The sequence below is a fragment of the Streptomyces albipurpureus genome, assembly GCF_023701525.1.
Classification (GTDB): domain Bacteria; phylum Actinomycetota; class Actinomycetes; order Streptomycetales; family Streptomycetaceae; genus Streptomyces; species Streptomyces albipurpureus.
The window spans coordinates 112,802-224,699 of record NZ_JAMQAW010000029.1 but is presented as its reverse complement, the minus strand read 5'-3'; the positions used below and the strand labels follow the sequence as shown (position 1 = coordinate 224,699).

Below are 111,898 nucleotides of genomic sequence, written 5' to 3'. Positions count from 1 at the left end.
CCAAACAAGGCACCCCGCCAAGGGACAACCCCAGCCCGTCCGGCGTTTGAGGACGGAACCCTCCACCCCAGGTGAGGACACCAAAACAGGGCCGCCCAGCCGGAGAACCCAAGCCCCCAGGCACCAGCACCCCCGCCAAGGGGGACCACCTCGCCAAGGAGCACCCTGCCCCGAGCGCTGCGATGATCCCTCTATGGACGCCCACCCGGGAGACATCCGGCTATCCACACCCACAGGGCGATGGGTGGTCCTCACCACCGTGCTCGGCTCCAGCATGGCCCTGTTGGATTCGACCGTGGTCAACGTCGCTCTCCCGCGCATCGGGGAGGACCTCAACGCGGATATGGCCGTACTTCAGTGGACGATCAACGCCTACATGCTGTCGCTGGCCGGGCTGATCCTGTTGGGCGGGGCGCTTGGGGATCGGTATGGGCGGCGGAAGGTGTTTGTCATTGGGGTGGTCTGGTTCGCCTGTGGGTCGTTGTTGTGCGGGCTGGCGCAGAGTGGGGAGATGCTGGTGCTGTCGCGGGCGCTCCAGGGGGTGGGGGCGGCGCTGCTCACCCCGGGGTCGCTGGCGTTGATCCAGGCGAGTCTTCACCCGGATGACCGGTCGCGGGCGGTGGGGCTGTGGTCGGGGCTCGGTGGGGTGGGGGCGGCGATCGGGCCGTTCGTGGGGGGCTGGCTGGTGGATGGGCCGGGGTGGCGGTGGGTGTTTCTGATCAATGTGCCGCTTGCCGCGCTCTGTGTTCCCATCGCGTTGCGGCATGTGCCCGAGTCGCGTGATCCGGCGGCGCACAACCACCGCTTCGATGTGCTCGGGGCCGTGCTGGGGGCGTTGGCGTTGGGCCTGGTGACGTATGCGCTGATCGGGTCGCAGTGGGTGGCCGGGGTCGCCGGGGTGGTGGTCGCGGTGGTGTTCGTCGGGGTGGAGAAGCGGCGGGCCGAGCCGATGCTGCCGTTGTCGGTCTTCCGCTCGCGTTTGTTCACCTCGATCAACTTGGTGACGCTCTGTGTGTATGCCGGGTTCGGTGGCTTCTTCTTCCTGGTGGCGCTCCAGCTTCAGGTGGTGGTCGGGTACTCGGCGCTGGGGGCCGGGCTCGCGCTGTTGCCGACGACGGTGTTGATGTTGTTGTTCTCGGCGAAGTCGGGGGAGCTGGCGCAGCGGATCGGCCCGCGGATCCCGCTGACCGTGGGCCCGCTGCTGTGTGCCGCGGGCATGCTGCTGATGTTGCGGGTGGGCGAGGACGCCTCGTACATGGCGGATGTGCTGCCCGCGCTGGTGGTGATGGGGCTGGGGATGGTGACCCTGGTCGCGCCGTTGACGGCGACGGTCCTGTCGTCGGTGGAGACCGCACGGGCCGGGATCGCCAGTGGTATCAACAACGCCGCCGCCCGGGCGGGTGGTCTGCTTGCGGTGGCCGCGTTGCCGTTGCTTGCGGGGATGGGGCCGGAGGCGTACCGCTCGGCGGATGAGTTCGGTGAGACCTTTCGGCGGGCGATGCCGATGTGCGCGGGGGTGCTGGTGCTGGGGGCCCTGATCGCCGTGGTGGCGGTGCGACGCCCCGTACCGCCTGCCGAGGGGGCGGAGGTACGTCCGGAATGCCGGATGAACTGCGGGGTTGGCGCACCCCCGCTGGAGGCCCGGCCCAAGGAGTCGCCCGCGGGTGGCTGAGGCCGGGGTGGGCTCGTTTCGGTGATCCGGTCGGGGTCCGCGGTCGTAGCGGGCCGGGCCTGGGACACTTGGCGTATGGGCATCCATGAAAACCTGCTCGGGGGCCCGCCCCCGACTCATCTCCCCGACGACCCGGAGCCGCGTGAGCTGCTCGCTTCCGGGACGTCCCCCGCCGAAGTGGCGGCCAAGTATCCGACCTCCTCACTCGCCTGGGCGCGGCTCGCGGACGACGCCTATGAGCGCGGCAGTGTGGTGGAGTCGTACGCCTACGCCCGTACCGGCTATCACCGTGGCCTTGACTCGCTGCGCCGCAGCGGTTGGAAGGGGCACGGTCCCGTGCCGTGGGAGCACGAGCCCAACCGCGGGTTCCTGCGTGCCCTGCACGCGCTGGCCCGGGCCGCGCAGTCCATTGGGGAGCAGGCGGAGTACGAGCGTTGCGCGACCTTCCTGCGCGACTCGTCCCCGACCGCGGCTGACACCCTGGGCTAAGCCACTGACCTGGGATTTTGATGCTCTGTGCGGCTAGTGGCAAGCCGCGGGAGCCCATGAGCCAGACGACGGCCCACGCCCCACAGAGATCGCGGGGTGTGGGCCGCGGCTTATGATGCGGGTGGGGACCGGGGTCCCACACCAACAGGAAGGGGCGGACCGCTACCCGGACGTCGAGGAGACAGCGATGTCACATGACGCTGCCCCGCATCTGGATTTCGCGGGCACCACTCCGTACGAGGACTATGTCCAGGCGGATGTTCTGACCCATCTGCAGCACCCGCTCTCCGAAGATCCGGGAGAGATGGTCTTCCTGGTCACCACGCAGGTGATGGAGCTGTGGTTCACCGTCATCGTCCATGAGTGGGAGACGGCGATCCAGGCGCTCGGTGAGGACCGCGTACCCGAGGCGCTGGATGCGTTGAAGCGGTCGGTGCGGGAGCTGGAGGCGCTGAACGCCTCCTGGAAGCCGCTGGGCCAACTGACCCCCGCACAGTTCAACTCCTACCGTGACGCCCTCGGCGAGGGATCGGGCTTCCAGTCGGCGATGTACCGGCGGATGGAGTTCCTGCTCGGGGACAAGTCCGCGTCGATGCTGGTGCCCCACCGTGGCGCACCGCGCGTCCACGCCGAGTTGGAGAAGGCGCTGGCTCAGCCGAGCCTGTACGACGAGGTGCTGGGGTTGCTCGCCCGGCGCGGTCTGCCCGTACCCCGTACGGTGCTGGAGCGCGATCTGACCCGGAAGTACGAGCCCTCCGAGGCCGTCGAGAAGGTCTGGTCGGGGATCTACGGGGACCCGGACCAGAACGCCGAGCTGGTACGGCTGGGTGAGGCGCTCACCGATGTGGGCGAGTTGGTGTGGCGATGGCGCAATGACCATCTGGTGGCCACCCGGCGGGCGATGGGGGCCAAGGCGGGTACGGGAGGGTCGGCGGGTGTGGCCTGGCTGGAGAAGCGGGCCCGGAAGAACGTCTTCCCCGAGCTGTGGACGGCGCGTAGCTATGTCTGAGGCGCTCAAGCAGAAGGCCGCCGCCGCGGACGCGGCGGATGTACTGAGTTCGCGGCGCGAGCTGTTCAGTCTGGACGACGGCATTTATCTGGATGGCAATTCGCTGGGCGCGCTGCCCGCGCATGTGCCGGCCCGGGTGGCTGATGTGGTCCAGCGGCAGTGGGGTGAGCTGCGCATTCGCTCCTGGGACGAGAGCGGCTGGTGGACGGCGCCCGAGCGGGTGGGCGACCGGATCGCGCCGCTGGTGGGTGCGGCGCCCGGACAGTTGGTCGTGGGCGACTCCACCAGTGTCAATGTCTTCAAGGCCGTAGCGGCGGGGGCCAGGCTGAGGCCGGGCCGTACCGAGATCGTCGTCGATGCCACCACCTTCCCCACCGATGGCTATATCGCGGCTTCGGTGGCCCGGATGACCGGCTGCACCATCGTGCCGGTCGATCCCGGAGCGCTGGCCTCGGTGTTGGGGCCGGCCACGGCCGTTGTGTTGCTCAACCACGTCGACTTCCGTACGGGGCGGCTGCACGATCTGCCGTCGTTGACCGCCGCCATCCAGGGGGCGGGTGCGGTCGCGGTCTGGGACCTCTGCCACAGTGCGGGGGCGCTCCCCGTGGATCTGGACGCGCATGGGGTGGATCTCGCCATCGGCTGCACCTACAAGTATCTGAACGGCGGCCCGGGTTCACCCGCGTACATCTATATCGCCGAGCGGCACCAAGGGGCGTTCGACAGCCCGCTGCCCGGCTGGCATTCGCATGTCGACCCGTTCGCGATGGCCCCCGACCACATCCCGGGCCAGGGCGCGGTCCGGGGCAGGGTCGGTACGCCCGCGATTCTCTCCCTGCTCGCCCTGGAAGCGGCGTTGGAGGTCTGGGACGGCGTCTCCATCGACTCCGTACGGGCGAAGAGTCTGGCGCTGAGCGACTTCTTCCTGGAGTGCGCGGACGCCCAGGTGGCGGGCGGGGTGCGGGGGCCTGGCTCCCGGGTCTCCCTGCTGACTCCCGTCGCGCACGGCGAGCGCGGTAGCCAGTTGGCGCTGCGCTGCGCCGAGGCGCCGGCCGTGATGGGCCGGCTGATCGAGCGTGGAGTGGTGGGGGATCTTCGCAGGCCGGACGTGCTGCGGTTTGGATTCACCCCGCTGTACACCTCGTTCGCGGAGGTCGAAAGGGCTGCTGCCGCGCTCGTCGAGGTCCTGGCGGAAGTCCCTCGCGGCACGTTGGCCTGATCTTAAGGTTTAAACCTGACCAGCGGGGACTGATAGCGTCCCCGCTGGTCAGCACATTTGCGCGGGAGCCTGGTTTGGTCCCGCGGTCAATTCCGAGACAGCTTCGGAAGGTTGGAACCGCATGTCGGACCCCGTCGCCCGTGACGCCGCCGAAACCGAGTCGGCCTTCTCCCATCCCGCAGTGGCCCCGGATGTGTCCCTCGCGTACGGCGAACACCCCGATCAGGTCGTTGACTTCTACGCCCCCAGAGGCGCCGATGGCAGCGTGCCGCTGGTGGTTCTGCTGCACGGTGGGGCTTGGCGGGCGCCCTATGACCGGCAGTACATGACCCCGTTCGCTGACTTCCTGGCCCGGCGCGGACTCGCGGTCGCCAATGTCGAGTACCGGCGCGGCCGGAGCCTGCCCCAGCAGGGTGGCGACGGGCCGGTCGCCGGTCGTTGGCCGGAGACCTTTGACGACATCGCCGCCGTACTGGACGCGCTGCCGGAACTCACCCGTACCGCACTGCCCCAGGCCGATGTCCGGCGCACGGTACTCGCCGGGCACTCCGCCGGCGGTCAGCTCGCGCTCTGGGCGGCGGCCCGGCATGTGCTGCCGGTGGGTTCGCCGTGGCGGCTGGCCGCTCCGCCGCCACTGCGCGGGGTGGTGGCGCTGGCGCCGATCGCCGACCTCACCGGAGCGGTGGAGCTCGATGTGTGCGGTGGGGCGGTGCGCGAGCTGCTGGGCGGCGAGGCGGAGTTGGCGGAGCGAGCCGCGCAGGTCGACCCGGCGGTGCTGCTTCCGACGGGGATCGCGACCGCCGTGGTGCAGGGGCGCGATGACCTCACCGTGCCGTACGGGCTCGCGGAGTCGTTCGTGGACGCCGCGGCGAAGGCCGGGGAGATGGTGGGACTGACCCTGCTGGAGGAGATCGGGCACTTTCCGCTGATCGATCCGGCGGCGGACGCCTGTGCGGTGGCGGCCGAGGAGATCGCCCAACTGGCCTGGTGAGCGGCCCGCACCCGGTACCCGGTTACCGCGTGCTCGGCGCCCCGGACCGAGGTGCCGGGGTCGATCGGCCGAGGACAGAACTGGTCTCGGGTCGCCGCGGACAGGTTCGGGGGACGGCCCCGGCCCCGGCGAGGTTGGCAGCCAGGACGAGTCAGGTCAGGACGGTAGTGGCTCGCGGTCGGAGTCGGTGGCCTGTCAACGCGGACCTACCCATGCGGACCTACCCACCGCGGACCCTCCTGGTTGAGGACAGAAGCTGACCGCAAGTCTTTCTATGTTCCTCCCATGACTCATCTCATCACCGGAGCAACCGGAACCGTAGGCCGGCAGATCGTGGAGCAGCTGCTGGAACGCGGCCACTCCGTGCGCGCCCTCACCCGTGACCCCGCCAAGGCCCGGTTCCCCGCCGGGGTCGAGACCGTGCGGGGCGACCTCACCGACCCCGAGTCCCTCGTACCCGCCCTGGAGGGAGTGACGGGTCTGCATCTGATCACCTTCGGCGGCCCCTACTTCGCTCCGCTGGAGACCGGCCCGCGGATTCTGGAGCTGGCTCGGGCCGCCGGGGTGCGGCGGATCTCCGTCCTCCACGGCGGTGGACCCACCCCGTTGGAGACCGCGGTCCGGGAGAGCGACTTCGTCTGGACCGTGGTGATGCCGGTGGAGTTCATGTCGAACGCGCTGGAATGGGCCGAGGGCATCCGCACCGGGGACGAGGTGCGCGAGCCGTTCGTGGCGCGATTGAGCGCCATGGTGCATGAGGCGGACATCGGCGCGGTCGCCGCCGTCGCCCTCACCGAGGACGGGCACGGCGGGCAGGAGTACATCGTCACCGGCCCGCAGGCGCTGAGCGTCGAGGACAAGACACAGACGCTCGCCGCCGCCCGGGGGAAGCCGGTTCGGCTGGTGGAACTGACCGAGGAGGAGGCCTTGGCGCAGTGGCGGGCGGCCGGGCAGTCGGATGAGGTGATCGAGTTCCTGCTGATGGTCTACCGCGACACCCCGATCGTCGGACGCACCGTCGCGGACACCGTGGAGAAGGTCACCGGGCGCCCGCCGCGGAGCTTCGCACAGTGGGCGAAAGAGCACGCGGACGCCTTTCGCGGCTGATCTGTCCTACCGAGGGAACCCCAGGTAGTCCTTAGGGCGGACGCGGCGGAGTCCATAGTGATGCTGACGACCGCGTCCGTCCTTCCCCTTACCGTTCTGTAGGTGACCGAGAAGACCAGACCTCCCGAGTACCGCCTGGCCATGGGGGCCCTGGGCGGCCTCCGCCAGGACCTTGTCCTCCATGCCTTCGCCTACCGACCCCTGCCACCACTGCGCCCCGACGGCCCGCTGATCCGCCGGCTACCGGCACGAATACGGCGGCTGGCCGTATGGGCGCCCCATGGCGCCGTGGGGATGCTCTGCCTCTTCACCCTGTTCGCCTGGGGGGCCTCCAGGGTCACCGGCTTCAGCTCCACGCTGAGCGTGGCGGTGCCCATCCTCGCCCTGGCGATGACGCTGGTACGGCCCGTCGGCGGGTTCTGGATCTCGATCGCGGCCGTTCCCCTGGTCAACGCGACGGGCGGGTACGACGGGGGGACATGGCCCTGGCCGCCCACCCTCTTCTTCGGCCATCTCTGTGTGCTGACCATCGTCACCCTGCGCACCCGGCCCCGCAGCGCCATGTGGATGTGGCTGATCACCGCGCTGGCCGGGTACTTCACCGAGTCCCTGCTGGACCGCTGGGCCTCGACCAACACCTCGCAGCTGCTCTTCGCGGCCGCGGTGCTGATGCTGCTGGCTACCACCTACCTCGTCCGCAAGGACGCCAGGGAAGAAGTCGCCGCCCACAAGACCGTCACCGCCGTGGAACGCGATCGGCGCACCCTCCTTGAGGAGCGCACCACCATCGCCCGCGAGCTGCACGATGTGGTCGCCCACCACATGTCGGTGGTGGCGATCCAGGCGGAGGCCGCGCCCTACCGGGTGGAGAACCCGCCGCCCGAGTTGGAGCAGGCCTTCATCACCATCCGGGAGAACGCGGTGGCCGCCCTGACCGAGCTGCGCCGCATCCTCGGAGTCGTTCGCGCGGAGGACTACGAGGCCCCGGACGCCCCTCAGCCGATGCTGGCCGATCTCGACCAGTTGCTGCGCAATGTGGCGGAGGCCGGTCTGACGGTGGAGAAGACCATCACCGGCGCCGTGCGGGAGCTTCCCCCGGGCATCGAACTGTCGGCGTACCGGATCATCCAGGAGGCGCTGAGCAACGCACTGCGCCACGCACCCGGATCGACGGCCAAGGTCGAGGTCTCCCATGTGCTCGGCGGGCTCGGGCTGCGGATCGTGAACACCGCACCCCAGGGTCTGGTGAAGCCGTCGCCGGGGGCGGGGCACGGGATCACCGGGATGCGGGAGCGTGTGACCATGCTCAATGGCGAGATGACCGCCGAGCCGACCGAGCACGGGGGGTATGAGGTGACCGCCTTCATCCCCGTGCCCGCCGCAGTCACCGAGGAGCAGGCATGACCGCCACCCCCACCACGTCGACCATTCGTGTGCTGATCGTCGACGACCAGATGATGGTGCGTGAGGGCTTCTCGGTCCTGCTGAACGCGATGCCTGACATCGAGGTCATCGGGGAAGCCGTCAACGGCCGGGAGGCGGTCACCAAGGTCGCCGAGCTCGCCCCGGACGTGGTGCTGATGGACATCCGGATGCCCGAGCTCAACGGCATCGAGGCCACCCGCGAGATCGTCGCGAGCAGCAGCTCGTCGAAGGTGCTGGTGCTCACCACCTTCGATCTGGACGAGTACGTGTACCAGGCGCTGCGCGCCGGGGCGTCCGGCTTTCTGCTGAAGGACGCGTCCGCCCGGCAGCTGGCGGACGGGGTGCGGGTGGTGGCGGCGGGTGACGCGCTGCTGGCACCGACGGTGACCCGGCGGTTGATCACCGAGTTCTCCAAGCTCACCCAGGCCCCCAAGGCGCCCTCGCTCTCCCATGTCGGGGATCTCACCGAGCGGGAGACCGAGGTGCTGGTGCTGATAGCCCAGGGGTTGTCGAACGCGGAGATCGCCTCCCATCTGCTGGTCGCGGAATCCACCATCAAGACGCATGTGAGCCGGATCCTGGTGAAGCTCGGGCTACGGGATCGGACTCAGGCCGCGGTGTTCGCGTATGAGGCGCGGCTGGTGACACCGGGCTAGTCCGGCGCCTTGTTCGCGGACGGGTGTCCGGTTGGCGACGGTGGCACGGATGAGGTGTCTTTGCTGGTCACAAACGGGTTGAGCCTCCTGATCAGCACTGGTCACAGCAGGGCGCGGAGGGTTAGCGTCCGGATATGAGCGCACTCTTCGAACCGTGGTCACCCTCCTTCGTCGCCGACCCGTACCCCGCGTACGAGCAGCTGCGGGCGCAGGGGCGGGTGCACTGGTTCGAGCCCACCGGGCAGTGGCTCGTACCGCACTACGAGGATGTGTCGGCGCTACTGCGTGACCGTCGCCTCGGACGGACGTATCTGCACCGCTTCTCCCATGAGGAGTTCGGGCGTACGCCTCCGCTGGCCGAGCACGAGCCGTTCCACACGCTGAACGACAACGGCATCCTCGATCTGGAGGCCCCGGACCACACCCGTATCCGCCGGCTGATCACCAAGGCGTTCACTCCGCGGACCGTGGCCCGGTTGGAGCCGACCGTGCAGCGGCTCGCCGCCGAACTGGTCGCGGACCTCATCAGGGCGGGCGGTGGCGATCTGCTCGCCGATGTCGCCGAGCCGCTGCCGGTTGCGGTGATCGCGGAGATGTTGGGCATCCCGGAGGCGGACCGTGCGCTGTTGCGGCCCTGGTCGGCGGATATCTGCGGGATGTTCGAGTTGAATCCGTCGCCGGAGACGGCGGATCGCGCGGTGCGGGCGTCGGTGGAGTTCTCGGCGTATCTGCGGGAGCTGATCGCGGAGCGCCGCAAGGAGCCGGGAGACGATCTGATCTCGGCGCTGATCGCCGCCTATGAGGAGGGCGACCGGCTCAGCGAGCAGGAGATGATCTCCACCTGTGTGCTGCTGCTGAACGCCGGTCATGAGGCCACCGTCAACACCACGGCGAACGGCTGGTGGACCCTGTTCCGCCATCCCGAGCAGCTGGCGCGGCTGCGGGCCGACCACTCCCTGCTCCCCACGGCCATCGAGGAGCTGATGCGGTACGACACCCCGTTGCAGATGTTCGAGCGGTGGGTGCTCGATGACATCGAGATCGCGGGAACGGTCCTGCCCCGCGGCTCTGAGCTGGCGCTCCTCTTCGGCTCGGCCAACCGCGACCCGGGCCGCTTTGTGAACGCGGACCTCCTCGACCTCGCCCGCGAGGACAACGCTCACATCACCTTCGGCGCGGGCATCCACTTCTGCCTGGGCGCACCGCTGGCCCGGATCGAACTGGCGGCGTCCTTCGGTGAGCTGCTGCGAGGCGCCCCGACGATGCGCCTGGTGGGGGAGCCGCGGTGGAAGCCGGGGTATGTGATCCGGGGTGTGTACGAGCTGCCGGTGGAGCTGTAGCCGGTTCCTGCCTCTGGGGCTGTTCCCGCCGTGCGGGAGTGAGCGAGCGCCCGCGCACCACAAGGGTGACGGGGTCGGCCCTGGGGGCAGCCCTCAAGGGGGCCCGCAGAGCCCGGGGTCCCATGACCTCCTGCCTACGCGGCTGCTGTCCGCCGACCTCATGTCTGGAGGTCCCTGCGCCGTAGTCCCGCCAGGCCCACACTGGTCAGGGCGATGGCCAGGGCCGTCAGTACCAGGATCGGCGCCCATTCCAGCGAGCCGCCCGGCAGTTTGGGCAGCTGTCCGAAGGGCGAGAGGTCCAGTACCCAGCTCGGGAGGTCGAGCGCGGGCCCGATCCAGCCGATGGCGAGACACGCTCCGGCGACACCCCAGGACGCCGCCGCGGCCCGGGGGAACACCCCGTAGAGCAGGACCGCGACGCTGCCAAGGAGCCAGACGGCGGGGAGTTGGGCCAGTGCCGCCCCGAGGATCGGACCGAACTGATCGCCATGGCCGATCGCCAGGCCAAGGCCCAGACAGCTGAGGATGACGATCGCTCCGCCGAAGGCGATCGTCAGATGGCCGGCGGCCCAGGGGAGACGGCCGACCGCGTTCGCGAGGACGGGCTCCGCCCGCTGCGCGGTCTCCTCGCCGTGTAGCCGCAGTACGGCTGAGACGACATGGAGCGCGGCGACCATGGCGCAGATCCCGACGATGGCGGCGAGAAACGCCGAGGTAAGACCGGACTGGCCGCCCATCCGTTGAAAGATCTCCCGCGCGTCCTCGTTCTCACCGACGAGCTCGGCGGCCCCGTCCGCCATGGAACCGAAGGCGAGCCCGGCGAGCAGAAAGCCCGCGGCCCAGCCGAGGAGGGCGCCGCGCTGAAGCCGCCAGGCCAGTTGGGTGGTGGTGGTGAGCCTGCCCGCGGCGGGCCCGGGACGGGTGGGCAGAAAGCTCATCCCCACATCCCGCCGCCCGGCGAGCGCGTACGCCAGCGCTCCCTGTACGAGGACGGCGGCGGCGAGCAGCGCCAGCACCCACCAGCGGGTCGCGCCGAACGGGCGGATGTGCTCCGCCCAGCCGAGCGGGGAGAGCCAGGTCAGCGGGGATGAACCGGCGTGGGTGGCGGCGTCGCCCGCGGCTCGCAGCGCGTAGGCGCCGCCCAGCGCGGCCGCCGTCAGCCCGCGGGCGAGGCGGGCGCTCTCGGTGAGCTGGGCCATCAGGGCGGCCATGGTGGCGAAGAGCATCCCGATCCCACCGATGGAGAGCCCCAGCGCGAGGGCTCCCGCCGCCGAGCCGCCGGGGCCGGCCAGCCCGATGGCGATGAGCAGGGCGATACCGGTGTTGGCGATCAGCGCGGTGAGCAGTGCGGCCGTGAGCGGGGCACGCCGTCCCACCACGGCCGCTGACAGCATCTCCTGACGGCCGCTCTCCTCCTCGTCGCGGGTGTGCCGGATGACGATGAGCAGGCTCATCACCGCTGCCATCAGCGCGCTGAAGCCACCGAAGCGCCAGGCGACCAGTCCGCCGACGGAGTCGCTGAAGAGCGGCCCGTACATCGCCCGCAGTGAGCCGTTGGTGGTCATCGACCGCAGTAGTTCGGCCCGCTCGGCCTCGGTGTCGTAGAACGACTCGATGGTGCCGGCGCCGCTGATGGTGACGCCTGCCAGCACCAGTACCCACACCGGCAGCATCAGCCGATCCTGGCGCAGGGCCAGCCGCAGCAGGGTTCCCGTACCGGCGAAGGGGCGGCTGCCGGTGCGCGGGGGGACGTGGTGAGGGGCTTCGGCCAGGGTGGTCACCGGGGCACCGCCTGACCGCCGCGGTCATCGGTGTAGTGCCGCAGAAACAGTTCCTCCAAGGTGGGTGGGGTGCTGATGAGCGACCGCACGCCGGAGTCGGTGAGGGAGCGCAGTACGGCGTCGAGCCTGTCCGTCTCGACCTGGAGCTTGACCCGGTTGCCCTGGACGACGAGGTCATGGACGCCGGGGAGCTCTCGTAGGGGTCCGGGGGCGGTGGCGAGTTCGGCGGTGACGCTGGTGCGGGTGAGGTGCCGCAACTCGGCGAGCGAACCGGTCTCCACGGTCTGGCCCCTGCGGATGATGCTGACCCGGTCGCAGAGGGTCTCCACCTCGCTGAGGAGGTGGGAGGAGAGCAGTACGGTCCGACCGCGATCGCGTTCAGCGGCCACGCAACCCTGGAAGACCTCCTCCATCAGGGGGTCGAGCCCGGAGGTCGGTTCGTCGAGGATCAGCAGATCCACATCGGAGGCGAAGGCGGCGACCAGGGCGACCTTCTGTCGGTTGCCCTTGGAGTAGGTCCGCCCCTTTCTGGTGGGGTCGAGCTGGAATCGCTCGATCAACTCCGCCCGCCGGGCGCGATCGAGTCCGCCGCGCAATCCGCCGTAGAGGTCGATGACCTCGCCTCCGGAGAGGTTGCGCCACAACGTGACATCGCCGGGCACATAGGCGATGCGGCGGTGCAGGGTGACGGCGTCCCGCCAGGGGTCGCCGCCGAGGACTTGCATCGCCCCGGAGTCGGCGCGCAGCAGGCCGAGCAGGACCCGGATGGTGGTGGACTTTCCCGAGCCGTTGGGACCGAGGAAACCGTGGACCTCGCCACGCTCAACGGAGAGATCAAGGCCGTCCAGCGCGGGGGTGCGTCCGAATGACTTATGGAGCCCGGAGACGGTAATCGCCCTTGTCATACTTCAGAACATACGTTGTTTTCACAAACTTGTGAAGTTAAGGAACCGTATAAAGTTGGGCTGAGTGCCCTGACCAGGGGAGAGGATCGGTGCCATGAACGAAAAGCAGCCCGCGACGGCCAAGCCGCAGCGGGATGAGGCGGTGGTGTCGGCCTTCGTCGAGCGGTTCGCCGCCCAGTTGACCGAAGCGGGCATGGTCCGGATGCCGGCCCGGGTCTTCGCGGCGATCCTGTCCTGCGACTCCGGGGCGATGTCCGCGGCGGAGCTGAGCGAGCAGCTGAAGATCAGCCCGGCCGCGGTCTCCGGGGCGGTGCGCTATCTCTCCCAGGTCACGATGATCTCCCGGGAGCGCGAGCCGGGGTCGCGGCGCGACCGCTACCGCGTGCACTCCGACCAGTGGTACGAGGCGCTCGGAAACCGCGACCAGATCGTCAAGAGCTGGGAGGAGACCATGCGCGAGGGCGTGGCGAGACTCGGGCCCGACACCCCTGCGGGACGGCGGCTGGCGGAGACCCAGGAATTCTTCGCGTTCCTGGGGAAGGAACTGCCCCTGCTGCTGGAACGCTGGCGCGAGGAGCGGGAGCGGACATACGGCGGTTCTGCCTGAGCCCGCGCCCGATGTTCGCCGCGACGCGGGCCTCCCGAGGCTGATGTGGCTGTCGGCTGGGTCCTCGCGGCGGACGCGCCCGCTGGGCGGGCGCCGGCTAGGTGCCCGTCGCTGACGGCAGCGTCAGTCCCCATGCCCCCGCTCGTAGCGTCCAGGTCCGGGTGCGCACCGGGCCCGTGATGGTGGTGTCCGCGCGATAGCGGAAGTCCGGTCCGGCGACCGTCACCGTCAGCGCCTTCGCGGTCAACGGCTCCACCAGCAGGCCGGGACGCAACGGGTGCGCCGGTCGCACCACCACCTCGGCCCGCCCACCGACCGCCCGGATCGTCACCGACTCCACCTCCCGGTCCAGATCGGTCAGCAGCACCCCGTCCACCTCCACCCGCAGCCGGTGCGGGCGCGCCAGTGGTGCGGGCATCGGTCTCGCCAGGCCGCGCACCAGCGAACGCCAGACCTCCCGGAGGGACCCCGCCCCGGCCGGGTAGCCCGAGCCCACCGCGGGGATCGTGAGATCCCCCACCACCACCCCGTCGCTCTCGTCCACCAGCAGGTCAAGCCGCCGAACGGACCCGTCCAACACCGCTCGCGCCGCAGCGACCGCCCCCTTGGGCACCCCCAGCGAGTGCGCCAGTGCGATCGCGGGCGCCGGCCCCACCGGAACCAGGGACAGTGCCCCGTTTCCCAGCCAGCGATCCCGGTACAACAGCGCCACGGCACGCAGTAGTGCCCGGTCGTCACCCACCACGACGGGCCGTCGGGAGCCCCTGCGAGCGAGGGCCCGCGCAAAGTCCTCGGGACCCTCTGGAAGGAGGATTTTCGCCTCCGAACCACCGCACAGAACATCCTTCGCGATCCGCACGGACTCGCCGTCACTTCGGCGGGCGACCGGGTCGATGACCACCAGCAGCTGGTCGTGAGCCGACACCTCGGTCCTTCCTCGGGTAGCATCTTTGTGCAAGAGCCCCTTGCGCTATTGCGCCAGGGGCTTCGTCTATTCCGGGGCAACCGGTCCGCGGACTCAGGCACGGCTCACGCCCCCTGATCCTGGACATGCCCCGCCCGGAAGGGGTGTACGCCTGTGCCCGCACTTGTGCTGCTCGGTGCTCAGTGGGGTGATGAGGGTAAGGGGAAGGCCACCGACCTGCTCGGTGGATCAGTGGATTACGTAGTGCGCTACCAAGGTGGCAACAATGCCGGCCATACGGTCGTCGTCGGCGACCAGAAGTACGCGCTGCACCTCCTCCCCTCCGGGATTCTCTCACCGGGGTGCACCCCGGTCATCGGCAACGGTGTCGTTGTGGACCCGGCCGTCCTGCTCTCCGAGCTGAGCGGGCTCAACGACCGTGGCGTGGACACGTCAAAGTTGTTGATCAGTGGCAACGCTCATCTCATCACTCCGTACAACGTCACCCTCGACAAGGTGACGGAACGGTTCCTCGGAAAGCGGAAGATCGGCACCACGGGTCGGGGCATCGGCCCCACCTACGCCGACAAGATCAACCGCGTGGGCATCCGGGTCCAGGACCTCTACGACGAGTCGATCCTGGAGCAGAAGGTCGAGGCGGCGCTGGAGTCCAAGAACCAGCTGCTCGCCAAGGTCTTCAACCGCCGGGCCATCGAGGTCGGCCGGATGGTCGAGGAGATGCTCCAGTACGCCGAGCAGCTTCGGCCGTACGTCGCCGACACCACGCTGCTGCTCAACGACGCGATCGACAACGGCAAGGTGGTCCTCTTCGAGGGCGGCCAGGGCACACTGCTCGACGTCGACCACGGCACGTACCCCTTCGTCACCTCGTCCAACCCGACCGCGGGCGGTGCCTGCACGGGCTCGGGCGTGGGTCCGACGAAGATCAGCCGGGTCATCGGCATCCTCAAGGCCTACACCACCCGGGTGGGCGCGGGACCGTTCCCGACCGAACTCTTCGACGAGGACGGCGAGGCGCTGCGCCGCATCGGCGGCGAGCGGGGTGTCACCACCGGCCGCGACCGCCGTTGTGGCTGGTTCGACGCGGTCATCGCACGGTATGCGACCCGGGTCAACGGGCTGACGGACTTCTTCCTCACCAAGCTGGACGTGCTGACCGGCTGGGAGCAGATCCCGGTCTGCGTGGCGTACGAGATCGACGGCAAGCGCGTCGAGGAGCTCCCCTACTCACAGACGGACTTCCACCACGCCAAGCCCATCTACGAGATGCTGCCCGGCTGGTCCGAGGACATCACCAAGGCCAAGACCTTCGACGACCTGCCGAAGAACGCCCAGGCGTATGTGAAGGCGCTGGAGGAGATGTCGGGTGCGCCGATCTCGGCGATCGGTGTGGGCCCCGGCCGCACCGAGACGATCGAGATCAACTCGTTCCTCTAGTCCACCTCCACCGGGCTGGTCCCTGTCCGGGACCACCAGGACCACCGGCGGCCGTCAACCGTCTCCACGGGCCGTCTCCACGATCGGGCCGCTCAGGGTGCGGCGCCAAAGCACCCTGAGCGGCCCGATCCCGGGCCTGTCTCCGGTCCGATCTCCGGTCCGGTCTTCAAGGAGTCGTGGCACTCGACGCGGCTGTGCCCGGGCGGGGCCACCCGTCCGGGCACAGTGCTGTCAGTCGGCCACTCGCTGTGCGGGCCGGGTCAACGGGCCCACCACCCATGAGCAGTCGGGTGCAGGGGGCGCCCGAGTGATTTCTCGGCGGCACGTTTCTGCCCTTGTGGCCGGATCTGGCCGACATTCCGATGTCCTCGCTCAGAGCGCTAGCCTGCGGCTGTGTCTCTCATCGATGATCGTGATTTCCCCGCCGCCCTCGCTGCCGTGGCCGAGGTCGAGTTTGAGTACGCCGACGGCGACGGCGTCGATCTCTATCCCTTTGACGACTCTGTCTCCGCCGAGGAAACCACGGACTGGCTGCGCTCCTGGACCGGCAACCATGAACTCGACGGCGACGGGTTCCGGCTGTTCGGCAAGGACGGCACCGGCGGCTATGTAGCGCTCTGGCTGGTGCGGCCGGATACGGAACTCACCGGGCAGCCGGTGGCCTTCTTCGGCTCGGAAGGGGAGACGGGTGTGGTCGCCCGTGATCTCAGCGAGTACCTGTGGCTGCTGGCCGACGGGTTCGGCCCCTTCGAGGCCGTCGAGTATCCGCAGCGCGATCCGCAACCCCATGACGAGCTCACGGCGATAGCCGAGCGTCACGCCCAGCTCCCTCGCCGCTCGGCCCATGAAGTGCTCGCCGCGGCGGCGAAGGAGTTCCCCGGCTTCCAGCAGACCATCGACGATCTCTGTCGCTAGCGCGAGGCCATGACCCAGGCCTGACGTAGGAACGGTCGGTGCGCGCCAGGACGGGCGTACCGGCGCCTTGACCCGGTACGCCCAAGAGCCGCGCTGGCGCCGGCGCGACGGGCGGGCTCCCAGGGGCCGTACAGGCCGGGCAGCGGAACGGGCCGGGCAGCGGAACGGGCCCGGGCGGCTGGGCCGGGCCCGTGGGAAACGCTGGTTCAGCAGCCGTTGCGCAGCACATTCCAGGTGACGGGACCGACGATCCCGTCGACACCGATCCCGCAGGCACCCTGGATATCCCGCACCGCGGCCTCGGTGCGGGCGCCGAAGCTACCGTCAACCCCGGATGGACCGATGTCGAAGCCCCAGTGTTGGAGCAGACACTGGGCTTCTCTGACGGCATTGCCCGAGCTGCCCCTTCGGACGGTGGGCGGGGTCACGGCTCCGTGGTAGCCGCAGTAGACGGCGGGCACGGGGATCGAGGTCGCTGCGGTCGGTTGGCTTCTCATCGCGGCGGAGGCAGCGGCGGGACTGGTGGCCAGCGCCGTGATTCCGGTCATCATGACGGTCACGACTGCCAGCGACACTCCGAGCTTGCGCAGGATCACTAGATCTCTCCATTCGTTCCGGATGCTCTGGACACCTACCAGAGCGGACACTTCCCAGAGCGCCACGAGAACACCGGACACGCCAAAAGAAACCCTCTCAAACCGCCCCCTGGGGGGAGTTGGAAGCAAGGGCGCACATCGCGCTGACCGCGTTCCCCGGTGAGCCGGTGGTCAACTCCCGGCCGGTTCGGCTGCGGGAGGAGTGGCGCTCGGTTCGATGGATGACCGCAGATAGATCCGGGTGCCGCCCGAGCCCAGTACCTGGGCGAAGATGTCGATACAGCGGCTGACCATCTTGCCCTCGGGCGTGGAGACATCCCCCTCACAGACACCGCCCTGGCGCATCCCCGTCACGATGGTCTCCGGCTCCGGGAGTCCCAAGTGGGAAAATGGCGCCGTCGGCCTGTATCCCTTCTCCTTCGGGTGGTCGTTGCCGATCAGTTTGGTACCTTCCGGGCTCAACGCCTTCAAGTACTTCTCTGCATCGGGTCTTGGCAAGACAAAGGAGAGGAGGGCGATATCGATCCGGCCGGTTTTGTAGCCGGCGCGCTGGTCGGTGGCGGTCTTGGGAACCTGCAAGCCGAAGAGCTTGATCGTCCAAGCGGGCGTTGCGCCACTTACCCAGCAGCAGTCCTTCTCCTTCTTTACCTGATCCGAGGTGACCTTGTCGGTGAGTTGATTGACGACGAGGAAGGCTCCACCCACGAGAACGACGAGGGTGGCGACGACAATGAGTGACCGGGCAGGCAGCGAGAGCCGCTCAGAGCGATCGAGTGAAGCGGTCACCGTCCCGGATCCGTCCGTCCGCCATCCCGGCCTGGGTCTGGGGGCTTGGGCAGGGGATCGGTGTTCGGAGTAGCCCCTCCGAGGTCATAGTGTTTCACTGAGCTACTGCCCGCCATATCGAATTCTTGGGCGTGGCCCACTGTGTGTTGCCGTCCCATCTCTCCATCTGGAATGTCAACGGGGCCGATCTGTACGCCTTTCCCTTTGTCCCAGTTATAGCGATCCCATGCGTTGGCCTGATATTCGAGACCGACCCTGGGCTGTCCGGTAGCATCCGGGGTGACGGTGACTATTCCAGTCACATTCGATCGAGTGGACCCCACGGCGTAGTACCAGTTGCCTTCCTTTTCTTGATCGAAAGTGTAATCCCGGTTCACGGTTTCAACTGGGATCGCAATCGGTTTTCCCCCGTTCCTATGAAACTCTGCCAGTGCCTGTTCACGCCATTCGTCCTGGCGGCGCCGGATCTGATTATCGATGTGATTCTTGAAATCCTCGTCGTCCGAGAGCATTCTGTCGACGGGAAGTTCCAATGGATCGCCGCTTCTGTCCAGGTAGTGCATCATGTGCTTTCCGGCGTCGTTCATACCCGACCACTCCGACCCTGTGATCAGCAGATGCATCTTTTCGCGAGTGATCCATTCGTCCCCGCCGGGGTCCTCCGAGTCGAAGCGTCCAGACCCGCGGTCCGCCGCCACCTTCTTTACCGTGGGACTCAACAGGCCAGCAGCGAGGAGGTTGTCTCGCTGCCCCATCCACAACTCTGCTCGTGCCTGGGGGCTCAAGGACTGCCACAACCTCCGTAGCTCGTCCTGCTGTCGGTCGTTTGCATCTCCACCCAACGCGGCGAGTTTCATTGCGCGCGGCAGTTGATCCTGGTCGAGTGAGGTGTGGGTGGCATGACCGGCGTTGAAGGGGTCACCTCCATGGATCGTTTTCAGCGCCCGAGTGACCGCGGCATCGACTTCAGCCGCGTGCGCCACGAGCCCTGTCAGGGTGTCGGCGTACCACTGGACCATGTCTTGGGTTCGCTGAGATGGACCCTGCGCGTCACAGATGGTCGAGACGACCTTCACGGTGCCATTGCTGCCGTCCGAAATCAGCAGTCCAGGGTCGGCTTCTGGGTACCGCTCTGGGTTTCCCCGCCGGGCCTCCTCCGTCAGCTTCCTGGCCTGCTTCTGTATTCGTGTCAGCTCGCCGTGGGCGTCAGCCAGTACGCTGTGGATGCTCTGCGCCTGTGCGTGCAGATCGCCGAACTCCTTTGCCGTGCTACCGACGAACTCCTTGGTGACGCTGGCGTTGACGCCCTCCCAGCGTGCTGCCGCAGACTTCTTCACCATTCCGTCGGTGACCTCAGTTTTGAGCTTTGCTAACTCACCGACCATGGTCTGCCAGTCGCCCACCGCCGTGTTCAACTTGCCGAGGTCCAGGGCGATGAGATCCGAGTAGCCGAATGCCGCCATGTCTCCTCCGCTAAGTCACTTGATGAGCCGAACGATGTCGGACACCGGTACGGCTGTCCCATTGCGGTGGCGGAGGCTGGCCTCAATCTCGGCCTCCTCGTTGGCGTGGGACTTCTTGGTGTAGTTCAGGTGATTGGAGATGTGCGCACACATCTGGAGAACCGTCTTCACTTGGGTGTCCCAAAGAGAGAGTGTCACCAGCAGTTCATCGCCCATGGCCAAGCGGTGGTCCGAGCACTCCTTCGCGGCTTGGGCGGTCGATCCTGAACTGCTCCTACCGCTGCCGGCTCCCGCGATGTCGGCTCTCTTGCGTAGCTGGTCATGTGCCCTGAACGCCTCACTGCCGACCGCCCCGAGATCGTCTTGAGCGACCATCAGATCGGGTGCGCCGCCACCGCCGCTACCAGAGCCGCCGGGATCAGGTGCGAGCTGGTTCAACCGCGTTGTGGTCTGCCTTTCCTGAGCGTCGGACAGCATGGCTGCCCATTCGCTGTCGAACGTCATCCTTGCCCCCGATGCCGCGTTCGTTTCTGCGAAATGCCCATGCTAGCTCGGGAGTTGCGGCGTCTGAGAGTTCATTCGGTACGGGTGTACGTCAGCGGTGTGCCGCCCGATCCGACGAGTTCGCGGATGAGGGTGGAGGTGCCCGTCAACTCCAGTCGGCTCCACTGGCCGGGCGAGCAGCTGCCGGTGTCGCCGCTGTCCAGTTGGGTCGGTCCCAACTCCAGGGGTGGCCCTGCCTTCTGGAGGGTGGCGGACCAGCGGCAGTCGTAGCTTGGGCCGGTTCCGGTGAGGACCATGGTCTTCTCGCCCGTCGCGCCCTGGCTGATCTTCATCAGGCGGGTGTGGGTGCCGTCGCCCGAGTCGAAGGTGGCGCGCCAGGTGCCGATGTACTGACGGGGTAGATCGCCGCTCGGTTGGGGCGACTGGGCGGGAGTCGTGCTCACTTCGGGGGATGGGCCGGCCAGTGTGGGGCTCGGTTGGGGGTTTGGGGGACCCTGGTCCGGGTCCTTGAGGGCGTAGTACACCCAACTGCCCGACGCCACCGCTATCAGCACGGCCGCCACCCCCAGCGCGATGACGCTGAACTGCGACGCCCGGGTGCTCCTGGCCGGGGGCCGGGGGTGGGGGTAGGACGGTCGCTGGGGAAGGTAGGGCGCTGACTGGGTGGGCGAGGCCGCCGAACCCATGCCCGGGTGAGGCCCTTGCGGCCCCCCGGGCGCCGGGGGGAAGCCCGCTGGGGTGCCGGGCGGTGGTACGGACCCAGGGGTGGGGGTGGGTAGGGAGCCGGGTGCGGTGGGGAAGTTCGCCCCCGGAGCGGCGGGGGCGGGGGTGAACGCTGGGGAAGCGGGCCAGGTCGGAGGAGTGGGTGGCGTGGGACTGGATCGGGGAGGGGTGGCCCCTGGATCAGGTCCTGGTGGTGTGCCCGGGGCCGGTACGACCTGCGTAGGAGTGCGTTCCGGTGGCTGTTCCACCTCCAGCAGGCTCACCGCATGGCGTCCGAGCCGGGCCACCAGTGCCGCCGGCAACCAGGGCTCGTCGCCTTCCTCCGTCCGGGTACGCTCCAGGATCTCGGTCAGCCCCGGCCGCTCGGACGGGCTTTTGCGGAGGCAGTCCCGGACCAGATCGGCCAGGCCGTCCGGTACTCCCGTCAGTTCCGGTTCTTCCTGGGCGATCCGGTACATCACCGCGTGTTGGCCGCTGTCGGGTGAGCCGAAGGGGAGTTGGCCGGTGGCCGCGTACGCCAGTACCGAGCCCAGGCAGAAGATGTCGGACGCCTCGGTGACCCGGGTGGCCCTGACCTGTTCGGGGGCCATGAAACCGGGGGAGCCGATGACCGAGCCGGTGCGGGTGAGCCCTCCGTCGGACGCGGTCTCCAGGGCGCGGGCGATGCCGAAGTCGATGACCCGGGGGCCGTCGAGGGTGATCAGGATGTTGGAGGGCTTGAGGTCGCGGTGGATCAGGCCCGCGCCGTGGATGTCGGTGAGCGCATGGGCTAACCCCGTTCCCAGGATGCGTACCGAACGTTCTGGCAGCGGCCCTTGGGCGATGACCGAGCGCAGTGAGGGACCGGCGGCATAGCCGGTGGCGAGCCAGGGCACGGCTGCTTCGGTGTCCGCGTCCAGTACGGGTGCGGTCCAGTTGCCGCCTACCCGGCGGGCCGCGTGCACCTCCTGCCGGAAGCGGTCGCGGAACTCCTCCTGTTCGGCGAGCTCCCGCCGTACGAGTTTGACGGCGACCGTACGCCCCCGGTCGCTGCGGGCGAGATACACCTGGCCCATCCCGCCCGCCCCCAACCGGGCCAGCAGCCGATACGCACCGATACTCCGTGGGTCCCCGGGCGTGAGTTGATCCATCGCCGCGTGTCCTCCCCCAGTCGCGACATCTGCGGACCGGGCTGAGGATAGTGCTCTTGTCACCCTTTCTGGACGCTGTCCATCGCCTTGGACAGCTCTTCCAGCACCCGGGCGGTCTCCGCGAACCGCTCGGCACCGAGCACCTCGGCCAGTCGCGCCGCCAGCGCCGCGTGGCCGGGCCCGAGTCGCTCCACCGCGGCCAGTCCCTCGTCCGTCGGGCGCAGCAGCTTGGCCCGTCGATGCGCCGGATTGGGTTCGTACGCCGCGAGCCCCCGCTCGACCAGCAGATCGGCGATCCGCTGCACGCTCTGCCGGGTGATCCCCATCTCGCGGGCGATCCCGGCGACCGGGAGCGGTTCGTGCAGTACGGCTCCGAGCACCTGCCACCAGGCGGCGGTGAGCCCGGCCGGCGCGGCCAGTTCTTCGGACGCGGCGAGGAACTGGCCGTTCAACCGGAAGATCCCCAGCGCCGTCCGGCTCAGCAGGTCCTGCTCCGACCGGCTCATGACGTGCCGCGCGAATCGGCCGTTGCCGCGTCGGCTGCCCCTTCGGCCGGCTCGTCGGCTCCTTGGAGAACGGCGTAGGCGGAGGCGTCCGAGTCATGGAAGAGCCGGTACCAGGCGTCGAGCTTCCTCTCCTCGTACACACCGAGCTTGCCGAGGATCTCCCGGGCGAAGGCGATGGGCTCGGTCGGACCCGCGGTGATCAGATCGCCGTCGGTGACGGCGTCGGCTTCCTGGTAGCGCTCGCCGCCCTGGTAGCCGGAGGCCGCGAGGTAGAAGGAGACGGCGCTGGTGTGGTCGCGGTCATCGAGCAGCCCCGCGCGGGCCAGGCCCAGCGTGGCCCCGCAGATGGCGGCGACCGGGACGCCCGCGGCGAGGAAGCCACCCGCTTTGGCGGCGAAGGGGGCGAGGTCATCGCCGGTGTCCCACCGGGTGGAGCCGGTGAGCAGCAGCAGCGCGCTGTCCGCGATGGCCTCGGGCGTCAGCTCGTCGATGGTCAGGTCGGGCTGGACGCGGATGCCGCCCATGGTGGTCACGGGGTCGGTGGTCAGTCCGACGGTACGGACGGTGAAGCCGTGCTGGGTGAGCTGGGAGGTGGCGTAACCCGGCTCCCAGTCGGCGAAGTCGTCGTAGACGGCGAGATGGATGGTGGTGCCGCTCATCGTGTTCTCCCTCGGTGGGTATGCCCTCAGTAGCTATGACAGAAGACTGTCATAGTGGCAGCATGCTGTCAAAAATTCCCTCGGGCACCCGACAGAACGACGAGGAAAGCGGCGCAGGACAGACAGGATGGTGATGTCAGCCCCCGGCGGTGTTCCTTACGCTCTCTTCCATGACCGCTCAAGCCCATCCCGTTGATCCCCAGGCCGGCGCCGCCGTGAAGGCCGCAGACCGCGCGCACGTCTTCCACTCGTGGTCCGCCCAGGGGCTGATCGACCCGCTCGCCGTCGCCGGCGCTGAGGGTTCGTACTTCTGGGACTACGAGGGCAAGCGCTATCTCGACTTCACCAGCGGCCTCGTCTACACCAACATCGGGTATCAGCACCCGAAGGTCGTGGCCGCGATCCAGGAGCAGGCGGGCAAGCTGTCCACCTTCGCGCCCGCGTTCGCCGTGGAGCCGCGCTCGGAGGCCGCCCGGCTGATCGCCGAGCGCACCCCGGGCGATCTGGACAAGATCTTCTTCACCAACGGTGGCGCTGAGGCGATCGAGAACGCCATCCGGATGGCCCGGCTGCACACCAGCCGCCCCAAGGTGCTCTCCGCCTACCGCTCGTACCACGGCGGCACCACCACCGCGATCAATGTCACCGGCGACCCGCGACGGTGGGCGTCCGACAACGGCACCTCCGGAGTGGTGCACTTCTGGGCGCCGTTCCTCTACCGCTCGCCCTTCTACTCGGCCACCGAGGCCGAAGAGGCCCAGCGCGCCCTCCAGCACCTGGAGGACACCATCGCCTTCGAGGGTCCGGGCACCATTGCCGCGATCGTGCTGGAGACCATCCCGGGCACCGCGGGAATCATGGTTCCGCCGCCCGGCTATCTCCAGGGCGTGCGCGAGATCTGCGACCGGTACGGGATCGTCTTCATCCTCGACGAGGTCATGGCGGGCTTCGGCCGTACCGGCAAGTGGTTCGCGTCCGAGCACTTCGATGTCGTGCCCGACCTGCTGACCTTCGCCAAGGGCGTGAACTCGGGCTATGTGCCGCTCGGCGGTGTGGCGATCTCCGCGGAGATCGCGGCCACCTTCGAGACCCGCGCCTACCCCGGCGGACTCACCTACTCCGGCCACCCGCTGGCGTGTGCCGCGGCCGTCGCCACCATCCAGGTGATGGAGGACGAGAAGATCGTCGAGCACGCGGCCCGCATCGGCGAGACCGTACTGGGCCCGGGCCTGCGCGAGCTGGCCGAGCGCCACCCGAGCGTGGGCGAGGTGCGCGGTACCGGAGTGTTCTGGGCGCTGGACCTCGTCAAGGACCGGGCGACGCATGAGCCGCTGGTGCCCTACAACGCCTCCGGTGAGGCGAACGCCCCGATGGCCGCCTTCGCCGCCGAGTGCAAGGCGCAGGGCCTCTGGCCGTTCGTCAACATGAACCGCACCCACACCGTGCCGCCGTGCAACGTCAGCGAGGCGGAGGCCAAGGAAGGCCTGGCGATCCTGGACTCGGCGCTGACGGTCGCGGACCGGTACACCGTCGAAGGCTGAGCCGACCGCTAGCGCTGTCGCACCGGCCTCGTGGAGACCGACGAGGGCGGGCCCTGGGGATACGGGCCCGCCCTTCGTCATGTCCGGGACCGGGCGCTGACGGGCCCCGTCACGTCCTGGGCGGGCGTATGTGCAGCGACCACTGCCCTTCGCTCTGCACGGTCAGGAACAGCGGTCCCTCGAAGAGGGGGACGGTCTGCCGGAACGGGCCGACCGCATCCCGCAGAAGCGGTTCGGGGTGGTCAAAGGAATCCTCCGGGCCGAACAGCGCCCGGGTGGTGATCGTGATGTCGTCATGGTCGTACCTGTCGCCCCGGAACGACACATCGAGCTCCGCGGGCGGTCCCGTGTAGGCGAAGACCTCGTCGCCCCTGCCCTGCACCGCGAGACGGTCCAGCCGGCGTATCGCCGAGAGCGGATGGATCACCACGGTCCAGTTGCCGTCCGCCTCGACCCGAAGGCGCAGCTGACCCTGGGTCGGGATACGCGTGATCGCCCGGCCCCGGAAATCGGTCAGACCGGTACTGAAATAGCGGTCCTCCGGCTCATGGCGGTGGGAGAGCGACTTGACCGAGAAGTAGCCGTCGCCCTGTCGCCAGGCCTCGATCAACGCGGGCCCCGGCGGTAGCGGGACATCGACGCTGACGGTGACCGTTCCATGCCCGCGTCGGGTGAAGGGGTGGAAGCTGGGCAGCGTGCCGAAGGGATCCGGCGGGGGAGCGACCGGGGCGGGCTGCGCGGGCTGCTGGTGCGCGGGTGGTGGCGACGGCTGCTGCTGGTACGGGGTCGGTCCGGCGGGCCGCGGATATGCCGGATACGCGGCGGGGGGCGGATAGCCCCCTGGTGCCGCCTGCGGTGGGTACGCGGCGGGAGCGGGGTGCCCGGCCAGGGGCTGGAAGGGCGCGGGTGCGGGCGGTGGCGCGGGCTGCTGGTACGGGGCCGGAGCCGGGTGCGCGTACGCCGCCGGTGCGGCGGGCGGTGGGAACGCCTGCGGCGCGGAGGGGACTTGGAAGGCCGGGGGCGGTGCGGGCTGCGGTTGGTAGGGGACCGGTGCCGGCGGTGTTGTCGGCTGCGGCGCGGGTGGGGCGGTCGGCTCCGCCACGGTGATGCCGAAGTCCGTTGCCAGCCCCGCGAGTCCGGAGGCGTACCCCTGACCCACCGCCCGGAACCTCCACATCCCGTTGCGCCGGTAGAACTCCCCGAGTACGAAGGCCGTCTCGGTGGTCGCGTCCGTCACGGCGTAGTGCATCACCACCACCCCGTCCGGCCCCAGCGCCTGGATGAAGAGCCCCGGCACCGCTCCGAAGACTCCGCCATCGCAGGACGCGGCGAGCACCACCCGTTGCACCGCGGGCTCGATGCCCACCAGGTCCAACTCCAGCCACTCCGCGAGCTGCCCGTTGCCCTGTGCGGTCCCGCTGTGTCGCACCGCACCCGATGGATGCTGCGGTTGGTTGTAGAACACCAGGTCAGCGTCCCCACGCACCTTCCCCGAAGCGTCGAGCAACAGGGCCGACGCATCCACACCGGGAACCCCTGGCGCCGCGCTCCGGCCCACCGCCACCCGTAGCCGGGACGTGGGGACAAGCACATTGGCGCCTTTGATGATCTGGGTCATGGGGCACATGCTGACAAAGAGTCCCCGGTGAAGTCGATGGGTGAGCCTGGTGAAGTGCCCGGTCTGTGGGGGGTGAACCTGTCCGTCCGCCCACCCGCGGCCCCCGCCGACCCGCCCTCGCGGACTTCGACGCACCCCTCTAGGAAGGGCAGCGCGGCCGATAGGACACCCCCGGCAGATGCCGCTCCCAATCCACCTCCCAGAGGGGCGTGGCGGACAGCCGCTCGCAGATGGTCTGCGCCGCGTGCCGGGCATCGAGCGGATACAAGCGTGAGGCCAGGTGCGGAGTGGTCACCTGGAGCCGTGATCCGTTCTGGTCGAAGGACAGGGCCAGGACCGGGCCGTTGGCACGGGGCAGCGGTGAACCGCTGGAGCGGGGTTCGGAGGTGTCCCAGAGCCGGATGGAGCCGTCCGCGCCCCCGATCGCCAGGGTCCTGCCGTCCGGGGAGAACGCCAGGGCCGGCGCCTGGCCTGAGGTCGATCCGCTCTCCCGGGCGGGGACGAGAACCGCGCGCAGCTGGTGTCCACCGCTCTCCCAGAGCGTGGTGCGACCCAGATGATCGCTCATGGCCGTGTAGAGCCCGTCCGCGCTGACGGCCATCGACACCGGCCACTGCTCGCTGTTCATGGCCCGGCGCACGGTGCCGTCCTCAGCGGCGACCACCTGGCGTTCATCGGTGAAGAGCAGGCCGTCCCAGGAGGAGGTGAGAATCCTTCCGTCCGCTCCTCGGCGCAGGGTGTGCCAGGAACCCTTCTCGGCATCCGCGATATCGATGGACTTGGCCGCCATGGAGGAACGGGAGGCGGCGACCGTCCGGTGGGCGGTGAAGGCGAGAGCGCTGATGTCCGGGCGCGCGGGGAAGGTCACATCGTCCTTCGGGAAGCCGATCCGGTGGACGACCAGCCGGCCCCTGGGGTTCAGCCGGGCGAGGAAGTCCTCGCCGGAGCTGATGGCCATGGGCATGTCGTACGGGCTCTCGGCGGACCGGGGCCCGGGGAACCGGGTGCGCAATCGGCCGTTGGCGTCGCGCAGTTCATAGACCCCGGGCCGAAGGGTGACCAGTCTCGTACCGTCCGGGCCGAACCGTGCACCGATGAACGGGGTGGCTTCCCACTTCCTTGCCTTGGTCTCGGTCTCGGTCTTGGGCTTGTCGAAGGCGACGGTTCGTATGTTCTCGCTGGGTTCCGAACCCGCCGTGTAGCGCAACACCCCCGAGGCCATGTCCAGCCTCAGATCGGACAACCCGGAACCACTGACGGGGATGTCATGGATCGGTGAGCCGGTCAGCGCGGTACGCCAGATCCTCACCGTGTTGCCGGTCAGGGTCGCCGCATGGGCGCCGTCGGCACTGAACGCCAGCCGGGGCATACCGTCCAGGACGATGGCCGGAAGTTCACGGCCGGATCGCACCTCCCAGGTACGCACGCCCGTTGCCGAGGTGACCGCGATGGACCGGCTGTTCGGGGTGAAGGCGAACTCGCCGTCCCCGCAGGCTCCGGCCTTCCCCAGCCAGGGGACCGACAGTCGGCGCTGCTCGCGAACGTCCCAGACCTGGAGGGGCTTGTCGTCCGGGCAGTACGCCAGCAGCCGGTCATCGGCGGAGACCGCGGCCCGGCGGATGCTCTGACCGTCCCCGGTGTCCAGCAGCCGGCGGCCGGTGCGGGTGTCCCAGAGCTGGAGCCGACCACCGCGAGCGTAGACCGCGAAGAGTCTCCCGCCAGGGGCGAAGTATCCCTCCATGTCCCGGCCGATCGGCCCGAACGCCGGGCCGACCAGTCCGCCGGCCGCCAGATCCCACAGCCGGATGCCCCGCGAGGTGCGGACGGCGACCGTACGCAGATCCGGAGCGATCTCCACGATCCGTGCCGCGTGGTCACCGAGCCCGGGCAACTCCTCCTTGGTCTCCCGAGACTCCACATCCCAGGTGTCGACACGGTCGGGGGAAACCCTGAGATAGGTCCGGCCATCGGCGCTGTAGCGCACCCAGACGCTGTTCTCCGGGGCATCGGACTCCGGAAGGGCTGGAGTGAAGCTGTCCACCTCCGGCTGGGCCGCCGCTTCGAGCAGCGCCTGCCGGGTCTCGGGCAGGTCGGCCAACTGCCAGGCCGTCAGGCTCAGCCACATCGCCGCCCGGGGGTCCGACTCCCGGAGTACGGACGCCACCTGGACGGTGCGCCGGGCCTCGGCCTCGGTGGCCCGGCGCTCACCCGCCTGGTTCTGTTCCCAGAGCGCCAACCCGGCGATGACGGCGAGACAGAGCAGGACGGAGAGCGCGACGGTCAGGGCCCGTAGGCGATGGGTGGTGCGGGCGGAGGCGCGTAGCTCGCTGTCGTACGCGGCCAGGGAGGCGGTCAGGAAGTCGCGCTCCTGGGGGGTGAGCCGGGAGGCGGAGTTCCGCTGCGCCACATCGGACGAAGCGGCTTCGGCGGGTGCCCCGCGTCGCACCCGGGCCAGCAGCCGGGCCGGACCCCCCGACGGCTGGGGGAGCCGGGATATGGCCGCCGGTAGGCCAAAGGCCTCGCGAGCGGACTCCAACTGTCCGCCCCGGTACAGCGCTCCCGGCTCCCGTTCGAGCTCTTCCCAGTTCCGGGCCGCGTCCATCAGCCGGCGGTGCAGTCGCAGCAGATCGCGATCGTCCTCGATCCACCGCCGCAGCCGGGGCCAACCGGTGATCAGGGCCTCGTGCGCCAGGTTCACGGCCGATGCGTCGACGGTCAGCAGACGGGAGTGGACCAGTTGTTCCAGGACGCGTTCGGAGCCTGGCAGATGGAGCAGCTCGGTACGGTCCGCGGGGCGGCGGGTGTCCTGGCCGCCGTCGCCCGGGGATATCAGCCGCAGCAGAAGGAGCCGGGCCGTCGCCGCCTCCGCTTCGGTGAAGTCGGCGAAGACCTCCTCGGCGGTGTGGGCGATCGCGCCCTGCACACCGCCGATCGCGTCGTACGCCGTCTCGGTCAGGGTCCGTCCCCGCCGGCGTCGCCAGGTCTCCAGCAGGGCGTGCGACATCAGCGGCAGCCCGCCCGGTTCATCGGCCACATCGGCGACGATCCGCGCGGTCAGACCGCGCTCGACTATCAGCCGCTCGGCCGTCGCGGGGCCCACCACCGCTTCGCGCAGCTGCTCGGGGGCCATCGGTCCGACGAGCAGGACGCTCTCCTTCAGCGCCGCCGCCAGGCTTCGGTGCTCGGCGCACCGACCGTAGAAGTCCGCGCGTACCGCGATGACCACCCGCGCTGCCGAGTTCACCAGCAGTTCGATGAACGCGGCTCGTTCGGCCGGGTCATGGCAGAGGGTGAAGGCCTCCTCGAACTGGTCGACCAGAACCAGCGCACCTTCGGTGAAGAGTGCCCGATGGGTACGGGCGGGGGCCGGTCCCGGGGTGAGGATGCGGATCACCGACGGCGGCTCTGGGGAACCGGCCGGTGACTGATCACCCCGGATCTCGCGCAGGGCGGGGATCAGCCCGGCCCGCAGGAGCGATGACTTACCGCTGCCGGACGCCCCGACCAGGGCGGCGAAGGGCGCCCGCCGGGTGAGTGCGACCAGATCGGCGATGAGCTCATCGCGCCCGAAGAAGTGGTGGCGGTCCTCCGGACCGTAGCGGGCGAGGCCGGGATAGGGGGCGTTGCCACCATCGTCCGGCGCTGGCCCGGGGTCGGAGTCGGCCGCTTCCTGCCAGCGCTTCTCCCACTCGGCCGGCTCCGCACCGCACGCGGCCGCGTACGCGAGGGCGACCGCGAGGGTGGGTAGCCGAACCCCGGACGCGGCGGCGGAGAGGGTTGGCGCGGAGTACACCGAAGTGCGGGCCATCTCGCGGTAGGTGGGTCCACCCGCGGCCCGGCGCAGCTCGCGCAGGTCATGGGCGAATCGCTGCACGGGTCCGGCCCCTGGGTCCAACGGCTTCTCCTGGCGCCCCATGGCCCCTCCCGTCCCCACCGGCGGCTTTCCCGGTTTCGGAGCGTAGTGGAATTGACTGACACGGCGTGGGGGGCCTGCCAATCAACGGCGTGGCCGGTGGACTCGCCAGATGATCGAAATCGCGTCACCGCTCGTTCGCGCACTGCCCCGGCAGCGGCAGCCGCCCGCCGCCCGCCCCGTGTCCGCGCCGCTCATCGCCCTGCCTCCGGCCGCGCTGATGTTCGTACTGGGGCTGTGGGGCATCGGCCGCGAGGGCACGCTCTGGGGCGATGAGGCGGTCACCTATGAGATGGCTGAGCGGACCGTGCCGGAGATCTGGCACACGCTCGGCTCGGTGGACGCCGTTCACGGTCTGTACTACTTCCTGATGCACGGCGTCTTCGCCGTCACCGGGCCCGGACTGGTACCGCTGCGGCTTCCGTCGGTGCTGGCGATGTGCGCGACGGCGGCCGGAGTGGCGCTGATCGGTCGGAGGCTCGCCGGTCCACGGGCCGGGCTGCTGGCCGGGCTCCTTCTGCCGCTGCTGCCGGTCGTGCAGCGGTTCGCCCAGGAGGGGCGTTCCTACACGTTGGTGTGCGCGCTGGTCACCGGCGCGACCTGGCTGCTGCTGGAACGCCGCTGGGCCGCCTACACGGGGGCGATGCTGACGGCCTGTCTGCTGCACGAGTTCGCGGTGCTGGTGTTGGCGGCCCACGCGCTGACGGTCCGTAGGCCCTGGCCGCGCGGCTGGCGGGTCGCGGCCGGATGCGTCATCGCGGGGCTGGCGCCGCTCGCGCTCTTCAGCACCACCCAGGCCGCACAGGTCGATTGGATCGGCCGCCCCAACGTTTCGGAGCTGGCCGCCTACGGCTCGTTGGCCCTGGTGGGTTGGGGCTGCGCCAGCACATCGGGCGGGGCCCGGGTGCGCGCGGTCGCGCTACCGCTCCTGGTGGTGCCGATGGGGTTACTGCTTCTTGTATCGCTGGTGCATCCGCTGTTCGTGGACCGCTATGTCCTGCCGTACGTCATCGGTCTGGCCCTGCTGGTCGGCGCGGTGCTCGACCGCTACTGGTCCCGGGTCCTCGCGGCGGCCAGCGCTTCGGCGGCGCTGCTGGTACTCGTCTCCCACGGGCCGCACCTGCGGACGCCGGAGAGCCGCAAGAGTGATGTGGGGGCCGTCGCGGCGGCGGTGGCCGAGACATCCCGGGCCGGGGACGGGTTGCTCTTCACCCCGATGCGGCGGCGCGCATGGACGCTGGTGCATCCGGGGGAGTTCGCCGGGCTGAGGGACCTCTCCCTGAAACAGGCGCCGAGGGAGTCCGGAACGCTGTTCGGGACGGAGCTGGAGCCCCGGGACATCAGGGCCGGGATGTTGGCACACCACGGCCGGGTGGTGGTCGTCCAGGACCTGGCGGGGGAGCCATGGGACGAGGTGGCGGGGGAGCGGGTGAAGCGGGAGGTGCTGCGCGATGCCTTTGTCCTGTGCGGGGAGAGGGTCGAGGGGCAGGCGCGGATCAGTGTGTACGTCCGGGGTGTGGGATGCGGCTGGTCGACATGAGTCGGAGCGCGTCGATCCGGGCTTGGCGCATCCTGCGTTGGGCCCGGGGGTGCCCCTAGGGGTTCCGTCAACCCGTGGGGGCCCGGGTAGCGGGGCGGGTAAGGGACCAGGGGCGGGTGTCGGGGTGTCTCGACGCGGCTCCCCGCTCTCCCCGCCAGGGCGGTGCTCCCTCAGGGGCGCGCCGGTGCCGGCTCCACCTCAAGGAAGCGCCGGCGGCGTGGGCCTCGGTAGAGCAGGGCCTCCCAGCTTGCGGCGCCCAGCGCCTCGGCGCACTCCCCGAGGCGCTGTTCCTCCTCCTGCGCCGCGCCGCTGCCGGCGGGCCCCAACCAGTCCACGCACACCATGCCGGGCCGATCCCCGGGCCGTACGCGGTACCCGGTGGCCACCCGGGTACCGTCGGCGCCGACCGCGGACGGCGACATACCCGCGGCCTCCAGTGCCAAGGCGACCGCACGCACCATCTGGTTGAGCTCCCAGGCGGCGGGAGCCGTACCCGTCAAACGTCGTATCTGCGTCAGCCCGGCGAAGGCCTTGCGCACCTCAGTAGCCCGGTCCGAGCCCTCCTGCGGTACCGGCGGGCCGTCTCCCGTTGCCGCCTCGAACAATTCCTCAGACACCTGGACCTCACCTGTCTCGTTCCGACTGGCCTATCGTGTCCGGGACCCCTGCGAAGGAGAAGCCATCGATGCCCGGCCCCGGCAGCACTTCCGTCACCCGCAGCACGCTGCGGCAGCAGATCGCGGACGCGCTGCGTGACGAGGTGCTGGCCGGGCGGCTGCTGCCCGGGCAGGAGTTCACGGTCAAACAGATCGCCGAGCAGTACGGGGTCTCCGCGACGCCGGTGCGCGAGGCCCTGGTCGACCTCTCGGCCCAGGGACTGCTCGACTCCGATCAGCACCGGGGTTTCAAGGTTCATCAGTTCTCGGTCGCTGACTACCGCCATATGGTCGACGCCCGCGCCCTGGTCATGGACGGGATCATCCGCCATGCCGAGCACAGTGGGCACACCCGTGTCCGTCCCAAGTCGGTGCTGCCGGTGCGACGTCGGGCCCAGGAGGCGGCACGCGCCGCCCGATGCGGCGACCTGGACATTCACATCGGCTATGACCTGCGGTTCTGGGCCGAACTCGGCTCCATCACCGCCAACTGCTATATCTCCGGGTTCCTCCATCAGTTGAGGGTGCAGAGCTGGGTGTTCGCCGTACCGCATCTGCGGGCGGACAGCAGCCGTCGGGAGTGGCTGTGGTGCGGTCATGAGGATCTGATCGACGCCGTCAGCCTGGGGGACATGGCGGCGGCGCGAGCGACGATCGGTCACTACAACGAACAGGCGCTCCATTGGGCCGATCGATTGGAGCGGTGAACGCACCCAGGGGAGGTTGGGCGTTGCGCGCTCGGCGCGAGACTGGTTGTCGCGACGCGACGACTCGACGACACCAACGGGCATTCGGCACACCAAAGGGCGGGTGGGCCATCCCCATCCCCCGGGCGCACAGGTCCTCCTCCCGTGCTCAGCGGACCACCCGTCAGGAAGGGCCGAACCCTTCGGAGTGCGGGATCCCCTCTCGTATCCGCTCCCAGCGGTGCGGCGAGCGCGACCTCGCCTCGTATCCGCTCCCGACGGGCCGGGCGACTGGCCGTGACGGATGGAAATCGGTCGGGAGAGAGGGTGCGGCCGTCGCCTCCCGATGGCCACGGCATTACGCTTTCGGCAACTCCGAAGAGGGCATGCAGTGGGTGAAAGGCGGCACGCACCCTTCGGGTACCACCCCGGCCACCGGCCGGGCGCCGCACCAGAGACAACCGCTGGTGACCGGACCTGACGGGAGGAGTCGACCGATGACGGAGGGCGAACGGTTCCCCCGACGCCATCGCCATCGTCAACCGCCCCGCCCGTCCCGCCCTGACCGTTGCGCGCGCGGCGCGCGAACTACTGGAGAGCGAGCCCTCCTTGGCCTGTGACCTGTGGCTGGTCCCCCTCGTCGACGTGCTGTGTCACAGCCCCGACAACCCCTTCGCAGAGGAGATCGCCTCCTACGACAAGGTGCTCACCGCAGCCGGGCTGCCCAGCGTTCCCGTCTTCGCCTATATGCCCGGGCTCTCCGGCGATGTCGCCCCGGTCGCCGGCTTCGACTACGACGCGCTGCACTTCCTGCGGCGCGCCTATCTGCTCCAGCTATGCGGTCTGGCCGTCACTCCGGTGGACGAACTCGGCGGTGACTACGAACAGTTGCTGGAGATGTTCGAATCCACGGCGCAGGGCTCCCATCTGGTGTGGCACTACGACCACGCGGGCGCGTATGTGCCCGTGGACTTCGCGGCCCCGCTCTCCAGCGATGAGCTACTCGCGGGCGGTGGGCCGCTCGGTTCCGCTCAGGGGCTATTGCGGGAGCTGGAGTTCGTCGCACCGTCGATCGGCATCGATCCGGCCAACCCTCCGGCACCTCCCACGCCACCGGTGCGCCCCACGGAGCTGGAGGAGCCGGCCGGGCCGATATCGGACGACAGCCCGTTCGCCAGGGAGCGGCACGTATGGCTTGGCCTGCACACGGCAGCCATACGCAGCCTGAGTCAAGGGTCCATGATCATCTTTAGCTGACGGGTGCTCCACTCTGTTCTGCGGCCGCGGTGTTCGGCCGCCCTTCCGTTTCCTCCTGTGGGCCCGAGGGGTCGCCCGTTCCTCCTGCGGGCCTGCGGAATCGCCCGTTCCTTCAGTGGGCCCGAGAAGTCGCTCGCCGGGTGCCACTGGGGGAGTGAGCCGCTGGAGGGATGAGCCGGCACCCGCAGCGGCCGTCGTCCGTGGGCGCGCTCGTCAGCGGGGCGTCTCCGGGGGCCGCTGTCTGGGCATGTTCGGCCGGGTCCCGGGCGGCAACCCCGCCCGGCCTCCGGCCGTGGAGCTCTCCACCGCACGGAAGCTCCCGCTCGCGGGTAGCGGAAGCGACTGGAGCACCAGCGGCGCCGGGGCACCCGCGAATTCGCGCATCCAGTCAGCCGTCTCGCTCCGCACCAACTCGGTCACATCCTCCGAGAAGCTTCTGAGCACGCCCAGGCAGCGCTCGGCGGCCTCGCTCGCGGTGCCCTCCGTCGGCCCCAGGATCTCCCGTACGCTCTCCGACGCCCAGTCGAACTGCAACCGCTGCAATCGTCGCTGCACGGCTTGGGCTGTCGCCACATTCCGCATCCAGCCCGAGGTCACCCCGAAGTACCGGTCGACCGCGAGGCAGGCGGCGCCCAGCAGTAGGGAGAGATAGCCCCAGCCGGCCGCTCCGGGCACCATTTCGGTGAGGTCGAGCAGCGGGAGCGTAGCGCCGGCCGCCACCCCGAGGGCCGCACCTCCGCGCAACACCCGTCCCGTACGCCGCTTCCATACCCGGTCCACCAGGTACCACTCCGTCGTACGCAGCGCACCCGCCTCGACCCACCGGTACAGCTCGTCCAGCCGTTGCGCGGGCTCTCCCCAGTCTCCGAGCGGAAAAGGCCTTCCAGCCAGGTCTCCGCGCGTTACCTCACCGCGCTCGTCCCGGGCCGGCCCCCCGGGCTGCATCTCCGGCTGGCTCACCGGGGCACTCCTCTTGTAGCGATATGGCCGCCATGATGACTACTGGGCGTGGTTTTTCTATTGCCCTGTGTTATCTGGTGGTGTGAAATAGGTGCGGACGCGCCTGGCGTATGCAGCGCACGTTCTGGTGCGCATGTCTTTCCTACCGCCAAATGGTGGGCACTGGGGCGGAAATCCCAGTATTTCCGCACACACATATGCCGTGATCAGGTAGAGGACCCGCAGGATACTCACACGAAAGAGTTGCCGTCTCGGCATGCAGCGAGCCGTCCGGTGACCACGTAGGCTCGGCGTACGAACCATGTTGTCGAAGCGCCAGGAGTGACCCGTGATCCCCGGTGGTGGCCAGCCCAATATGCAGCAGCTCCTCCAGCAGGCCCAGCAGATGCAGCAGGAACTCGCTCGGGCCCAGGAAGAGCTTGCGGAGACCGAGGTCGATGGACAGGCGGGCGGTGGTCTGGTGAAGGCGACCGTCACCGGCTCCGGTGAGCTGCGTGCATTGGTCATCGACCCCAAGGCGGTGGACCCCGAGGACACGGAGACGCTCGCCGATCTCGTCGTCGCCGCCGTCCAGGCCGCGAACGACAATGCGCACGCGCTCCAGCAGCAGAAGCTCGGTCCGCTGGCACAAGGACTCGGCGGGATGCCGGGACTTCCCTTCTGATGGGGCGCATGAGCAACTACCGTACGTACGAACCGTAGAAGTGCGGCAGCCGAAGGAATGGGAGAGGCAATCCGTTGTACGAAGGCGTAGTTCAGGACCTCATCGACGAATTGGGCAGGTTGCCCGGCGTCGGTCCCAAGAGCGCGCAGCGGATCGCCTTCCACATCCTCCAGGCGGAGCCGACCGATGTGCGTCGTCTCGCTCATGCGCTGCTGGAAGTGAAGGACAAGGTCCGCTTCTGTGCGATCTGCGGAAATGTCGCGCAGCAGGAACAGTGCAATATCTGCCGCGATCCGCGTCGGGACCTCTCCGTCATCTGCGTGGTGGAGGAGTCGAAGGACGTGGTCGCGATCGAGCGGACCCGGGAGTTTCGGGGCCGCTATCACGTCCTCGGCGGGGCCATCAGCCCCATCGAGGGTGTCGGCCCCGATGACCTGCACATCCGTGAGCTGCTGACGCGTCTCGCTGATGGTGTGGTCACCGAGCTGATCCTGGCCACGGACCCCAATCTGGAGGGCGAGGCGACCGCCACCTATCTGGCTCGCCTGATCAAACCCATGGGTATGCGGGTCACTCGGCTGGCCAGTGGTCTGCCTGTGGGGGGAGACTTGGAATACGCCGACGAGGTCACGCTTGGGCGTGCTTTCGAGGGGAGACGACTTCTCGATGTCTGATGCCATGCTGCACGCGGTGAATCATGACCCCGCCGATTTCGCGGTCCAGATCGCGGACTCGATCGAGTCCTTCATCGTGGCGACCACGGAAGTCGCCAAGGGCGACGAGCCCGATAGCGCCGTGCCGTTCCTGTTGCTGGAGGTCTCACAACTCCTGCTGACCGGTGGACGACTGGGCGCACACGAGGACATCGTCCCGGACGAGCGCTATGAGCCGGATACCGGCCCGGAGCCCGATCTGGACGAGCTGCGGGAACGGTTCGCCGTCCTGCTCGACCCCGTGGACGTGTTCTCCGAGGTCTTCGACCCCTATGAGCCGCGTAAGGCGCCGGTTGCCTTCCGTATCTCCGACAATCTCGCCGACATCGTCACTGATCTACGCCATGGCCTGGCCCACTACCGTGCGGGTCGTACCAGCGAGGCGCTGTGGTGGTGGCAGTTCTCGTACTTCTCCAACTGGGGACCGACCGCCTCCGCGACCCTGCGCGCCCTGCAGTCGCTGGTCTCCCACGTCCGTCTCGACCAGCCGCTTCAGGAGCTGGACGGGCTGGACACGGACGAGGAACTGGGCGAGGAGGCCCTGGCGGAGGAAGCCGGCCGGGTGATGGCCGAGGAGATCGCCGTCCCGCTGGGGCTGCGCACCACCTGAGGCCTTCGACGGCGGGTGCCGGGTGCGACGGGTGCCGGCTGTGACCCGCCGCACATCCCGCGTAGGTCCACCGCTGTCGGGCATGAGTCGGACCAGAGCGACCGTGATCACCTGCTGAGCGGGGCATCTCACCATGTGACTGCCCCGGGACGTAGCACGGCCGCTCGTTAGACTGAGCCGACCGCAGCACCCGGCTGTTGGTGGAGAAAACCGAGCGAGGAGCGCACGTGGGCCTTGTCGTGCAGAAGTACGGCGGCTCCTCCGTTGCCGATGCCGAGGGCATCAAGCGCGTCGCCAAGCGGATCGTGGATGCCAAGAAGAACGGCCACCAGGTGGTCGTCGTGGTGTCGGCGATGGGTGACACGACGGATGAGCTGATCGATCTTGCCGGGCAGGTGTCCCCGATCCCTGCCGGGCGTGAATTCGACATGCTGCTGACCGCGGGAGAGCGCATCTCCATGGCTCTGCTGGCCATGGCGATCAAAAACCTGGGGCATGAAGCCCAGTCCTTCACGGGCAGCCAGGCAGGCGTCATCACCGACTCGGTCCACAACAAAGCGCGCATCATCGATGTGACGCCGGGCCGGATCCGTACCGCGCTGGACGAGGGCAACATCGCCATCGTCGCCGGCTTCCAGGGTGTGTCTCAGGACAAGAAGGACATCACCACCCTGGGCCGTGGTGGCTCCGACACCACCGCCGTCGCACTGGCCGCGGCGCTGGAGGCCGAGGTCTGCGAGATCTACACCGATGTGGACGGCGTCTTCACCGCCGACCCCCGGGTGGTCCCCAAGGCTCGCAAGCTCGACTGGATCTCCTCCGGGGACATGCTGGAGTTGGCCTCGTCCGGTTCCAAGGTGCTGCTGCACCGCTGCGTCGAGTACGCACGCCGATACAACATTCCGATCCACGTCCGCTCGTCCTTCTCGGGACTGCGCGGTACCTGGGTCAGCAACGAGCCGCAGGGAGACCAGGTGGAGCACGCCATCATCTCGGGAGTCGCCCACGACGTCTCCGAAGCGAAGGTCACGGTCGTCGGGGTGCCCGACAAGCCGGGCGAGGCCGCGGCCATCTTCCGCACCATCGCGGACGCCGAGATCAATATCGACATGGTCGTCCAGAACGTTTCGGCGGCGACCACGGCCCTCACCGACATCTCCTTCACCCTTCCCAAGACGGACGGCGCGAAGGCGATCGACGCACTGGAGAAGGCAAAGTCCTCGATCGGCTTTGACTCACTGCGCTACGACGACCAGATCGGCAAGATCTCCCTGGTCGGCGCGGGGATGAAGACCAATCCCGGCGTCACCGCCTCCTTCTTCGAGGCGCTCTCGGACGCGGGAGTGAATATCGAGCTCATCTCAACATCTGAGATTCGTATCTCGGTGGTCACCCGCGCCGACGATGTGAACGAGGCCGTCCGCGCGGTCCACACCGCCTTCGGTCTCGACAGCGACTCCGATGAGGCCGTCGTCTATGGAGGAACCGGGCGATGACCCGCGACTGGAGCGTCGACCGGTGACCACGGAGATGAGCGGTGGCCGGGACGATGGCCGGTAAACCGACGCTCGCGGTCATCGGAGCGACCGGGGCCGTCGGTGCGGTGATGCTCCAGATCCTCTCTCAGCACAAGGACATCTGGGGCGATATTCGCCTTGTCTCCTCCCCGCGTCCGGCCGGCCGCAAGCTGGTCGTACGTGGGGAGGTGTGCGAAGTCATCCCGCTGAGCGAAGAAGCGCTCACGGGTGTCGATGTCGCCCTCTTCCTGGTGCCCGCGGAAGTCTCCGCGCGGTGGGCGCCGATCGCCGCAGCCAAGGGCGCGGTGGTGGTGGACAGTTCCGCGGCCTTCCGGCTTGACGCCGATGTGCCGCTGGTCGTCCCCGAGGTCAACCCCCATGCGGCTCGGATCCGTCCGCGCGGCATCGTCGCCAGCCCCCACGACACCACCCTCGCTCTCATCCCGGCCATCGGCGCGCTCCACGCCGAGTTCGGGCTACGGGAATTGGTCGTCGCCTCGTACCAGGCCGCCAGCGGCGCCGGACGGGAAGCGGTGAGCGCACTGCGCGATCAGCTGTCCCTCGTCGCCGGTACGGAACTGGGCACGGGGCCGGGCGATGTGCGCCGGGCCGTCGGTGACCGGGCGGAGCCGTTCCCCGCGCCCCTGGCCCTCAATGTGGTGCCCTGGTCAGGAACGCTCCAGGACGGCGGCTGGTCCTCCGAGGAACTGGGGTTGCGCGACGAGACCCGCAAGATCCTCGGACTCCCCAGGCTTCGGGTGGCGGCGACCTTCGTCCGGGTGCCCGTCGTCACCACCCACTCGCTAGCGGTCCACGCGCGCTTCGAGAACGAAGTCACGGTGGAGCGGGCGCACGAGATCCTCGCCACCTCGCCAGGGGTGGTGCTCTACGACGATCCGGCGGCAGGCGATTTCCCCACCCCCGCCGATGTGGTCGGCACCGACCCGACCTGGGTCGGCCGGGTCCGGCGCTCCCCGGATGACCCCTGCGCGCTGGACCTCTTCGTTTGCGGTGACAACCTCCGCAAAGGGGCCGCGCTGAACTCCGCGCAGATAGCCGAGGCCATCGCGGCCGAGCTCCCCTTCTGACCGCTGGTCGAGCTCCGGCTGGGTTCTGACCTCGGCTCGGATGATCCTCCTCGGGCGATCCGCGATGATCAAAGTAGCCAATTACCCCTGGACACGAGCACACCTGACGTTTGTAGGATCAGTGCGCGAGCTGTGAGCAACCTGTGCAGAACTTGAAGCTCTGTACCATTTGGTCCGGGCTGTGTGGACATCCAGAAATCACCTTCCCCGGCCTGCAACCAGCAGTCCGACGGAAGGCGTCTTTGCGGTCGCCGCTATACGGTGCCGCGAAAAATGGGGCATTGGGGAAGAGCGAGTACGCATGAAGCCTGCAGGAACATCGCCAAAAGCGGTGGCGTACGCGTACAACCCTAACGGGGGGAAGCGTGTCCAACAGATGTGGCAGAGGTACTCGACATCCCAGGGGTGGTCCCGGTCAGCGCTTCCATGCGCCTGGTCCAGGGCAGTTCAACGGCCCCCATCCGCGGCGCTTCGGTGCGTCCGGTCCGCAAGCCCCGTACACGGGCGCCCGGCGGCATGCCGGTGATCGCACCCATGCCCACACCCCGTACCACCCGTCTGCCGTCCCAGCGCGAGAGCACTGACGGACAGATGGCCGCTGGTACCACCGTCGACCACCTCACCGAGACCTACCGCGCGCACTACCGATCGCTGCTGGGACTCGCCGCACTACTCCTGGACGACACGGCCTCCTGTGAGGACGTCGTACAGGAAGCGTTCATCCGCGTTCACTCGGCGCGCAATCGGGTGCGCGAGCCGGAGAAGACCCTCGCCTATCTACGGCAGACGGTGGTCAACCTCTCGCGATCGGCACTGCGTCGACGCATCCTGGGGCTGAAGCTGCTCTCCAAGCCGATGCCGGACATGGCGAGCGCGGAGGAAGGCGCGTACGACCAACTGGAGCGCGACGCCCTGATCAAGGCGATGCGCGGACTCCAGCGCCGTCAGCGCGAGGTCCTCGTCCTGAGGTACTTCGCCGATATGACGGAGGCACAGGTCGCCGAGACGCTGGGTATATCCCTGGGATCGGTGAAGGCGTACGGCTCACGGGGCATCGCGGCGCTGCGCGTCGTCATGGAGGCCACGAAATGAGCGGCGACAGGAAAAGCGGCGACCGCAAGAGCGCCGGGCAGGACGGGCCGGACGGGCCAAGTGACGACCGGACTGGGAACGGAATTGTGAGTAACGGGCCGGATGACGAGCTGAGCGGCCACGAAGATCGTGAGACCCGCGAGCGCCCCAGTGGCGCTGAGGACCGTGCGGACGCTACGGGTCGCACCGATCGTGCCCGCGGTGGAGCTGACGGGCCGGTCGATTCCGATGAACTGCACGACGGTGGTGGCGAGCCGGATGGTGCCGGTGCCTCCGACGGTTTCGGTGGTGCGGGTGCCTCTGACGGTTTCGGTGGTGCGGGTGCCTCTGACGGTTTCGGTGGTGCGGGTGAGCTGACTTCCTCCTGTGGCTCAGGGGGGCTTGCCGCGTTGGCGGCTCTCGTGGGTTCGGGTTCTGACGGTTCTGGTTCCTATGGCTCCGGTTCCGGTTCTGCTGGTGGTCCTGGCCAACCGGGTGGTCCCGCCGCTGGAGCAGTTGGGCACGGCGAAGGCCCCGGAGACGAGGAAGAGGCTCTCCGCCGGCTCCTCCAGGGAGCCGTGCAGGACCTCAACCCCGCGGACGGAGCACTCGATCATCTGCGGAGAGCGGTCCCGGCCCGCCGGGCCCGCAAGAGGCAGGCGATGGTCGGACTCGCCGCCGCGGTGGTGTTGATGGGTACCGCGATCCCCGCCTTCGTCCATGTGGCCGGCTCGGAGAGCGGTGACAGCGCTCTCCCGATCAATGCCGGACACGGTGAACAGGCCCACGGCGGCACCGAGTCCTCATCGGGTGAATCGCAGGGCAAGGAGACCACCACCGGCCCCACCGTCGGCAGCTCGGGCACCCCTGAGGGCAGCGCCAGCACAAGCCCGTCCCGCAGTGCCAAGCCCGGTACGGACATCAGCGGCGGAGTGTCCGGTTCACCGGAGAAGACCTCGTCTGATGTGCCCAGTGGCGCTTCGGTCTGTGCCGCCGATCAGCTCCGTTTCACCGCCGCTCAGGCGGCCGGAGCGGACGGCGAGGGCAAGGTCTACGGCTCTTTCAGGGTCGCCAATTCCTCCAGCGTCACCTGCACGGTCGGCGGTCCGGGGCAGGTCAACATCCAGGCACTGGGCGCGGCTGACCAGGCCAAGATCACCGTGGCGGATCACACCGCGGGAGGCCCGGCGACCGGTCTTCCGGACCCTTCAGGGGAAACCACCCGCCTTCTGTTGAAGCCTGACCAGGCCTACGAGGTGAAGTTCGCCTGGGTACCGAGCGAGTCCTGTCCCACTGGTCCTACGTCGCCCACGTCCCCGTCGACTTCCCAAGAGCCCTCAACGGGCGCGGGCGGCGGCCAGGGCACGGGCCCGGACAATACGGAGACCCAGCTCAGCACCGAGAGCGTGCCGCAGGAGGGCAGCATCTCGGTGATCCACACTCCGGACCCGGGCGCTCCGAGCGCGGACACCACCATCGCGAACGCCTGCTCCGGCACCCTCTACCGGACAGATCCCCTCAGCGCCGGCTGACTGAACACTGTGCCTTGACCCCACCCCGCCTTCGACCCCACCCCGCTTTTGATCCATCCCACCGCCGTTGATCCCACCGCCGTTGATCCCACCGCCGTTGATCCCACCGCCGTTGATCCCACCGGGGTGGATTCCACCGGGCTTGCGTGCTTGCCGACCTGCTGAGCGCGCAGGCCCGCGGCTACGCGAGGTCAGCGCTCGGTCGGGACGTCCTGGTGCGGGGTGGGTGTCTCCGTGGCTATCCGGGAGCGGGCTCGGGGCGGGGTTGTGGTTGTTGGTGTGGGGTTGTTGCGGTTGCGCGGTGGGTTGGGGTTTCCCGTGGCTATACGGGGGCGGGCTCCAGACCCAGCTCGCGGTCGCGGACCGCTTCCGCCTCCCGCCGTACCAACCGGAACCACATGAACAACACAAAACCGGCGAACACAAACCACTCCCCGGTGTACCCCAGGTTCTGGAATGCCTTGAGATCCAGGCCGCTGCCTTCCGGGATGGCCGCCGGCACCGCGACCAATCCGCTGTCCGCCTTGGACAGGGTGACCCATGCGTCATGCACATCGTCCGGCACCAAATTGACCAGCGACGCGGCGCTGATCATCCCCAGCTGACCGCTCGGCAGTCCGCCGCCCGTATGCACCCCGTCGGTGCCCGCGTTCTCATTCGCCTGAAGTGCGCCGACGACCGTGATCTTGCCGTCCGGAACGGCCGGGACCGGCTCGCCCTTGGCCAGCCATCCCCGCACGACCGGTAGCGCCGGACCTCGATCCGTTTTGAGGAGGGCCAGCACATAGGAGCCGTTGTTGCCGTCCACCTGTCGGTTGGGAACGATGAACTGCTCCCCGTAGATCCCCGTGGCCCTTGCCTGCCGACCCGAAGTCTTCTTGTCGACGGGCAGCAGCTCTTCCAACGGCTTGACGGCCATTTCACCCGGGGTTGGCTCGCGCTTGGCCTCCTGATGGGTCTCAACCCGATCCTCGAACTTTCCGAGCTGCCAGGAACCCATGAAGATGCAGAAGGCGATCGCCAGCACGACGAGGACGTTGATACCCAGCCAGCGGGGCGTCAGCAGGAACCGGTACACCCCTCCACGGTACGGAACGCGACTCCGCTACTCCCTGCCACCCCCCCTCCGTCACGCCGCGTCCACCAGTACACCTGTCGCCAACCGCGCCCCAATCGACCCGGGACGCGGATGCAGCCCCAGCCGCCTCAGCCGCACTCTTCTTGGCTTCCCAGCCAAGCCTGGAGGACTTCTCCCTCGCCCCCACTCCCCATGTCCCCTTCCAGAGCCGGCCGGGCAGAACCTCCCCTTCCAGAGTCGGCCGGGCAGAATCTCTCCTTCCAGAGTCGGCCGGGCAGAATCTCTCCTTCCAGAGCTGGCCGGGCAGAACCTCCCGTTCCTGAGCCGGCCGGGCAGAGATCCTTGCCCCGGATGCTGACTCCCGTTTCCGGCTCCTCGGCTGACTGCGCGCGGTGGGCTCCCCGGGGCTGACCCCGCGTCCAGTGCCTAGCCCTGCTCTGGTTCGCTACCGCCCCCTTCCAGGTGCGCCGCCGCAAAGGCGATCTCCATACCGAGTTGCTTGATGCGCTCCTCCACCACCAGGGAGCCATGACCCGCGTCATATCGATACACCTCATGAACCGCGCCGCGTGCTGCCAGCCGCTCCACGTAGTTCTCGATCTGACGGATGGGGCAGCGGGGGTCATTCACACCCGCGGAGATGTAGACCGGTGCTCGCACCGAGTCCACATAGGTCAGCGGTGAGGAAGCCTCAAATCGCTCCGGCACTTCCTCCGGCGTACCCCCCAGCAGGGTGCGGTCCATGGCTTTCAACGCTTCCATCTCATCGTGATAGGCCGTGACGTAGTCGGCGACGGGAACGGCGGCGATACCCAGCGCCCAAGCCTCGGGCTGCGTGCCGAGACCGAGCAGGGTGAGATACCCGCCCCAGGAGCCGCCCGCGAGGATCAGCCGGTCGGGGTCGGCCAGTCCAGACAGCACCGCCCACTCACGAACTGCCGCGATGTCCTCCAACTCGATCAATCCGACCCGGTGCTTGAGCGCATCGGTCCACTCCCGTCCGTATCCGGTGGAGCCGCGGTAGTTGACCCGTACCACCGCATAACCGTGGTCGACCCAGGCGGCCGGACCTGCCGCGAACGCGTCGCTGTCGTGCCAGGTCGGGCCCCCGTGAATCTCGAAGACGGTCGGCAGCGGATCCGTGGCACCCGCTGGCCGCTGCACCAGCGCATGGATTCGGCCCCCGGGCCCCTCCACCCAGACGTCCTCCACCAGCACGGACTCAGGCGCCTTCATTCCGGGCGGATCCAGCACGACCGTGCCCGCCGTCGAGCGCACCTGCGGTGGGAGCGCGGCCGATGACCACAGATACTCCACCTCGCCGCCGGGCCTGGCCGTGGCACCCGAGACCGTACCGGCAGGTGTGTCGATCCGGACCAGCTCCCGCGTGTCCAGGTCGTACCGCCAAAGCTCCCCACGGGCCTCAAAGCTGTGCGCGACCAGCAGCCCCGATCCGTCCGGATACCACTCCGCGTGCACATCGCCCGGCAGGTCCAGGGCGAGATCGGTCTCTTCGCCGGATGTGATGTCCCAGATCATCGGCTCCCAGCGCCCGCGCCGCTGATGAGCGATGAGCAGTCGGGTGTCCCCCTCGACCGGGGCGAATCCCAACACACCCAGGCCCAGCTCTTCCGTACCCCCCTGGGTGTCATCCAGCTCCGCCACCGCGCTGCCATCGAGTCGGACAACGCGCAGCGCCGAGTGCATCGCATCGCCGTGCTCGGTGTGCTCGATCGCGACCAGCGTCCCGTCATGGGAAAGATCACCAACACCGGCGGACTCCCGGTGCCGATAGATCTCGGCGGGCTCGGCGCCTTGCCGCACGACATGGAGCGTGGTGCCCTCCTCGTCGGTGGACCGCCCGACCACCGACGCACCATGCCGTCCGATCGCGAGCCCCGCCGAATACGACGGCTCCAGGCCAGGCGCGGCGGGCACATCCTCCCCGCCGCCGAAGGGCTGCCGAAGCCACACCCCGAACTCGTCCCCATCGGTGTCCGAGAACCACCAGATCGACTCACCGTCGGGCGACAGCACCCCATCCATGGTGCCGCTCGGCCGGTCGGTGGCCTGCCGCTGCTCACCGGTCGCCCGATCCCAGGCGTAGAGCTCATAGGTCCCGGTGGCGTTCGAAACGAAGAGCGAACGGTCGGGCGCGTCCTCGGCCCAGTCGGGAAGGGAGACGCGCGGCGCACGGAAGCGCTTCTCCCAGTCGGGCATCGAGTCAGTGGTCTCAGTCATGCCCCCATTCTGCGCCGACCCCCCGACAAACCGTTCGCGTCATCCGCAGCCTGTGGATAACTTCGGGTGTATGGATCACCCTCTGCCCTCGGACTGGCGGGCCGCCAACCGCTCCAACTGGGACGAACGAGTACCCATCCACATCGCGAGCCAGTACTACAATCTGGAGGGCTTCCGCGCCGGGAACGACGCGCTGCGCGACTTCGAGGTCGCCGAGGTCGGGGACGTCAGCGGTAGGACCCTGCTCCATCTCCAATGCCACATCGGACAGGACACACTCAGCTGGGCCCGGCGTGGAGCCTCGCAGGTGGTGGGCCTCGACTTCTCGGAACCGGCGGTGGAGGCGGCCCGCGCCCTGGCTGAGGAGCTCGGGTTCGGTCCGGACCGCGCCTCGTTCGTCGCCGCCGATGTGTATGACGCGGCCGAGGCCGTCCCCGACACCTCGTACGACATCGTCTACACCGGTACCGGCGCGCTCAACTGGCTGCCGGACGTGGAACGCTGGGCCGAGGTGGCAGCCTCGCTGGTGGCACCTGGCGGCTTCCTCTATCTCGCGGAGTTCCATCCGCTCACCGATGTCCTTGACGACGAGACCGGGTCACGTGTCGTGCACGACTACTTCTCCCGCGAGGCCTGGATCGACGACACCCCGGGGACCTATGCCGACCTTGACGCCGAGACGGTGAACAACCGCAGTGTCGAATGGCAGCATCCGATCGGCGAGGTCGTCTCGGCTCTCTGCGCGACCGGGCTCCGGCTGGAGTTTCTGCATGAACACGACGTATCGCTCTTCCCGCGTTTCGAGTCCTTCCAGCGGGGCGAGGACGGGTACTTCCGTCTTCCGCCAGACCGCCCCCGCATCCCGTTGATGTACTCCCTCAAGGCCACGCGGCCACCCCGCCCCTGATCGCCCTGCACAACGCCCCCAGTCCTTCGGGAAGCCGCGGTTCACACCCCCTTCACGCCGGTCCTGGGTCGACTGCGGGCTGATTCCACGCCGGTCCTGGGTCGACCGCGGGCTGAGTCCACGCCGGTCCTGGGTCGACCGCGGGCTGATTCCCCGCCGATTCGGCGCTGGCTCTCGCTGGTCAGAGCTCTGCGAGGGCGATGTCAGTGCCGGGGTGCACACTCTCCATATGACCGAACTGCGTGAGACAGTCGAAAGCTACTGGGCAGCGGCGGAGGCGCGACACTGGCTCGCTTTCGGGGACACACTGGCCGAGGACGTTCTCTTCGACCTGCCGCAGACCCGGGAGCGGATACGAGGGCGGAAGCGATTCGTCCAGTTCAACTGTGAGTATCCCGGGGACTGGCACATCCGTGTCCACCGTCTGATCGCAGACGACGCGAGCGGACAGGTGGTGACGTGGTCCCATGCCACGGTGGGGTTCGAGCAGAAGTACGCCGTCACGTTCTTCACCGGTGATGAGGAGGGCAGGATCGCGTCCATCACGGAGTTCTGGCCCGAGGCATACGAACCACCACCGGGCCGCGAACACCTGGTCGAGCGCTACTGATCCCGTTGCTCCTCGTCCGTGCCCTGTCGCTCCACAGGGGGTGAGCTCGGTGGACGCCCTTCCACCGCCTAAGACTTGGTCGGGCGGGGCAGACGCACGACTGCACGGCCACCGTCCAGGTCCACCGTGGAGCGATGCGGTGGTGCGCCATCCTCGTCGTCGTCCTTCAACAGCAGAGCGCTCTGCCGTTCCCGCAGTTCGTTCTGCTTCCCCGCCGAGAACGTCGCGTGCAACTGCTCGAACCCCGTCGCGGAGATCTGTCCCTGCCGCTTCCCCAGCCCGGTCGCCCGTAGCAACTGGTCTGCGAAGGCTATGAGTACGAGCAGGATCACCAACCCCGGAAGGGTCATAAAGACGATGAACTCCATACGGTCACTCTCCGATATCTCCGACTGAATCCGCCAGAGGATCGGCGGGAGGCATGGGCACCCGGCGTACGGCCACGGCAGCAGCGAAGCCGGGGTCAACAGGAACATCGGCAAGCAACCAGACGGGGTCCACAGCAGGTTGCGGACCAGCGCCCACATAGGTCCGGGACAGCTCCTCGTTCAACCCGACGCCTCGTGCCTTCAGCACGGACTCCTTGCGGGTCCAGCAGCGAGCGAAGGCGAGGGAGCGCCCTTCCGCGGGTAGCTCTGCGAGCTCCAGACGCTCCGTTGGATGCAGCTGAGGAGTTATGTCGGCGACCGTCTCGGGCCGGGGCAGGACCTCCACGTCGACGCCGACCGGTGCTGAGGCCAGGGCGATCAACACCATCCCCCTCGTATGGGAGAGGGAGAAGTGCACCGGATCGCCCGGCACGATGGGTCGGCCGTGTGGATCGCCGCAGCTGGTGCAGGGGTTCCGTCCCAGGACGACTGCTTCAGGTGCCCGTCCGAGCCGGTCGCCGAGGAGACGGCGCAATGCCACGTGCCCCACGGCGTAGGCATCCCGATCACCGGGGCGAACAAAACCGTCGAGCCGTGCGGACTCTTCGGCGTCGAGGAGATCGCGGTGGGCCATCGCATCGGCTGCGTGCTCCCCGACCCGTGCGATCCAGAGCACCTCCACGCCCGGTGGAGGCGTCCGCTGTCCGCCACTGATGGGTGCCTCGGTCGCCATGCGATGCCCTTCTCCTGGGGCCAGTAAGACTATCCAGTGCACCCCGGAGGGCTAGGAGGAGTTTTCTGGCCTTCGGGCCCTGTGAGGGTGCGAAGGCTCGGCGGTGATGCGAAGGCTCGGCAGCTCCTCCTACTGAAAAAAGCGCGTCGCAGCTGCGGACGCGCTCAGAGGGTTCGGGCCTGCACGACACAGGACCCACGGGGATTCGCGCCCGTCCGGGTGGGACTGCCGGTCCGCCCGGACAGACGCGAAATCACCTGTGGAACGTTGACTTCTTAGATGTTCACGCCGAAGTCCTGGGCGATTCCACGCAGACCGGAGGCGTACCCCTGGCCAACCGCGCGGAACTTCCACTCGCCACCGTTGCGGTAGAGCTCACCGAAGACCATCGCGGTCTCGGTCGAGGCGTCCTCGCTCAGGTCATAACGGGCCAGCTCGTTGTTGTCCGCCTGGTTGATCACACGGATGAACGCGTTGCGGACCTGCCCGAAGGACTGGCCGCGGCTCTCACCCTCATGAATCGAGACCGGGAAGACGATCTTGTCGACGTTCGCGGGGACGGCGGCCAGGTTCACCTTGATCTGCTCGTCGTCACCCTCGCCCTCACCGGTGAGGTTGTCGCCGGTGTGCTCGACGGAGCCCTCGGGGCTCTTCAGGTTGTTGAAGAAGATGAAGTGCTGGTCGGAGAGCACCTTGCCGTTGGCATCCACCAGCAGTGCGCTGGCGTCCAGGTCGAAATCGGTTCCGGTGGTGCTCCGGACGTCCCAGCCCAGGCCCACGATAACCGCAGACAGGCCCGGGGCCTCCTTGCTGAGCGAGACATTGCCGCCCTTGGACAGGCTGACACCCATGGAAATCCCCTGCGCAATCCGGCGCGGGCCGCGCCTCTATTTGACGTTTCCTTGCCCAACCCGGCCAACGACCAGCCGAGCTCTCCAGTTCCCTACCCCAAAACTCGATATATAAATCTTGACTTATATAAGCATGGAATGCAGGGTTGGGTCATGCACGCCTTCGATGTCCTGGGCGATCCGGTACGGCGCCGAATACTGGAGCTGCTGGCCGCTGGCGAACAGTCCTCGGGCGCGGTCAGCTCGGTGATCCAGAAGGAGTTCGGGATAAGCCAGCCCGCCGTCTCCCAGCATCTACGGGTGCTCCGCGAGACCGGCTTCGCGTCAGTCAGGGTCCAGGGAACCCGACGGCTCTATGCCGTCGGAAGTGAGCCCCTCCATGAGGCGGCCCTCTGGCTGGATCAGTTTCGGAGCTTCTGGGAACAGCGGCTGGACGCACTCGGCACCGAGCAGCCGCGCGGCGCGCGAGTCAGAGCGCACGAGAAGACCGGCGTTGAGCGACGGGCAACAGGGCCAGCGGAGCAATGACGAGCGACATCGTCGGCCAGATGAATGACCTCCACCGAGAAGTCGGCGGCCGGGTCATCGCTCCGGCGGGCGACGTCAGTCAGCCCATGACCCGCAGCGCCGTAAAGCGTGACCCGCGGCAGCGGAGAGTGGGGGCGGTGTCTCAAGCGTCGACCGTATCCCCCGTACGACCGCGAAAGCAGCCGTGCGCCAGGCAGCGGCCCCCTCGCACCAGCCCGGAGCCGCTTCAGGGCGGTTCCCTTGGCGCCGAGCCACTCGCCGTGGAGGGGTCTCGCCCTGTTGGGCAACGGTCCTCGATACGGGCATCGCGGTCGGCGTGAGCGGTTGATCCACGTTGGCCCGCCTCTCCGCGCCCGAACGGTCCAGCAGTCGGCCGAAGGCCTGAGACGAAGATCAGGAAGCGTTCCGGTGGCGAGGAACGCGGTGGCCGATCCGTCGCAGATCGCCGGTACGGATGCCCGGCGCTGGATGTGAGGACCGCCATGCCTCCAGGTGCGGGCCGGTCACCCAGGCGGTTCGGACGGTGGAAGCCAGTGGTCCGCCCGCACTACCTGCTCATGGAGTCGACCGCGCCAAGACCCCGACGCAGGACGCTCCGGAGCTCGGCCACCGCCACGTCGAAACCGGCCTCCAGCCGCGCGTAGGCGTCTTCGCCGACCTCCGGGCCTTGCTGGCGCAGGTCTCGGGTGTCTCCCAGGACGGTGAACGCGGTACGGGCGGCTTCCGCGACGTCGTGCGGGGCGATGACGGCCGGCTGATGGCGGATCTCGTACGCCCCGGGGGGCCAGGAACAGCTCGCGGACCGGCTGGGGGCGCTCCTGTACGGGTATCTCAGCCCGGGCGCATTCGTTGAGCGCGGTGCGCATCCAACGACAGCGCTGTGTACGCGCCCTAGAGCTGACGCCTTGCGTCGAGACCCTGGGCGACGCGCTCCCTACGCCGACTGAGCTGATCGGCGGGCAACGTCGAACCAACACCGATCACCGCCCGAATGCCGTGCTGATCGGTGATATCCACTCCCTGCCCACGGAGACCAGAGCTCTGCGGTGGGCCCTGCTCATCCCGCGGTGCGACCCATGGCCGAAGGGGCATGGCACCTCGACTGGCCGACACTCCGCGTTCCATAGGACGCGGAGTGAACAACTCGGCGGAAATAGAGGCGTCTACGGACAGTCGATAGCCCATGCCCGACCCCATTCCGGCCGGGGGGACATCGCAACTGGCCTGCTGTCAGTGGGCGTTGTTACGGTTCTTGGAGTTGAGGAACGCATGGAGGGGGAGCCATGGTGGACAAGGCGCATCTTGACGTCTCCGAGGAGGACCTGACCCGGCTGGCCGGCGACCTCGACGACATGCAGCGCCACTTGGACAACCAGGTACGGCGGATGGACGCGATAGTCGACGGCATCGAGGCGGGCTGGAAGGGCGCGGCGGCCAAAGGGTACCGGGCTCTGCATCGAGGAGCGGCCGAGGACGCGGTACGGATTCGGGAGATCCTCAAGGTCCTTGAAGAGGCCATGCGGTTGAGCCGGGATGGCTTCACCGAGCGGGAGTTGGACACCCTCCGTCGGATGCGCCAGGCCGAGAGCCAGGTAGACGTGGCACGTGAGGCGAGCCTTCTCTCCGAGGGAACCACTACGACCACCGCGCCCGCCAGCCGAATAGCCGATATGTGAGCGGCGATCACCCACGGGGGCATACATGGCCGACGACTACATAGGTGTCAGCTTCGCGACGCTCCAGGAAGCCGCGGTCGAGTTGGAGGACATCCTCAAGCAGCTCAACCAGCGACTGGAGACCCTCTACGGCCGCACCGAGAAGGTCGTCCTCACATGGAAGGGCGACACTCGTGACGCCCTCGTCGAGGAACTCGACCAGTGGGACAAGCAGATGCAGGACCTACAGGCCGCCCAGGCCTGGCTGCACGAGATCATCACCACGGGCCACGCGAACTACTCCGCGGCTCACCTGGCCGTGCTCCGTGGCTGGGGCGGGGCCTGATGGGCAGCCCTCCTCCGCCGTCTCAGAACGGCACCATCGATGTGAGGCCGTCCGATCTGCACCGTGTATCCGGTGGCTTCGCGAGCCAACAGCCCATGTACAACCAGGCCGCGAAGGGCCTGGTCGCAGCGCTGAAGGAACATCCGGACGCGGGCGGTTACGGCACCGCCGCCCAGTCCTTCGCCTCGGCCTATGTGAAGGTCGGCAACCGCTTCCTCGAAGTCTGGGCCAAGAGCGTGGTCAGCATGGGCGGCGCGGCCGTCGGCTTCACCACCACAGCGAACAACTACTCCAAAGCAGAGGCGGCAGCCGACCCTTCCGGTCAGAAACAGCCCGTTGTCCAGCCCGCGCCCCAGGTCATCGACAAGGCTCCCGAATACGGCAGCGTGCCCGATCTGAAGTGGGGCGACGACGACGGAGGTGACGGCTGGCTGCGCAGCATCCTTGAGTGGATACCCGAGGTCCTGCGCGATCTGTTCCGGCCGGTCCTGAAGCACGCGTTCCGCTGGGGCAAGGTCGCCGATGTGTACCCGTACCCCCAGCAGCACTATCTCAACAACCTGTCGAAGGCTTGGCGGGACATGACGATCGCGCTGTCCATGACGGAGAGTTCGCTGACCGGTCAGGTCAGCAGCATCACCCAGCAGAGCGTCAGCGAATGGCACGACGCCATGCGCCAGTTCTGCAGCTCGCTCTGGGGCACCACGGCTTGGGGCAAGTCCACCGCCGGCTATGAGTGGAAGCACGACAGCGCATCGTCGTCCGCGGGAGCGACGCATCCGGTGATGACCGTGCTCTTCGACACGGCCACGAAGGTCAGTGATCTGCTGTACGAGTTCGCCGAGGCCGCTGCCGACCTCAACGGCAAGGTGCGGGACATCTATATGGACGCCGTGCGTGAGGCCGTGGGCAAGATCAACCTCAGCGATGGCGTAGGAGCGGACGATGTCAAGGAAGGTGTGAAGTCGGCCGGGCGCTTCATCAAGGGGCTCGTCACGGGTGCGGCCGAACTCAGCCTGAAGATCACACTGAACATCGACACCGCCGCGATCAACTCCGTGGTGGAGGCGTACAACACGCGGGTGAACGCCATGGTGCCGAAGCTGGACGCGCTGATGGAACCGCTGAACGAGGCGCACCGCAGCGCGCCGACCTTCCAAGCGGAGGAAGCCCGGGCCCAGTCGTTCGGTGCACGAGCGCTCAACGACTTCAAGCCGGTGCACAAGTACACCATCGACGGTGACGAGAAGAATCACTTCTTTCCCATAGACCTGGCTGGCCAGGAGGGAATAGCGGGCAGCCACCCCATCGACAAACACGTGGGAAAGACCGACGAACAACTGGCCCAGCGTTTGCGGGATCAGCAGACGGTCCGTGCTGACGGAACCGTGGCACCGAGGGCGATCTCCACCTTTGCGGACCACGCATCGGCACAGCGCCTCACCCAGGCGGTTCTCGACGATGTCAACAATGCCGTACTGATCGAGAGATGGATTGCCCGGCAGGAGGCGAACTACAACCCCAATTCGAAGCCGAGTTATGAATTGGACTTCCCCAACGAGGTGACAGGGAGATCAACAAGCCGGGCGGACTACGATGCGCACGGCCTCCAGGCCCCCGCCCACGATGTGCACGGTGTGAAGGTGACCCTCAAGTACGTCCAGGGCCTTGATCCGCCCTTCATCGTGCTGACCTCCATGCCGGAGGCTTAGCATGAGTTCTGTGACCGCCTACACCGGAGCCGTCTTCAACAACGGATCGATCCGCAGACTTCTCGACCTGGCCATCGATTGCCGCCGCACCGGCGGCCCTTCGCTTGAGGACGAACTCGCCCGGTTCTGCCGAACAATCCGGAATTCTCCCGAAGCCGAATGGGCCATACCGCTGGCGACGGTGGCGGCTCTTCTCGACCTCCTGTCCGAGCAGCTCGACCCTGCGAATCCACCGGCCGTTCCCACCGGGTTCAGTGAAAAACTGAACGAGGCGTCCGGTGATGTGGATGGACCGGAGTTCCTCGGACTGCTGGCCGGCTTGATCCGCATGCAGGACCAAGAGGTGATGCCGGATTTCGAGAGTCTGCCGATGGCTCCCTGGGAGGCGCGATTGACGTTTCCCAGAATCCGGCAGTTCTCGTACTGGGTCGACTCCGGAGAATACGACGACTTCGAGGAGGGGCTGCGGGCCGGGGCGGCCAGCGAGCATCCACACGGCTGCCACCAGGAGACATCACGCCTGGCCGCCGAGCTGCAGGTGGCCCTGCTCCTCTTCCCGACACCGGAGGCCCTGCGCACCGGTCTCGGTGCGGCCATTCCATGGGCTTCCGTACCCATCCTGCAAGCCATCCTGCGGGCCATCCATGTCCATTTCACAGAGCAGCACTGAGGTCGCACCGTGTCGACTCCGAACCGATCCGCTTCCTATCCCGACCGGGAGACCGCCCAGTGGGCTACCCAGCAGGTCGTGACCGCGAACGAGCAGCGCATTCACCGGTGGCTGGCCCAGTCGACACGGCTGCGCCTCACCATCGAGGCGGCCTGGCCCTCGCGGCCCGAACCGGTCGGGCGCGTACTACTCCAGGCGATGATGCTCGCCGGGCTTGAACCCGTCGATGTGCGTGCCGCTCGTGTCGTCCTCAGGCGGAGCACCGAGAGCCCCCACGGCTTCACCGTGCACGCCACCTTCCCCATCTACCTCTAGAGGTGGCATCCGTGTCCCTGAAGCCCCTCGAACACGACCGCAAGTACGGCGAGTTGGATCATGTAGTCCGGTCCTACCTGGGCCGCACGGCCCACGACGACGAGCCACTGACGGCCTACCTCCGCCACACCTGGCGCACCCGCCCCTGGGCCATCGCCACGGCGGAGCAGCAACTACGCGAGTACGCCGACAACCCGCCGGGCAGGCTGCGGTTGCGCCTCGGCGAGTTCTACCCCGTACCGGACGTCGGACTGCCCGACTCCGAGATCCAGGCATGGCTGGTACGCCTCGCCGACCTGCTCAGGGAGAGCGTCGAAACCGGCCAGGCGCCGCCGCCCGCCACCCCGCAGACCCACTGGGAGTGGCACGCCCGCTTCCCGGAGCTGGCGCAGTTCCTCGGCGGTTGGTTCTCCCAGGACATGCCCGACGAGTTCGACGACCATGACGCCGCGTTGCAGGACTACCTGGACACCACCGACCCAGGCCTGATCGCCCAGCTGACCGGCGAGTTGTACGACCTGCTGACCCTCCCGCTGACCGAGCCCGACTACGCGCTCGCACTGGCCGAGCTCGGCATGGAGGTCGACCCACCCGAGCACTATGCCCCCGGAGGCTGGCTCGTCGAACTCGCCCAACGACTCCACCGACGATGAGCCCGCCACACCCCAACGCCTGCGGACGCCGCCGATTGGGAGCCGCGCGCGCCCTCGCCGTCTACGGGGACTGAGGCGGCCAAGCGCCTGCCGCTCCCCAACGCAGACCGCCATGGGCCTCGACCGGACCAACATCCGCGCAGAACTCGCCGACGCCACCCCGCCGGCCTACATCCATACTCTGGGTCGCCCACCGATTCCTCACAGCCACAGCCACAGCCACAGCCGCGCTACAGCGATGGGGGGCTTGCGGGCCCTGTGCCACACCGCGCTAGGCTTCGCCATGCCGCTCAACCGGGCGGTCGGCCCCGGCACCGACCTGGCGCTCCACGATCGTCACCAGCGCGCCCCGCGGTATCGGCTACGGCGTGGCGCCGAGCCCCACATCGCGGATTCCGCCGCTGACTGTCCCGACAGCGCCGTGCGGGAACCTAACCATGATCGCTCAGGCGGTCAGGCTCTTGCGGCGGACCCGGAGCGAGTATGTGGCGCCCTCAGGTCCGCTGCTGCTGCCCCACCCGCCCGAGGTGGCCACAGCCCAGCCCTTCTGCTCTCGCATCTGCGCGGCGAACACGGCGAGGCTCTGGATCTTGCACCCGCAATCCAACGAGACACTGATGCCGATGTACGGGCTGCGAGGGTTCTGCTCACCGCCCGACTCGGTCCAGCGGACCTGGTGCACATGCTCGGCCAGCCCTGTCCGCTGCACGTCATGTTTGATGCCGTGGGCTTTGGCGTACTCGTCCAGGTCATCGATCACGAACAGATGGCTGGACCACTCCCCGGGCCACACCGCGTACAGCTTGGACTCGCCTGCCTTTACCCGCTCGTACGTCGCCCGGTCCGTGCCGTGGGTGACGTGGCCGTCCTTGTGGATCTCGACGTAGCACGTGGTTCGCGCGGTGTAGGGGAAGTCCCGTCCAACCGCTGCAGCACTTCTCGGTTCCATCGCGTGCCCCCCGTTTCGCCCGGCCCAGGCTGAGCGGGAGAGACCATGCTCGCAGAAGGCTCCCGGGAAATCAGGCCAGTGACTCCCGCACCGCCTCGGCCAGTGCTGTCGCTCGAATGCCGTCGGGCCCTCCGGATATGTGGTTCATGACGTACCCGAACGCGATGCCGTGCTCCGGATCGGCGAAGCCGAGTGAGCCACCACGTCCAGTGTGGCCGAAGGCGGCCGGGCCGGTCATAGGGATGGCCTTGGTGGGCAGCATGTATCCGATGCCAAACCGGCTCGGCGCTACCATCACCTGGTCCTCTCCGCCGACCTGCTCCTCGGATGCCGAGGCCAGCGTCTCCGGGGTGAGCAGGCGAGCACCGTCCACCTCGCGGATCAGCGCGGCGTACGTACGGGCCAATGCGTGCGCGGTGCCGATGCCGTTGGACGAGGTGAGTTCCGCGGCCTGGACATCGGGGGAGCTGAAGTCGATGTTCTTCGGGTCGGCGACCGCGTATGCCCTGTTGCTGAGCGAGTTCGGGTCGCGCCAGGCCGCCACGAGTGCGCGGCAGTCTTTGGGGATCGATTCCCCGGGCACGGTTGTGAGGTCGACGTGCGGCCTCGGGTACACCATGCGGCCTACTCGGTCAGGTTCCCCGGTCGGCAAGTTCCCAGAGAACGCGTCGCTCGCTCCACCTGCCCCGTGCGGAGCAGCAACTTGCCCTCCGCCGACTTCCCTCGTGCCTCGCCGAACCAGCCCGGGCATCACCCACCGTCTGTCGTGTTGAGGGCTGTGCTGGCCCTCTGGTGATCGCCGTCGCGGGACAGTGCCTCGGACTTGTGCGGGTAGAGGAAGCACTGGGTGGAGAGCGACAGAGTGCGGGGAGCGTTGCCGATTCGGTCGAGATGCGGTCGACTCGCTCGACTGTACGCCCGGCTTCGGAGACATGAACGCCCATCTCGGCGTGAAGGCTCCGAAGGAGTCGTCCCCGCCGCTAGGGCACTGCGGTGCTGGTCCTCGACTGCCTGTTGCAGCAGCGTGCCACCGAGGCGTGAACCGCCGACCAAGATCACACCCAGTCGACACCCAACACCCAGATTCAACGCAGCCAGGGCCGACCTCCCCGAAGGGAAACCGGCCCTGATCTGCTGTTTAGCTGTCGGGGTGGCGGGATTTGAACCCACGACCTCTTCGTCCCGAATGAGGGCCGGGCGTGATCATCACCGGTTGGTTTGTCGTTTTGCCTGTTCAGGGTGTCGGGGTGAGGTGGTCTCGGTTGGTGCCGAAGGGGGATGGAGAGCGGGTTGGCTCCCAGATGGCTCCCAGCCGACGGCTGCTGAGGCCGCATGTCCCGCAGTATCGGCTTGCGCGGAATCCTTGGCGCGCGGCGCTCGATCGGCGGGCTCAGATCACCGTTGAGGGTGAGTGCTTGCTCAGGTAGCTCTTGAAGGTTTTCCTGATCTCCGCCTGTAGATAGCCTGCCTGCGGCGAGTTGGGTACCACGTCCGGCTCGAATCCTCTCTTCCGGGCATCGAGGTACCGCACGATGCTCGATGATCTGGTGTTGGCGACGAAGAGTTCGTTCTGGGTGCGAATGTCGGCGCGTAGTCCCTCGAAGTTCCGCGCGAGACCGATGCCGAGGTTGGAGACGTAGTACTTGCACTCGACGACGAGGACGCTCTGACTGCCTCGTGGTGCGATGCCCTGTGCCCGGCTCAGGGCGGCTTCCTCGGCTGGCAACACCAGCACATCGCACTCGTGCAGGACGCCCGACGAGCCGGTCACGTAGACGCCGAGGTGGACTTCAAGGGCGGGAGCGCCGTCGAACTCGATCACAGCGTGAGTGAAGGGCTGGCTTCTGCTGTATAGGTGGCCGGGCCCCGTCCGGAAGACAAGGCTGCTGGCCTTCACCCCGTAGACGTCTTCGTAAGTGACAGTGGCACCGTGCCGACTGGCTGTGGCGACGATCAGGGAGAAGATGAAGCCCTCATAGACGTCGGACGGCTTCGAAGCAGAGTCGTACGACACCGCCCCTGCCGCCAGCAGGCTCTTGATTTCGTTGACTAGGCGGTCGACCGTGCTCAACTGACAACCTCCCTCGTCACGTCGGCCAGCAGTTGGCTGACGTGGATACGTCGTTCAGTCGGCGTCCGATTTCCCTGGAACTCTGTTCGACTACGGCGCGATCGAGCGCTTTCGTCCGGCTCGAACACGACCGCCTCGACGATGCTCCGGCTGCCAGTGTCACCCTCGGGCTCGGTCCAGAGCGTCTTCAGCACCTCCAGTTCAATTTCAGGCAGTTCAACGAGGACTCGCCTCACGGCATCCAGGAGGAGCTGGACGCGCTCCTCATCCGTCATGGATCGCGTGGCGATGACCAGCGTCCCCCGCTTGCGCGATGCCTCGTACTCGCCGAGGCCAAGCACACTGCGGTCCACGACCTCGTATCGAGCTGCTGCTGCGGCCGGGCTCGCGGCAGGGGAGTCATCACCGCGGCGCTGCTGGCGTCGGCGGAGGATCTTCTCCTCGGGCACTCCTGCGGCGATTGCCGCGTCTACATCGTCGAGCACCCAACTCAGGGCAGTGTCTTGTAGCGCTTCGCGGAGCTGGTGCTCTACACCGCGCAGTTCGAGTTGATTCATGTTCCCCTCGTCATTGGGAGCCGCTTTGAGGTAACTGCTCGGTCTGTGACCCCTCTGGCGCTTTGCCACTTCGAGGGGGTGCGGTCATCGGCGCCGAGTCGCATCAGACGTTCGCCGTCGACGGAGTCGCTCCCTGCGTCTGCCGTGCCGGGCAGGTGTCCGGCACGCAGCCGTGTCCGACGCGCGCGGTGCCGTCGTCGAGGCGGAGGAGGACGGCAAGTACGCAGCCGTCGACGACCTTGAGTTCGAGCGCGTGGCGGCGGAGGCTGGAGAGCTGGGCGCTGCTGGTGCCGCGTCGGACGACGAGCGGCGAGCAGTCGCCGGAAGTCGTGAACGTGCGGCTCATCGGGGCCCGGCGCAGCCCAAGTCGCCAGGTCAGCCAGGTGTGTACAGCGACGCCACTGCCGCGCAGGACGTCCGGGTTCACAAGAATCCGCACGCCCACGATTTCGCCTTCGGCGGCGATCGTGTTTGGCCGGGGCGGTTCTTCCTCCTCGAAGGGGCGAGCGCCGCGGGAAACGAGGTCGACGAGGCCATTGCCGGTCTCGCCGAGCTGGCTACTGAGCAGGCACTGTTTCAGACGCCACGGGGTGACCGGGTAAAGCTCCGTCACCTTGGAGAAGAGCCGCGCCCGGGATAGGGGCCCCGACTCCGTGACCACCGCGACCACCGCGTCCACAGCGGTGGTATACGTGGACGCGCGTAGGTGCGTCCACTCGGCCAGGGCCCAGGTGCCCTCGGGACGGATCTGCCGAAACCGGTCGTCACGTCGTAGCGCCTCCCGCACGGCAGCGACGGTCGTCGCGGCCATCGGGGCGAGCAACTCGTTTGGCCGGCAGGCACGTCCAGTCTCCAATAGCCACAGATACGCGGCGTCGCGCCCTCGCGCCTTTCGGCGGACCCAGTGCCCGTCAGTGCTCAGGGCTAGCCGAGACTCGGAGTGGCTCAGGAGCCAGATCAGGGGGATATCTGCAGGTAGTCCGGCCTCGGAGGCTGCCCGGCCGAGGTCGTCGCCACGGAAGGGCGCGGCGTCGACGAGACGGCGCAGGGCTCCACCCAGCGCGCAGGGGTCGGTACTCCACCACCCGCGCAGAGGCCCCGCCCACGTCCGTGGCGCGTCCAGGCCCGCTGCGGCTAGCAGCTCCCCCAGCGCCACGTGGTCGACTACCCCGAGTGCGGCAGCGAAGGCGCCTCGCGAGGTGGCCGGGCCCGCACCTGCGGCGCGGGCCGACTCACGCCAACCATCCTGGATGACGTCCGCCATCGCTGCGAGGCGCTTCCGCGCTCGGTTCTGGATCTGGCGCGCGCGCTCGCGGCTCAGCCCGAGCGCAGCCCCGACCTCGTCCAGCGTCTGGCCCTCAGACCGGCCCACGATGACGGCCCGCTCGCGCTCGTCGAGGGCTCCGGTCTCCCACGCCCTGGCGAGCCACTCGCCCATCGACCACTCGTCCCCCATCGAATTCCCCTACATCTCGTTGAAATAGACGACCCGCACGCCGAGGAACTCGGCCACGCGCCGGTGTTCCCCCTTCTTCTCGGGCGGCACGGGAGCGCGGAACGGATCGACGACGCAGATCGTCCAGGGCCAGGTCTCCCCGGTGGACCGATCGAGGATCGCGGGCCACGCGAGGTGCTTGAGGTTCGCCGCAGTGCCGGCCACGAAGTGTTGCTCCTCGTCCTCCGTCCCGACCTCGCGGATTTTGGCGCGCATCGGCTTCTGCTGGGTGGTCCCCGGGATGACCTCCCAGCCAGGGCCGAGGGTCGCTGCGACCATCTGCTCGAGCGTCGCAGCCGGTCGCGACACATACTTGGCGTACTTGCCCTCGCCTCGCCGTGCCCGTTCGTACTCCTTCATGGGGCAGTCCTTCAGCCAGGGGCGGATGTTGGCCCGCTGCCCCACGAAGTCGAGGAGGCGGCCGCCGATATCCGGGTCCTCCGTCCACTCCCGGTAAAGGCGGGTGCGGTCCGTGTCCTGGAGGTGTGGCCACTGTGCATCGTCGGCCTGGGCGTAGATCCGTGTGACCACGGCCTTCTCGACGACGGGCGGGATCTTGTAGTCGGTCACAGAATTCCTTTCGGCAGGGGGAACTGGAGGCGGACTTCGTCTGCCGCGGTCTCAAGGTCGGCGGCGTCCTGGATCCACATGTCCATCAGGGAGCCGACCGTCTCGTCCTGAAACTCGATCCGGGAGACGTGCGGGAGTTCCAGGTGCTCGGTGTCTTCAGCCTCTAGCGTGCGGCGCAGGTTCAGTACCGCTGCGGCGCGGCGAATATCGGTTACGAAGTCGAGGACCTTCAAAGCCTTCTTGCCGGGGCTCAGTCGCAGCCCGCGGCCGAGCTGCTGCACGAAGATCCTCCGGCTGTGAGTGACGCGCAGGAAGGCGATCAGGTTCACGTCCGGCACGTCGACGCCCTCATTGAACACGTCCACGCAGGTGATCACTGGGACACGGCCGAGACGGAACTCGTTGAGTAGGACGTCGCGGTGACGCTTCGACAGACCACTATGCAAGTGGGAGGCATTGACCCACGCCGGGTCTGAGACGGCGAGGAGGCCCGCCATGTGCTCGGCGTGCTCGATTGTCTGGCAGAACACGATGGCGCGGGGTTCGGCGGTCTCCCGCCACGCCGCCCGTAGGTGCTCGACGATCTCCTCGTCTCGCTGGGGGAGGAACAGACGCCGGTTAAGGTCCTTGATCGAGTAGCCGTGACGGCTGATGTCTTGGACGGCGTCCCAGTCGACACCATCCGCGTACAGCTTGTAGTCGACGGCCGACAGATAGCCCGCCGCCATGCCCTCGGCGATGCCCATCTTGAAGCTGGGTTGACCGAAGCGGGCGGTGATGTCGAACTTGTCGCCACGCCAAGGGGTGGCGGTGACTCCGAATCGCCCCGCAGCCCCACACAGATCGAGAAGTTCCGCAAACCTGCCGGTCTCAGCCACGTGGTGGGTCTCGTCGATCATGATGAGATCGGGTTCGTAGCCCACGCGTACGGCGGACAGCGCCGACTCGACGGTCGCGACCACGACACCGTTGAGGGCCTCGGGCTTGCTCTCACCAGTGAGGAGCCGGGTGGGTACACCCTTCGGGAGGTGCCGCCACAGCGCCTTCTCCAACTGGCCGACCAGGTCGCGCATGTGCGCGACGACCAGGACGCGCGCGTCCGGAGTCGAGGCGAGGAGATTGCCGATGACCTCGCCGCCGACGACCGTCTTACCCAGCCCCGTCGCCAGGACCAGCAGCGCCGTTCCTGCGGCGTCGAGGTCCCGCTCGATCGCGGACACGGCCAACTCCTGGTAAGGCCGCAGGTTGTAGGGGGCGGGCACACGGTCGGGCATCCTCTGGCCGATGGCCTCCAAGGTGGCCCCATGCCACAGGCTGATGTCGACGCCGATCCCCGCCAGCGCCCGACGCCGTGCCTCAGCCGACGCGGTGATGGTCGTGTTGGTCACCAGGACGGCCTTATCGGCGCGGTAGTGAGTGCGAGCGCGCTCAAGGTCGTCGACGCCCGCGTGGTCGGCTGTGCCGTGCGCCTTCCACTTGCTCTGAAACACCCACTGCTCCCGGTCGCGGACCGCGAGCAGGTCGGCACCATGGTCGTGGGCGCCGTCGATGACGCGGACGTCCTGGAATCCCAGGTGCCACAGGGTCCGTTCGAGCGCCTTGGTCAGCCCCTCTGGGCCACCGTCCCGCAGTTCGGCAGCCGTCAGGAACGCGGCGCTCACTCCTCCCCCGCCAGTTCGTCGCGCAGGAGGGCGATGCTGAGGCGGGCGCGCCGCAGTTGCGGCGCGGTGGCCTCCCCGGCGAAGGTTCCGAGCGTCGCGACGTCCGCGAGGCAGCCCGTGACCCGGGCCAGACTCAGGGCTTTCCCGGACGGTGAGGACACCCCGACGTACGGGCCACGAAAGACGGTGCCGTCCATGAATGAGGCGGGCATCACTTCGACGAGGCGGACCAGGGCCAGCGCGGGAACGTGGTGGACGAACCCGGAGTCCAGGCCGAGACGACCGACGAGGCCGACACGTCCGGCAGCGATCATCGCCTCCTCGGTCGCGATTTTCTGCTCGTCGGAGAGGTGGCCGTAGGCGGCGGTGTAGTCACCGCTCTCGTCGAGGACCTCGGCCACACGCTCGCGGATCTCCGCGAGGAGGTCGCGAGCCTCCGCGCCGACGGTGGCGCCGTCGAGCACACTGTCCTGCAGGGACTCGGCGCGGATCGCGGCGACGAGCTGGGACGGGTTCCAGTCGGAGCGCGCCCGGACCTTCAGGACGGCGGCCAGTTCGACCAGGAGGAGGTCGGCGTAGTCCGCGCCGAACCGCCGGAACGCGTAGTGCTCGGGGTCGACGAGGGCGGTGAGCTCGTTCCCGGACCTCTGGTCGAGGAGGACCGGGGCGGACAGCCCGTGGTCGTCAAGGAGCCGCTCGCCCGGCTTCAACAGCAGGGTCCGCACCTTCACGTAGCCGAGCTCAGGGTGCCCGAACGACCGGCTCAGGTACGCGTGCGGTGACGCCGCGCTCTCGTACCGTGCCAAGCGCTCGCCACGGGTCTCAGTCTTCTCCTTGACCGCCACGGTGGCCTGGGCGGGCATGGTGGAGACAGCCCCGGACTTGGTATCAAGCTGGGCGGCGCCGGAGGCGGGGATGTCGGCCGGCAGGCCGAGGGCGCCCAAGACGGCCTGCTCGTCGGGCTGGGCCGGCACACTGGCGGTCGTCTTGGCCTCCTTGCCCCGCTTCTTGATTTCCTCGTGCCGCAGTACCGTCTGCCACCAGTGTTCGTCGGTCTGGAACTCAGAGACGCCTGCCTGGAACTTCCGGCCCCAGTCCCGGGTATCCGCGTGGACCGGCTTGTGGCCGTCGCCGGGGACGAGGTAGCGCAAGCCCGCGTCGTTGCGGCGGAAGCCCTTGAACAGCAGAGCCAGCGGACTCTCGTTCTCTGGGTAGCCGAGCTTGCGGGCACGCTGAGGCTGGAGTGGCGCCAAGCCGCGCAGCAACTCCATGGCGGTGAGCCAGCTGCGGTCTCCGTACTCGAAGGCGTCCTTCTGATAGGTGACGGGGACATGGTCTAGGTGAATCTCACCGATGAGGCGCCCGCCCTGGTGGGCGAGCTCGACTGGGTATTCGGGCTCCTCGTTCCCCGCGACCCCATCGGGGTTGTTCCAGGTGAAGAGCTGTTTGTCCCAGCGCCTGATCTTCCGGCCATTGCGCAGGAAGTCGATCCCGTACTCGGTCTTGTCCAGGTAGCGCTGGACGCCGAGCCAGCCGTGGATCCGGCGCTCGCGCACGGACAGGTTGACGCTGCCGCAGACCGAACAGACATCGGCCGAACCAATCTGCCACTCCCCGCAGTCCCGACAGGCGATCCCGTCCTGGAGCCTTTCATCGATTGGGATGTAGGCGGGAATCCGCTCCTTGCCGTTGAAGAGCACGTAACGCTCTTCGCCCCAGCGGCAGTGGCGGACCGGCTTGACGCGGGTCCCGCCCACGTAGAGGTCGAAAGGGTGCTCGGTGAGGATCCATGAGTACACCGAGCCCAGGGTGTTGCGGAGCGAGGCGCCGTTGCGGCGCAGCCACTCGGCACGCGTCCGGTGCAGACGGTCGACGATGATCCTCGTGCCGTGTTGGGTCGGGTCGCTCTTCGGCTCTGTGATGTCCTTCGCCTCGAAGTCGTCCTTGATCTGGTCAAGGTCGATCTCGACGCCGATCCATTCCATGTCGCTCGCGCGTGTCGTCAGGATGCGGGTGCGCCTGCCGAGGCGGGCGGTCGAGATGTTGAAGCCCATGCCGAACAGACCGAGTTTGTCGTGCATGTCGTTCCCGGACCAGCCAGCCCGCACCGCGCGCGTTAGCCGGTCGTACGACATGCCCCGCCCGGTGTCGCGAACCTCCAGGACCCCTTGTGGGGAAGACGGCAAGGTGACGCTGACAGTGAAGCCGTCCGGCCACTCCGTCCCTGAGCGGAGGATGTCGAGGAAGTCGTCGAAGGGGTTGTCGACGAGTTCGGCGACACACTGCCACTCGTCGAAATCGATCTCGCCCAGCATGCTCAGCACGCGGGCGGAAGGGGTGATCTTCACTCCGGCGGAACCCTCCTGAAGGATCGGAACGCTGTGACGGCGGCCCGCGGCGTGCGTGGACACGCCGAAGCCGCCCAACTCGCATGAGTCGAGCGTTCGACCTCGAGCGTATAGGGAGCCACTGACGATCCGGCCGGAGTTTGCGAACCACGGCGAATCGTGCAGTCACCGGTACGGGACGAAGGTGTTGAACCTCGCGAGCACTGATGGTCCCGCCACGGCTGGCCAGGGGGCGGGTGGACGTCGCGGCCCGGAACTCTGACGCGCACCAGGTCCGTGCTTCGCTCCACAGCGGCCTCCGGGGCCTCGTGTTTCCAGAACCGCGGGACGCCCCAGCCCTCCTCGGCGAGGAGCTGGTTCGCCTCGGCTTCCTGGATGCAGTTGGCTGCGATCTTGTCGCGTCACGCGTTGGTCGTAACCAGCCGCAGACAAATCCCGTCTACGAAGAATGGGATGCTGTCCTCCTGGAAACGCGGTCGGCTCCGTCGCGGTGTTGGCGCGGGCCGCGCGGTGACTTGTAGCGCAGACTCCGCCAGTGCAGCAGTGACGTATGGTCTTCTCTGGCGTCATGTCCTTGCCGTGATCGCTGCGCATCGTGGGCATTATCAAGGACGATGACGCCCACGGTGCGACCGCCAACGGTCGCTCCTTCGACAGCCCCTATGCCCGCCCGGTCGACCCAAGCCGCGGCCATCCACGTCCGCGTCGGCTATGGCCATGTGTGACAGCTGCCTCGCTCGCCGCTGCCGCTGCGTCCCCGATGCGCCCGGTCCCGCTCATCCCCGCGTGGAAAACTGGGGTCATGATTCGAAGCCCATCCGAAGTCACCGTAGGCGCCGACGGCCTGGTTGCCTTGCCCATGAGTATCTTGGCCGAGGCCGGGATCAACCTTGGTGAGACGCTGCTGGCTTTCAGCGACGGGGATGGCCAGATTGTCCTGCGCCGTCTAGAAGAAGCTGTCAGTGATCTGATCAGTGGTCGCCCGCTGTAGCGACGAGATGCGCTGCACCGCGCTTTCGCCGGACGGCGTTCTCGATTCGGGTCGCTGCTCGGGCGAGGTCGTCGTGTTCCCAAACTCGGATGACTGTCCAACCAGCTGCCGTCAGGGTGTCGTTGGTCTGAGTGTCCCTCGCCCTGTTGCCGTTGATCTTTTCCCGCCAGAAGTCTGCGTTCCTCGTTGCGGGCCTGTAGTGGTCCGGGCAGCCATGCCAGAAGCAGCCATCCACGAATACCGCGATGCGATCGCCGGGGAACACGAGGTCGGCTCTCCGCCGGACGTCGGCGATTGGCCGGGTGTCGACCCGGTAGCGCATGCCGCGGCGATGGAGCAGGCTGCGGAGCAGCAGTTCTGGTTTGGTGTCCTTGCCGCGGTTGCCGCGCATTGAGGCTCGAACCTCGAGCGACGACGCGGTCGACTCGGGCGGCAGCGTCTCTTGCGCCAAGAGTCCCTTTGTTCGGGCTTGTCGCCATGCCTCAGCAAGGTTCTGCTTGCGTGAGTCGAACTCGACTTCGCAGACGTAGCGCTCCTCAGTCTTGCCGTTTCGTGACCACCGTAGATAAGCGCGAACGCGACGTGTGCTCCGGTAGAGGCGGAGCGTGATGGAGGCGCGTGCGAGACGCCCGTCACCCAGGTCGACGTTGCGCCGATTGCGACCGCCGGCGGCACGGTCTTGCTCAACTGCTGGCGCGACCGCGCCAGCTCGACGCTTATACGCGCGTTCCGGAGGCAGCCTGTCCTTCCAGCGCCCCCCGATCCCTGTCTGCGGCATAAAGCTAGTGCCCCGCCGCAGCCAGGGCGTCGGAGACGGCCTTGGCGAAGAACTCACCGAGAGCGACCGGCACGGCGTTGCCCAACTGTCGCATTTGCTCGCCTCGAGGGCCTGAGCCATGCCATTCATCCGGGAACGTCATTACCCGGGCGGTTTCGCGCACGGTCATGTAGCGGTGCAAGTAGGTCCAACCACCCGGTGCTGAGACGTCGCGGACCCGCTCGTCCAGCAGCATCACGGACTCGCCGCCTGGCACGCCGTGAACGCCGGCCTTGACCGTTTTAGCGGGACGATCGAGTTCGTTCGGGGTGTGCCCCTTGTAGATACGGGCTCCAGGCCAACCGACGTGACCGACGGCTCCGATCTCTTCCCCGAAGTCGAACTTCTCCGAAAGTCGGTTCCTATCGACAGGGGGCAGCGCCGGGAGTTTCACGTCCGTGCCGTATCCTTGAATGGCGTCGCGCATTGTGCGCCACGGCTGGCAGTCGTCTTCCTTGATCACCTTCGGGAGGCGCGCACGTACTCGGTCGCGAACGTGGTCCTCTACGGTTGGGTGGCGCTTCCAGTAGGGTCCGTCCTCGTCGCGCATGGACCGGAACAGGGCCGCCTCGGAGAATCTCTCCGTTTTCACGTACTTCTCGAAGCCGTCGACGTCCACGCCGAGGTCGGCCCGGAAGGCCACGAGTACGACCCGATTGCGTACCTGTGGCACGCCATAGCTGGCGGCGTTGACCGGCACCATCACGACTCTGTAGTGATCCGGGTCGCTGTCGTCGTCAGATAGTTGATCGAGAATCCGCGTCAGGTGATCGTTGTGAACCTGCCACTTGACCTCATCGTCGCGCTTCTCGAACGGGAGACTCAGCTCGTTCTGGATGTACTGGAAATAGTCGACGAAAGACGGCCGAAGGAGTCCGCGGACGTTTTCGCAGATAACCACCTTCGGCCGCATCTCTTGCACTGCCTTGAACATGGCCGGGAACATGTTGCGCTTGTCTTCATCGCCCTTGGCGACCCCGCCGGCGCTGAACGGCTGACACGGAGGGCCTCCTGCCAGGACATCGACCTCGCCCTGGAAGGCGCTGAGGTCCAGGTCGCGCACGTCGCCCGGGTAGAGGGGAGCGGGCTGCCCCGGTTTTGGCGGCTGAGGGTTCTTCTCCTCGGTGCGCTTCAAGCCGTCGACACCGAGGGTCTTTCGCGCACTCGAGATGAGCGTCTCGCAGGCGCGGTTGTTGAACTCGTTGAACAGGAGCGGGCGGAAGCCTGCTTGGTGGACCGCCATGGCAAGGCCGCCTCCACCCGCGAACAGTTCAACGCTGGTCCGCGGCTTCTTTGCTTCTTCAGGCAGGTCAACCATGGCGAAACCATACCGCGGAGTTGGTGATCATGGCGAACCTTCACTCGAATGGGTCGCCTATAAGTGAGCAAGGCCATAGAGTTCGTGGTGATCAACACGGCGGAGGGGTCAGGGGGATGGCGCAGGCGGCCAGGTCGGTCGGTCCGGGCGCCTACCACGATGATTTTCGGCTGAGCGTCACCAAGGCTCTTGGTGATCGACTGGCCCGCGCAGTGAGGCTTCACGAGTACCCGGAGTTCCCGAACGAGCACAAGAGCGCCTGGCGGTACTGCCGGTCTGGCAGAGTTACCGAGACGCCGCCCGGGGATCGCCGAGGATGCCCTCTTCGTCGCCGACGGGTGAGCAGGACACGTAGTAGTCGACATAGTCCGCTCCAGCGGGGTTTCCCGCAGACGGGCCGATCACCGATCAGGAAGCCATGCCTGCCGAGTACGCCCCAGCGTGGTTCGACCCTCTGTCAACCGAGCAGATCGCGAACACCATCTGCGAGACCTTCGAGCGGCAACCTCTGGTCTCCATGACCCACGAGATCTCGAGGTTCGAGGGTTCAGGGCTGTATGCCCTGTACTACCGCGGTGCGAGCGTGGACCTGTACCTGCCCCTCGCCAGCCTCCAAATCCCCGTTTACGCGGGGCAGGCCCTTTCCAGTAACAGCGCTACTGGGGAGAGGGTTCGGGAACGATACCCCCTTCACAGCAGGCTTAAGCAACACCGTCTGTCGATCATGGAAGGCAGCCTGCCGATCGCGGAGTTCCGGTTTCGGGCCCTCCTGCTGCCTGATGTTCACGCCGATCTGGGGGAGAACGCGCTGAGGTTCGGATACACGCCAGTCTGGAACAGCAAGCTCAAGGGCTTCGGCAGCAAAGAGCAGGGAGCGACGACCCGCCAGAGCAAGAAGAGTAAGTGGGACACGGTGCATGATGGGCGTCGGCGCACTCATGGTGGTGTCGTTCATGACATTGAAAAGCTAGCGATAGAGACCAAGGCTCACATCGCGCAGCAGGTGAGCGACTACGAAGAACTCCCATGGCCCCACCCCCCTACGGATACATACCTAGATCTCGACATTCCGTGAGTCAGAACGGCAGCCGGTCTGCCGGGGACTGGGGCCAGTTGTCCTGCTGACGGCGGGCACTAGGGTGCGAGATGTTTTGCTCAGGCCGGAGGCAGCGAGCTCCCAATTTCATCCTCCGCTAGCGGAGAGCAGTCGTTGCAGCCACGGTGGTTCGGTGCGGTCATAAGATTGTGTCCGCTAACCAGACGTTTTTGGTTCATCCAGCAGGGGCAGCACTGCTTCGAAGTCGGGCTCGGCCGGCCCACCTGGCTCGGTCGGAAGCCGGACCCACCGGCTGCGCCATGAGACCCATTGGGCGCCTTCAGCCTCGTTCAGCATGAGCTTCACAGACCCGGGCGCGTCGGACGCGGGAGTGGAGGACGGCCGGAAATGGTCGACGCCTTCGGTACGTGGAGTGGCCGGGGCGAGCGCCCAGCGTCGGTACCCTGGACCACATGTCTACTGCCCCGGTTCGCGTTCGTTTCGCCCCGTCTCCGACAGGCATGTTCCATGTCGGTGGGGCGCGGTCCGCTCTCTACAACTGGGCCGTGGCACGACAGTCCGGCGGCACGTTCGTCCTGCGCATCGAGGACACCGACGCGGCCCGGAACAAGCCGGAGTGGATCGACGGCATCATCAGCGCGCTCGCGGCGATCGGCATCCACGGCGAGGACGCGGCCTTCGAGGGGCCGTACTTCCAGTCGCACAACGCGGCCCGGCACAGCGAGGCCGCCCAGCAGCTGTACGCGGCGGGCAAGGCGTACTACTGCGACTGCACCCGGGAGCAGCTGAAGGAGCGCACCGGGTCGGAGCACCTCGGGTACGACGGGTTCTGCCGGGACCGGGGGCTCGCCTTCGAGGCGGGGCGGGCGCTGCGGTTCCAGACGCCGGATGAGGGCGAGACCGTCGTGGTCGACCTGATCCGCGGGGAGCCGGCGTTCCCGAACAGTGCGATCGAGGACTTCGTGATCGCCCGCGGTGACGGGTCCCCCGTCTTCCTGATCGCGAACGTGGTCGATGACCTGGACGAGGGCATTACTCAGGTCATCCGCGGCGAGGAGCACCTGTCGAACACGCCGAAGCAGCAGTTGCTGTGGGAGGCGCTCGGTACCCAGCCGCCGGTGTGGGCGCACCTGCCGGTGATCGTGAACGAGAAGCGGCAGAAGCTGTCCAAGCGTCGCGACAAGGTCGCGCTGGAGGACTATCTCGCCGAGGGCTTCCTTCCCGAGGCGATGGTGAACTACCTGATGCTCCTCGGCTGGGGCCCCGGCGGTGACCGGGAGCTCATGCCGTACGAGGAGCTGGAGCAGCTCTTCCGAATCGAGGACGTCAACACCGCCCCGGCGTTCTTCGACGTGAAGAAGCTGACGGCGTTCAACGGCGACTACATCCGTGCCCTGGCGCCCGCGCAGTTCGCAGCCGCCTGCGCGCCGTGGCTCGTCGCCCCGTACGCGCCGTGGCAGCCGGAGGCGTTCGACCAGGCCGTCTTCGAGACGGTGGCACCGCTGGCCCAGACCCGGCTGGCGTTGCTGTCCGAGATCACTAACAACGTGGACTTCCTGTTCCTCGACTCGCCTGTCGAGGACGAGGCGTCGTGGAACAAGGCGATGAAGGCGGGCGCCGACGGCATCCTGGCCGATGTCCGCGCCGAGTTCGCCACCGTCGCGGACTGGGAAGCGGACGGCCTGAAGGCCGTCACGCTCGCCGTGGGAGAGAAGCACGGGCTGAAGCTGGGCAAGGCCCAGGCGCCCATCCGGGTCGCGGTCACCGGCCGAACGATCGGACTCCCGCTGTTCGAGTCCATGGAGCTGCTCGGCCGGGACCGCGTGCTGGCCCGTCTGGACGCCGCGGCCGAGAAGCTGGCCGCGCAGGCGTAAGCGGCCCCGGTCAGGCGACCTGCGCGAGAAGGTCGCCCCAGGCGTTTCCGAAGTAGTGCAGGTCGAACTGGGCCAGGGCCTCGTACGCGGCCTTGGCTTCGGTTCGGCGCGCCGTAGCGTGTTCCCGGACCTGCGTCGACAGACGGTCGAGGTCCGGCGCCGGCTGGCCGGTCAGGGCCGCGAGATCGCGGAGGCCCGCGACCGGTCGGATCAGGCAGGGCAGCCCGAGCAGCAGTGCCTCGGCTGCGCAGCGGCTCCAGCCCTCCCGCATCCGGGGCAGGAAGACGCCGACGTCGCATGCCCGCAGCAGCCGCAGGTATCGCTCGCGCTCCACGTCGTAGTGCGCACCGCCGAAGCCGATGGTGTTGCTGCCGCTGGTGATCACTTGAAGCCCGGGTGCGCCGGCCAGGGCCACCGCGACCTCTGCGGTGCCCTTCCAGTGGACGGCCTTGCCCGCGTACACGCCGATCGTGTCCGCGGCCAGGTCGAATTCGGCGCGGCACTCGGCCCGGTCAAGGGCGCGTGCCCGTTCGATCTCGGTCATGTCGAAGGCGTTGTAGATCACCCGTACGTTGTGGACGCTGCGGGACCGGAGGAAGTCAGCCCAGTACGGGGATACGCACACCACGGCCGCACACTGCGGCAGCACCCGGAACAGACGCTCCCAGAGCATGGCCTCCACAGGAGTGGAGTCGTGCTGCAACGGCTCGTAGTGGTGCAGGAGGAACACCGTGCGGGCCCGCATCTCCGGTGTGAAGAGCAGCAGGCTGAGGTCGTCCCACACGAAGGTGCCGGTGGCGGCGGAACTCAGCCCCCGGACGGTCGGGGCCAGTCGGGCGAGGTGGCGGATCTTCCGCCAGCGGCGGACGCGGTACGTGCGCTTGTGGTCCGGAACCGTGCGCCACTCGACATCGTCGGCGGTCGCCTCGTGAAGCATCCGAAGGTAGACCCGGCCGCCGGTCCGACCAACCGGCTCCATCGAGTACACGATCCGTCTCACGGGCGTATCTCCTGTTGGTGGTGGATGTGCTCGGCGTTGAGCAGCGTGTGCGCGGCTTCCAGGTGAGGGCTGAGGCGGCGTGCGGCGGCGGCCAGGGGGAGGTGGAAGTCTGTGAGGTTCCGTACGAACTTCCGCCGGCGTTCATGGTTCGGCGAGGCGGCCAGGTCGCGCAGGTTGTGGATGCGGTCGGCCAGCCGTACCAGGAGCTCCTCTGCGGGGAGGGCCGCTGTCTTCACGCGCCATCGGTTCTCGTCGCCCGGAACCTTGGGCCGGCGTTCGAGCCGATGGTCGGGCGTCATCGCGCGTAGGCGTTCAGCGAAGGGTGCCCCCAGCTGGTGGGTGACGAGAGCCTCTGAGCCCGGATCGACCTCCAGGGCGTCGTGCAAAAGGCCGAGGAGGAGGGTTTCGGGCTGTGTGACGCCGAGCTCGGACCGCAGAACCGTGACGACGGCGAGCGGATGCTGGACGTACGGGGTGCCCTGATCTCGGGTATGCCCAGCGTAGATCGCGAGGGCCAGACCGGCAGCCACACGGGCGCGGGAACGGTCCCGGTCGGCCCATGTGCTGGTGGCGAGTGTGGTCAGGATGTGAGGCAGATTGGCAACGGCCATTTCCGTCACCCCTCTCGTAAGGATGGCTGGGGTAGAGCCCGGGGGTCGGGGACGTGGTCGGCGATCAGGAGGGTGTCTCCGACGGCGAGGGCGTCGAGTCCGAGGCCGGCTGCCGCCTGTACGGCCTGCTCGGCGGATCGCAGGATCGGCGTGCCTTTGAGGTTGAAGGACGTGTTCAACAGCAGCGGCAGGCCGGTGTGCTCGTGGAATCGCTGGAGGAGTTCGTGCAGGCCCTGGTGGTCTGTGGCCACGGATTGGACGCGCGCGGTGCCGTCGTGGTGGGTGACTGCGGCTATGCGGTCGGCTCGGCACCGGCGGACGTGGGCGACGCGGTTCATGAAGGGGTCGCCCGCTGACATGAACCACTCCGTGGCGTGCTCGGCGAGGACGGCCGGGGCGAACGGGCGGTACGCAGCTCGTTGCTTGATCGCGTTGAGTCGGTCCCGCGTGGCGGCGTGGCCCGGGTGGGCGAGGATCGAGCGGTGCCCGAGGGCCCGGGGCCCGAATTCGAGCGGTCCCTGTACCCAGCCGACAACGCGGTGCTGAGCGAGCAGCGCTGCTGCCGCCGCCGGTGCCTGGTCCGCCCCCAGGCCGGTCAGAGCGCGGTACCCGGATGGCATCGCACCCGCTTTCAGAGTGCCCGGGTTCGGGCCCCAGGCCGCGTCGGTCGGCACCTGGAGACGTTCCTGCCCGAGCTGGTAGTGCCAGACGTACAAGGCTGCGCCCACAGCGGTGCCCGCGTCGTGCGGTGCCGGCGCCACGAAGAGGGTGTCGAAGCCGCTGTCGTCGGCCAGCCGGCCGTTGAGGTGGGAGTTCAGGGCGCACCCACCCGAGAACACCAGCGCCGAGGCTCTTGTGAGCCGTTGAAGATGGCGTGCGATGTGGATGACCGACTCGGAGAAGACATCCTGGACTGCGGCGGCCAGGTCGGCCCGATCCGAGTCGGCTTGCTCCACGACGTTGTCAGCGGTCCAGACGCGGCCACGGAGCAGCAGCGGTGTGCTGCTGTCCGCCGAGCCCCATGGGTGGCCGATCCGGACCTCGCCGTCGTCGCCGAGCCGTACGAGTTCGCGGATCTGCGGCCCGTAACGCTGGGGGTCGCCGAACGCCGCAAGCGCCATCATGCTGCCCTCGGGTTCGTCGCCCGGTGGGATCACTCTGCGGGCCAGGTTTCGGTAGAAGTGCCCGAGGGAGGAGTGAACGCGCCGAGGGCCGACAGGGCCGGGAACCACGGTCGGCATGCTCTGGTGGATGCGGTCGATGCGATCCGGCCGCAGGTCGTAGCCGGTGATGCGTTCCCGCCCCGGACCGAAGTCGGAGCCGAGGGAGGAGCCGCCGGCGTCAATGACGAGGCCCGCCGCGTGGGCGTGTCCGGAGAGCAGGTACCCGGACAGCACATGGGCGGTGTGGTGGGAGAGGAGGCGGAGATGGTCACCGAGCGGGGCAGGTAAGAGAGCGGCGAGTTCGTCCCGCTCCTCGGTGAGCCACCAGCCGGCTGCGGGGTTGGGGCGCATGGAGGCGGCCCAGACGGCGTCGATGTCTTGCGGTTCGACGCCGGCGGCCTCCAGACACCACTGAAGGGCACGGACCGGTGCGGCGAGCGTGCCCTTGCGGGTGGGGTGGTTGTGCTTGACGCCGCTCCAGCGTTCCTCTTCTGCCGCGTAGAGGCGGCCGTCGACGATCAAGGCGGCGGCGGTGTCGTGGTGGAAGTTCAGCCCGAGGACTGCGGGCATGGTCGTGTACCTCCGGTCTGGAGTCATGCGGTGGGAATGCGGGCAGGCAGGAGAGCGGCGCCCGAGTCGGTGTACTCGTGGCAGCGAAGGCAGAACCGGAAGTGATGGCCTCGGGGGGCGAACACCTTGGCCGCGAGGTCCTCGTCCCAGATGCTGAACTCGCTGTCGTCCTTCGCCATGGCGTTGAAGCAGCGGTAGCAGGAGCCGTCCATCTCGATCATCAGGTGCTGGTCGAGGTAGCGGTCGCAGATGCCGCGCAGCTCGTTCGCCGGCTGGCCGACGTCGACGTGGTGCACGTGGTTGGTGACGTGGATTGCGCCGTACGTGTCGCACAGCCTCGCGAGCTCCACGAGACGGGAGGAACTGATGCCTTCCAGCACGCTGTTGACTACCACGGTCTTGCCGGCTTCGCGGAGACGGGGCACGACGGCGTGCACTTCGGCGTAGTTCTCGTGCTCGTCGTCGCAGCCGATGAGGATCTGGTCGTATGAGCGGAGCGTGGCCTCCATGATCCGCTGGTTGCGGGCCAGCGTGATGGCGTTCGTGCCCAGAACCATGACCTTGTCCGGCAGGCGTGTCCGGGCGGCTTCGCTGAGAGCGGGGAAGTCCCGGTGCACGGTGGGTTCGCCGCCGTTGATGTGCAACTGCTGGAAAGGGATCGTCTCCAGTCGGGTCAGGATGGTGGAGAACAGCTCTGGGGCCATGTTCTCGCCCTGGGCGCCGTCGGCGAAGATACAGAAGTCGCAGGAACGGTTGCACTTCGTCGTGATCTTGATCTTCGCCGTTTTCAGGGCGCGGGGCTGGGACGCACGCGCGGGCATGGCGGGGCTCCTTGTGTCAGAGGTGGATGGCACCGGGCGGGAGGCTGAGGAAGTCCTGCACCGTGGACTTCTGCCGGTGCCAGAGCGCGAGGGTGGTGCGCAGAGTGTCGACAGTCGTCGGTCCGGTGGGGATCAGCCCGGCCATTCGGGCGGCCAGGCGCTGGGCGGGAGTGGCACCGTCTTCCGCGAGCGCGTTCAGGGTCTGTGCGGCGGAACGGAGTTCCTTTGCCTCCCGCCGGATCAGGTACTCGGTCGCGACACCGTGCGGCGGATCGAGGTAGTACAGCCAGCGGGCGACACGTACGCGGAGCATTCCGGCGGTCATTGCCCAGTCGGTGGCAGTGGACTCCTTGCCCTTGTCGGGAGGGTGGCTTGCCTGCGGAATGCGGCGCATGGCCGCTTCCAGGGAGACGTGTGCCGCGCGGAGCAGGTGGCGCGCGCTGCGGAGTCGCCCGTTGGGTCCGTCTTCGGAGTGCCGGAGAAACAGCTCGGCGTACGCGTCCAGCCCGTCCGGGCGCCACTGGGTGAGCGCGGCGGTCTTGCCGGGGCAGCGCGTCCGTGTCGCGAGTGCGGCGGCAGCGAACCAGCAGGGGGCGAGGTAGTGCCAGGCCACGCAGTGACGCCGGTACGCGGTGATGTCCTCGACCACATTGTCCGTACTGTCCGCAGCGAGCTGGTACCGGCCTCCGAGCCTCGACTGGAGGATTGCCCGGTAGAAGCGTTCGTCGATCTCGCACCAGGGGGCCATCTGGGCCCGGGACCTCCAGCGTTGGAAGTCCCGGGCGCTACCGCTGATCAGCGACCAGGTCGCGAGCTCAGGTGCGCAGACGAGCCGTCCGTCCGCTTCGGGCACGGTGAATGCGAACCCGGGAGGGTGCTCCAGAAGCCGCCCGTGGGAGACCTCTCGGCGGACCGCGGACTTATGCGCCGCGGCCAGACGGTGATTCCACTCCTCCCAGTTAGCGGGGGCCTCGGGAAGGAGGACACGCACGTCGATGTCGGAGTGGGGAGCCAGCAGATCGGCCGGCTGCCATTTGTGGGTGAGCATCACGGCCCCGACCCCGTGGGCATCCAGCTCGTGTTCGTACAGCGCTCCGAGACCCGGGTAGAGCGGCGGCGCTTCGGCCGCGACCATCACCGCTCTCCGTTGGAGGCTCGGGTGCACCAGGGCTGGGCCGCGGCCGAGGGGAGGACGGGGAGCAGGGGCAGCAGGACCGGGGTGCCCTCGGGACGCTCCATCCGGTCCCAGCGAAGGTCGTAGTCGACGTAATGGAAGCCCTGCCAGGCGTCGTTCGTGTTGCGTTCGAGCATGGCCTGGAAGAGGTGGGCGAAGGCGTCGCCGAGGGTGCTGTCGGCGAGGTGGGGCTTCAGGGGGATGTCACGGTTGTGGAGGATGCAGGGGCGGGCCACACCAGTGGGCGTGATCTTGATGCGATTGGCGTCGGAGCAGGTGGCACAGCTGGAGTTGGAGATGAAGCCGATCGAGCCCGCCCAGCCGTCGGGACGGAGATACTGCCCGGGGCTACGGACCCCGAGCTGTTCACGAGAGACCTCCCCCGCACCCGCGAACCATTCATGGAGACGACTGCGGACGTCCGCCTCGTTGATGAACTCGGTGTCGAACAGCGCCTGTGCGGGCCCGATGTTCTGGAGTTCGATCAGACGGACGGCGACAGGTAGGTCGCGGGCCAACTCGGCCACGGCGAAGGCGTCGTCCAGGTAGGTGCGCTGGAGGACGCAGTTGATCTTCACCCGCATTCCGAGGGAGAGAGCCTCGTCGAGGGTGCGCATAGTCGTGCGCGGATCGCCGCCGCCCATGATCGTGGCGGATCGCGTCGGGTCGAGGCTGTGGAGGCTGAGGTTGAGGTACGTCAGTCCGGCGCGGTGCAGCTTCTCCACGCTCAGCCCGCGGCGTAGGTTGCCGTGGCTCGTCATGCCGATCGCGGCGTCGCACCCGAGGCCGTCGGCGAGGCCCTCGATCACGTCGAGGATGTCCGCCCGCAGGGTCGGTTCGCCGCCGGAGCAGTGCGCCTTCCGGATCTTCCAGACCCCGGCCTCGGCGGCGATGGCCGCGTAGTCGGCGGTGGTCAGGGGGCGGTCTTTGTGCCCGTAGTCCGGCATGCAGCGGGGCTTGCAGAACACGCAGTCCAGGTTGCACAACGAGTTCAGGGTGAAGGCCAGGTAGGGGTGGTTGCGGCCGGTAGCCGCGAAGGCTGCGATCAGGTCACGGTGGCGGGTGGTGGGCATGGGTCAGCCTCCTGCGAGGGGGGAATGGGCGTCGGGTACTTCGGCCAGGCCGTTGAGCGGCTGGCCAGCAAGGAAGCGGCGCAGGTTCTCGGCGAAGAACGCGACCGCCCCGTCCATGTACGTGTGGCAGAGCGTCGAACTCTTCGGCGTGAGCACGACCCGGGGGTGGAGCCGCAGAGGATGGCGAGGGGGCAGGGGCCTCGGGTCGGATACGTCCAGCGCGGCGCCCCGCAGGTGGGCGGTATTGAGGGCGGCCAGGAGGGCCGACTGGTCGACGGTTGCCGCACGGCCGAGGTTGAGGAAGATGGCTCCCGGCTTACAGGCCGCGAAGAGGGCGTGGTCGAAGAGATGGTTCGTGGCCCGGGTGGCCGGCAGCAGGTCGACCACCACGTCGCCGACGGCAACGGCCTGGTGCACCGCCGAGGCGTGCATCCAGGTGATCCCGTCCCGCGCTGCCACAGGCGGCGTCCGGCGTACTCCGATCACGTCCATACCGAAGGCGCGGGCGGTGCGCGCGAGGTGGCCTCCGATGCTGCCGCAGCCGACGATGGTCATCGTCGACCCGGCCAGGTCGAAGAACTCCTCGGCGAGGTCGTCCTTCCACCAGGTCCGGTTCCGCTGAACGCGCTGGCTCGTGAACAATCCGCGAGAGAAGCCCAGGACCAGCCCCATGGCGTGCTCGGCCATGGGACGGCCGTGGAACCCGTACGAGCGGGTCAGGGCCACCCCGGCGGAGTGCGCCTCGGCAACGGGCAGATGGTCGGTGCCGGCGGCCGGGGATGCGATCCAGTTCAGACGCGGCGCGCCGACCAGCCAGGAGGGTTCGAACCGCCAGCCGAAGTAGATGCTGACTTCCGCCATCCGGTACGGCACGTCCTCCTCGGCGGCCGTACGGAAATCCACACCCGGGAAAGAAGCACGAAGGGAACGCTTGTGCTCGGCAGACAACCGCCAGAACGAATGCGGGGATTCCAGGTTGATGAGCACCACCGGCCGGGTCACTGGCTCCTGCTTTCCCCGGTGGGCGACGGAGCCAGAGCCCAGGGGGCGATGCGGCCGATGGCGGAGCCGATGGTGGCCTCGTAGTCATGGCGTGAACGCACCAGAGCCGCACCGGCGTTCCGGAGCCGCTCGCGTTCTCGGGGCAGGGCGGTCAGGGCTCGGTGCAGGGCGGACGCCAGGGACTGGGAGTCCGTGGGTGCGGCGGTGAAGCCGGTCTCGCCTTCGATGACGGTCTGGGCCAGTCCGCCGGCGCTGGTCGCGACGACCGGCCCCGCCCCCGCCGCGAACGCCTCCAGAGGTATCCGTCCGAAGGGCTCCTCGCGCGAGGGAACGACGACCGCGTGCAGCGCGGGGCTATGCAGCCAGGAGCGGATGGAGGGGGTGAAGCGGGTGATCAGCGTCGCGTCCAAGCCGGAGGCGCGGATACCTGCTGCCAGGTGCCTCTGGTACGAGCTCAGGTGCTCGTGTTCACCTGACGTGACGGCCGCCAGGAGCAGATGCGGAAGGCGGACCCCTCGTTCCTTCAGAACGTGCAGCGCCTCCAGGAGGTCTTCGAACCCCTTGCTGGGCACCGCGCGCCCCATCGCAAGCAGAAAGCCGGCTCGGGCCTTGAAGGGCAGGGGCCGAACATGCGTCGGCCTGGCCATCTCCTCTCGGATCAGCCCGTTCGGGATGTTCACGATGTGCGCCCGCGGGATGGCACAGTTCGTGACGAGGTGGTTTCGCATGTGGGTGGAGATGGCCCCGATACGACCGCCCTGGGCGGTCGCGGCCCGCAGGGCCTCACGTTCCCAGCGGATTCGGGACAGGTCTCCAGGCCGCGTTAGGGCCGCTGCGGAGCGCGGGACGAGCAGCAGGTCCGTGGTCGGTGACGTGTAAGCCGCGAGGCCGAGGAAGGGAATGTCGAGGCCGACGAACAGGCAGCGGCTCGTGCGATCGACGACGCGTGCGGCAGCCTTCCCCGCCATAGCGCACAGCTGCGTGGACCCGCGGACCGAGTCCGGGGGCATCCGGACCTCGGGAATCGTGATCACCTCGGCCTCCGCCTCGTCCAGCATCAGCTGGACCTCGCGGATCCACCGCCGATCGTGTGCGACCGCTGTTACAGAGACGGGTGGGGAGATCACGGAGAGGCGGCCCGTCGGCAGGAGGCGGGCGAGCGCCGTGAGGAAGGCACGATTACTGAAGCCGGTGCCCGACTCGGCGCCGTACAGGCCCTCGTGAAGGGCGACGACTACGCGCGGATAGCGAACGGCCGTCGGCACTTCAGCGGACGGGGACGGCGGGGTCGCATGGTCGATGCGCACCGTGTGGTGCCTCCTTCGAAGACAGGATCTTGTAGGCGCGGGCATCAGAGCGTTCTCGCAGGCGAAGAGCTGGACGCGCGTCAGCCGGCACCAGGCGCGGGTGCCGTCGGCGCCGGTCGTCAGGGACCAGGCGTCGGCCAGTGCCTCGACGAGGACCAGGCCCCGCCCCGATTCGGCCTGCTCCTCGGGCGCCGGGTGAGAGGCAGGCGCGGGTCGAAGGCAGCCACCGTCGGTCACGGTGATCTCGACCTCCAGGCCACCGATGACGGGGCTCCTGCGGTCTACACACAGGACCAGGGGCGGGTTCCCCGAGGCGAACGCATTCGTTGCGAGTTCCGACCCGATCAGTCGGGCGTCGTCGAGCAGGTCCGCCTCGGTGCCGAGGAGTGCCACAGCGACGGCTTCCCGAGCGACCGCGGCCGCCCTCGGCCCGTATGGCAGGTCCGTGATCAGCGTGGTCGTACCGCCGCCATCGGCGTACCCGTGTGAGGGTGCGGAGACCGGTCGCCCGATGGCGCGCTCCAGCACACTGCCCGGACGGTCTCGGGAGGTGCTCGTGTGGTTTCTCAAAGCCCACCTCTTTCTCCGCCGGCGTCGAAGGCGGCGCCTTCCGCCGTGACTCAAGAACACCGGAGGAGGCCGGTCGTGCAGCACCCGATCAGTCGGTCAACTCGGTCAACTTCCTTGATAGGCAGGAGATTCGGCAGCTGCCTTCCCCACCATGGGGAGCGCGAAGTGGTCGACGAACCCCTGGGACGCGAGGTGGTCGCACGTGGCACAGCAGGCAGGGGGACCGAACGCCGTGCTGTCGGGCTGCCTCGACGAACTCGGATGGAGCCCCAAGGCGCTTGCTCGCAAGCTCAACAGGGTGTTCGGAGCGGGCACCGTTGCCGAGTCGGCGCCGTACCACTGGAGGGACGGCGGTTCCCTTCCGCGTTCGCCGTTACCGATGATGGCTGCCTACGTGCTTTCCCAGGAGTTGGGTAGAGCCATCTCGGTGGCTGCACTGTGGCAAGGCCGCGCGGGCGACTCCTCGGCTCTCGTCCCTGCGGACACGGATCTCGCACGGCCCTGGACCGTACAGGGCATGGAGGCGATCGTGGAGGACTGGGTGATGGGAGGGCTCGTCGACCGACGCCGATTCCTTGCGATCTCGGGCGCGGGGCTACTCGCGATCGTCGCCCAGTACCTTGACGGAACGGCAGGCCGAGGCCAGTACGCGCCCCGGATAGCTCCGTCGAACGGCGCCGATCCACTTGTCGACCAGGTTGAGCAGCACCTGCCCATGCTCCAGTTGCTTGACGACGAGCACGGAGGAGCGCGACATCTCCCTTACGTAGGTGCTCAGTTCCGTGCGGTGGGACTACTCATTCACGATGGTGGTCACTCGCCCGTCGTGACAAGCAGGCTTATCCGCGCACTCGCGGAGATCGGCCAGCTGGCCGGCTGGATGGCCTTCGACGCGGCCGATCACGGCCTGGCACAGCGCTACTTCGCCACGGCACTGCGAGCCGCGCATCAGGCCAACGACCTTCCATTGTGCGCCCATATCCTCGGCGACCTCTCCTTCCAGGCAGCGAGCCGAGGACACCCAGCGGACGCAATCGCCCTCGGCGAGGCCGCCCGCCGCGCCAGCGAAGCCGCTCCGCCCGCCGCCCGGGCATCCGTCCTTTCCCGGCTCGCCTACGCGTATGCCGCCGCCGGCCGTGACAACGACTTCGCGCACACCCGGGGCTCTGCCCGAGAACTGATCGCAAGTCGGGACGGCAGCCAGGAGGAGCCCCGGTGGATGTACTTCCTGACCGACAACCACCTGGACTGCCAAGCCGGCTACGGCTTCATCCAGATGGGGCGCGCGCGGCAGAAGGCCGACGGCAGCACGAAGGATCGACGATTCCTCGCGCAGGGGACCGAGATGCTCCGGTCCGGGGCATACGACGTTCCGCGTGGCGATCCCAGCCAACGGAGGGCCATGTTCGAAGGTGCCTGGCTGGCCTTGGGGCACAGCGCTCACGGAGACCTGGAGGCGGCCTGCGAGATCGGACAGATCGCGGCTGACCGCCTTGACGCCGTGCGTTCACCGAGGAGCGCCGCCCTACTGCACCAGCTTGCCGCGGACCTCCGCCGCCGCCAGCGCAACCCACACGTCCGCAGCTTCCTGCCGGTCCTCGAAGACGCCCTCGCCCGACATGCTCCATCCACGCCACCCGGCCGTTAATGTCGAGATCATGAACGCAGGGGAGCGCGTTGTTGTTGTCGGGGCTGGGGTGGCAGGACTGACCACTGCCGTCGTACTCGCCGAGGCCGGGGCCTTGGTGCGAGTGATCGCCGAGCAGGTGCCCGGCGCCACCTCGCTGGCCGCCGGGGCTATGTGGGGCCCGTACCTGGTGGAGCCGAAGGACAAGGTCGATCGGTGGGGGCAGCGGTCCCTGGAGGTATTCCGGGAGCTGGCCGAGGACCAGGCCACGGGTGTCCGGCTCACCAGAGGCATCGAGGCATCGCGTACGGCCGAGTCTCCACCGGACTGGGCTACGGCTCTGCCAGGGTTCCGGCCGTGCGAGCCGACCGAACTTCCGACCGGGTTCACCGCCGGGTACCGGTTCACAGTGCCGCTGATCGACATGCCCGCGTATCTCGACTACCTCCTGCGCCGGCTGCATGCGGCCGGCGCAACGGTCGAGCAGCGACGTTTGACTTCGCTCGCGGAAGTCGGCCCAGTCTCTGTGATCGTCAATTGCGCGGGCTTGGGAGCCCGCGACCTGGTCCTGGATCAAGAACTGCGGCCGATTCGCGGCCAGCACGTAGTCGTCACCAACCCGGGGGTCACCGAGTTCTTTTCCGAGGACACCGGTACGTCACCGGATCTGTTGTGCTTCTACCCGCATGGAGAGACCGTCGTCCTGGGCGGCACAGCCATTGACGGTGAAGGTGGCCTCGTCCCAGACGACAAGGCGGCGGCTGGCATTCTGGCTCGATGTGCCAAGGTCGAACCCCGCCTCGCCCGCGCCCGTGTCCTGGAGCACCGGATCGGCGCTAGGCCGACCCGATCCACGGTTTGCGTGGAGGCGGAGCGGGGGGAGGGCGGTGCGCTGGTCGTGCACAACTACGGTCACGGGGGTGCCGGTGTCACTCTGTCGTGGGGGTGCGCCGAGGAGGTTCGGGATTTGCTTGCTCCGAACTGACTCTGGAGCTGCGGCCGCCATAGGGAGAGCAGCAGACCACTCAGCTCACGGAGGCTTCCGTCCAGCAGGCGCTCGGTGCGGTGGTTGGTGTGGCGGGTGCGCTCGACAGAGTCGAGCTGTACCTCAAGGTTGGCCGCAAGGTGGCCCGCATCGGCGTCTGAGATGGAGACCGAGCGCCGGCCCCCGGTGGTGGGTCGGCGGTGGGTCAGTTGGCCTTTGTGGGACGCCGTGAGGTCGATCTATTCATGCGCACGAACAACCGCTCCAACGCGCGCCTGCCCTCCACGGCGACTTCGTTCACGGAGTGCCACCGCGACTATAGCCGACCCACAGCCGACCGCCGACCTGCTCCAGCACTTCGTCCACGACTTCCACGAGCGGCTCAATCCGCCTGGCCAGTACGTCACGAAGGCCGTCGTGAAGGCGCATGCTGAGTTCCGGCGCCGTGGTCTCAAGACGGCGCGCCAGCCACTTCCCGCCTCCGTTCCAGGATGCGCCGGCGGTCAGCGCCAACTCGGCAGTGCGTCGTACCAATTCGGTGGCAATGAACAACCGTTCGCTCTGATCTTCGCTCCCTGCGAGGTCGTCGAGAAGGTCAGTGATCGCGTAGCGGCGATCATCGATCTCTTCAGCTGACACCGTGGGCGGTCCCGCTGCGGTCAGCTTCCGGGCCTCAGCGGCGACGTAGGCGCCGACCCCGTCGTGGTCGAAGAGCAGGATCCCGTCGGCGCACATCCAGAGCAGCGGTGATCTGCGCTTTCGTACTTCCCGTTCGACGAATGCCTGCCACGTTGCCTCGGTGTGCGCAAACATCTCCACTGGCCACTCACCGTGCTGGAGGCTTGCCCGGTACGGGGCTGGGGATCCATGGAGGAGCACCACGATGTCGAGGTCCGACATCGCCGTGCGGCGGTCCGTCACGACGCTGCCTCCCAGGAAGGCGGCCCGGGCGTCAGGGTGGTGCTCCTTGATAACGGCACGTGCGGCGTCGATCGCATCCATGCAGCAACTATTCAGCACTCTGTCTGTCGTGCGCACCGGATTTCTACGGGGATACGGCAGGGCTGTCCCCAGGGGCAGACTGCTGCTCCATCTGGCGTGTCGCCAGGCCAGCGGGCCCGTGCCTGCGGGCAAGAAGTCGGCGAATGGTCTCAGGTCGTGGCCTTGGCCTCCGTCTGCTCTGCCATCGATGCGAGATGGAGGTCACGGCTCCTACGCGGTGCTTCCGCCGACGTACGAGCGTCGGCCGTGTCCCAGTTGTCCGTTGGCATCCAACCCAGTCGTCTTGCCATCGAACCGAGCCCCGCCGAATCCGGCATGCCCCCACCCGCAAAATAGTGACGCCCCATAGACCGCTACGTCTTCTCTATAGACAACCCAGACCCCATTTCGTAACGGTTACCTATAGCAATCGATAGAGATCACATAGAGTGCTGAGGGGGTCCTTGTGAGGTTCACCATTGAAGGCGCGAGCGAGGAGTTCGAGGGCAAACTCCTCGCCCTGATCGCCGAGCACCGAGACGAACTGGCCGTGTCCGTCGACACCGCATGGGGTGCCGACCGGGCGATGGTCTTCCTGAACACACTCAATGAGGACGCCCGCCAGTTTGTGCGCCTGGTCGTCGAGTCCGACGGCCATCTGGAGGCTGTCGTGCTGCGCGAGGCGTTCCCGCGCGGACTGCGCGGCCCCACAGTGGCCCTGACCTACGCCCTCAAGCGCGGCTACAAGCACGGCTGGTGGCCCGAAGGTACCGAGGCGCCAGTCACAGTGGTCTACGGCGGTGGCCCACAGGACGGATGGCGGCAGGCATCGGCCTACGAGATGTCCGGTGAGGATCTACCCGTTTTCCGCGCCGCCCTAGCTCACTACGACGCCACCACATCCCGGCCCCCTTGGGACGAGGAGGCACCCTCCGCCTTCGCCGTGCATCCAGGCTGGGCGGCCGATGCTGACGCACCGAGGGCGCTGTACGACGATCCGCCGACCGCCCCCAACTCCCCGGACGGAGAAGCATGGTGATCGGGGTTGCGCAGCTAACCCCCGCCTGACGCATCCTCGGCGCGGCCCGTCACAGTGGCGGGCCCTACCCGCCTCGCAGGAGTGATGCCGCCGTGTCCGCGCTCTTCGACAAGTTTCTGATCCCGACTGCAGTTGGCCTGATCGTCACCGGCCTCGCTGCCGCAGCCAGCTGGCTCTACCGGCGTCGCCGGACCACCCCGACACCACCCCGCGTGCTGCGCCGCTTCAGTCTGCTTGGAACCGCCGACGCTGGCGGCACTCCTCTGTACTACGAGACCACCCGGGCCCCCGGCAGCGTCGTCACTCGCCGGGTCGGCAGCCTGCCTCAACGCTTCGAGCTAACCGATGCGCCGCTCGGCGACGGCACGTACGCCGCCGAACCCCTCGATCACCTGTAGGGACGGCCAGTGCATGGAGGGTGTGTTACCGCGAGTGCCCTCGTGCTGGGCTGCCCACCAGTACTTTCACCGCACGATTCCGTTAACAACCGCAGCCAAGCGAAGCGGCTACGTTCGCTGTCAAACGACCGGGTTGAATGACAGCGGACGCCAGTTCGCCGGGGGCAGACAGGAAAGAGCCACGAGAGACTGGCCAGCGAGGGCAGAGGGATGTCAACGTAGACGACCCGCCAGAAGCCCAGGTCAGAGTGCTGATCGGCGCGCCTGCGGCTCCCCCTGGCCGCAGCTTCTCCACTCGTCTGTCTAGCTGGCGGCGCGACGCCGACAGCGGGCTCGGGCGCTTGCCACCCGAGGTAGCCGTCGCCCTGAACCGGCAGGCTCCCATCCAGGCGCTGCCGCGCCGCGTTGCCGACGACCAGTACACCCGAACCCGGGCCTTGGAGGCACTCCTGAATCCGCGTTACCCGTTCGATCCGTCTTTTGAGGCTGGCGCTCTTCCCGCGTACTGGGTCAGCCCCCGACACCTGGCCGGCGATGACGGTCGTCTCTGCGATGTCGTCGCGGACAGCCTCGCCGGTCTTGGCTGGGCGAGTCTGACAGCCGTGCGAGGACGGCGAGACTTCGATGAGCTGGGAGATCACCAGGTGGTGCGCAGCACCGTCCTGCACATCAGTCCCGACGCCCTTCGGTGGGCACAGTGGGTGCTGGCGGACGAGCCGTTCCACCTCGGTGGCCTGCCGATCGCGTGGCAGGTCTCGGCCCGCTCGGACACCACCAGTTCGCTCGCGGACTGGTCCGCCTACTTCACCCCAGGCGTGCCGGGAGAGGCCATCACCGAGTTTCTCCTGGCGCTCGGCCAATGCAGCCAGCCCACCACCCTGTACGACGGTCCCGAACTGGTCCTCGCTGCGGCCACCGGGCACGGTTGGCTCCGCGACGCCGACCAACCCCACGCGGCGGCGATGCACCCCACCTTCACCGCCCGCCTCAGCCTCGGCGAGGTGCCGCCCCTCATCCAGGATGCCGACCCCAGCGTGCTGACCGCCGAGGGGGAAGGGCAGGTGGCGATGGGCTGGCAGGCGTGGGCTGAGCCTGCCATGGGGGCTCCGTACCTGTGGGCTGCCTCGTTCAGCGCGAGCGTGCCGCACCGTCTGGTCGCTGCGTTCGCCTCCTCGCTCAGCGACACGGCTCCGGTACTGCGCCGGGTGCTGCCGGAATGCACGCGGGACCAGCTCCTGTGTGCCCCCGCCAGCTGAGAAGCGCCCCCGCGTAACGAAGCCGGGCCTCCCGTCTGGGTGGCCCGGCTTTGTGCTGCTCTAGCAGGGCTTGTGTGCAGCGGACTTGTGATTACTGGGGCGGGACCGTGTCAGCACTGGGTGCTATGTCCCGCTTGTTGGCACCGATGCGAGATGGTGCTTATCGGATCTCTCGTCCCTCCGATCGCTGAGGCTGGTAGGCGCTCTGGCAGGGTCCATTCCTCGCCCTGGTCGAACAACGAGGCGACCCTTCGTCAGAAGGTGTTGGCGGTGAAGGGACGCGGGGGTTTGGCTACGAGGCCGAGCAGTCGATTGAACTCGTCTCGGTCAGCTTCGCTCATGAGGTCGTGGGCGTTGCCAAGGTTCTTCACCGTGAGCTGCTGCATGAACGGGGCGAGGAAGTCCTGCAGAGCTTCCGGGGCGTCAGCCCATTCCTGCCGGTACTTCATGAAGCGCTTGAACTGCGCTTCAAAGGCGAGGAATTCGCTTCGAGTCGCTGTGAGGGCATGAGCCTGCTCCTCCTTGCTGAACGGCCGTCCGTCGCGATGGCTCCATGTGTTGGTGTCGGCTCGGTATTTGAAGTCCGCGTCGGCGAGGAGGGCGATGATGTCGGGTCGGGATGAGGGCGCGGTCATACGGGTGTGACGCTCCTTGTGGGATTGGATGGGGAGCATCAATCGTCTGGCGAATCGCCGGTTGGGCTAACCGGCGATCGTCGGCTATGTTGCGCCCGTTTCCCCGGGTCAGTGCCGGCGGTTGGAGTGGTTCAACGCCTGAGCCGTAGGCGGTGTGGCGAGGGCTGGCGTCGGGATGTGCCAGCCGGCTCGGGCGCCTGTGGTCTGGAGGATTTCGGGTGCTGCTGCGGGCAGGTGGGCGCTGCGGCGCAGGCGCCAGACGAGGACATCGCTGATGGAGTCGGCGCTGCCGAGCTCGCGTCGCCGGGCGGCGTCGGTGAGCAGGGCGGCGGGGTCGTGGCCCGCTTGTCGGGCGTCGGCGAGGGTGGCGGCCAGGGCGGGCCAGCCGGGCTCGGCCTGGATCCGTTCGGCGAGCTCTGGCAGTGCCTTGTGCAGGAGATCGGCCTGGTGTTCTCGAATACGCGGTGTCATTCGCTGACCTTGCCGGCGGAGGGCGGCGATGGGGTGGGCCGCGGCAGCCTGGTAGGCCGCGCGCAGATGCTCGGCGGCTTGCTGGGCTGCGGCTGCCTGCTGGTTGTGGTGCCTTTTGGCGTGCCAGTTCGCTGCGGCGATGGCGAGGAAGATGGCCATGTCGATGACCATCCCCGTGGTGGCTCCGTCTTCGCCGCAGCCGAGCGCGGGGCCACTGTGGACGAGATCGTGGGCGGCCTGCCGCAGGGCGTGGTCGTGCCCGCGTACGGCGCGGACGTGGGAGCGGCTGGCCCGCTCGAACGCGTTGGCCGCCTCCCGCAGTTCTGCACGGGTGTGGGCCGCAGAGGTCTTGGCGAGCGCGTCCAGGACCTCACCCGCTGCGGCGATCTGCGCTGCCGCCATGCCGGCGTCGCCGTGGTCGATGATCAGTAGGGCCTGCCAGCTGGCAGCCGCCGCCCGGCGCTGCGCGAACGCGGGAAGGGTCACCTGCGGCAGGGCGGGCTGCACCGGCTCAGGCCCACCCTCGGTGAGTGCTTCTGCTTGGAGGGACCAGCGTTCGCGGATGCGGGGCAGGGACAGGTCGGGTGCGAGGGTGGAGCCGGCATAGAAGACCGGCTCGTCGTCCTTGTTGCGGTCACCAGGCAGCGCGACCTTGTAGCCGAGCAGGTCGCCCGAGGGTGCGATCCGCTTGCGGATCAGAAGACCGTCGGCGGCCAGACGGTCGAAGAACTCATCTGTGGAGGCGGCGCCGGCAGACGCGCCGCGCACGGTCTCGCGCAGCTCCTCCCGCACCGTGCGCTCTCGCCCTTGGCGTTCGGCTTTGTGGCGCTCGGCGCTGGTGGGGCGTTTGGCTGCGGTTCCGTCGCCGGGGGTCACGCGGTGTAGGTCGTAGTCGGTTTCGATGAGGCGGGCTGCGGCCTGGGCGCGTTGGCCGGAGCGGTGGTGGTCGGGGCGGCGGCCGTTCTCGCGTACGAGGGTGGCGATGATGTGGATGTGGTCGTCGGCGTGGCGGACGGCGGCCCACCGGCACCCGGCGTCGTCTGGGCCACCGGAGTCGATGCCTATGGCGGCCACGATGCGGCGGGCGATGTCGCCCCACTCCTCGTCGCTCAGGATGCGGTCGGTGCGTGCTGCGCGGACGGAGCAGTGCCACACGTGCTGGTCGGGCCGCTGGTCTGCGTCAAGGAGGTGCAGTGGCTGGTCGAGAAGCCGCTGGAGGTCTTCCTTCGTCGCGGAGGGGTCGCGGCCGGGGTCAGGCGCCATGCCGTCGAAGGAGGCGACCAGGTGCGGGTCGACGTGCTCTTCGCGGGTGCCTTTGCCGTAGAGGTAGTTGAGCAGGCCGCGGGTGCTGCTGCCTTGCTTGTGGATGCGGGGAATCAAGCGGCCTCGTCCATCTGGCGGTTGTTGATCCGCTCAACGGCCGCCCTGGTGGCGGTGGCCGCGCGGCGGACGTAGGTGAGGGTTTCCTCGATGCGGGCGCTGTCGATGTCGCCGCCCGAGTTGAGTGTCTTGGTGATCTGGTTGAGGTTGCTGCCGGCCCAGCCGAGCTTGCGGCTGGTGGCGAAGAGCTCGGTGAGGACGTCGTGGTCGGCGGCGATGGTGGCGGCGGTGCGGGTCTGGTCGCGGGCGGCGGCCAGGGCGGAGTGGGCGAGGAAGCCGGCGATACTCATGCCGACGGCATCGGCGCCGGCCTGGATGAGGGTGCGTTCGCGTTCGTTGAGTCGGACGCTGTGGGCGGAGCGCTGCTTCTTGTCGCGCGGGCGGGATTTCCCCTTGGTCAGGCGCGTGTGGCCGGCCGTATTTGACTGCGAACCGCCCTCGGTCGCAGCCCTCCCGTCCGGCGCCCCCTGGCGCTGGTCGGGCCCCGCCACCCCTGGGGCGGGGTCGGGTTTGGACGCTCCCCTTGCGGGGGAGTTTCCGAACCTCCAACTTGCTCCGCTTTGGGCTGGTGTGGCTTGGGGCGCGTTCTGATGCTCTGGGCTGTGGGTGCACGAATCCTGCATGGAGAGCAGCTCCTGGTTGAGGGGAGAGGGCAGCGGACCAGGTCGACGTACGGGCAGTGTCCCCAACGCCCGCTGGTTCGAGCGGTGAGTCGCGAGGGAGGGCCGTGCGTGCCTAGTCAAGCGGTGCCAATGGGGCGGGGCCGCAGGACCAGACGGGGTGCTGGTCCACGGCCCCCGTTCGGCGTTCAGGGCTGACCGGATATCCGGTCAGCCCGTGGGGACGGCGGTCTCGCAACCCTGCTCTGCCGCCAGGAGGGCCTTGAGTTCGGTGAGCCGGTCCTCGGAGATGGGGAGGTCGGCCTCGCGGATGGCGTTCCGTAGCACGGCGCGGGTGGCTGTTCCGTGCATGGCGATGGCCGCGCGGCCGATCGCGAGGAGTTCGTCCATCTCGGCACCGGGAGGACGTCCGTAGCGTTGCGCCGCAGGGACGTCGTCCTCGTGGGACGGCTCGGTGGTCTCGCGGGTGGGAACCGAGTCGTGCAGGGGAAGTTGGCTCTGCACGGATCGAGGAGGCAGGGACTCAAGACGAAGGTTGGAGTCGGCGTGCTCCCCGGCTTCCTCGCTCGCCAAGTCGAAACCTGCACCCGATCGGCTGCGCGGCGGAGTCGTCTCGACATGGCGCGTGGCGCCTTCGTTCGGAGTGAAGGCGGTCCAAGGCGATGGCAGTTCGATCGTGGCCAGCGCTGTCGCGTGACGGCGGACGGCAAGCTGGTGCAACAGCACTTCGCGCTGGCGCTGGTCGATTCCCACAGACGCTTGGGCGACGGCGCGGGAAAGCCGTCGCGCGGTTCGCCGGCCTCGCCAGCCGGCGCGCTGCTTCGGGGTTCGCTCCGCAAGGTGCGCGGCCAGGGCGACGGCCCTGCGGGTGGCACGGTCGCGGCTGATCTGCGCGGCGTCACGATCGTGTTCGGTGACCCCAAGGCGCGAGATGCCGCGTTCGCGTGCTTCGCGACCTATCCGGGCGAGGAGGCTGTGGGAGGCCGCCTCGGGCGTGCGGATGCGCAGTTCGATGCCCATGGCCTGATGCCAGAGCAGCGCGGCCATGACCGGTCCCACGAAGGCCCGCACCGTGCCGCCGACCACACCTGACTCGGCGTACGCGGGGATCACCTGTACAGCGGTGATCACCCAGGTCAGGACACCGGGCAGGCCGGGTGCTTGCTTGGGGCCGTGCAGGTTCTGCCGCGCCAGCAGGGCCGTGGCGAAGAGGGCGAGTTCTGCGGCGGCGAACATCGAGGCGCGCTCGGTGGTGCCGCTCATGCCGAGGTAGTCGGCGGCGAACCGCCAACTGGTGTCGGCGCTGTAGGCGGTACATCCGACCGCAGCCAGCGCGGCGACCCTGACCGCGGGCGTTCCGGGCTGTCGCTTGGCGTGGTTTCGGGGAGCGCGTCGGTAGATCAGCCAGCTGACCAGCAGCACTGTGCAGGTGGCCAGGAGAGCGGCGAGCGCGATAGATATCGCGTTCCAGTACCCGAGTGCGGGCATGGCAAGTTCCGTCATGCAGGGGTCTCCAAGGGCCCGCCGCGCCGTGTGGGCAGGCGTGGGCGCGGTCAGGCGGTGTGGTGAAGGTGAGCTGGTGCGGGGCGGCGCCGTGCGGTCAGGCGGAGAGCTGGCGTCTGCGGTCGGCGCCGGTGAGGACGACGGTGGTGGTCATTTCGGCGAGACGGGAGGCGACGCGGTCGCCGACGGCGTCGCGGAGCGCGGCGGTCGGCAGATTGGTCGTGAGGAGGGTGGGGAGCAGGTCGGTGTAGCGGCGGTTGATCAGCCGGTACGTGATCTCCTCGGTCCACTCCGACTGCTTGGCTGCGCCGAGGTCGTCCAGGATCAGCAGCGGGCAGGTGCTGAGGGTGGCGAGGTCGCGCTCGGCGTCGTGGCCGGGGCGTGGGCGCAAGCGGGCGTACAGGTCGGCCGTGGTGGCCGCCTCCCACCGCAGCCGTACCCCGGCGGTCAGCAGCGAGCGCACCGCGCCGTACGCCTGGTGCGTCTTGCCGGTGCCGGTGGGCCCGGCGACCAGCAGGGACGGTCCGAGTGCGATACCCCGGGTGCCGCTCGGTCCGGGCCGTGCGGCGAGCGCCACCTCGTCCCAGGCGGCAACCTGCTGGTGGCCGGCGAGCGCGTGGCGGTAACGGGGCGGGATGCGGGCCGCGGCCAGGTCCAGCGCGGTCACCCGCTCCGAAGGAGCCTCGGCAGGTGACGTAGTTGGATCGATGCCCCGTTCGGCGAGGATCGTGCCGAGGCGGGCGGCGAGGGTGTTCATGCGCTCCGGCTCCCGGCTGGTGGTGGCTGTGGTCACAGCTGACCCCCGTAGGCCGCCTCGACGTCAGCGGGCGCCGGGTTGGTCCATGCTCGGTGCGGGGCGGCAGCTGCCCGTGGAGCGTTCATGGCCTCGTCGACCAGGCTCGGCAGCAGCCCAGCGGACAGCCCCTTGGTACGCATGCGGTCCATCCCGGCCCTGATGTGGTCGGGGGACAACCCCTCGCCGAGCAGTTTGCTGACCACCTTGCCGAGGCGGCCGAGGACGTCGCTGGGCGGGCGGTGTTGGCATGCGGCGACGTGCTCGGCGACCAGGTCCTTGGCCGAGACCGACCCCGAGACGGCAGGGGGCGTGGGGGCGCTTGCGCTCCCCACCGGAGGTGATCCTAGATCCAGGATCCTAGGTCCTAGATCCGGACCCTGAGTCCTCACCGCAGTCTCCCAGCGTTGTGGTGAGGGCTCACTGAAATTGCTCTGACCTGCAGTTTCCCGGTTCACGGAGGGCTCGCTGTATCCGCGTGACGCATCAGGGAGTCCACTGTGAGGGCTCACGGTCTGTTCATGGAGGGCTCCGTGAACAGGCGAGGCCGCCTCGTCCGACCGGCTGCCCTGGTGGCGCGGGCAGGCCGGGCAGCGGCTGCCACTGGGCCGGTTGATCTTCTGGTGACGGGCCCAGGTGACGATGTGCAGGTACCGCTTGCCGTCGTCGCCTTCGTACCGGCAGATCAGACCCGCACTGTCGAGCTGCGTGAGGTCGTCCTCGACCTCCAGCGGGCCGTGCTCGGGGCGCAGGGACCACAGGGCGCCGGCGATGACAGCGGCCTGGTCGCGGAAGCGGCCGTGGTCGTCCGCCTGCGTAAGCAGGCCGAAGAAGGTCCGCTCGGCATGGACGCTCACCGCGGCCAGCGACTCGGAGATGAAGGCTTCCGGCTTGATGGTGCGTATCCGCGCCATGTCTATCGCCCCGCCTTCGTGGGCCGAGCAGGCGAGTTCGGCGACGGGGATGCGACTACGGCCACGAAGGCAGTAGCTTGTTGGGGCATGCACAGTTCCTCACCCGGTGGCGTTATGACCGCCACCGTCTTGATCGTTCAGGTACGGGCGATATCGGTAGGGACTTCTTGGCCCCCGGCGTTGGCCCGCCGGGGGCTTCTTCATGTACTCGGAACCGCAGGGGTTTCCGGGCGCATGGCCAAGACAGCCACATCTTTCCCGCACAAGTCCAGCATTCCGCCGGGAAAGCAAACAGCTCTCGGCGAACGTGTCGTGCGCGGCTTCCTTAAAACGGTAGACCCGAATCGCCGGTTGACCAAGAAGGCGCATAAATCGGGCAGTTGGCAAGCAAATCCGTGGGCGGCGCTGGTGAGCGCGCGATGCAAGATGCCCACGTCGAGACCACGTAGGTGCTACCAGCATGAGGGCAGCAGGTGATTTGGTCATCCGCCAATTCCGGTCTATGTTGCGCCGCCGCTCGCAAGGAGCCTGGGGACCAGATCTGACAAAAAAGATGCGAAACATAGCAGCACATCGCCGGTTACCCAAACCGGCAATGCAGAGCTACAACTGACCCATGCCTGAGAGCCTTTTGGGAATTGGTCCGGCCGGCGTGCTGGCCGCCCGCGCCATTACCCGTGCCCGCACAGCGCGCGGATTCGCCCAGCGCCAGCTGGCCGAACGTGTCACCGCGCTCGGCCGGCCCATGACCATCACGATGCTGTCCCGCATCGAATGCAGACAGCGCCGCTGCGATGTCGACGACATCGTCGCCATCGCAGCCGCTCTCGGCCTCTCCCCGCTCGCCTTGCTCGCCGAGACGAGTTAGCCGAACGAGCCCCAACAGCGCTCCCCGGGTGGGCCAACACCCGGCAGCCGCTACGCGCACCACCCCGCCCGTACCTGAACCACCAAGACCGGCGTACCCGTCTCCGCACGGCCGCGCCAGAGAAGGAACCTCCTTGCGCCGAGAGGCCATTCCCCCTGCCCCGTTGCCGTTCCGCCTCCGTACCGCGAAGGAGGCGATCTCGCATGGCTGAGCAGCCAGGCACCGGCGTAGCACCGCCCCGCCTCTACCGTCCCGAGGACATCGCTGCTGTTCTCGGCTGCTCTGCCTGGTGGGTCAAGGACAGGGCCCGCCGACGGCTGATCCCCTTCACCCGGGTCGGCCGCGCGTACCGCTTCACCGCAGAACACCTCGCAGAGATCATCCGCCTCCACGAGGAACGGCCCGCACGGGCACACCAGCCAGTCACAGCTCGGACCGTCGCCAAGACCGGCGCCCAGCAGGCGGAAGCGCCCCAGCGTGCCGCGCCCACAACCCGCCTGCGGGCGCGGCCTCCGGCCCGCGCCAGACAGAGCCAGTTCAGCACCGTCGCCTGACACGACCGCGTACCAAGGGAGAGGAGGAGCGTGGGTTTCGCGGAGAAGCGCGCGAACTACTGGCGCGGCCGGTACAAGACCGCACCTGGGAAGCACCTCACGGTCGTCGACGAGCAGGGCAAGGCGATCAAGTTCGCCACCAAGGGCGAGGCTCAGCGCGCCGCGAGCGAGGCCGAGAACAAGTACCGGCGCGGCGACTGGCGTGACCCGGCACTCGGCCAGGAGACGTTCGGCGAGTACGCGAGCCGCTGGTACGAGGCCCAGGACCTGGCCGCATCGACCATGCAGAACTACAAGCGCCACATCGAAGAGCACCTGCTTCCCGACTTCGGGGACCATGCGCTCGCCGGCATCCTGCGCTCGGACGTCGACCGGTGGGAGAAGAAGGAAAGGGCTCTGTACGCGGCCTCCAGCGTCAAGACCTGGCGCTCGACGTTCCACCTGATCTACGAGGACGCGATCGACGAAGGGCTGATCACGTCGAACCCGGCGACCAGGCGGCGGGGGCGGGGCAAGCGCGCGGGCCGCTCCCGTGACCGAGGCCCGGAGAAGGTCGTCACCGATCCGCTCGGCATCCTGTTGATCGCCGAACGAGCAGCACTGCTGTCCGGCCGAGATGACGAGTTCGTCGCCGTCGTCCTCAAGGGATACACCGGCATGCGCTGGGGCGAAATAGTCGGCCTGGAGACCGAGTTCACTCGACCTGGCTCCGTCCGTGTCGAATGGCAGCTGTACGAACTCGACTCGGGCGAGATGGTGCGCTGCCCGCCCAAGGACGACAGCTATCGCACCCTCGACTCGATGGACTGGCTGTCCGCCCTGGTCGCCAATCACGTCGCCCGCACGAAGCCGACGCCCTGCCCCTGCCACGGTAGGACCTACGTCTTCCGCGGGCAGGGCACGGCTCGTACGGGCGGCCACCACGGTGCGAAACTCGTCGACGTCGCACGCCGTGCCGAAATCTCCACGGGGACGGTATCCAACGTCCTCAACCACCCCGATCGCGTCGCTGAGGCGACGCGAATGCGGGTGGAGGAGGCCATCACGGACCTCGGGTTCGTACGAGGCGGCGCGGTGGTGGAGCCTGCGGCCCACTGGCGCAGGAACGGTTTCGCGACGTGGCTGTTCACCCCGGCGGTATCGGGCTGGTACCCGAAGAAGGCCCCGCAGGAGGCACGACCCGTGCCGCTACTCGGCGAGCCGTGGCCAGGAGTCCCCGCGCGAGGGCGGGGCGCCGGTCAACGAGCTGACGCCTGCTGGCTCCCGATCGCCAAGGGCCTCACGCCTCACGGACTGCGCCACGCCCATAGGACGGTGATGGAGGACCTCGGCACCGAGAAGGTCCTCATGGACCAGCGCATGGGACACATCGACGGCTCCGTCTCGGCGCGCTATGCCCATGTCACCCCTGGCATGCGCAAGCGCCTCATGCTCGGCCTGACCGAGCAGTGGGAGGCAGCTCTCGACTCGCGGCTCGCCATGTGTCCTACATCACCGGTGCGCGTGCTCGGTGACCTTCTGCGCGTTCGCCGGCAGGCGCGTGGCTTGGTGTAACGCCAGCGGTGAGTGGCGCCTGTGACCCCCACGGGTCACAGGCGCTTTCGCCTCGCTCGAAACACCTGTGCCTGCCCACCGAGCCCGATCATGCCGACGGGATCTGGGCACTCGATTCCTTCTGGTGGTTTTGGCGAATCGGCGGGCGCTGGTGCCAGCAGACCTGGCTCAATAGGCGCATGGAAATGGGTGAGCACTGGGCGTATCGAGTGAGGCCGAAGGACCTGGGCAGCGCGGTTCACCAGGTAGAGATTGTTCGTGTCGGCGGCCCCGGCAGGACGGGCGGGGTCCACGTGCGGTTCCTTGAAGGGGACGCAGCCGGGCTACAGGAATGGGTCAACCCCACGTGCCTCGTGGTTCCGTGGGCGGAGGCCGAAGAGTTCCACGCGGACGACGCGGCGGAGTTGGCGTTGGCCGAGGCGTCGCGACACGTGAGGGGCCGCACGGAGTTCGAGGCCGCGCGGCTGATCCTCGGGTTCGTCAGACCGAAGAGCAAACTGCGCCTGCGGCGAGGCGTCCAGGACGCTGGCATCCTGGACATGGGCCGACTGGATGAGACCGCACCGCTCGTAGGTATGGACCCCGCGAAACTGCGGGACGATCCTGCGGTCCACGAGAACCGCGACGGCCACTGCCTTGCAGGTTGGCCAGTCACTGAACGTCTCGCCCGCCATGTGGCCGAACGTCTCGCCGACACGATCCTGCCGGAGGTGGACCGCAAACAGCAGAGCCTTGAGCAGGAACGCGCCCAGGGTTCTTGGTACTCCTCCTACAGCCGTCGCGATGACCGCAAGCTGGACGCCGAAGCGACCGTCCTGAGGACCGTGCGGGCCTGGTGCGGCGAGGACAAGTCTGAGCGCTATGACGAACTGGTCGCCCTGCGGGCGGAGGTCATCCGGCTCGGGAAACTGGTCGAGCGGGCGGTGACGACCCTACGTGACCGCGGACACGGCTTCATCGCCTCCACCATTGAGCGCGAGCTGGGCGTCCATATCTCCAGCCTTGATCCAGACGTTCGTCGCTGAAGTCGTGCCGCCGGTCCGGCTCCGGCTTGGGTGACGCGACTTCCACCTGAGGCTTCTCCACCGACTCCACTTTCTCGGGACGCTGCGGGTGCCAGCCGTCGAGGAACGGCCGCATCTGGTCGCCCGTCGGCTGCGCATGGAAGCCGTGGCCGGTAAGTCCCCTGCCGCGCGCAGTGGGGTCGAGCCGCTCGGCCTCGGCCTTCCCCCACGCCGACCACTCCCGCAGCCTTTCGGCGTCGAGGTCGTCGCTCGACGTGGCAGCGGCCTTGTCCAGCGCTGAGCAGAAATCCCTGATCTCCCCCGCAGTCCGCCAGTGCTCCAAGGCCGTACTGAAGAGCTCGACCCGCACCGCGTCCACGGCCTTGATCGTCGCGACGCTGACAGCGGCCTCCCACTCCTGCTGCCTGCGCTGCATCTCCTCCGCTTCCTGTAGGCGGCGCTCTCTCTCCTCCCGCTCCCGCTCCTCCCGCAGCCGCCGCTGCTGAGCCTCGCGTTCCAACCGAGCCCGTTCCTCCTCTTCGGCGTGTGCCTTGAGCGCGCGGAATACCGAACCGATCCGGTCCTCCAGCGACTTCTTGGCGGTGTCGGCCCAGTCCTTCTTCCATCCGGATCCGTAGCCCGACTGCTGGCTGAGATGCAGTTCCAGCTCGCCGGACGGCTCGGACCGGTTCGCCGGAGCAACCCGCTGCCAGTCGTACGTACGCCGGCCCGGTTGCTTGGGCACGTACCTGACCTGCTTCTGCCGCTCGCGGAAGCTGACCTCGTACGTCCTGCCGTGGACCGTCAGCAGGGGGCGCGCCTGCCGGCGCTTCTTGGACACCGCGATCTCGCCATGACGAACGATGGCCTGCTCGGCGAGGAGACGGAGCAGCGCAATCACCCGGGGGAGGACCTCCTCGGAGATCTCAAAGGCACTGTGGTCTGCGGTGACCGCGGCGACCACGTCCTCAACGTCGGTGATCACTCGGCTGCGCGCCAGGCGAATCCGATTCCACTCGGTGTCGTCCTCGCCGGTCACCCTGAGTAGCCCGAGAACGAAATCACCCCTCTCCCGCCCCGTGTGCTTGAGGTGGTACCCCTCGGGGGCGCATTGCCGCGCAGCATCGAATGCTCGCCGGTAGCGGGCCCGCTCCCCGTCGCTCGGGTTCGTGATGCGGAGGAAGCGGCCGGCCTCCTGCACTCGGATGACCAGGGCCGCGCCAATCGAGGCCGGTGAGGGGCGCGAGGACTTCGCAGCTGCGGACGAGGGTGCTGTCTGTTGGCTGGGAGGGTCAGCCTGTGGTGGCAGCTTGAGGGCCGCCGAACGCTGCCTGCGTGGAGTCCGCTCCGGCCGGTCCGGGTGGTGTCCGTGCTCCAGGTAGAAACGCCCGTCGTTGGTGATGTCCGCCTGCCACCTCCCGCCCTGCTTCGGCATGGTGATCAAGCCCCGCCCCTTGAGGGCGTGCGCGGTGGCGGCAAGTTCCGGGCTGTCCGAGGTACCAGGTTCCGTCCCCTCCCCGATGCGGGTGAGCAGGACCAGCTGGCGATCATTGAGTGGCGACCAACGGTGCATGGCACGGTCGTACCGTGTGTGCCCGCAGTAGCACAACCCGTAGCCGGCGATTCTTTCTGCGTCTGACAGGGTTGGGGATCAACGCCCTGGCAGTCATTGATGCGGCGCGAGCCTCTCCCGCCGTGCCCAGGCATGAGTGCCCACGCGGAGTCGCGTCGCTGTGTGTACCTGAACCGCTGGTCGACCGCAGGTGCGAACTAGCCATTGGCTACCCCAGTGGAAAAGCAAACTGAGTAGCGCAAGAATCCTGCGGCCCTACAGATCGGGGGCGCGATTCCAGGTCCGCGACACCAGGGACCCCGCAGGTGTGCCGACGAGGAGGTCTTCCCAGCCAGCATCGGCCATCGGCTTGACCCACCTGAGCTGGTCTTTGAAGCCAAGGCTCTTGGCTAGCCCGGTAGTGGTAAGCATGGCGTACTGCACAAGCACGCTTATGGCGTTCGTCGCGTGGTGCGAGTGTATGACGATCTTTCCCGACGACGTCTGACTGGCGATTCCCGGACAGTGGACGAGCTTTTGATCCTTGTCTTGGTGGGCGAAGCCGTGCCGCACCTTGACCATGGTGTCCAAGAGTTGAGACGCCTGCATTTTGGCGAGTTGAGTGGTGGCTATGCGCCAAGTGCCGGTTCCGCCAGTCTCGATTGACGCGACCTGCACTCGCCAGTCCCAGTCGTCGGGCGGGTCGTAACGGAAGAATGTCCAGAACAGCTTCCGCAGGTTGTTGGGACTGGGCGTCTGCACCATCCCGCCTCCGCCAGCGATGTTGTACCAGTTGTTCAGCCGCGGCCTCGCCTGTGGATGGTGCTTCTGGGCGGTGATCGCCAGGTCCTCGTTGAAGGCTTCGAGGGCGCCGACGGCCGCTACGACTACGCTGCGGTTCAACGCTGAGTGCTCCGCCCCGGGCTGTCCATTGCCCCCCTTGCCCTGGGCTTGTCTGGCAGCGGTCAACTGGGCCAGTCGTTCTTGAGTCACCCGGTGAATCATCTGAGCATCACGAAGATATCCAGTCATGCCGTCGATGGGGGACTGGAGGGGGTTGAGCGCCACGTGATGCCCTTCGACGATGGGATGCACAGGGGCAAGATCTTAGGGCGTGCCATTTATTGCCGGGTCGCTTCTGGCTTCTTGGTACTCGGCGGCATCCATGTTGTTCCCGCAGCAGGCTGGACCGCAGGGCCTGCTGCTGCCCGAGCCACGGATACTCGGGACGGACAGCCAACGGACGACTGACGGACGTCCCCGCTTCGGATCGTTGGTAGCCCAATCTGATCAATCCCGGAGATTCTCTTTGGGCCACCTGGCAAGCTCGTCGGCTGGTTTCCTGGGAGCCGGATCCTGAGATCGGCTCCCAAACGGCTCCCAAGACGCCCCCGGAAACCACTCAGGGGCCTGATCCACTAAGTGGATCAGGCCCCTGACCTGGTCTTACGGCTGTCGGGGTGGCGGGATTTGAACCCACGACCTCTTCGTCCCGAACGAAGCGCGCTGCCAAGCTGCGCTACACCCCGATGTCACCGCTGTCGCGGCGACATCGATTACTTTAGCTCACCCGCGCTCCCAGGCGAAATCTGGTTTTCGCGGCCCGGAGGTGGCCGTGGGGCGGGGCTTCTGTGGTGCTTGTTTGGGATTCGGATGGTGCTGGTCAGGCCTTTTCGACCAGGGTCAGGAGGGTTGCTTCCGGGGGGCAGGCGAAGCGGACCGGTGTGTAGCGACTTGTTCCGCAGCCGGCCGAGACGTGGAGGTAGGAGACATGGCCCCCTGCCTCGTAGGTGGACAGGCCCCTGGCTCGATCTGTGTCCAGGTCGCAGTTGGTGACCAGGGCGCCGTAGAAGGGGATGCGTAGCTGGCCGCCGTGAGTGTGGCCGGCGAGGATCAGCGGATAGTTGTCCCTGGTGAAGGCGTCCAGCGCGCGCAGATACGGTGCGTGCACGATCGCCAGGGAAAGGTCGGCGTCCTTCTCCGGACCGCCCGCCACCTTCTCGTACCGGTCGCGTTTGATGTGGGGGTCGTCCAGGCCTGTGAAGGCCAACTCGTACCCCTCCAGCTTCAGCCGGCCCCGCGTGTTGGTCAGGCCCACCCAGCCCGCCGCGTCGAATGCGGCCCGTAGGTCTTCCCAGGGGTTGTGGACCACGCCGACCGCCGCGGCGTTGCCGTTCAGACCGTGCTTGCCCTGGGACTTTTCGAGCAGGTAGCGGGCTGGGTTGCGGAGGGTGGGGCCGTAGTAGTCGTTGGAGCCGAACACATATACGCCCGGGTACTCCATCAGCGGGCCCAGCGCGTCCAGGGTCTCTGGTACTCCCTCCGGGTCGGAGAGGTTGTCGCCGGTGTTGACGACGAAATCCGGGCGCAGCCCCGCGAGGGACTGGAGCCAGGCACGCTTCTTGCGCTGGCCGCTGACCATGTGGATGTCTGACACCTGCAGTACTCGCAGCGGGCGCATTCCGTGGGGGAGCACCGGGACCGTCAGCCGTCGGAGGCGAAAAGAGCGGGCTTCGAAGCCCGCTGCGTAGGCGATGCCGGCCACGCCGACTGCCGTGATGGCCAAGGGAACTCCATACCGTGCGCGCATCTACCCATCGTCGCAGACACGGGGTACTAGGTGACGGAGTCGGCGACGACTAGTGATCTTTCATGGTGTTCCACGAGGATGGTGTTCCACGGGGATGGTGGCCCGCAGGCAGGGTCTTCGAGAGGCAGGGTGTTCCACGAGTCGCTGCCATGACGCGGCTACTCGGCTGGCCTTCCAGCGCGGACGTTCGCCAGTGGTTCCACTGCCGCGCCGCGAAATGATCGGGCGCGCCCGTATCCCCACCTGACACACTGATCTGTATGACCACGCTCAAGTCGAAGCTTCACGACGACCTCATCGACGCGATCCGGGCGCGTGACGAACTGCGCTCCTCCACGCTGCGGCTGACCCTCTCCGCCATCACCAACGAAGAGGTCTCGGGCAAGACCGCCCGGGAGCTCTCGGACGAAGAGGTGCAGAAGGTGATCGCCCGGGAGGCGAAGAAGCGTCGCGAAGCCGCGGAGGCCTTCGCCCAGGGAGGGCGGGCCGAGCAGGCTGAGCGCGAGCGGGCCGAAGGCGTTCTGCTCAATGCGTATCTGCCCCAGCAGCTCTCGGACGACGAGCTTCAGCAGATCGTGGGGCAGGCGGTCGAGGAGGCGAAGGCCGCAGGGGCCGAAGGGCCGCGGGCCATGGGTGCGGTGATGAAGATCGTGAATCCGAAGGTCGCAGGGCGGGCCGAGGGCGGGCGGGTGGCTGCGACCGTGAAGCGACTGCTGGCGGGCTGAGCTCCAGAAGCGCACGTTTCCGGCGGTTAGCCCTCGGATACCGGGGGACTCCGGATGGCGGGTGCCGACGGCCGCAGCTGATCACGGCATCGAGTCGCGGTGAAAGCAGCTGCGGTGAGAGCAGCGGCGGGTCGGGATTGTCGGCCACCGAATCGTGCGAGCCGGCGCCTGGCTCAGTAACGCGGATCGCCTCAGCGGGTGCACGGGTCGAATCACTGGCCGGGATGTTCCGAGGATGACGAAGGGGCCAGGTCGTCCATGCGACCTGGCCCCTCGTGTCTGTCAGCGTTGGCGGTCAGTCCCCGCTACCGTCCCCGCCGCCGTTGTCGCCGCCACGGTTGTCGCCGCCTCCGGTTTGGCCGGAGGGTACGGAGATCCCGGGCCACGGCTCGTTGCCGCCGCCGCCGTTGTCGCCCGGGCGACCGTCCCCCGGCTTACCGTCGTCCGGCCGGCCTTCGTTGCCGTCCCCGCCGCCGTTGTCCTCGCCGTCACCGTCCGGGGTCTCCTCCGGCTTGGGCGGGTCGGGGATGGACACCTTGTTGAAGGTCGGGGCGTCCCAGCCCTCCAGAGCGCCGTTCATGGCGTCCCGCCAGATCGGGCCGGGCACCTGCCCACCGAAGACCTTGGAGTGGTAGACGTCGCCGATGGTGATGTTCGTCATTTTCACCTGCTGGGTGGGGCTACCCACCCAGACGGCTCCGGACAGGTTCGGTGTGTAGCCGACGAACCAGGCGTTTCGCCGCTCGTCCGTCGTACCCGTCTTGCCCGCGTTGTCACGGCTGGTCAGGCCCGCGGACTGACCGGTGCCGGAGTCGATCACGCCACCCAGCAGGGTGTTGATGGTGTCCGCGGTCTGCTCGCTCATCACCTTCTCGCAGGTGCTCTTGGGCACCGGCAAGCTCCGGCCGTCCGCGGTGCGGATCGACTGGATGGCGGTGGGGCTGCAGTACGTGCCTCGGTTGGCGAAGGTCGCGTAGGCACTGGCCATCGTCAGCGGGGAGATCCCGTCCGAGCCCAGGGTCAGCGCGGAGGGTTCCACCGGCAGTTTGTCGCCGTTGCCCTGGAACACCCGGAGCTTGTCGGTCATCTCCACGACCGGGCAGATCCCTATGTCCTCGATCATCTGGACGAAGTAGGTGTTGACCGACATCTCCATCGCCTTCTTCAGCGGATACGGTCCCACCTCCTTCTCGTTCTCGTTCTCCAGTACGTCGCCACCGTCATTGCGCCAGGTGCCGTTGCAGGTGGAGATCGAGTCCGGGTACGACATCTTGTACGGCGCCGGGTACACCTGCGTCACCGGCCTGCCCTGCTCCAGGGCTGCCGCCGCCACGAATGGCTTGAAGGTCGATCCGACGGGGAAGCCGAAGTTCGAGCCGCCCAGCTTCTTGTCGACCGAATAGTTGATCTCGGTCTCGTTCTTGCCGTAGCCGTACGGGCGCGACTGACCCATGCCCAGGATCTTGCCGGATCCCGGCTGGACGATGGTCACCGCCGTGGCGACCTTGTCCGACTTGTAGACATGCTTCTTGATCGACCTCTGAGCCGACTTCTGGGCCTGCGGGTCGAGCGTGGTCTTGACCGTCAGTCCGCCGCGGTACCAGATCTTGGCGCGCTCCTCCTTGGTCTTGCCGAAGACCGGGTCGGAGGTGAACGACTTGCGCACGTAGTCGCAGAAGAAGCCCGCGCCGTTTGTGGCGGTGATGCAGCCGTTCTTCGGCTCGCTCACATTGAGCTTGATCGGGGTAGCTTTGGCCCGCTCCGCCTCTTCGGGTGAGATGTCGCGGACGTCCGCCATGCGCTGGAGGACGATATTGCGACGTTTGGTCGCTTCCTCTATGTCATTCACCGGGTCATAGCGGCTGGGGGACTGGACGAGTCCCGCGAGCATCGCCGCCTCTTCGACCTGAAGGTCCTTGGCGGGCTTGGAGAAGTAACGCTGGGCGGCCGCCTCGACGCCGTAGGCCTTCTGGCCGAAGAAGGTGATGTTGAGGTAGTTCTCCAGGATCTTCTTCTTGCCGAGTTCTTCCTCGACCTGGATCGCGTACTTCAGCTCCTGGATCTTGCGGCCGAGCGTCTGCTGGGTGGCCTGGGCGACCTTGTCCGGGTCGTCGCCTGCCTCCTCGACGAAGACGTTCTTCACATACTGCTGGGTCAACGTCGAGGCACCCTGGGTGACTCCACCGCTCGTCGCGTTCTTGTTGAGCGCGCGCAGTACGCCCTTGAGGTCGACCGCGCCGTGCTCGTAGAAGCGCGAGTCCTCGATCGCGATGATCGCCTTCTGCATATGCGGCGAGATTTCCTTGAGTGGCACCACCGTGCGGTCACGCGAGTAGACCGTGGCGATCAGGCCGCCCTTGGAGTCCAGGATGGTGGTGCGCTGGCTGAGCGGGGGTGTCTTGAGGTTGGCGGGGATTTCGTCGAACCCCTTCACCGTTCCCTTGGCCGCGAGCCCCAGTGCCCCGAAGGCCGGCAGGGCGATGCCTGCCAGCACGGCTCCGGAGAGCACGCTGATACCGAGGAACTTGGCGGCTTGCTGGGTCCCGGTCAGACCACCGCCCGAGCGCTTTTTTGGCATGAAGGCAGCCTACGTTCTCATTCGCCGGACATACGTATAGGCCTTGGCCTAAGCTGCTCTCAACTGTCACAGCAGTGCGGTTTTGTATCAAGGCATTCCCGGATTCCGCAGCAGGCCTGTTGCAAAACGCCTAGTCACAACGGCGACTGCAGCAGAGGAAGCGGAATCACGGGGTCCGTGTCCGAATTCGCATTCAATCCGCCTTATGGGCCCTCTGGTGCCTGCCGTGACTCGGTTCTTTCATCCCGGTATGCCGGGATTCTCACGCATGTCCTCACTTCACTCCCCTGGGTGATCTGCCACGGGGACATAGTCCGTTCGGGCCATTCAAGATTGGGCCCGAAGGGGGTGTTGCGCTGTGCCCGCCTTCCGTAACGTCCTCAACTGGCAGCGGTGAATATGCCGCTGCCGCCGTGGGGGAGCCTCGATTCGGGAGAGGACGGCGCCGGGATGGGCTGGGTAACCGACTGGAGTGCGCAGGCAGCCTGCCGCACTACCGATCCGGATGAACTGTTCGTTCAAGGAGCAGCGCAGAACAGGGCCAAGGCGGTGTGCACCGGATGTCCGGTGCGGACCGAATGCCTGGCCGACGCTCTCGACAACCGTGTGGAGTTTGGTGTCTGGGGCGGAATGACCGAAAGGGAGCGGCGTGCGCTCTTGCGTAGGCGTCCCACGGTCACCTCGTGGCGCAGACTCCTGGAGACCGCGCGCACGGAGTACGAGCGCAGTGCGGGCATTCTGCCGGTAGGCCTCGATGACGACGAGACCTACGAGACGTATGCGGCAGTCGGGTAGTTCCAGCGGGGCGATCCCCCGCGGGTACACAACCCTGTATTGACCAGGCACTACCAGTGCACAAGACAGAACACAGGCACCACAGGCACTACGGATAGGACGGGCAGGACAGGCTTGCGGGAGCCTGTTCGCCGAAGTCCTCGTCCATCACTGGGCCTAGGGTGCGCAATCCCTGATGCCGACGTGAGCTGTCGTGTGCGACTGCGCGTAGGCGTGGTGGCATCGACTGAGGCGTGCGGTACATCGACGCCCGGCCATCATGAGGGTGCGCCATTCGGATCACCTCAGTCAGTGGCCTATGCGTCATACGGAAAAGGCACGCAAGGCGACTGGACGGACGGACCGACATGTCTGTCTGCCGTGAAGTGCTGGTCCATCAGCTGCGGTAGACGCAGTCAGCAGATCGTCTACTGCTTTCTCCACGCATCGGCTCGGGTTCGGCTCATTCAGCTGGCCTTGGTTGGTCAGGGGAGAGTTGACCTTGGTACCAGCGGGACTGGCCGACCATGACGGGCTCAGGGTGAGGCAACGACGGTTCTTAGGGCGCGGCGGGCGATTCCCCTGCCCCCGCTAGCTGATCGCCGATGGCCCGCAGGCCCGCGAGATCGTGTACGTCACCGGGCAGGGCAGTCACTTGGACTACCGCCACCTCGGGGTGGAGCGCGGTGAAGCGGTCACGCGTACGCTGCTCACGCGCTAGCACCTGCATCCTTTCCGCATGCAGCCGCAGCAGACCAGCCGTCAAATGCTCGGCGGTGTGGTCCGCTGGCGGGGGTACAACCTCGGTGGTCACAGGGGCATCATCCGATTGGTGCGCAGTACGCACGGTGTCCTGGGGGGTCTTCTCATGCTGGGGGTTGTGCGCCGGTGCGTGGCTCACGGGCGGGGGTTCGGGAGAGGCGCCCGTGGCCTCACGAACACCAGTCTTCCCGCCCCTCTGATCGACAATGCCCCCTCCGTCACTATTTTCTGACGTAATTTCCGGGGCGAGGATTTCAGCAGCCGCCAGCGCTCGTTCGGCGGAGAGTTGGACCGCCCTGCTGCCGTGTACCCGGTTGAGGACCAGCCCAGCGAGCGGCATCTCCTCCTCGGCCAGCCGTTCCACGAAGTACGCGGCTTCCCGTAGCGCGTCCCGCTCGGGCGCCGCCACCACCAGGAACGCCGTACCAGGCGCCTGAAGAAGTCGGTAGGTGGCATCGGCCCGGGTGCGGAAGCCACCGAACATCGTGTCCATCGCCGACACGAACGTCTGCACGTCCCGCAGCAGCTGGCCGCCCAGCAGCTTGCCCAGCGTGCCGGTCATCATCGTCATGCCGACGTTGAGGAACTTCATCCCAGCCCGGCCACCCATCTTCGCCGGTGTCACCAGCAGCTTGATGAACTTCCCGTCGAGGAACGAGCCCAGCCGCTTCGGCGCGTCGAGGAAGTCCAGGGCGCTGCGCGACGGAGGGGTGTCAACGATGATCAGGTCCCACTCGTCCCTGGCGCGTAGCTGCCCCAGCTTCTCCATCGCCATGTACTCCTGCGTACCGGCGAAACCGGCCGAGAGCGACTGGTAGAAGGGGTTGTCCAGAATCGCGCGCGCCCGTTCGCCGTCCGCGTGGGCCTCGACGAACTCGTCGAAGGTCCGCTTCATATCGAGCATCATGGCGTGCAGTTGACCGGCCGAACTCTCGCCGTCGCCCTCTATGCCCTTCACCCGTCGAGGGGTGTTGTCGAGCGAGTCGATCCCCAGGGACTGGGCCAGTCGGCGTGCCGGGTCGATGGTCAGCACCACTACATGACGGCCACGCTCTGCGGCGCGTACCCCCAGTGCGGCTGCTGTCGTCGTCTTCCCGACACCGCCTGAGCCGCAGCACACGATGATGCGGGTCGCAGGGTCGTCGATGAGCGGGTCGACTTCAAGAGGCTTTGCCGACGCGTCCACGGTCATGTGCCGGTCCCTTGCTTCCGCAGTTCCTTCGACAGTTGGTACAGCCCGGCGAGGTCGACGCCCTCACTCAGCAGGGGCAGTTCATAGGAAGGCAGTTCCAGACGGTTCAGGGCCACCCGCTGCTCGCGCTCAAGGCTGACGCGCTGAGCGTGGTCCGCGGCCTGTTCGAGTAGGGGGGTGACCAACTTGGCCGCACCGCTGACCCCGGCTGTGGTGAGCGTCTTGGCGATCTCCGTCCGGCGGTCGCCCGCGGCGCTGTTGACGGCCTGCTCATCGAGGAGGTGCGGCCGCACCATGTTCACGATCACACTGCCGACGGGCAGATCGGCTCCGCGGAGCTCGGCTACCCCGTCCGCGGTCTCCTGGACGGGCATCTCCTCCAGCAGGGTCACCAGATGGACCGCGGTCTGAGGAGACTTGAGAACTCGCATGACGGCCTGGGCCTGGTTATATATCGGACCGAACTTCGCCAGTCCCGCGACCTCGTCGTTCACGTTGAGGAAGCGGGTGATCCGCCCGGTCGGCGGAGCGTCCATGATGACGTAGTCGTAGGCGTAGGAGCCCTGCTTGGTACGGCGGCGCACGGCCTCGCAGGCCTTGCCGGTGAGCAGCACATCGCGCACCCCGGGGGCGATGGTCGTGGCGAAGTCGATGGCGCCCAGCTTTTTGAGTGCTCGGCCCGCGCTACCTAGCTTGTAGAACATCTGGAGGTAGTCCAGTAGCGCGCGCTCGGCATCAATGGCCAGCGCGAAGACCTCGCCCCCGCCGGAGGCGACGGCGATCTTCCGCTCCTCGTAGGGAAGGGCTTCTGTCTCAAAGAGCTGGGCAATGCCTTGCCTCCCCTCGACCTCGACGAGGAGAGTCCGCTTTCCCTCGGTTGCGAGGGCGAGCGCGAGGGCGGCGGCAACCGTGGTCTTACCGGTGCCGCCCTTGCCGCTGACCACCTGGAACCTGCTCACGGTTTCGAGCCTAACCAGTTGAACCCCGTGCTACGCACGAGGAGGTATGCGGGCTGCGTCACGCGGGTATCCCGGGCGGCTCCCGACTTGGCCGTGGCGGCAGCGGCACGGTCGCGCTCGCGACGCCTGCACGGTCATTCTCGGACTCCCGCGCGGGCAGACAGCGGCAGCTCTACCGTCGAGCGGCCACCTCCCTCTTGGGAGGAGGGGGTGGGGCAGCGCCCTGTAGGGCCCTGGCCTGGTGGATACGACGACCGGTTCCGTCGGGATGGAGTCGTCCACCGCCTGGGGTGCGGACGGGCCGCGCCCTGCGGATACAGTCGGCCCATGACCAAATGGGAGTATGCAACCGTGCCCCTTCTCGTGCACGCGACCAAGCAAATTCTTGACACCTGGGGCGAGGACGGCTGGGAGCTCGTCCAGGTCGTGCCCGGCCCGAGTAACCCCGAGCAGCTCGTGGCCTATCTGAAGCGGGAGAAGACCTCGTGAGCGGGGCCGTTGAGGCCAGGCTTGCGGAACTGGGGTTGACCTTGCCGGAGGTGGTTCCCCCACTGGCGGCTTACCAGCCGGCCGTGATCTCGGGGGTGTACGTCTATACGGCGGGGCAGCTTCCGATGGTCGAGGGCAAACTCCCGGTCACCGGCAAGGTGGGCGCCGAGGTCACCGCCGAGGAAGCCAAGGAGCTGGCCAAGACCTGTGCGCTGAACGCGCTGGCCGCAGTGAAGTCCGTAGCCGGCGATCTCGACCGTATTGCGCGTGTCGTCAAGGTCACCGGTTTTGTCGCTTCGGCAGCAGACTTCATTGGGCAGCCCGCGGTCCTCAACGGCGCGAGCGAACTCCTCGGTGAGGTCCTCGGCGACAAGGGTGTGCACGCGCGCAGCGCGGTGGGTGTGGCGGTTCTGCCGCTGGACGCACCGGTCGAGGTGGAGATTCTGGTGGAGCTCGTCCAGGACTGATCCTCCTGGTGGATTTCCGGTGCCGCCTTTGGCTGCCCGTACCCGGTCGCTCTGTGCTCCGGCGCATCGGGCCAGAGCGGGTCGGTCCCACTCCGGATGTTCCAGACGCAGTCGACGCAGCGGGTCCAGTCGCCCGATGGGGCGCTCAGCCGCAGGTTCATCGCGGTCGGTCTCGCGGGACCGCGGCTGCTCCCCGTGCGTTTGGTGCGGGCTGTGGGGATAGGGCGCTCGGCTGGGAAGTTCCCAGCCGAGCGTTGTGCAGGAGCGGCATTTCGCCCTCCTGCTGATGTTCCACGTGAAACATCGCCGCCCCTCCACCACCCTGATAGCCCCACTCCGCCTGCCGTGTCTCCGTTACGGGTACGAGAGAGCAGGGCAGCGGACTGCCGTTCTCGGCCGATCTTCGTTCTCGGTGCCACTCGAACATCCACGCGTGAGCGCATAGCATCCGGCCATGTCCAATGGTCAGTGGTACCCACCGGAGTGGCCGGACCGGATTCGGGCTCTCGCCAGTGGTGAACTCACCCCTGCAGAGCCAAAACGGGCCGCGACCGTGATGTTGCTGCGGGACACCGCAGACGGTCCCGCCGTCCATATGTTGCGCAGACGCGCCTCCATGGCCTTCGCCGGAGGCGCCTACGCCTACCCGGGTGGCGGAGTGGACGCTCGCGACTCCCGCCCGGTGCGCTGGGCGGGACCTTCGCTCAGCGCATGGGCCAGCTGCCTCGGTGTGGATGAGGCCTCGGCGCAAGCGGTCGTGTGCGCGGCTGTCCGAGAGACCTATGAGGAGGCGGGCGTCCTGCTGGCCGGAGTCACTCCGGACACGGTCGTCGGGGACACGACGGGCGATGCGTGGGAGTCGGACCGGCAGTCGCTGGTCGACCGTGAGCTCTCCTTCGCCGACTTCCTGGATCGCCGTGGACTGGTGTTGCGATCGGATCTGCTCGGAGCCTGGGCGCGTTGGATCACTCCCGAGTTTGAGCCGCGCCGCTATGACACCTGGTTCTTTGTGGCCGCGCTGCCCGAAGGCCAGCGCACCCGGAATGCCTCCACCGAGGCCGACCGTACGGTGTGGATTCGTCCAGGTGACGCGGCCGAACGCTATGACCAGGGCGAACTGCTGATGATGCCGCCGACCATCTCCACCCTGAGGTCGTTGATCCCCTGTGCCACGGCCGCCGATGCCCTCAGCGCGGCCAGGGAGCGGGATCTGACCCCCGTACTGGCCACCGCCCGGGTGAGCAGCGATGGTGGGTTGGTCCTCAGCTGGCCGGGCCATGAGGAGTTCACCAAGCACATTTCGATAGGGGGGTCGCGATGACGGATGCTGCCGCCCTGCCCGGGCAGCCCCGCAGCGGTGTGTTCTCAGGTCCCGCCACCGCTCGTACGATCAATGTCCTGGCGCCCAATCCATCCGCGATGACACTCGACGGCACCAACACGTGGATCGTTGCCGAGCCGGACTCGGATGTGGCCGTCGTCATCGACCCGGGGCCGCTCGATGAGGGGCATCTGCACAATGTCATCGCCATGGCGGAGCAGGCGGGAAAACGGATCGCGCTGACCCTGCTCACCCATGGCCACCCCGATCATGCCGAGGGCGCGGGACGCTTCGCCGAGTTGACCCGTACCCACGTCCGCGCACTCGACCCTGCGCTGCGGCTCGGCGATGAGGGACTCACCGCGGGTGAGGTGATCCGGACCGGGGGTCTGGAACTGCGGGTGGTTCCCACCCCGGGGCACACCTCGGACTCGCTCTGCTTCCATCTGCCCGCCGACCGGGCCGTACTGACGGGTGACACCGTTCTGGGTAGAGGTACGACGGTCGTCGCCCATCCCGATGGACGGCTGGGGGACTATCTCGACTCACTCCGCAGACTGCGTTCGCTGACCGTTGACGACGGTGTGAGTACGGTGCTGCCCGGTCACGGTCCGGTTCTGGAAGATGCGCAGGGCGCGGTCGAGTTCTATCTGGCCCATAGGGCGTACCGGCTGGCCCAGGTGGAGACGGCGGTGGAGAGCGGCTGCCACGAAGCACCGGATGTGGTGGCCCGGGTCTATGCGGATGTGGACAGATCTCTGTGGCCAGCGGCGGAGCTATCGGTGCGGGCGCAGTTGGAGTATTTGCGGGAGCACGGGCTGATCTGAAGGCTGGCCAGCGAAGAGTGGCCGGTCGCCAGGTCCCGTCGCCGTTGGGTGCTGTGCGCGAGTGACCAGCCGAGCTACCCCTATTCATTCTGTCATTCGTTCGGTCCCGGTCAGTGCGCACCCGTTCGTCGCGCAGAAGCAGCGCCAGAACCATCGGCCGCCCCCCTGCGTCTGAGACCGTGGGTTGTGTTTTACGCTCCCCCTACATTTCACATTTGACCCTGGGGGGATCTGGCGTGTTCGTTCTCTTTGTTCTGCTGCTCATCGCGGCAGCCGTACTCTTCTTCGTCGGCCGAAGCACCGAGCAGCGAGGGCTCAAGCTCGGCGCTCTGGGGGCCCTGATAGCCAGCCTGTTTGCTGGAGTGACCAGCTGCGTGCATGTCATCAGCGCCTACGAGGTCGGTGTCCCGGTCACCTTCGGTAAGGTGGGTGCGCCGCTGAACTCGGGTGTGAACATCACCTCGCCGTTCACCAACATCACCACGTTCTCCACCCGTCCCGTCGACCTCAACCTCTCCGACAAGGACGTGGTTGAGGTCCGTTCCAGCCAGGGCGGAGTGATGTATGTGGAGGTCACGGTGAAATGGGCGGTGACTCCGGCCAAGGCGGTCGAGCTCTACAAGCTCGCCGGTAGCGAGGACGCGATTCAGCAGCGGCTGGTGTTCCCGGACAGCCGGGAGATCATCCGCAATGTCTTCGCCCGCCACACCAGCGAGGAGGGCTATAGCTCTGCCCGCGAGAAGATCAACGCCGAGATCGGTGACCTGATCACGGAGCGGCTGGTTCCGCGCGGTATCGCTGTCACGACGGTCAATCTGCGCAATGTGAAACCGTCGGACCAGCTCCAGGGGCAGATCGACCGCAAGATCCAGCAGCAGCAGGCCACCGAGCGGGCCACCGAGGCCGCGCGCACGGCGACGGCGGAGTCCGAGCGCCGCAGGATCGAGGCCGAGGGGATCGCCCGGGCGAACAAGATCCTGAACAACTCGCTCACGGACAAGATCCTGGTCAACCAGTGCATCGACGCCTTCAAGGACGCAGCCGCCAAGAACCCCGTGTACGCCGTGCCCTGCGGCGGTACCGGTGCGAACTCGCTGATCGTGGACGGCACCAAGAAGTAGACCTGAGACGTCAGACCTGAGACGTCAGACCTGAGACACGACAGGCCTTAAGCACACCGAGTGCGAACCTGAACGCGCGAGG

Annotated in this window: 101 protein-coding genes, 1 tRNA gene and 1 pseudogene; 52 read left to right on the top strand and 51 right to left on the bottom strand. The window is 67.8% G+C overall.

The features are described 5' to 3' along the window. Positions 1–193 precede the first annotated feature (193 nt). The 9 genes from NBG84_RS23825 (at position 194) to NBG84_RS23785 (ending at position 9,908) form a co-directional block, all read left to right on the top strand. Positions 194–1,672 (top strand): MFS transporter, encoded by a 1,479-nt coding sequence (locus NBG84_RS23825; protein ID WP_250921605.1) that lies wholly within the window; start codon positions 194–196, stop codon positions 1,670–1,672. Between the two features lie 75 nt (positions 1,673–1,747). Beyond that, positions 1,748–2,161 (top strand): DUF3151 domain-containing protein, encoded by a 414-nt coding sequence (locus NBG84_RS23820; protein ID WP_250921604.1) that lies wholly within the window; start codon positions 1,748–1,750, stop codon positions 2,159–2,161. A gap of 187 nt (positions 2,162–2,348) precedes the next feature. Continuing rightward, positions 2,349–3,170 carry a tryptophan 2,3-dioxygenase family protein gene (locus NBG84_RS23815; RefSeq protein ID WP_250921603.1) on the top strand — a complete coding sequence of 274 codons (822 nt, stop codon included), beginning with the start codon at positions 2,349–2,351 and terminating at the stop codon, positions 3,168–3,170. Further along, positions 3,163–4,389, top strand: a complete 1,227-nt coding sequence (kynU, locus tag NBG84_RS23810; protein ID WP_250921602.1) for a kynureninase — start codon at positions 3,163–3,165, stop codon at positions 4,387–4,389. Before NBG84_RS23815 ends, kynU begins: the two co-directional genes overlap by 8 nt. A 121-nt stretch (positions 4,390–4,510) precedes the next feature. Next, positions 4,511–5,380 carry an alpha/beta hydrolase family protein gene (locus NBG84_RS23805; protein ID WP_250921601.1) on the top strand — a complete coding sequence of 290 codons (870 nt, stop codon included), beginning with the start codon at positions 4,511–4,513 and terminating at the stop codon, positions 5,378–5,380. A 285-nt stretch (positions 5,381–5,665) separates the two neighbouring features. After that, positions 5,666–6,487 carry an NAD(P)H-binding protein gene (locus tag NBG84_RS23800; protein ID WP_250921600.1) on the top strand — a complete coding sequence of 274 codons (822 nt, stop codon included), beginning with the start codon at positions 5,666–5,668 and terminating at the stop codon, positions 6,485–6,487. Positions 6,488–6,589: 102 nt separating this feature from the next. Further along, positions 6,590–7,891 (top strand): sensor histidine kinase, encoded by a 1,302-nt coding sequence (locus NBG84_RS23795; protein WP_250921599.1) that lies wholly within the window; start codon positions 6,590–6,592, stop codon positions 7,889–7,891. Beyond that, positions 7,888–8,568, top strand: a complete 681-nt coding sequence (locus tag NBG84_RS23790; protein ID WP_250921598.1) for a response regulator — start codon at positions 7,888–7,890, stop codon at positions 8,566–8,568. The genes NBG84_RS23795 and NBG84_RS23790 overlap by 4 nt, the downstream gene beginning before the upstream one ends. 134 nt (positions 8,569–8,702) lie before the next feature. Further along, positions 8,703–9,908 carry a cytochrome P450 gene (locus NBG84_RS23785; protein ID WP_250921597.1) on the top strand — a complete coding sequence of 402 codons (1,206 nt, stop codon included), beginning with the start codon at positions 8,703–8,705 and terminating at the stop codon, positions 9,906–9,908. Between the two features lie 158 nt (positions 9,909–10,066). Here the strand turns inward: NBG84_RS23785 and NBG84_RS23780 are convergent, their stop codons facing one another. Both NBG84_RS23780 and NBG84_RS23775 read right to left on the bottom strand, forming a co-directional pair. After that, positions 10,067–11,689 carry an ABC transporter permease gene (locus NBG84_RS23780; protein WP_425608686.1) on the bottom strand — a complete coding sequence of 541 codons (1,623 nt, stop codon included), beginning with the start codon at positions 11,687–11,689 and terminating at the stop codon, positions 10,067–10,069. Continuing rightward, complete coding sequence (locus NBG84_RS23775; protein ID WP_250921596.1) at positions 11,686–12,594, bottom strand: ABC transporter ATP-binding protein; 909 nt, start codon at positions 12,592–12,594, stop codon at positions 11,686–11,688. The genes NBG84_RS23780 and NBG84_RS23775 overlap by 4 nt, the downstream gene beginning before the upstream one ends. 94 nt (positions 12,595–12,688) lie before the next feature. Here NBG84_RS23775 and NBG84_RS23770 point away from each other — a divergent pair, with 94 nt between their 5' ends. Then, on the top strand, positions 12,689–13,201 hold the full coding sequence (locus NBG84_RS23770) for a GbsR/MarR family transcriptional regulator (protein ID WP_250921595.1): 513 nt from the start codon (positions 12,689–12,691) through the stop codon (positions 13,199–13,201). Between the two features lie 97 nt (positions 13,202–13,298). Here NBG84_RS23770 and NBG84_RS23765 read toward each other — a convergent pair whose 3' ends face one another. Continuing rightward, the gene (locus NBG84_RS23765) at positions 13,299–14,126 is read right to left on the bottom strand and encodes a diacylglycerol kinase family protein (RefSeq protein ID WP_250921594.1); all 828 of its coding nucleotides are present in this window, start codon (positions 14,124–14,126) and stop codon (positions 13,299–13,301) included. A gap of 153 nt (positions 14,127–14,279) precedes the next feature. Between NBG84_RS23765 and NBG84_RS23760 the strand changes: the two genes are divergently transcribed. Next, positions 14,280–15,563: an adenylosuccinate synthase gene (locus tag NBG84_RS23760; protein WP_250921593.1), complete on the top strand. Its 1,284-nt coding sequence runs from the start codon at positions 14,280–14,282 to the stop codon at positions 15,561–15,563. A 393-nt stretch (positions 15,564–15,956) separates the two neighbouring features. Next, positions 15,957–16,478, top strand: coding sequence for an SMI1/KNR4 family protein (locus tag NBG84_RS23755; protein WP_250921592.1), 522 nt, complete (start codon positions 15,957–15,959; stop codon positions 16,476–16,478). Positions 16,479–16,684: 206 nt separating this feature from the next. Here the strand turns inward: NBG84_RS23755 and NBG84_RS23750 are convergent, their stop codons facing one another. From NBG84_RS23750 to NBG84_RS23720, 7 genes are all read right to left on the bottom strand, one after another. Then, a complete protein-coding gene (locus NBG84_RS23750) occupies positions 16,685–17,074 on the bottom strand; it encodes a peptidoglycan-binding domain-containing protein (protein WP_250921591.1) in 390 nt (129 codons plus the stop codon). Positions 17,075–17,245: 171 nt separating this feature from the next. Beyond that, positions 17,246–17,860 carry a hypothetical protein gene (locus NBG84_RS23745; RefSeq protein ID WP_250921590.1) on the bottom strand — a complete coding sequence of 205 codons (615 nt, stop codon included), beginning with the start codon at positions 17,858–17,860 and terminating at the stop codon, positions 17,246–17,248. Next, positions 17,857–19,323, bottom strand: coding sequence for a hypothetical protein (locus tag NBG84_RS23740; protein ID WP_250921589.1), 1,467 nt, complete (start codon positions 19,321–19,323; stop codon positions 17,857–17,859). Before NBG84_RS23740 ends, NBG84_RS23745 begins: the two co-directional genes overlap by 4 nt. Positions 19,324–19,338: 15 nt before the next feature. Beyond that, positions 19,339–19,827, bottom strand: coding sequence for a hypothetical protein (locus NBG84_RS23735; protein WP_250921588.1), 489 nt, complete (start codon positions 19,825–19,827; stop codon positions 19,339–19,341). Positions 19,828–19,898: 71 nt separating this feature from the next. Further along, positions 19,899–21,680: a serine/threonine-protein kinase gene (locus NBG84_RS40755; protein ID WP_285367480.1), complete on the bottom strand. Its 1,782-nt coding sequence runs from the start codon at positions 21,678–21,680 to the stop codon at positions 19,899–19,901. Positions 21,681–21,739: 59 nt separating this feature from the next. Next, positions 21,740–22,186 (bottom strand): MarR family winged helix-turn-helix transcriptional regulator, encoded by a 447-nt coding sequence (locus NBG84_RS23725; RefSeq protein WP_250921587.1) that lies wholly within the window; start codon positions 22,184–22,186, stop codon positions 21,740–21,742. After that, positions 22,183–22,845 (bottom strand): type 1 glutamine amidotransferase family protein, encoded by a 663-nt coding sequence (locus NBG84_RS23720; protein ID WP_250921586.1) that lies wholly within the window; start codon positions 22,843–22,845, stop codon positions 22,183–22,185. Before NBG84_RS23720 ends, NBG84_RS23725 begins: the two co-directional genes overlap by 4 nt. Positions 22,846–23,015: 170 nt before the next feature. On the opposite strand from NBG84_RS23720, the gene NBG84_RS23715 reads away from it, so the two are divergent. Next, complete coding sequence (locus tag NBG84_RS23715) at positions 23,016–24,386, top strand: aspartate aminotransferase family protein (RefSeq protein ID WP_250921585.1); 1,371 nt, start codon at positions 23,016–23,018, stop codon at positions 24,384–24,386. A gap of 109 nt (positions 24,387–24,495) precedes the next feature. Here the strand turns inward: NBG84_RS23715 and NBG84_RS23710 are convergent, their stop codons facing one another. Beyond that, the gene (locus tag NBG84_RS23710; RefSeq protein WP_250921584.1) at positions 24,496–26,004 is read right to left on the bottom strand and encodes a TerD family protein; all 1,509 of its coding nucleotides are present in this window, start codon (positions 26,002–26,004) and stop codon (positions 24,496–24,498) included. Between the two features lie 139 nt (positions 26,005–26,143). Continuing rightward, a complete protein-coding gene (locus tag NBG84_RS23705; RefSeq protein WP_250921583.1) occupies positions 26,144–29,920 on the bottom strand; it encodes an nSTAND1 domain-containing NTPase in 3,777 nt (1,258 codons plus the stop codon). Positions 29,921–30,029: 109 nt separating this feature from the next. Here NBG84_RS23705 and NBG84_RS23700 point away from each other — a divergent pair, with 109 nt between their 5' ends. Beyond that, entirely contained in the window at positions 30,030–31,457 is a 1,428-nt protein-coding gene (locus NBG84_RS23700; protein ID WP_250921582.1) for a glycosyltransferase family 39 protein, read from the top strand. A gap of 170 nt (positions 31,458–31,627) precedes the next feature. Here NBG84_RS23700 and NBG84_RS23695 read toward each other — a convergent pair whose 3' ends face one another. Further along, positions 31,628–32,074, bottom strand: a complete 447-nt coding sequence (locus NBG84_RS23695; RefSeq protein ID WP_250921581.1) for a hypothetical protein — start codon at positions 32,072–32,074, stop codon at positions 31,628–31,630. A gap of 68 nt (positions 32,075–32,142) precedes the next feature. Here NBG84_RS23695 and NBG84_RS23690 point away from each other — a divergent pair, with 68 nt between their 5' ends. Further along, complete coding sequence (locus NBG84_RS23690; protein WP_250921580.1) at positions 32,143–32,820, top strand: GntR family transcriptional regulator; 678 nt, start codon at positions 32,143–32,145, stop codon at positions 32,818–32,820. Between the two features lie 588 nt (positions 32,821–33,408). Further along, positions 33,409–34,056 (top strand): hypothetical protein, encoded by a 648-nt coding sequence (locus NBG84_RS23685; RefSeq protein ID WP_250921579.1) that lies wholly within the window; start codon positions 33,409–33,411, stop codon positions 34,054–34,056. 213 nt (positions 34,057–34,269) lie between these two features. Here the strand turns inward: NBG84_RS23685 and NBG84_RS23680 are convergent, their stop codons facing one another. Further along, a complete protein-coding gene (locus tag NBG84_RS23680; protein WP_250921578.1) occupies positions 34,270–35,016 on the bottom strand; it encodes an SLATT domain-containing protein in 747 nt (248 codons plus the stop codon). A 328-nt stretch (positions 35,017–35,344) separates the two neighbouring features. Here NBG84_RS23680 and NBG84_RS23675 point away from each other — a divergent pair, with 328 nt between their 5' ends. From NBG84_RS23675 to NBG84_RS23640, 8 genes are all read left to right on the top strand, one after another. After that, entirely contained in the window at positions 35,345–35,680 is a 336-nt protein-coding gene (locus NBG84_RS23675) for a YbaB/EbfC family nucleoid-associated protein (protein ID WP_250921577.1), read from the top strand. A gap of 74 nt (positions 35,681–35,754) precedes the next feature. Continuing rightward, a complete protein-coding gene (gene recR, locus NBG84_RS23670; protein WP_250921576.1) occupies positions 35,755–36,354 on the top strand; it encodes a recombination mediator RecR in 600 nt (199 codons plus the stop codon). Further along, entirely contained in the window at positions 36,347–37,003 is a 657-nt protein-coding gene (locus NBG84_RS23665) for a DUF5063 domain-containing protein (protein WP_250921575.1), read from the top strand. Before recR ends, NBG84_RS23665 begins: the two co-directional genes overlap by 8 nt. A 227-nt stretch (positions 37,004–37,230) precedes the next feature. Beyond that, complete coding sequence (locus NBG84_RS23660; RefSeq protein WP_250921574.1) at positions 37,231–38,499, top strand: aspartate kinase; 1,269 nt, start codon at positions 37,231–37,233, stop codon at positions 38,497–38,499. Positions 38,500–38,552: 53 nt separating this feature from the next. Continuing rightward, positions 38,553–39,608, top strand: a complete 1,056-nt coding sequence (locus NBG84_RS23655; protein ID WP_250921656.1) for an aspartate-semialdehyde dehydrogenase — start codon at positions 38,553–38,555, stop codon at positions 39,606–39,608. A 516-nt stretch (positions 39,609–40,124) separates the two neighbouring features. Continuing rightward, positions 40,125–40,700, top strand: a complete 576-nt coding sequence (locus NBG84_RS23650; protein ID WP_250921655.1) for a SigE family RNA polymerase sigma factor — start codon at positions 40,125–40,127, stop codon at positions 40,698–40,700. A 129-nt stretch (positions 40,701–40,829) separates the two neighbouring features. After that, positions 40,830–41,057: a hypothetical protein gene (locus NBG84_RS23645; protein ID WP_250921573.1), complete on the top strand. Its 228-nt coding sequence runs from the start codon at positions 40,830–40,832 to the stop codon at positions 41,055–41,057. 200 nt (positions 41,058–41,257) lie between these two features. Next, entirely contained in the window at positions 41,258–42,211 is a 954-nt protein-coding gene (locus NBG84_RS23640; RefSeq protein ID WP_250921572.1) for a hypothetical protein, read from the top strand. A 322-nt stretch (positions 42,212–42,533) separates the two neighbouring features. On the opposite strand, the gene NBG84_RS23635 is transcribed toward NBG84_RS23640, so the two are convergent. Then, positions 42,534–43,289: an SURF1 family protein gene (locus NBG84_RS23635; protein WP_250921571.1), complete on the bottom strand. Its 756-nt coding sequence runs from the start codon at positions 43,287–43,289 to the stop codon at positions 42,534–42,536. A gap of 426 nt (positions 43,290–43,715) precedes the next feature. Next, complete coding sequence (locus NBG84_RS23630; protein ID WP_250921570.1) at positions 43,716–45,530, bottom strand: S9 family peptidase; 1,815 nt, start codon at positions 45,528–45,530, stop codon at positions 43,716–43,718. 70 nt (positions 45,531–45,600) lie between these two features. On the opposite strand from NBG84_RS23630, the gene NBG84_RS23625 reads away from it, so the two are divergent. Then, entirely contained in the window at positions 45,601–46,437 is an 837-nt protein-coding gene (locus NBG84_RS23625) for a class I SAM-dependent methyltransferase (RefSeq protein ID WP_250921569.1), read from the top strand. A gap of 229 nt (positions 46,438–46,666) precedes the next feature. Continuing rightward, a complete protein-coding gene (locus tag NBG84_RS23620) occupies positions 46,667–47,047 on the top strand; it encodes a nuclear transport factor 2 family protein (RefSeq protein WP_250921568.1) in 381 nt (126 codons plus the stop codon). A 68-nt stretch (positions 47,048–47,115) separates the two neighbouring features. On the opposite strand, the gene NBG84_RS23615 is transcribed toward NBG84_RS23620, so the two are convergent. From NBG84_RS23615 to NBG84_RS23605, 3 genes are all read right to left on the bottom strand, one after another. Beyond that, positions 47,116–47,415 (bottom strand): DUF6191 domain-containing protein, encoded by a 300-nt coding sequence (locus tag NBG84_RS23615; RefSeq protein ID WP_250921567.1) that lies wholly within the window; start codon positions 47,413–47,415, stop codon positions 47,116–47,118. A gap of 4 nt (positions 47,416–47,419) precedes the next feature. Then, complete coding sequence (locus NBG84_RS23610) at positions 47,420–48,148, bottom strand: 4'-phosphopantetheinyl transferase family protein (RefSeq protein WP_250921566.1); 729 nt, start codon at positions 48,146–48,148, stop codon at positions 47,420–47,422. Positions 48,149–48,423: 275 nt separating this feature from the next. Beyond that, a complete protein-coding gene (locus NBG84_RS23605; protein ID WP_250921565.1) occupies positions 48,424–48,999 on the bottom strand; it encodes a TerD family protein in 576 nt (191 codons plus the stop codon). A 153-nt stretch (positions 49,000–49,152) separates the two neighbouring features. Here NBG84_RS23605 and NBG84_RS23600 point away from each other — a divergent pair, with 153 nt between their 5' ends. The 7 genes from NBG84_RS23600 to NBG84_RS23570 all read left to right on the top strand — a co-directional run bounded on the left by NBG84_RS23600 (position 49,153) and on the right by NBG84_RS23570 (position 54,878). Beyond that, positions 49,153–49,527: an ArsR/SmtB family transcription factor gene (locus tag NBG84_RS23600; protein WP_250921564.1), complete on the top strand. Its 375-nt coding sequence runs from the start codon at positions 49,153–49,155 to the stop codon at positions 49,525–49,527. A gap of 1,283 nt (positions 49,528–50,810) precedes the next feature. Further along, complete coding sequence (locus NBG84_RS23595) at positions 50,811–51,203, top strand: WXG100 family type VII secretion target (RefSeq protein ID WP_250921563.1); 393 nt, start codon at positions 50,811–50,813, stop codon at positions 51,201–51,203. A gap of 25 nt (positions 51,204–51,228) precedes the next feature. Beyond that, the gene (locus NBG84_RS23590; RefSeq protein WP_250921562.1) at positions 51,229–51,528 is read left to right on the top strand and encodes a WXG100 family type VII secretion target; all 300 of its coding nucleotides are present in this window, start codon (positions 51,229–51,231) and stop codon (positions 51,526–51,528) included. 95 nt (positions 51,529–51,623) lie between these two features. Beyond that, a complete protein-coding gene (locus tag NBG84_RS23585; RefSeq protein WP_250921561.1) occupies positions 51,624–53,240 on the top strand; it encodes an RNase A-like domain-containing protein in 1,617 nt (538 codons plus the stop codon). A 1-nt stretch (position 53,241) separates the two neighbouring features. Further along, positions 53,242–53,910, top strand: coding sequence for a hypothetical protein (locus NBG84_RS23580; protein WP_250921560.1), 669 nt, complete (start codon positions 53,242–53,244; stop codon positions 53,908–53,910). Positions 53,911–53,919: 9 nt separating this feature from the next. Then, positions 53,920–54,225, top strand: a complete 306-nt coding sequence (locus tag NBG84_RS23575) for an RNase A-like domain-containing protein (protein WP_250921559.1) — start codon at positions 53,920–53,922, stop codon at positions 54,223–54,225. Between the two features lie 11 nt (positions 54,226–54,236). Continuing rightward, positions 54,237–54,878 carry a contact-dependent growth inhibition system immunity protein gene (locus NBG84_RS23570; protein ID WP_250921558.1) on the top strand — a complete coding sequence of 214 codons (642 nt, stop codon included), beginning with the start codon at positions 54,237–54,239 and terminating at the stop codon, positions 54,876–54,878. Between the two features lie 445 nt (positions 54,879–55,323). On the opposite strand, the gene NBG84_RS23565 is transcribed toward NBG84_RS23570, so the two are convergent. The 8 genes and pseudogenes from NBG84_RS23565 to NBG84_RS23525 form a co-directional block, all read right to left on the bottom strand. Then, on the bottom strand, positions 55,324–55,827 hold the full coding sequence (locus NBG84_RS23565) for a hypothetical protein (protein ID WP_250921557.1): 504 nt from the start codon (positions 55,825–55,827) through the stop codon (positions 55,324–55,326). Between the two features lie 70 nt (positions 55,828–55,897). Next, positions 55,898–56,584 (bottom strand): annotated as a pseudogene (locus tag NBG84_RS23560) (serine hydrolase domain-containing protein); the annotation flags it as partial. A 633-nt stretch (positions 56,585–57,217) separates the two neighbouring features. Continuing rightward, positions 57,218–57,898, bottom strand: coding sequence for a hypothetical protein (locus NBG84_RS23550; RefSeq protein ID WP_250921556.1), 681 nt, complete (start codon positions 57,896–57,898; stop codon positions 57,218–57,220). Then, positions 57,895–58,455 (bottom strand): hypothetical protein, encoded by a 561-nt coding sequence (locus tag NBG84_RS23545; RefSeq protein ID WP_250921555.1) that lies wholly within the window; start codon positions 58,453–58,455, stop codon positions 57,895–57,897. The genes NBG84_RS23550 and NBG84_RS23545 overlap by 4 nt, the downstream gene beginning before the upstream one ends. Before the next feature lie 103 nt (positions 58,456–58,558). Beyond that, positions 58,559–59,911 carry a sigma factor-like helix-turn-helix DNA-binding protein gene (locus NBG84_RS23540; RefSeq protein ID WP_250921554.1) on the bottom strand — a complete coding sequence of 451 codons (1,353 nt, stop codon included), beginning with the start codon at positions 59,909–59,911 and terminating at the stop codon, positions 58,559–58,561. A 9-nt stretch (positions 59,912–59,920) separates the two neighbouring features. Then, a complete protein-coding gene (locus NBG84_RS23535; protein WP_250921553.1) occupies positions 59,921–60,520 on the bottom strand; it encodes a hypothetical protein in 600 nt (199 codons plus the stop codon). Next, positions 60,517–62,181, bottom strand: a complete 1,665-nt coding sequence (locus NBG84_RS23530) for a DEAD/DEAH box helicase family protein (protein WP_250921552.1) — start codon at positions 62,179–62,181, stop codon at positions 60,517–60,519. The genes NBG84_RS23535 and NBG84_RS23530 overlap by 4 nt, the downstream gene beginning before the upstream one ends. After that, positions 62,178–64,529, bottom strand: a complete 2,352-nt coding sequence (locus tag NBG84_RS23525; RefSeq protein ID WP_250921551.1) for an ATP-binding protein — start codon at positions 64,527–64,529, stop codon at positions 62,178–62,180. Before NBG84_RS23525 ends, NBG84_RS23530 begins: the two co-directional genes overlap by 4 nt. An 802-nt stretch (positions 64,530–65,331) precedes the next feature. Here NBG84_RS23525 and NBG84_RS23520 point away from each other — a divergent pair. After that, entirely contained in the window at positions 65,332–65,520 is a 189-nt protein-coding gene (locus tag NBG84_RS23520) for a hypothetical protein (RefSeq protein WP_250921550.1), read from the top strand. Here NBG84_RS23520 and NBG84_RS23515 read toward each other — a convergent pair. Then, positions 65,501–65,971: a very short patch repair endonuclease gene (locus NBG84_RS23515; RefSeq protein WP_250921549.1), complete on the bottom strand. Its 471-nt coding sequence runs from the start codon at positions 65,969–65,971 to the stop codon at positions 65,501–65,503. The genes NBG84_RS23520 and NBG84_RS23515 overlap by 20 nt on opposite strands. Before the next feature lie 331 nt (positions 65,972–66,302). Beyond that, positions 66,303–67,655, bottom strand: coding sequence for a DNA cytosine methyltransferase (locus NBG84_RS23510; protein ID WP_250921548.1), 1,353 nt, complete (start codon positions 67,653–67,655; stop codon positions 66,303–66,305). A gap of 418 nt (positions 67,656–68,073) precedes the next feature. Here NBG84_RS23510 and NBG84_RS23505 point away from each other — a divergent pair, with 418 nt between their 5' ends. After that, complete coding sequence (locus NBG84_RS23505; protein WP_250921547.1) at positions 68,074–68,730, top strand: Eco29kI family restriction endonuclease; 657 nt, start codon at positions 68,074–68,076, stop codon at positions 68,728–68,730. A 482-nt stretch (positions 68,731–69,212) separates the two neighbouring features. Further along, positions 69,213–70,586, top strand: coding sequence for a glutamate--tRNA ligase (gene gltX, locus NBG84_RS23500; protein WP_250921654.1), 1,374 nt, complete (start codon positions 69,213–69,215; stop codon positions 70,584–70,586). Between the two features lie 10 nt (positions 70,587–70,596). Here gltX and NBG84_RS23495 read toward each other — a convergent pair whose 3' ends face one another. From NBG84_RS23495 to NBG84_RS23460, 8 genes are read right to left on the bottom strand one after another with little or no spacing between them, the layout of a single operon-like run. After that, on the bottom strand, positions 70,597–71,586 hold the full coding sequence (locus tag NBG84_RS23495) for a glycosyltransferase (RefSeq protein ID WP_250921546.1): 990 nt from the start codon (positions 71,584–71,586) through the stop codon (positions 70,597–70,599). Beyond that, positions 71,583–72,197, bottom strand: coding sequence for an HD domain-containing protein (locus NBG84_RS23490; RefSeq protein WP_250921545.1), 615 nt, complete (start codon positions 72,195–72,197; stop codon positions 71,583–71,585). The genes NBG84_RS23495 and NBG84_RS23490 overlap by 4 nt, the downstream gene beginning before the upstream one ends. A gap of 5 nt (positions 72,198–72,202) precedes the next feature. Continuing rightward, on the bottom strand, positions 72,203–73,930 hold the full coding sequence (locus NBG84_RS23485) for a carbamoyltransferase C-terminal domain-containing protein (protein WP_250921544.1): 1,728 nt from the start codon (positions 73,928–73,930) through the stop codon (positions 72,203–72,205). Positions 73,931–73,953: 23 nt separating this feature from the next. After that, positions 73,954–74,751, bottom strand: a complete 798-nt coding sequence (locus NBG84_RS23480; RefSeq protein ID WP_164258892.1) for a radical SAM protein — start codon at positions 74,749–74,751, stop codon at positions 73,954–73,956. 16 nt (positions 74,752–74,767) lie between these two features. Beyond that, positions 74,768–75,886 carry a hypothetical protein gene (locus NBG84_RS23475; protein WP_250921543.1) on the bottom strand — a complete coding sequence of 373 codons (1,119 nt, stop codon included), beginning with the start codon at positions 75,884–75,886 and terminating at the stop codon, positions 74,768–74,770. Beyond that, on the bottom strand, positions 75,886–76,998 hold the full coding sequence (locus NBG84_RS23470) for a radical SAM protein (protein WP_250921542.1): 1,113 nt from the start codon (positions 76,996–76,998) through the stop codon (positions 75,886–75,888). The genes NBG84_RS23475 and NBG84_RS23470 overlap by 1 nt, the downstream gene beginning before the upstream one ends. A gap of 3 nt (positions 76,999–77,001) precedes the next feature. Continuing rightward, the gene (locus NBG84_RS23465; RefSeq protein ID WP_250921541.1) at positions 77,002–78,000 is read right to left on the bottom strand and encodes a D-2-hydroxyacid dehydrogenase; all 999 of its coding nucleotides are present in this window, start codon (positions 77,998–78,000) and stop codon (positions 77,002–77,004) included. After that, on the bottom strand, positions 77,997–79,877 hold the full coding sequence (locus NBG84_RS23460) for a glycosyltransferase (protein ID WP_250921540.1): 1,881 nt from the start codon (positions 79,875–79,877) through the stop codon (positions 77,997–77,999). The genes NBG84_RS23465 and NBG84_RS23460 overlap by 4 nt, the downstream gene beginning before the upstream one ends. A 202-nt stretch (positions 79,878–80,079) precedes the next feature. On the opposite strand from NBG84_RS23460, the gene NBG84_RS23455 reads away from it, so the two are divergent. Continuing rightward, entirely contained in the window at positions 80,080–81,525 is a 1,446-nt protein-coding gene (locus tag NBG84_RS23455) for an NsdA family TPR-like regulatory protein (protein ID WP_250921539.1), read from the top strand. A gap of 10 nt (positions 81,526–81,535) precedes the next feature. Next, positions 81,536–82,489: an FAD-dependent oxidoreductase gene (locus NBG84_RS23450; RefSeq protein ID WP_250921538.1), complete on the top strand. Its 954-nt coding sequence runs from the start codon at positions 81,536–81,538 to the stop codon at positions 82,487–82,489. 297 nt (positions 82,490–82,786) lie between these two features. On the opposite strand, the gene NBG84_RS23445 is transcribed toward NBG84_RS23450, so the two are convergent. Further along, positions 82,787–83,491 carry a nucleotidyltransferase domain-containing protein gene (locus NBG84_RS23445; protein WP_250921537.1) on the bottom strand — a complete coding sequence of 235 codons (705 nt, stop codon included), beginning with the start codon at positions 83,489–83,491 and terminating at the stop codon, positions 82,787–82,789. A gap of 445 nt (positions 83,492–83,936) precedes the next feature. On the opposite strand from NBG84_RS23445, the gene NBG84_RS23440 reads away from it, so the two are divergent. The 3 genes from NBG84_RS23440 to NBG84_RS23430 all read left to right on the top strand — a co-directional run bounded on the left by NBG84_RS23440 (position 83,937) and on the right by NBG84_RS23430 (position 86,163). Continuing rightward, entirely contained in the window at positions 83,937–84,509 is a 573-nt protein-coding gene (locus NBG84_RS23440) for a hypothetical protein (RefSeq protein WP_250921536.1), read from the top strand. 92 nt (positions 84,510–84,601) lie between these two features. Beyond that, a complete protein-coding gene (locus tag NBG84_RS23435; RefSeq protein ID WP_250921535.1) occupies positions 84,602–84,907 on the top strand; it encodes a hypothetical protein in 306 nt (101 codons plus the stop codon). A 437-nt stretch (positions 84,908–85,344) separates the two neighbouring features. Continuing rightward, positions 85,345–86,163 (top strand): SPDY domain-containing protein, encoded by an 819-nt coding sequence (locus NBG84_RS23430; protein ID WP_250921653.1) that lies wholly within the window; start codon positions 85,345–85,347, stop codon positions 86,161–86,163. 254 nt (positions 86,164–86,417) lie between these two features. Here NBG84_RS23430 and NBG84_RS23425 read toward each other — a convergent pair whose 3' ends face one another. The 6 genes from NBG84_RS23425 to NBG84_RS23400 form a co-directional block, all read right to left on the bottom strand. Continuing rightward, positions 86,418–86,798, bottom strand: coding sequence for a hypothetical protein (locus NBG84_RS23425; protein ID WP_250921534.1), 381 nt, complete (start codon positions 86,796–86,798; stop codon positions 86,418–86,420). 108 nt (positions 86,799–86,906) lie between these two features. Further along, positions 86,907–88,649, bottom strand: a complete 1,743-nt coding sequence (locus tag NBG84_RS23420; RefSeq protein WP_250921533.1) for a relaxase/mobilization nuclease domain-containing protein — start codon at positions 88,647–88,649, stop codon at positions 86,907–86,909. Further along, the gene (locus NBG84_RS23415) at positions 88,646–89,140 is read right to left on the bottom strand and encodes a plasmid mobilization protein (RefSeq protein WP_250921532.1); all 495 of its coding nucleotides are present in this window, start codon (positions 89,138–89,140) and stop codon (positions 88,646–88,648) included. Before NBG84_RS23415 ends, NBG84_RS23420 begins: the two co-directional genes overlap by 4 nt. Before the next feature lie 339 nt (positions 89,141–89,479). Then, positions 89,480–90,772 (bottom strand): hypothetical protein, encoded by a 1,293-nt coding sequence (locus NBG84_RS23410; protein ID WP_250921531.1) that lies wholly within the window; start codon positions 90,770–90,772, stop codon positions 89,480–89,482. A gap of 97 nt (positions 90,773–90,869) precedes the next feature. Next, complete coding sequence (locus tag NBG84_RS23405) at positions 90,870–91,565, bottom strand: ATP-binding protein (RefSeq protein WP_250921530.1); 696 nt, start codon at positions 91,563–91,565, stop codon at positions 90,870–90,872. Next, on the bottom strand, positions 91,562–92,479 hold the full coding sequence (locus NBG84_RS23400) for a hypothetical protein (RefSeq protein WP_250921652.1): 918 nt from the start codon (positions 92,477–92,479) through the stop codon (positions 91,562–91,564). The genes NBG84_RS23405 and NBG84_RS23400 overlap by 4 nt, the downstream gene beginning before the upstream one ends. Positions 92,480–93,095: 616 nt before the next feature. Here NBG84_RS23400 and NBG84_RS23395 point away from each other — a divergent pair. The 4 genes from NBG84_RS23395 (at position 93,096) to NBG84_RS23380 (ending at position 96,480) form a co-directional block, all read left to right on the top strand. After that, a complete protein-coding gene (locus NBG84_RS23395) occupies positions 93,096–93,347 on the top strand; it encodes a helix-turn-helix domain-containing protein (protein ID WP_250921529.1) in 252 nt (83 codons plus the stop codon). Positions 93,348–93,550: 203 nt separating this feature from the next. Then, positions 93,551–93,901, top strand: coding sequence for a helix-turn-helix domain-containing protein (locus NBG84_RS23390; protein WP_250921528.1), 351 nt, complete (start codon positions 93,551–93,553; stop codon positions 93,899–93,901). 30 nt (positions 93,902–93,931) lie between these two features. Continuing rightward, a complete protein-coding gene (locus NBG84_RS23385; RefSeq protein WP_250921527.1) occupies positions 93,932–95,455 on the top strand; it encodes a LacI family DNA-binding transcriptional regulator in 1,524 nt (507 codons plus the stop codon). 179 nt (positions 95,456–95,634) lie between these two features. Beyond that, the gene (locus NBG84_RS23380; protein WP_024490700.1) at positions 95,635–96,480 is read left to right on the top strand and encodes a hypothetical protein; all 846 of its coding nucleotides are present in this window, start codon (positions 95,635–95,637) and stop codon (positions 96,478–96,480) included. On the opposite strand, the gene NBG84_RS23375 is transcribed toward NBG84_RS23380, so the two are convergent. From NBG84_RS23375 to NBG84_RS23360, 4 genes are all read right to left on the bottom strand, one after another. Continuing rightward, a complete protein-coding gene (locus tag NBG84_RS23375; protein ID WP_250921526.1) occupies positions 96,410–98,032 on the bottom strand; it encodes a PE-PGRS family protein in 1,623 nt (540 codons plus the stop codon). The two genes, NBG84_RS23380 and NBG84_RS23375, sit on opposite strands and share 71 nt — an antisense overlap. A gap of 255 nt (positions 98,033–98,287) precedes the next feature. Continuing rightward, positions 98,288–99,106 (bottom strand): hypothetical protein, encoded by an 819-nt coding sequence (locus NBG84_RS23370; protein WP_250921525.1) that lies wholly within the window; start codon positions 99,104–99,106, stop codon positions 98,288–98,290. Between the two features lie 360 nt (positions 99,107–99,466). Beyond that, positions 99,467–99,540: transfer RNA gene (locus NBG84_RS23365), tRNA-Pro, on the bottom strand. A gap of 134 nt (positions 99,541–99,674) precedes the next feature. Beyond that, positions 99,675–100,601 carry a metallophosphoesterase gene (locus tag NBG84_RS23360; protein WP_250921524.1) on the bottom strand — a complete coding sequence of 309 codons (927 nt, stop codon included), beginning with the start codon at positions 100,599–100,601 and terminating at the stop codon, positions 99,675–99,677. 260 nt (positions 100,602–100,861) lie between these two features. On the opposite strand from NBG84_RS23360, the gene NBG84_RS23355 reads away from it, so the two are divergent. Then, complete coding sequence (locus NBG84_RS23355) at positions 100,862–101,326, top strand: GatB/YqeY domain-containing protein (RefSeq protein ID WP_250921523.1); 465 nt, start codon at positions 100,862–100,864, stop codon at positions 101,324–101,326. A 295-nt stretch (positions 101,327–101,621) separates the two neighbouring features. On the opposite strand, the gene NBG84_RS23350 is transcribed toward NBG84_RS23355, so the two are convergent. Further along, complete coding sequence (locus tag NBG84_RS23350) at positions 101,622–103,904, bottom strand: transglycosylase domain-containing protein (RefSeq protein ID WP_250921522.1); 2,283 nt, start codon at positions 103,902–103,904, stop codon at positions 101,622–101,624. A gap of 450 nt (positions 103,905–104,354) precedes the next feature. On the opposite strand from NBG84_RS23350, the gene NBG84_RS23345 reads away from it, so the two are divergent. Continuing rightward, entirely contained in the window at positions 104,355–104,699 is a 345-nt protein-coding gene (locus tag NBG84_RS23345) for a WhiB family transcriptional regulator (protein ID WP_177149633.1), read from the top strand. A 538-nt stretch (positions 104,700–105,237) separates the two neighbouring features. Here NBG84_RS23345 and bagB read toward each other — a convergent pair. Next, entirely contained in the window at positions 105,238–106,632 is a 1,395-nt protein-coding gene (bagB, locus tag NBG84_RS23340) for an ATPase BagB (RefSeq protein WP_250921521.1), read from the bottom strand. Continuing rightward, a complete protein-coding gene (gene bagA, locus NBG84_RS23335) occupies positions 106,629–107,591 on the bottom strand; it encodes an ATPase BagA (RefSeq protein WP_250921520.1) in 963 nt (320 codons plus the stop codon). Before bagA ends, bagB begins: the two co-directional genes overlap by 4 nt. 327 nt (positions 107,592–107,918) lie before the next feature. On the opposite strand from bagA, the gene sp36 reads away from it, so the two are divergent. From sp36 to NBG84_RS23310, 5 genes are all read left to right on the top strand, one after another. Further along, complete coding sequence (gene sp36 / locus NBG84_RS23330; RefSeq protein WP_250921519.1) at positions 107,919–108,080, top strand: Sp36 family protein; 162 nt, start codon at positions 107,919–107,921, stop codon at positions 108,078–108,080. Further along, positions 108,077–108,547 carry a RidA family protein gene (locus NBG84_RS23325; RefSeq protein ID WP_250921518.1) on the top strand — a complete coding sequence of 157 codons (471 nt, stop codon included), beginning with the start codon at positions 108,077–108,079 and terminating at the stop codon, positions 108,545–108,547. Before sp36 ends, NBG84_RS23325 begins: the two co-directional genes overlap by 4 nt. Positions 108,548–109,001: 454 nt before the next feature. Next, positions 109,002–109,868, top strand: a complete 867-nt coding sequence (locus NBG84_RS23320) for an NUDIX hydrolase (RefSeq protein WP_250921517.1) — start codon at positions 109,002–109,004, stop codon at positions 109,866–109,868. After that, positions 109,865–110,695, top strand: a complete 831-nt coding sequence (locus NBG84_RS23315; protein WP_250921516.1) for an MBL fold metallo-hydrolase — start codon at positions 109,865–109,867, stop codon at positions 110,693–110,695. The genes NBG84_RS23320 and NBG84_RS23315 overlap by 4 nt, the downstream gene beginning before the upstream one ends. A gap of 236 nt (positions 110,696–110,931) precedes the next feature. Beyond that, positions 110,932–111,816, top strand: a complete 885-nt coding sequence (locus NBG84_RS23310) for a prohibitin family protein (protein WP_250921515.1) — start codon at positions 110,932–110,934, stop codon at positions 111,814–111,816. Positions 111,817–111,898: the final 82 nt, after the last annotated feature.

Coding starts and splice junctions, on each gene's coding strand:
- NBG84_RS23825 (WP_250921605.1), top strand. CDS start 194: ATGGACGCCCACCCGGGAGACATCCGGCTATCCACACCCACAGGGCGA.
- NBG84_RS23820 (WP_250921604.1), top strand. CDS start 1,748: ATGGGCATCCATGAAAACCTGCTCGGGGGCCCGCCCCCGACTCATCTC.
- NBG84_RS23815 (WP_250921603.1), top strand. CDS start 2,349: ATGTCACATGACGCTGCCCCGCATCTGGATTTCGCGGGCACCACTCCG.
- kynU (WP_250921602.1), top strand. CDS start 3,163: ATGTCTGAGGCGCTCAAGCAGAAGGCCGCCGCCGCGGACGCGGCGGAT.
- NBG84_RS23805 (WP_250921601.1), top strand. CDS start 4,511: ATGTCGGACCCCGTCGCCCGTGACGCCGCCGAAACCGAGTCGGCCTTC.
- NBG84_RS23800 (WP_250921600.1), top strand. CDS start 5,666: ATGACTCATCTCATCACCGGAGCAACCGGAACCGTAGGCCGGCAGATC.
- NBG84_RS23790 (WP_250921598.1), top strand. CDS start 7,888: ATGACCGCCACCCCCACCACGTCGACCATTCGTGTGCTGATCGTCGAC.
- NBG84_RS23785 (WP_250921597.1), top strand. CDS start 8,703: ATGAGCGCACTCTTCGAACCGTGGTCACCCTCCTTCGTCGCCGACCCG.
- NBG84_RS23775 (WP_250921596.1), bottom strand. CDS start 12,594: ATGACAAGGGCGATTACCGTCTCCGGGCTCCATAAGTCATTCGGACGC.
- NBG84_RS23770 (WP_250921595.1), top strand. CDS start 12,689: ATGAACGAAAAGCAGCCCGCGACGGCCAAGCCGCAGCGGGATGAGGCG.
- NBG84_RS23740 (WP_250921589.1), bottom strand. CDS start 19,323: ATGGCGGCATTCGGCTACTCGGATCTCATCGCCCTGGACCTCGGCAAG.
- NBG84_RS23735 (WP_250921588.1), bottom strand. CDS start 19,827: ATGACGTTCGACAGCGAATGGGCAGCCATGCTGTCCGACGCTCAGGAA.
- NBG84_RS40755 (WP_285367480.1), bottom strand. CDS start 21,680: ATGGATCAACTCACGCCCGGGGACCCACGGAGTATCGGTGCGTATCGG.
- NBG84_RS23725 (WP_250921587.1), bottom strand. CDS start 22,186: ATGAGCCGGTCGGAGCAGGACCTGCTGAGCCGGACGGCGCTGGGGATC.
- NBG84_RS23720 (WP_250921586.1), bottom strand. CDS start 22,845: ATGAGCGGCACCACCATCCATCTCGCCGTCTACGACGACTTCGCCGAC.
- NBG84_RS23715 (WP_250921585.1), top strand. CDS start 23,016: ATGACCGCTCAAGCCCATCCCGTTGATCCCCAGGCCGGCGCCGCCGTG.
- NBG84_RS23710 (WP_250921584.1), bottom strand. CDS start 26,004: ATGACCCAGATCATCAAAGGCGCCAATGTGCTTGTCCCCACGTCCCGG.
- NBG84_RS23705 (WP_250921583.1), bottom strand. CDS start 29,920: ATGGGGCGCCAGGAGAAGCCGTTGGACCCAGGGGCCGGACCCGTGCAG.
- NBG84_RS23700 (WP_250921582.1), top strand. CDS start 30,030: ATGATCGAAATCGCGTCACCGCTCGTTCGCGCACTGCCCCGGCAGCGG.
- NBG84_RS23690 (WP_250921580.1), top strand. CDS start 32,143: ATGCCCGGCCCCGGCAGCACTTCCGTCACCCGCAGCACGCTGCGGCAG.
- NBG84_RS23665 (WP_250921575.1), top strand. CDS start 36,347: ATGTCTGATGCCATGCTGCACGCGGTGAATCATGACCCCGCCGATTTC.
- NBG84_RS23655 (WP_250921656.1), top strand. CDS start 38,553: ATGGCCGGTAAACCGACGCTCGCGGTCATCGGAGCGACCGGGGCCGTC.
- NBG84_RS23650 (WP_250921655.1), top strand. CDS start 40,125: ATGCCGGTGATCGCACCCATGCCCACACCCCGTACCACCCGTCTGCCG.
- NBG84_RS23630 (WP_250921570.1), bottom strand. CDS start 45,530: ATGACTGAGACCACTGACTCGATGCCCGACTGGGAGAAGCGCTTCCGT.
- NBG84_RS23625 (WP_250921569.1), top strand. CDS start 45,601: ATGGATCACCCTCTGCCCTCGGACTGGCGGGCCGCCAACCGCTCCAAC.
- NBG84_RS23620 (WP_250921568.1), top strand. CDS start 46,667: ATGACCGAACTGCGTGAGACAGTCGAAAGCTACTGGGCAGCGGCGGAG.
- NBG84_RS23615 (WP_250921567.1), bottom strand. CDS start 47,415: ATGGAGTTCATCGTCTTTATGACCCTTCCGGGGTTGGTGATCCTGCTC.
- NBG84_RS23610 (WP_250921566.1), bottom strand. CDS start 48,148: ATGGCGACCGAGGCACCCATCAGTGGCGGACAGCGGACGCCTCCACCG.
- NBG84_RS23605 (WP_250921565.1), bottom strand. CDS start 48,999: ATGGGTGTCAGCCTGTCCAAGGGCGGCAATGTCTCGCTCAGCAAGGAG.
- NBG84_RS23600 (WP_250921564.1), top strand. CDS start 49,153: ATGCACGCCTTCGATGTCCTGGGCGATCCGGTACGGCGCCGAATACTG.
- NBG84_RS23595 (WP_250921563.1), top strand. CDS start 50,811: ATGGTGGACAAGGCGCATCTTGACGTCTCCGAGGAGGACCTGACCCGG.
- NBG84_RS23590 (WP_250921562.1), top strand. CDS start 51,229: ATGGCCGACGACTACATAGGTGTCAGCTTCGCGACGCTCCAGGAAGCC.
- NBG84_RS23585 (WP_250921561.1), top strand. CDS start 51,624: ATGTACAACCAGGCCGCGAAGGGCCTGGTCGCAGCGCTGAAGGAACAT.
- NBG84_RS23580 (WP_250921560.1), top strand. CDS start 53,242: ATGAGTTCTGTGACCGCCTACACCGGAGCCGTCTTCAACAACGGATCG.
- NBG84_RS23565 (WP_250921557.1), bottom strand. CDS start 55,827: ATGGAACCGAGAAGTGCTGCAGCGGTTGGACGGGACTTCCCCTACACC.
- NBG84_RS23545 (WP_250921555.1), bottom strand. CDS start 58,455: ATGAATCAACTCGAACTGCGCGGTGTAGAGCACCAGCTCCGCGAAGCG.
- NBG84_RS23540 (WP_250921554.1), bottom strand. CDS start 59,911: ATGGGGGACGAGTGGTCGATGGGCGAGTGGCTCGCCAGGGCGTGGGAG.
- NBG84_RS23520 (WP_250921550.1), top strand. CDS start 65,332: ATGATTCGAAGCCCATCCGAAGTCACCGTAGGCGCCGACGGCCTGGTT.
- NBG84_RS23510 (WP_250921548.1), bottom strand. CDS start 67,655: ATGGTTGACCTGCCTGAAGAAGCAAAGAAGCCGCGGACCAGCGTTGAA.
- NBG84_RS23505 (WP_250921547.1), top strand. CDS start 68,074: ATGCCTGCCGAGTACGCCCCAGCGTGGTTCGACCCTCTGTCAACCGAG.
- gltX (WP_250921654.1), top strand. CDS start 69,213: ATGTTCCATGTCGGTGGGGCGCGGTCCGCTCTCTACAACTGGGCCGTG.
- NBG84_RS23490 (WP_250921545.1), bottom strand. CDS start 72,197: ATGGCCGTTGCCAATCTGCCTCACATCCTGACCACACTCGCCACCAGC.
- NBG84_RS23485 (WP_250921544.1), bottom strand. CDS start 73,930: ATGCCCGCAGTCCTCGGGCTGAACTTCCACCACGACACCGCCGCCGCC.
- NBG84_RS23480 (WP_164258892.1), bottom strand. CDS start 74,751: ATGCCCGCGCGTGCGTCCCAGCCCCGCGCCCTGAAAACGGCGAAGATC.
- NBG84_RS23475 (WP_250921543.1), bottom strand. CDS start 75,886: ATGGTCGCGGCCGAAGCGCCGCCGCTCTACCCGGGTCTCGGAGCGCTG.
- NBG84_RS23470 (WP_250921542.1), bottom strand. CDS start 76,998: ATGCCCACCACCCGCCACCGTGACCTGATCGCAGCCTTCGCGGCTACC.
- NBG84_RS23450 (WP_250921538.1), top strand. CDS start 81,536: ATGAACGCAGGGGAGCGCGTTGTTGTTGTCGGGGCTGGGGTGGCAGGA.
- NBG84_RS23445 (WP_250921537.1), bottom strand. CDS start 83,491: ATGGATGCGATCGACGCCGCACGTGCCGTTATCAAGGAGCACCACCCT.
- NBG84_RS23425 (WP_250921534.1), bottom strand. CDS start 86,798: ATGACCGCGCCCTCATCCCGACCCGACATCATCGCCCTCCTCGCCGAC.
- NBG84_RS23410 (WP_250921531.1), bottom strand. CDS start 90,772: ATGACGGAACTTGCCATGCCCGCACTCGGGTACTGGAACGCGATATCT.
- NBG84_RS23400 (WP_250921652.1), bottom strand. CDS start 92,479: ATGGCGCGGATACGCACCATCAAGCCGGAAGCCTTCATCTCCGAGTCG.
- NBG84_RS23395 (WP_250921529.1), top strand. CDS start 93,096: ATGCCTGAGAGCCTTTTGGGAATTGGTCCGGCCGGCGTGCTGGCCGCC.
- NBG84_RS23390 (WP_250921528.1), top strand. CDS start 93,551: ATGGCTGAGCAGCCAGGCACCGGCGTAGCACCGCCCCGCCTCTACCGT.
- NBG84_RS23380 (WP_024490700.1), top strand. CDS start 95,635: ATGGAAATGGGTGAGCACTGGGCGTATCGAGTGAGGCCGAAGGACCTG.
- NBG84_RS23375 (WP_250921526.1), bottom strand. CDS start 98,032: ATGCACCGTTGGTCGCCACTCAATGATCGCCAGCTGGTCCTGCTCACC.
- NBG84_RS23360 (WP_250921524.1), bottom strand. CDS start 100,601: ATGCGCGCACGGTATGGAGTTCCCTTGGCCATCACGGCAGTCGGCGTG.
- NBG84_RS23355 (WP_250921523.1), top strand. CDS start 100,862: ATGACCACGCTCAAGTCGAAGCTTCACGACGACCTCATCGACGCGATC.
- NBG84_RS23350 (WP_250921522.1), bottom strand. CDS start 103,904: ATGCCAAAAAAGCGCTCGGGCGGTGGTCTGACCGGGACCCAGCAAGCC.
- NBG84_RS23345 (WP_177149633.1), top strand. CDS start 104,355: ATGGGCTGGGTAACCGACTGGAGTGCGCAGGCAGCCTGCCGCACTACC.
- bagB (WP_250921521.1), bottom strand. CDS start 106,632: ATGACCGTGGACGCGTCGGCAAAGCCTCTTGAAGTCGACCCGCTCATC.
- sp36 (WP_250921519.1), top strand. CDS start 107,919: ATGACCAAATGGGAGTATGCAACCGTGCCCCTTCTCGTGCACGCGACC.
- NBG84_RS23320 (WP_250921517.1), top strand. CDS start 109,002: ATGTCCAATGGTCAGTGGTACCCACCGGAGTGGCCGGACCGGATTCGG.
- NBG84_RS23315 (WP_250921516.1), top strand. CDS start 109,865: ATGACGGATGCTGCCGCCCTGCCCGGGCAGCCCCGCAGCGGTGTGTTC.